Origin of the sequence: Streptomyces sp. NPDC002701 (assembly GCF_042889045.1) — a bacterium.
Taxonomy (GTDB): Bacteria; Actinomycetota; Actinomycetes; order Streptomycetales; family Streptomycetaceae; genus Streptomyces.
Genome location: NZ_JBIAQL010000007.1, coordinates 283,406 through 374,110 on the forward strand (window position 1 = coordinate 283,406; position 90,705 = coordinate 374,110).

Genomic DNA, 90,705 nt, shown 5'->3' on the forward strand with positions numbered 1-90,705 from the left:
CCGGTAGGCACCGCTCTTGAGCTCGGTCTTCACCGACGCGAGCTGGGTCTTGAACAGCCCGATCAGCTGGGCCTTGGAGCCACCCGATGAGCCGCTGGAGGACGAGCCCTGTGCGTGGCCGTGCTGTGCCTGTCCGGCCGCGCCGTACCCCTGTCCGGTGTGCGCCTGCCCCGTCCCTCCCCTGCCGCTCCGGGACTGCTGGAGGTTCTTGGCCTGGTCCTTGAGCCGGTCGAACATCGCCACTACTGCCACCTCGGCTTCTGCTGATACCTGTACGCGGTCTGTCGGTTGAACGGCTGCCGCGTCCGGAGGATTCCCGATTGGCAAAGGTAACGTAAAAAGATCATGTGTATGGCCGGGATGGGCCGATCCGGACTACCCCGCGGGCGTCAGGACCGTCGTGCGGCCGCCCAGGGCGGCGGAGAACCGGTCCGTGACCTGGGCGAGGGCCTCCGCGGCGCCCGGCGCGACGGTCAGCGGCCAATCATGGTCAACCTGCCCCGCCTGTACGCGCTTTCGGCGGCGGACGAGGCATGACACCAGGAGCGGACCGGCGTCGCACGGCGGGTGCGGGCCGGCGTCCGACGGCGGGTCAGGTGGCCGGGACGTGCGGCCGGGCGCCCGCGGCGAGCAGCGTGGCGACCGTGTCGGCGTAGGACCCTCTCGTCGCCCACTCGACCGGGGAACGGCCCGTGCCGTGGTCCTCGCGGAGATCGGGGTCGGCGCCGTGGGCGAGCAGCGCGACCACCGTTTCGGTGTGCCCCCAGCACGCGGCCGCGCACAGGGGGGTGCCTTCCGAGCCGTGGCCGCTCTCGGTGTCGGGCAGGGCCCCGGCCGTCAGCAGGCACAGCACGTTGTCCGTGGCTCCGTGGACCGACGCGGCGTAGAGAGGTGTGGTGCCCTCGGTGTCGGGTGTGTTCGGGCAGGCGCCGGCGCGCAGGAGGGAGGTGATCCGGGCTCTGTCGCCGAAGGTCGCCGCGCTGACGAGACGCGCCGTCAGCTTCTTCTGCCGCCGTCTGTTCACAGTGGATCAGCTTAACCAGCCGGTGGCCGGACTCCTGCTGCCGGAGCACGAGTTCGCGTACCTCGCCGGGCGGCTCCCGCCGGTCACCTGCCTCGTCCGTGGGACGCAAGAGGGTCCGGATCATGTGATCCGGACCCTCTTCGCAGTAGCGGGGACAGGATTTGAACCTGCGACCTCTGGGTTATGAGCCCAGCGAGCTACCGAGCTGCTCCACCCCGCGGCGATGTCTCCTACCGTACGCCATCATCCAGGGCCCTCATGACCACCCCGCCGCCGTGGCGGTGCCCGGACGTCCGGACAGCCGTGATCGAGCCGCTGACGCGGGTGGCGGAGAGGGCGCCCGCATGCCGGGGGCGGCGGCCGCCGTCCTGTGTCCGCGATGGCGGCGGCCGCCGGCGCGAGGACTCGTGTCATCCCCTGACGCGTGTCCTCGCGCGGAATCGTCCCGACGGCACTTGGGGCGCGCGGGAGTACGCCCCGACTCGAAGGCCGCAAGGACGAGGGACCGGGCCCCGCGCGAAACCTCGCGGGAAGCGGGCTCCGGATTCCCCGATGGCGTGGTGGGCTCGGCGGACCCGGGGGCTGGGGGCCGGAAGACGGGCCCGCCTCGGCAGGGTTCGAACGGTCGCCTGTGAGGTGCCCGGTTCTTCTGTCCGAGATCCTAGGACGTGGCCGGTACGAGACAAGAACGTGTTTCAGCCCACCACGGACGGGACGGGCCGGACCGTATGGTCGGGCGTGCGGCACACCGGCTCCGTCCTGCCACTCCGGTCACGGCCCGGACCGGCTCCAGCCATGGCCGTGCTGACCGGATCGGTCCGCTGCCGGACCCGATGAGGCATGTCGCCGCCCGCCTCCCGTGGCGCAGACTCGGGGCATGACCCGAGCACTGATCGTCATCGATGTCCAGGAGTCCTTCCGCGCACGTCCGCTGTGGTCGGTGATCTCCGACCCGAAGATCGCCGGCCAGGTGAACCGGCTGGTCCGGCTCGCACGGGAGGCCGGGGACCTGGTGGTGTGGGTACTGCACAGCGAACCCGGCAGCGGCGGCGTCTTCGACCCGGCCCTGGGCCATGTCCGGCTCCTGGAGGAGCTGACCCGGGCGGAGGACGAGCCGCTGATCCACAAGACCTCCCACAACGCGTTCACCACGACCAACCTGCAGCAGCTGCTCACCGAACGCGGTGTCCGCGAGCTCACCGTCTGCGGCATCCGCACCGAGCAGTGCGTGGAGACCACCGCGCGCGTCGCCGCCGACCTCGGCTACGGGGTCACCTTCGTCACCGACGCGACCGCGACCGACCCCGTCCCGCACCGCGACGCGCCCGCCGGCCGGAGCGTCGCCGAACTGCTCGCCGACCCTCGTACGCTCTCCGCCGACGAGGTGATCAGGCGTACCGAGTACGCACTCGCCGGACGCTTCGCCACCATCGCGACGGTCGACCAGCTGGAGGCCGCGGCGGGACGTCGGGCATGATGACCGGATCGTGAGCCACATCGTCTTCTTCCTGGTGCCCGGAGTCCACCTGCTGGACCTGGCCGGCCCCGCGCAGGTCTTCTCCACGGCGGCCGACTTCGGGCACCCCTACACGCTCTCCTACGTCGCCGAGCGGCCGCGGGTCCCGACCGCGCAGGGACTGCCGCTGGAGGCCGGGACCGACTGGCCCGCGCTCGGACCCGAGGACCTCGTCCTGGTGCCCGGCTGGCGGGCGGGCACGCTGGCCGACAGCCCCGCGATCGGCGCCAAGCCCCTTCAGCTCCTGAGGGAACACCACACCAGGGGCGGGACGGTGGCCAGTGTCTGCGCCGGGGCCGAGGCGCTCGGCCTGGCCGGCCTGCTCGACGGCCGCCGCTGCACCACCCACCACGACGTGCAGGACGAGTTGGCCCTGCGCCACCCGCGGGCGACGGTCGTGCGGGACGTGCTGTTCACCACCGACGACCGGGTGATCACCTCGGCCGGCATCGCCAGCGGCATCGACCTGGCCCTGCACCTGGTCGCGGGCCGGCACGGTCCGGCGGTCGCCGCCCGGGTGGCCCGGGAGATGGTCGTCTACGCCCGCCGCAACGGCCACGAACCGCAGTCCAGCGCGATGCTCCGCCACCGTTCCCACCTCGACGACACCGTGCACCGGGCCCAGGACCTCATCGACGACCGCTTCGACGAGACGCTCCCCCTGCCCGCCCTGGCCTCGGCCGTCGGGGTCAGCGAGCGCACCCTCACGCGTCTGTTCGGCCGCGCGACCGGACTCACACCCCTGCGCTACCAGCAGGCCCTGCGACTGGAGCGCGCCCAGCACCTCATCGACCACGGCGCCACGGTGGACGCCGCCGCCCGCTCCGTGGGTTTCGAGGATCCGCGCATGCTGCGCCGCCTGCGTGCCCGTACGGCCTGACCGCCGTGTCGTCCCAGGGCTCCGGGCACCGCACCGCGTCAGGTGGACGACATCGGGTGAACGACGTCGGGTGAACGTCCTTCGAACGCCTCGTGCGCCGCCGTGAAAGTCTTGCGGTGTCATTGACCTGCCAGCTTCTACGCGCGTCATCATGACGGCATGAGACTCCCCCCACGGATCACTCGCATCGGCGCCGCGGCCGCCGTCCTGTCCGCCCTCCTCGTCGGCGGAACGGTCACCGCCGAGGCCGCGGACACGTCCGCCGCGGCCGTCGGCAGCGTCTGCTACGGCAGCCTGCCGTCCCAGGCACACGACACGCTGGACCTGATCGAGCAGGGCGGCCCCTACCCCTACTCGCAGGACGGCAGCGTCTTCCAGAACCGGGAGGGCATCCTCCCCGGACAGTCCACGGGCTACTACCACGAGTACACGGTGGTCACGCCCGGTTCCTCCACGCGCGGCGCCCGTCGCATCGTCACCGGTGAGGAGTACCGGGAGGACTACTACACGTCCGACCACTACGCCTCGTTCAGGCTCGTCAACTACAGCTGCTGATCGGTGCGTACCGACCGGTCCTCGGGGCCCCGGCCGACGCGGCCGGGGCCCCCGTCGGTCCGGTCAGCGGTCCGCGGGTTCGGGCGTCCGGCCGGGTGACAGCGGCCGGGCCGCGTACGTGATGCGGACGACGCCGTCCGCGTGCCTGCGCGTGTCCCCCCGCACACCGAACACCTCGCACAGCAGATCCGGTGTCAGGACCTCCAGGACCGGGCCCGCCGCGACCACCGTGCCCTCGTCGAGCACGACGAGGTGGTCACAGAGCCGTGCCGCCAGGTCGAGGTCGTGCAGGACCGCCAGAGTGGTGATCCCGGTGCTGCGGATCAGGTCCAGGAGCTCGAACCGGGCGCGGATGTCCAGGTGGTTGGTGAGTTCGTCCAGGACCAGGAGCCGTGGCCGCTGGGCGAGCGCGCGCGCCAGCAGGACACGCTGGCGCTCGCCGCCGGACAAAGTCGCGTACTCCCGGTCCGCGAAGGGCCCGACGCCACAGCGGTCGATCGCCTCGGCGACGGCCCGGTGGTCCTCGGCGCCGTCCCGGCCCAGCAGGCCGTGATGCGGCGTACGTCCCAGGGCGACGATCTCGGTCACCCGCAGGCCGGTCGTCGTACCGGCGTCCTGGAGCACGGCCGCGGTGCGGCAGGCCGCCGTACGGGAGGACAGTGCCCATACGTCGTCGCCGCCCACCCGGACCACTCCGCCGGCCGGCCGCAGCGAGCGGTAGACCGTACGCAACAGGGTGGACTTGCCACTGCCGTTGGGGCCCACGAGCCCGACGACGTCGCCCTCGGCCGCCTCCAGGTGCACATCCTGGAGGATCGGTTTGCGGTCCAGGGCGACATGGAGGTGCTCCACGGTCAGTTTCATACGGGTCCGGCCCTCGTCGCGGTCTCAGTGGTCTCGTGCGGTCTCGGTGGTCTTGTGCGGTCTCGGTGATCCCAGTGCTCGGAGCGGTCCCAGTGCTCGAAGCGGTCGCAGTGTTTCTGCGGGGCACCGGACCTCACCCGGCGTCCAGGCCCTTGTTGCGGCGCAGCAGCCACAGGAAGAAGGGGGCGCCGAGCAGGGCAGTGAGGATGCCGAGCGGCAGTTCGTTGGGGCGGGTGAGGGTGCGGGAGAGCAGGTCGACGGCGACCAGGTAGACGGCGCCGAGGAGCGCGGTCAGGGGCAACAGCCTGCGGTGGTCGGCGCCGGTCGTGAGGCGGACCAGGTGCGGGATCATCAGGCCGACGAAACCGACACCGCCCGCGACGGCGATGACGGTGCCGGTGAGCAGGGCACTGATCACCAGCAGCACCGCGCGCAGCCGGTTGACGTCCACACCGAGGGCGGTGGCCGACTCGTCGCCGGCCAGCAGGGCGTTGAGCCGCCGGCCGAACAGGGTGAGCAGGACGGTGCTCGCCACGACCACCACCGTGACCGTGGGCAGTTGGTCCCACTGGGCGCCGGCGACACTGCCGAGCATCCAGAACATCACGGTACGCAGCTCGGTGGGCGTCGCCAGCAGCTGGACGAAGCTGGTCAGCGACAGGAGGACGTAGCCGACGGCCACCCCGGCCAGGACGAGCCGGGTGGGGGCCAGGCGGCCCCGGCGCTGCCCGAGGGCGAACACCAGGGCCCCCGCCGCCAGGGCACCGGCGAACGCCGCACCGGACACACCGAGTCCGCCGAGTCCGCCGAGCGCGGCACCGCCGAGGGTGATGACCAGTACGGCGCCCAGGGAGGCACCGTAGGAGAAGCCCAGCACGACCGGGTCGGCGAGGGGGTTGGAGACCAGGGTCTGCAGGACCGCGCCGGCGACGGCCAGGCCCGCGCCGACCAGGGCGGCCAGGGCGACGCGGGGTGCCCTGAAGGTCCAGACGATCTGGTCCAGGGCCGGGTCGCCGGTGGCGCCGCGGCCGGTGACGTGGTGCAGGAGGACGGTCCACACGTCGGTGACGGGGATGGTGACCGCTCCGACGCTCACCGCCACCACCATGACGGCGACGAGGAGGACCAGCAGTCCGCAGAGCGCGAGTGACAGGCGCAGGCCGCCGGGGACGGCCCGCAGCAGCTGCGCGGACCGCGGAACCCGTCCCGGCCGCACCGTCCGTCCTGGCCTCAGAATTTGTCGGGGTGCAGCATCTCGGCGATCTTCCGCACGGCCAGGTCGTTGCTCGGTCCGAGGTACATCGAGTCCGACACGGCCACGTACGTGCTGTTCTTCGCGGCCGGCCACTGGGGGAACTCCTTCAGCAGTTTCCTGGCGTAGGCCGCCGGGTTCGGGTCGTTGTAGCCGATGACGACGAGCGCGTCCACGTCGGTGGCGGCCACTTTCTCCTTGCTCAGGTCGGCGAAGGAGGTCCTGGACGCCGACGCGAAGGCGTTGGTGCCGCCGGCCTTGGCGAGGATGTCGTTGTAGATGCCCTTGGCGACGACCGAGCTGAAGTCGTTGCCGCCCATGACCATGTTGGAGAAGAGGACCATGACTTCGGGCCGCTTCTCGCCCTTCACGGCGGCGGCGACGTCGGCGATGTTCTTCTGCGACTCGGCGATCAGCTCCTCGGCCCGCTCGGTCCTGCCGAAGATCTTCCCCATGTCGCGCAGGAGCGTGTAGCTGTCCGCGACGGTCATCTTCGAGGTGTCCTGGTCGCAGCCCTGCGGCGAGACATAGGTGTGGGCGCCCACGTCCTTGAGCTGCTCGCGGGTGGCGAAGCCGTTCTTCTCGTCGAAGCCGTAGGAGGTCGTGGACAGCACCAGGTCGGGGCGCAGCCCGATCATCGCCTCGCGCGGGACGTCGTAGGCGTCGTTGAGCTTGACGTCTCCGGTGGGCAGGGCCTTGATGGCCTCGGCGCGGCCTTTCACCTCGGACATCCCGTACCTCTGCTGGTTGGCGACGATCCGGTCGCCGAGGCCGAGGGCGAGCAGTGTGGACACCTCGGCGACCGAGGCACCGTTCATGACGACCACCCGGCCGGGCGCCTCGGTGAACTTCTGGGTCACCCCGCAGTTCTCGAGGGTCACCGGGTAGCCCGTCCTGGCCGCGGCGGCGGCTGCCCCGCCTTCGGCGCCGGTCTTGTCGGTCGTGTCGGCGCAGGCCGTGGTGACCAGACAGAGAGCGCCGGCCAGGGCGAGGGCGACCGGCCGTTTCTTCGACATGCGGGGCTCCTTGGTGCGGGGGTGCGACTGGTTCTGTTGCAGTAGTCGGGAGAGGGATCCGGTGAGTTCCCGCCTTCGCCGGGCTACCGGGCCGGTACGACGGGACGGCCCGGGCGGCCGGCCGGCGCGGGCAGCGTGCCGGCGGTGACGCAGTGGTCGAGGTAGCGGAAGACGAGGTCCCGGTCGACGGGCGGGTAGGTGAGGCCGCTGCCGTTCAGACCGCTGACGACGTTGTCGCAGCGGACGCGGCCCAGTCGGAGGTCCAGAGAGAGGTCGGGTGGGAGGTCGGGTCCGGTGGCGCCGGTCGCGCCGGCGGGTTCCGCGCCCTGGGGATCGGCGGTGTCCGTGCCGGTCGTGGGAGCCGTCGCAGTCGTGGCAGCGGTGTCCCAGGAGTCGAAGAAGGCGAGCGTGGTGGCCGCCGCGGCCGAGAGGTCCGCGGAGCGCGCCAGTTCCGCCCGCCATGAGGCCACCGGCATGCGGCGCAGCGTGTAGCCGTACTCCCCCAGCCAGTCGTAGAGGTCGCTCAGCCGCAGAGGGGCGGTGGCGGCGTGGTGGAAGACGGTGGCGTCCGGCGGGCGGTTCGTGAGGCAGAGGTGGACGAGGGCTCGGGCGACGTGGTCGACCGGCGTCCACACCTCCTCCTCGTACAGGTCGGGGACGATTCCCGCCGGAACTCCCGCGCGCAGGACGCTCCACAGGAAGTCCCGCTCGTTCACGTGACCGGTGCTGTACGGGCCGACGATCCGGCCGAGCCGGTGGACGGTGACGGGCAGGTCCCGTTCGGCGGCCTGTTCCAACAAGCGCTCGGCCGCCCATTTCGACTGCTGGTAGCCGGACCGCAGCCCGGGGTGGGGTGGGAGGAACTCCTCCGGTACCTCGGGGCTGAGGGCGAGGGGCGGCGCGACGGAGAGGGTCGACACGTAGTGCAGGGGTGTGGAGCGGGGAGCCGCGAGGCGCAGGAGCTCCCTGGTGGATCCGGTGTTGGCGGCGCGGAGGGTGGCGTACTCGCGCAGGACGCTGACGCTCGCGGCGTTGTGGAAGATCGCCGCGCAGCCGCGGGCCAGTTCCTCGAAGTGGGTGTCGTCGAGGCCGAGCCGGGGGCGGGCGAGGTCCGCTGGCACCGCGGTGATGCGGTGCGTCGCCGGGTGTGGGAGGCGGATGCGGTGGTCCCGCAGGGACTGGTGGACACGGGCGGTCGCCGCGGCCGGGTCCGTGGCCCGCACGGTGCAGACGATCTCCGCGTCCGTGCTGGTCAGGAGTTCGGCCAGCAGGTGGACGCCGACGAACCCGGTGGCGCCGGTGAGGAGGATCCGTTCGGGTCGGCGGGCCGCCCGGCGTCTGGCGCCGGGGCGGGGGCGGATGTCCGGATCGAGGACGGTGTCCGCGAGCAGGGTGGCCGGCAGACCGGGGGTGACGGATGCCTGTTCCCGCTGCTGCAGGAAGGCCGCCAGTCCGGCGGGGGTCGGGTGCTGGAAGAGCCAGGCCACCTTCACGTCACAGCGCAGTTCGGCGGCGAGACGGTTCGCGACCTGGATGGCCTGGAGGGAGTGGGCGCCCAGCTCGAACACGTCGTCCTGCGCGGACAGTGCCGCGACGCCGAGGGCGCGTTGCCAGACCGCGACGACGGCGCGCTCCGGTCCGCTGCCGGAGGGGGCGGACCGCGTACCGGGGCCGGGTGCCCTTTCGGCCAGCGCGTTCCTGTCGGTCTTCCCTGAGCCGGTCCGGGGCACCCGGTCCAGGTACTCGACGGTGGAGGGGATCATCGCGGCGGGCAGCCGCGCCCGGAGGTGGTCCCTCAGCAGGGCCGCGGCCGGGAGCGGCCCGTCCGGGACCACGTACGCGACCAGGCGCCGCGTCCCGTCCTCCAGCACCTGCCCGACGACGGCGGTGTCACGGACCGCGGGATGTGTCAGGAGCGCGTTCTCGACCTCGGCGGGATGCACACGGTGACCGCTGATCTTGAACTCCGTGTCCGACCGGCCCAGGTGCCGCAGCTGCCCGTCGTCGCCGATGCGCACCAGGTCGCCGGTCCGGTAGGCGCGGGGGGCTCCGGGCAGCCGGTCGAGCGGGGCGAAGCGGGCCGCGTCCTCCGGCGCGGCTCCCCGGTAGCCGAGGGCCAGGGTGTCGCCCAGGAGGTGGAGTTCACCGTCGACGACGGCGGCCCGGACGCCCGGCAGCGGCAGTCCGATGGGGACGTCTCCGGCGGTGCGGGAGGGGTCGTGCAGGTCGGCGACGGTGGCGACCACGGTGGCCTCCGTCGGGCCGTAGGTGTTGAGCAGCCGCACCGCCGTGCCGACCGCCGTGCGCCAGCGGTCGACCCGCTCGGGCAGGGCCGCCTCACCGCCGATCACGACGGTACGTATCCCGTTGGGCAGCGCGGCGGAACCGGTGGAGACCGCGTGGGCCAGTTCGTGCCAGTAGGCCGTGGGCAGGTCGAGGAAGGTGATCCGCAGCCGTGCGCAGGTGTCCAGGAAGTCCGGGACCGAGTCGGTCGCGCCGTCGCCGCGGACGACGAGCGTGGCACCCCGGCACAGGGTGAGAAACACCTCCTCGATGTACGTGTCGAAGTGCGGCGGGGCGAACTGCAGGACGCGGTCCTCGCGCCGGAGGCCGTAGCGGTGCGTGGCGGCGGCGACGAAGTGCGCGAGGGCGCGGTGGCCGATCTCGACGCCCTTGGGGCGCCCCGAGGTGCCCGAGGTGTGGATGACGTAGGCGAGATCGTCCGGCGTGGGGGACGGTGGCTGCGGGGTGCCGGGCTCGTGGTCGGGCTCGTGTGAGGGCTCGTGCGGCTCCTCCAGGACGAGTACGGCGTGGTCCGTGAAGTCGTCGGCGTGGGCCCCGGTCGTCAGGACGAGCGCGGGGCGGGCACCCGCCGACAGAGCCGCTCTGCGCGCCGGCGGCGCGGCCGGGTCGAGCGGGCAGTAGGCGGCTCCGGAGAGCAGCACGCCGAGGAGGGCGGTGACGGCTTCGGCGCCGCGCGGTACGGCGACGGCCACCAGGTCGCCGCGGCCGACGCCCCGGGCGGCCAGCCGCCGGGCCAGCGCCCGTGCCGCGTCGAGCAGGCGGGCGTAGCTGACGGTGCGTCCGTCGTGCTCGACGGCGACGGACCGGCCGCGCCGGGAGGCGTGTGCGGCGATCAGGTCGAGGACCGGGTGGGCGGGGCCGGGCAACGGCCCGCCGTCCAGGACCGGGACCGGGGCCGCCGCACGGGGCCGCGGCCCGCCGAGCGCCCGGTCGGGGGCGGCGACGGCCTGCCCGAGCAGCAGGAGCAGTCGCTGCTGGAACGCGGTGACGTCCGCCTCGTCGTAGAGGTCGGGGTTGGCGTCCACGACGAGGCGCAGTCCGCCGCCTTCGGAGCGGTCGTAGACGTTGACGGAGAGGTCGTCGACAGGGCCCGCGGAGACGTTGTGGACGGTGCTGCGATGTCCGGCGAACCGCAGGTCGTACGCGAACGGCATGATGTTGACGCCCGGCCCGGACAGCCGGCGCCGCCCGCCGACGAGTCCGAGATCGCGCCGGAGTCGTTCGTAGCGGTAACGCTGGTGCGGGAGGCCGGCGCGCAGTTCGCGGGAGACGCGCGGCGCGAGGTCGCGCAGGCTGTCGGTCGGGGCGACGGTGGTGCGCAGGGGCAGGATGTTGCGGATCATGCAGGGCACGCGCAGCGCGACGGAACCGAGGCGTCCCATCACCGGCAGGCCGAGGACGATCTCGGGTGCGCCGGTCGTGAGGTGCAGGTGGGCGGCGGTCACGGCCAGCAGGACGTCGGACCAGGTGACCGACAGGTCGCGGGCGACCGTCCGCAGGGCTTTCGTCCGTGCGGCGTCGAGGTCGGCCGTCCGGCGGTGGAAGGTTTGCGCGGGCAGCGCCGTACGGCCGGCGGGCGTGGCCACGGGCGGCCGGTCCGCGAACCGGTCCGTCCAGTAGGCGCGGTCCTCTGCGCGGCGGGGCGAGTCCCGGTACGCGGCTTCCTCGTCCCGCACCGAGGCCAGGGTGCCGAAGCCGCTGTCCGCCACCGGCCGGCCGGCCGCCAGGGCGGTGTAGACCTCGGCGACCCGGCGGGCGACCAGGGACAGGCCGAAGCCGTCCAGGGCGATGTGGTGCACCCGGTGGTACCAGAGGAACTCCTCCGGTGCGATCCGCAGCAGGGCGTGGCCGAAGAGGGGGCCGCGGGTGAGGTCGACGGGGCGGGCCATGTCCCTGTCGATCCAGGCCCGGGCCGCCGCGTACGGATCGGGTTCGGCGGTGTGGTCCGCGGTGTGCAGGCGCCAGTGGCCGGCCGGGGCGTGCGTCTGCCGGGGCCGGCCCGCGTCGTCCACGACGAAGACGGCGTTCAGGGCCTCGGTCTCCGCGACCACCTGGTGGAGGGCCCGGTCGAAGACGGCCGTGTCCACCGGCCCGTGGATGCGCACGTATTCGGCGGTGTTGTACGCGGGACTGTCCACATCCAGTTGCTGGCCGGTCCAGATCCCCTCCTGGGCGGCGAGCAGGGCGTGGCGTCCGGCCGTGCCGTCGTCAGGCGCCGGCACGGTCGGCCCCCTGTCGCCGTGCGGAGAGCAGCCGCCACCACTGGGCGAACGAGGTGCACTCCGCGAGCTCGACGAAGTGCACGTCCACGCCGGTCTCCCGCCACCGTTCGATGAGGGTGACGATGCGCAGGGAGTCCAGTCCGGCCGACAGGGGGTTCTCGTCGAGGTCGATCTCTTCGGGTGGCTGGTACAGGAACTCCGCCAGGTCCGCGCGGAAGCCGTCCAGTGTGAGGGGGGCTGTCATGTGGTTCTCTCTCGGCCGTCTGACGTGTCTGAACTGTCTGTCCTGCTTGGGCTGTTCCGGCTGGGCTGTCCTGGCTGGCTGTTCCGGCCGGCTGTCCGGCAGGCGCGTCGCGCGTCGGAGGGGGTCAGTTGACCTGGCGTGCGGAGTCGGTCCAGAAGCGGTCGCGCAGTTCCCGGCGCAGGATCTTGCCGCTGGGGTTGCGGGGGACGTTGTCGATGAACTCGTAGCGGGCGGGCAGCTTGAAGGCCGCCAACCGCGGGACGAGGAAGGTGTGCAGGTCCCTGGGTGTCGGCCGCTGTCCGGGAGCCGGGACGACGAAGGCGTGCACGTACTCGCCCCAGCGTTCGTCGGGGGCGCCGACGACGACGGCCTCCGCCACTCCGGGGTGACCCTCCAGGACGTTCTCGATCTCGGCGGGGTAGACGTTCTCGCCGGCCACGAGGACGGCGTCCTTGATGCGGTCGCGGATGAACAGGTAGCCGTCCTCGTCGAGGTAGCCGGCGTCCCCGGTGTGGATCCAGCCGTCGACGAGGGTCTCGGCGGTCTTTCCCGGCAGTCCCCAGTACTCGACCATGCGGGCCGGCGTGGCCAGGCAGACCTCGCCGACCGCGCCGGGCGGCAGTTCGCGCCCTTCGGTGTCGATCACCTTGGCGCGCACTCCCGGATAGGGCCGTCCCGCCGCCTGCATGAGGGGATCGCCGGGGGTGTGGGCGGCCGGTGGCAGACAGACCGCGGTGTTGCCTGTCTCGGTGAGTCCGTAGATCTGGGCGAACTCGCAGTCCAGGACGGCGAGGGCTTCCTCCAGGAGCGCCTCGGAGATCGGGGAGCCGCCGTAGACGACCTTGCGCAGGGTGGTGAAGTCCCGGGCGCCGACGCCGGGTTCGGTCAGCAGCATGCGGAGCATGGCGGGCACCACGCAGGCGGTGGTGATGCCGAGGTCCCGGATCAGACCGACGGCCTCGCGGGCGGCGAAGGCACGCAGGGCGACGACGGTCGTCCCCGCGTTGAAGTTCTGGGTGGCCCACCACAGACCGCCGATGTGGAAACCCGGGATGCCGATGAGCGCGAGGTCGCCGGCCCGCCAGTCGATCCAGTCCAGCCCTTCGCTCGCCAGGGCGGCACGGATCGCGAAGAAGCTGCGGTGGGCGAGGACGACACCCTTGGGCAGCCCGGTGGTGCCGCTGGTGTAGAGCTGGGCGACCGGCGTGTCCGGGGTGGCGTGCGAGGGCGGGTCGCTGTCGGGGTGGGACGCCTTCCATGCGCGGAAGCGCTCCCCCAGCTCGACGGTCGTCTCGGGCGGCGCGGTCGGCATCTTCTCGACGGTCGGCGCGAACTCGGGCTCCAGGAAGAGCAGTCGGGTGTCCGAGTCCTGGAGGATGTGGCTGATCTCCGGTGCGGTGAGCCGCCAGTTGACGGGGACGAGGACGGTGCCGCTCTTGGCGCACGCGAACAGCACCTCGTAGTAGTGCTCGGACTCCTTGCCCAGGTAGGCGACCCGGTCGCCCGGTGCCAGGCCCGCGGCCCCGAGGGCGTGGGCGATGCGGTTGCTCTCGCGGTGCAGTTGCCCGTAGGTGAGGGTGCGGCCCTCGCAGAGCACCGCGGCGGTGGTGGGCCGGTGCTCCGCGTGGAAGCTCGCGGTCTGGACGAGTGTCCGCAGGTGCGGATGGTGGAGCTGTGGCTGGTGGAGCTGTGGGTGGTGGACGTCTACTTGGTCCGGCCGGCCGTTCATGAAGGCAGTCCGACCTCTCTCGCGGGACGCGGCTGTGTCGGGGGAGATTGCTGTCTCAAGGGACGTTGACGAATGCGAGGGTCGCCTCGCCGTCGCACCGGCCCGCGTCGGCGTCCCGGTAACGGAACGCGGTGTCGGCGTACAGGAAAGAGCTCCCGCCGCTCGTGGCGCGTCGCCTGACGTCCCGGAATTCCAGCTCTCCGGAGAACGCGCGGGGGTCGACGGGCTGCCGGAAGGTCACCGTGAATCGACCGATCAGGATGTCCGGGAGCTGGTGCCGCCAGAAATCGTCCATCGTCCAGGACGCGAACTCCGTCAGCAGCCCTTCCTGCACGGACTTGGCGACGAGGTAATACATCATCTGGTTGTAGCAGATGTTCGCCTCGGCGGAATTCAGATGACCGGTGTCGTTGATGTAGCACGACTCGGGGATCGCGAACGCACAACGGGCGGCCACCCGCCCGGCGTCGTCGGTCACGACGGCCGAGCGGAGGTACGCGCAGTTGTCCTTGTAGGGCATCAGTACGCGGGCCAGCAGCCCCTCGTCCGTGGGGTACCGGGTTCCGGCGCGGTGGGCCGTGGCGGGCCCGGCCGCCGGGCGCTGGACGGTCATGCCGCGGGACTCCCGTCGCCGGTCCGTTCGCCGGGCCCGTCACCGGTCCCGTCGTCGATTCCGTCGTGGAGCCTGCGCTCGTCGTGCACGGTGACGCGGAAGGAGACGGCCGGCTCGGGCGTGCTCGTATGCCGGGCGCGGTGGATGAGGCTGCGGTTGTCCCAGATCAGCAGGTCGCCCTGCTCGAAGGTCTGCAGGTGGATGGCGTCGTGCTCGAAGGTCTCGTCCAGCTGGCCGGTGGCCTCGAACAGGCGCTTGAGCAGTTCCTCGTCGAGCGGCGCCCCGGTCTCGTCCTCGATGCCGACGGTGAAGCCCTCACTGATGTAGAGGATCGTCTCGCCGGTCATGGGGTGGGTGAACGTGGTCGGCTGCACGACGGCCGGGGTCTTCCGCTCGACCTCCTCGACGATCTCCGAGATCGGCCGGTAGACGTCCTGGGGCCGGATCTTGAAGTACTTGCGCACGGAGTGCCGGCAGTACGTCCCGGCGATCTCCTTCTTCAGGTCCCCGGGCAGCCGCTCGTACGCCCGGCCCATGTCGATGAAGTACGTACCGCGGTTCTTCTCCGGGATCACCTGGGGGTATATCAGGGTGATCCCGAAAGGACTCGGCATGAACTGGTAGTCGGCGTGCCAGAATTTCCCGGTCTTCGGTACGCCTATCTGCTGTCCGTTCCGCGGGACGTTGGAGGACACGAATATCTCGGTGACCTCCGGGTGGTGGTACATCGGCTCGTAGTAGGTCTCCGGCCGGCCCAGGAGTTCGCCGAGTGCGAGGAATTCCTCGGGAGAGAGGTCCTGTCCTTTGAGGACGGCGATCTTCTTCGTGTAGACGGTGTTCTTGAGCGCGTCGATGTCGGCGTCCGAGGCGTCGGCGTGGTCGAAGCCCTCGACCGTCGCGCCGATCGCGGTGCCGGGCTGTTCCTTGATCCGCAGGTGCACGGGGTGATGCCTTTCGTGGCAGGGGATGACCGACCGGGGGCCGGTCGTGGTGGTCAGACGGCTGCCCGCCGGCTCTCGATCAGGTCGGCGAGCTCGGCGAGGGTGAGGTCGGGCTGGAGTTCGTCGTCCGCGACGGGCACGCCCAGGTCGCGCTCGACACGGATGCTGATCTCGACCGTCGTCAGCGAGTCGATGTCCAGTTCGCCGAGGGTCGCCGCGGGGCGGAGCCGGTCCGCCGGGATGTCGTGGAGCCTGGTCAGGATCTCGACCAGTCGCTCATAGGTGCTGCTCATGACGTGGTCCGTTTCTCCTTGGACGTACCGGTGCACGTACGGGTACGGGAATGGGTATGGGTCGGGTGGCCGGGTCGCTCGGCGACGGCGGGCGCGGGGGCCGGGCTACCGGCGGCTGTGCGGGACGTGGGGTTCTCCTGGCTCGACGGGGGACGACCGCGCGGGCCCGGCCGTCCGGTGGAGGACAGAGAGCGCGAGTGCGCCGCAGCCGATGCCTGCCGCTGCCGTGAGGACCGCGGTACGGAGGCCGTCGAGGAGGCCGGCTCCGGTGGCGTCCTGCCCACCGGCGCCGGCGACCGCGACCAGTACGGCGAGGCCCACGGCGCCGCCGACCTGCAACGTGGTGGACGCCATCCCGGAGGCGACGCCCTGGTCACCGCGGGCCACCCCGGCGGACGCGGCGATCCACATCCCCGTCCACGCCGCCCCCTGCCCCAGGCCCAGCAGCACGATCCCCGGCAGCAGCGCCGGATACGAGCCGCCCGAGCTGAACGCCAGGGCCAGGGCCGCGGCTCCGGCGGCGCCCAGCGTCATACCGCCGGCCAGCGTGCGGCGTACCCCGAACGCGGACACGGCACGCTCGCCGGCCTGGGTACCGGCGGCGACCACCACGGCGGGCACGAGGAACGCGAGCCCGGTGGCGGCCGCGCCGTATCCCCGCACGGTCTGCAGATACAGCGTCAGGAAGTACGGCACCGAACCGAAGGTGGCGCCGAAGAGGACCGTCACCCCCATGGCGGCGAGCAGACCGCGGTGGGCGAGCAGCCGGGCCGGCAGGAGCGGATCACGGGACCGCCGCTCCACCACGGCGAAGAGCGTCAGCAGCCCGACGGACAGCGCCGCGCTCACGAGGACCGTCGGAGTGCCCCAGCCCTCGGCGGGCGCCCGTACCAGTGCGAACACCAGGAGCGTGCTGCCGCCCGTCGCGGTCAGCGCACCCGCCACGTCGAACGTCCGCGAGCGGTCCCGCGGTCCGTCCGCGGGAAAGAGCAGCCGTCCGGCCACCGCGAGGACCACCGCCACAGGGACGTTGACGAAGAACACCGACGGCCAGCCGAACGCCTCCACCAGGAGCCCGCCGAGGAGGGAGCCGAGACAGAGCCCGCCCGCCCCCGCGGCCCCCCAGACCGCCAGGGCACGGTTCCGGTCGGGTCCCTCTTCGTACAGGGTGCTGATCAGGGACAGCGTCGCCGGGAACAGCAGGGAGCCTCCGACGCCCTGGACGGCCCGGACGGCGATCAGGACGCCGGGCGTGCCGGCCAGACCGCCGACCAGGGACGACCCGCCGTACAGCAGCGCCGCGAGGACGAACGTCCGGCGCCGGCCGAGCAGGTCCGCGGCCCGGCCGCCCAGCAGCAGGAAACCGGCCGTGGCCACGACGTAGCCGCTCACCACCCACTGCAGGTCGTGGTCGGAGAAGCCCAGTCCGGCACCGATCGCGGGCAGTGCGACGTACACGATGTTGTGGTCGAGCGAGATGACGAGCTGCGCCGAGGCCAGCACCAGCAACGGCAGTCCGAGCGGCTTGAGTCCGTGCCTCATCCGTCCTCCATGAGCCGGCGGATCCCGGTGACGAGGGCGACCAGCGCCCGGCGCTCCGGGACCGTCGTCTCCGGATGCCAGAGGTCGACGAGCAGACACGTCCGGGGCCTGTCGCCTTCGTTGCGCGCCTCGTGCTCGAAGGAGTAGTCGAAGAGCAGGCACTTGCCCTCCTCCCACGTACGCCTCTCTCCGGCGACCGTGATGCTGCACCCGTCGGGGATGTCCACGGCGAGATGGAGGTTGATGCTGAAGTTCCACAGATCGCAGTGGGGTGCGATGACGGCGCCCGGCAACAGGGTGGAGACATGGCATTCGAGGAGGGGGCAGATCGTCTCCGTGTCGACGGCGACGTCCTTCAGCACCCGGTAGGCGGTCGGAGTGATGGCTGCCGACTCGGCGACGAGAGCGCCCGCACGGTAGAGGTGGAGGGCCTGCCAGTTCTCCTGGCGTGTCAGATAGTGCTCGTAGTCGGAGAACGCCTCCCGGCGGGCGGTCCACGCGGCGGTCAGCTCTTCCTTGATCGCCTCGTGGCCGGCCTCCAGCTCGCGGACGACGGGCGCCAGTTCGGGGTAGGCGTACGGATCGTGCCAGGGCGTGGGAGACAGCCCCGGCATGATCCATCTGGCCGCCTTCTGCAGCGGGTGCCGTTCCTGTCCGCCCGGTTCCAGCATCCGCTCGACCCGGCCGATCGACTCCGTGCCGAACTCGGCCCTGACCGCGGCGAAGGCGCTCTCTATCTCTGGTGTCACATGACTCTCCGGATTCAGCGGTCCGACCCGTCTCCCGGGTGCACGGGTGCAGGGCCGCCTTCGCGCGCGGGAAGGGAGGGGAAGGGGCCGCGCTGTCGAACCAGTAGTCGGGCGCCGGTCCGTTCGAGTTCCCGGCGTTGCGCGGCGGTGCGCTCCGCTCCGGCCTGACGGACGGTGCCCTCCTCCGCTTCGGCGAGGAGACGGACGAGGGTCGCGCGGGCCCGTGCCACCCGTGAACGGATCGTCCCGACGGCGCAGCCGCTGAACTCGGCGGCCTCCTCGTAGGGCAGCCCCGCCAGCTGGGTGAGGACGAACGCCTGGCGGCGCTCCGGGGCCAGGGCGTCCAGCAGGTCGAGCAGCGCCACGCCCTCCTCGAAGCCGGGCAGTCCGAGCGGCCGGGCCCGGTCGGCGGAGGCCGTCCAGTCGTCCGTGTCGGCGGGCCGGGGCCGGGCGGCGGCGTACCGCAGGCTGTCGACCACCGTGCGGCGCGCGATGGAGAGCAGCCAGGTACGCGCCGACGAGCGCCCCTCGAACCGGTGCAGGCTGCCCAGCGCCCGCAGGAACGTGTCCTGGGCCAGGTCGTCGGCGGCCTGGTGGTCGGCGCCGGCACGGGTGATGTAGCGGACGACATCGGGATGCAGGGCCCGTACGAATCGCTCGACGGCGTCGGGGTCGCCGCCGCGGGCGGCCAGCGCCCAGGCGGTGGCGGGATCGTGGTGCGCGGCGGGCAGGACAGGAGTGGTCACCTGTGGGTCCTTCGCGGATGGTCCGGGACGGCCCGCGCCGGCCTGCCCCGCTGCACGGGCAGGCGGGGGCAGCGAGCAGCGCGCGGGAACGCGGGCGCACGTGTGAGCCCGCGTGAGCACCGGTGAAGTCGCTCTGCCGTGAACTCGCTCCGACGCTCCCGCGCAGACGTCCCGGGACGGTGGAAGAGGGGGTGAGGACGTCCGCCGTACGGCGTGGCGCCCCTGCCCGAGGCGGGCCCTGTCCCGGGCCGGACACCGAGGTGGCGGTGCTCGCGGAACGGCGGGACGCGGGACGGCTCGGGAAGCCGGCTGTCTCAGACGACAGCGGACCGGGTCGGTGGCCCCCGGGAGATGATCATGTGGGCACGTCGCAGCCGGGGCGCGCGCTCCGCCCGCCGGCGCACCGGCCGACGGCCCGGCCGACGCGCCGCGGCCGGCCGGACGGCGGCCGGCGGGCGCAGCGGGACGGTCAGCCATCCCGCGACGGTCCGCAGCAGTCGGAACGCGGCCCGCTCGCCGTGGGCCAGCCACAGACCGCTCAGCAGCGCGGCCGACACATGCGCGGCGAGCATGCCGGCCGACGACGTGCCACCACCCGCATCGTGGGGCAGCTGACCCAGGTGTTCCATGTGCGTCGCATGGGCTCCGTGAGCCCCATGAGCCCCATGAGCCGCGTGCACCGCGTGTTCAGCATGTCCCGCGTACGGGGCGTGGCTCATGCCGGTGTCCCCGCCGGCGGGGTGTGCCTGGGCGAAGACCGTGTGGAGAGCGCCCTGGGCGACGACGGAGACGGAGACGACGAGGGAGAGCCCGCGTTCGCGGCCCGCCAGACACCAGCCGACGCCGCCGGTGACGGCGTACCCGCCGGCCACCGTCCACCAGGGCACGGCGGAGCCCGACATCAGCACATGACCGAGCGCGGCGAGCAGTACGCAGACGGCCGCGAACACCGCGGCCCGGGCCGTGCGCACACCCCACCCGACGGTCATGACGGGCCTCATCCCCTCACTTCCCCATCCTCATCCCTGCCCCGGCCGGTCCACCACCGCGGAGCTCCGCACGGTCCCGCTGCGCTCGAAGTGCAGGGTGAACGTGACGAGATCACCGACGCGCCAGTCCGGGTTCGCCGGCACGATCACGTCGAGGCCGCTCGGGGACATGGCGATGCTGTCCCCGGCCGGGACCGGGACCGAGGTCACCGTCCGAGCGGAGGCCGAGCCGGTGCCCGTCATGCGATGGCGGCTGAATCGGGTGGCGCCGTCGACCTGGGCGGACGTCACCTTGAGCAGCCGGTCCGCCGAGCCTCCGCTGTTGGTGATCCGGAAGAAGGCCGCCGTCTCCGGGGTGTCGCCGGTGGGCAGGAACACCCGGCCGCCGGTGACCGCGACCCGGGCCGGGCTGCCCGCGTTGCCGAGGGCGGTCCACATGCTCAGCCCGCCGAGGGCGAGGGTGCACGCGGCGACGGGTGCGAGCGCCGCGAGGAGGGTGTCGGTGAGCCTGCGGCGCGTCGGCCGCCAGAGGGCGTGGTCGGTCATGGGGTACGTCTCCGGGTCGCGGACGAGGGCTGCCAGGCGCGCAGGCGCAGGCTGTTGGCGACGACGAGGACCGAGCTGGCCGACATGGCCGCGGCGGCCAGCATCGGGTTGAGCAGGCCGACCATGGCGAGCGGCACGGTGACGACGTTGTAGCCGAAGGCCCACACGAGGTTGGCGCGGATGGTGCGCAGGGTGCGGCGGGCCAGCAGGACCGCGTCCGCCAGGGCCTCGATGTCGCCGCGCACCAGCGTGACGTCGGCGGCCCCGATGGCCACGTCGGTACCGGTGCCCATGGCGATGCCCAGGTCGGCGCCGGCCAGTGCCGCGGCGTCGTTCACCCCGTCGCCGACGACCGCGACCCGCAGCCCCCGCTCCCGCAGGTCCTGGACGAGCTCGGCCTTGGCCTCGGGCGTACGGCGGGCGTGCACCTCGTCGATGCGCAGGGCGGCGGCGACGGCGCGGGCGGGCGCCTCGCGGTCGCCGGTCGCGAGCACGGGACGGACACCGAGGCGCCGCAGCCGTTCGACGGCCCGGTAGCTGCCGGGCCGTACGACGTCGCCGATCTCGATCAGGGCTTCGGCCCTGCCGTCCACCCGTACCGTGACCGGCGTGCGGGCGGCGGTCTCCGCCGCCGTCAGGGCGTCCGCGAGCGCGGTGTGCGTCCCGTCGTCCGTGGCGAGCACCTCGACGAGGTGTCCCTCGACCCGGCCGCGCACTCCACGTCCCGGCATCGCCTCGAAGTCGGCCACGTCGGGCAGGAGTTGACCGGGCTGCTCGCGTCGGGCGTACGCGGCGACGGCGCGTCCGAGCGGATGTTCCGAGCCCTGCTCGACGGCTCCGGCCAGCCGCACCACCGCGTCCCGTCCGAGTCCGTCGGGCACGGCGGTGACGGCGGCGACCGTCATGTGGCCGGAGGTGAGCGTGCCGGTCTTGTCCAGGACGACGGCGTCGACGTGTTGCAGCCCCTCCAGGGCCTGCGGTCCGGTGACCAGGACGCCCAGTTGGGCTCCCCGGCCTGTCGCGGCCATCAGCGCGGTCGGGGTGGCGAGGCCCAGCGCACACGGGCAGGCCACGACCAGGACGGCCACGCAGGCGGTGACGGCCGCCTGGGTGTCGGCGCCCGCGCCCAGCCAGAACCCGAACGTGGTCACGGCCAGCGCCAGGACGACGGGCACGAACACCCCGGCCACCGTGTCGGCAAGTCGCTGGGCGCGCGCCTTGCCGGCCTGCGCGTCGCTGACGAGCCGGGTGATGCGGGCGAGCTGGGTGTCCGCGCCGACGGCCGTGGCCCGTACGAGCAGCAGCCCGCCGGCGTTGACGGCCCCGCCCACCACGGCCGAACCCGGTCCGACCTCGACCGGGTCGCTCTCACCGGTGACCAGTGACAGATCCACCGCGGAACTGCCCTCCACCACCTCTCCGTCGGTGGCGACCCGCTCGCCCGGCCGTACGGCGAAGACCTGTCCTGCCGTCAGCTCAGCGATGGGGACGCGCCGTTCGGTGCCGTTCTCCCGTACCGCGACGTCCTTGGCGGCGAGGTGTGCCAGCGACCGCAGCGCCGCCCCGGTTCCGCGGCGGGCCCGCGCCTCCAGGAAGCGTCCCGCCAGCACGAACAGCGGTACGGCGACCGCCGCTTCGAGGTAGAGGTGCGCGACGCCGTCCGAGGCGGAGGGCACCAGTGTGAACGGCATCCGCATGCCGGGGTCACCCGCTCCCCCGAGGAAGAGCGCGTACGCCGACCAGGCGAAGGAGGCCAGCACACCCAGTGACACCAGGGTGTCCATGGTGGCCGTGGAGTGCCGCAGTCCGCGTACCGCGCGGACGTGGAAGGGCCAGGAGCCCCACACGGCGACGGGCGCGGCGAGGGCGAAGCAGAGCCACTGCCAGTTGCGGAACTGGAGGGCGGGCGCCATCGACAGGACCAGTACGGGCAGCGAGAGGAGGGCGGTGACGACCAGCCGGTCACGCTCGGGCCGGATGTCCTCGGCCGCGTCGCCGTCCGCGGCCGCCCGTTGCTCGTTCTCCGGCGGTTCGGGTGGGGCGGCCGAGTAGCCGGCCTTCTCCACGGTCGCCACGAGCAGCTCGGTGCCGATGTCCGCCGGGTGGGTGACACGGGCCGTCCCGGTGGCCAGGTTGACCGTCGCCGTGACCCCTTCCAGTCTGCCCAGCTTCTTCTCGACGCGGCTCACGCAGGCCGCGCAGGTCATCCCTCCGACGGTGAGGTCGGTGGTCACCAGGGCGGTGGCGGGTTCGACACGCATCAATGGCCCCCTTCGCCCATGTCACCCATGCCGCCCATGTCCCCCGTGTCGTCGTCCCCGCCGGTGCCGGTGCCGCCGCCAGTGCCGGTGCCGTGCATCGCGGGTGCGACGGGTCCGACGGCGGCCCCGGCGACGTACGAGCAGGTGAAGATCAGGGCGAGCAGCAGCAGGAAGCCGCAGAGGGCCGGCGGGGGCACCGTCCTGCGCAGCAGCGCACCGGATGCGCCGGCTTCACCGGGTGCGGGGGATTGCCGGGACTTGTCCATCAACCGCGTCTCCAGGTCGCGTCGTACGGCGTCACTCGGATCGCGCCGTACCGCCTCAGTAGTCGGAGCGGTCGGCGGCCGAGTTCCGGCGAGCGCGTGTGGCCCGGGTCACAGGAGTGATGGGGTCCAAGTGATGGGGTCCAGGTGCGGCGGAAGGCTCAAGCGCAACTCCGGCGAGTCTCGTCCGCACGACCGGCACGGCGACCGGACGACCCCCGCCCGCACCCTTCGCACGCCGTGCGGAACAGGGCCCGCGGAACCCGGATAAGGGCAGGTAGGGGTAGGCGTGAGCGGTGAGGCGGAACTCACAAAATCCACGAGGTCAAGGTCACAGTCCTCGCCTCTGCTGCGACTCCAGGAAACTGCCCTAGCATCCGAGCATGACGGTCCTGCCCAACGACGGGCTCTCGCTGGCGGCCGAGTTCCCTTCCGCGACACATGATCAGTGGCGACGCCTGGTGGCGGGCGTGCTGAGCAAGTCGGGGAAGGCGGTCTCGGACGAGACGGCGGAGGCAGCCCTGTCCACCGCGCTGGAGGACGGGCTCACCACCCGCCCCCTCTACACGGCGCACGACGACGCCCCTGATCCCGGCTTCCCCGGCTTCGCGCCCTTCGTACGAGGCGGCCGACCCGACGGGAACACCGCCGACGGCTGGGGGGTGCGCCAGCGGCACACGACGGCCGACGGCCCCGCGGTGCTCGCGGACCTGGAGAACGGCGTCACCTCGCTCTGGCTGGTGCTCGGCGAGGGCGGCTTCCCCGTGTCGTCGCTCGCCGAGGCCCTGGACGGTGTCCACCTCGACCTGGCGCCCGTCGTCCTCGACGCGGGACGCGACGCGGAGGCCGCCGCGCGGGAACTGCTGCGGCTGTACGAGGAGCGGGGTGTCGCGAAGGACGCCGTACGCGGCGGTCTCGGCGCCGACCCCCTGGGACACGAGGCGCGCACCGGCGAGAAGCAGACCCTCGCACCGGCCGTCGGGCTCGCCCGGCGGTGCGCCGAGGAGTACCCGGGGCTCCGGGCGTTGACCGTGGACGCGCTGCCGTACCACGAGGCAGGCGGCTCGGCCGCGCAGGAGCTCGGCGCCTCCCTGGCGACCGGCGTCGCCTACCTGCGGGCCCTGACCGAGGGCGGCATCTCCGTCCACCAGGCGTGCGGGCAGCTGGAGTTCCGGTACGCGGCCACCGCCGACCAGTTCCTGACCATCGCCAAGCTGCGCGCCGCCCGCCGGCTGTGGGCGCGGGTCGCCGAGGTGTGCGGGGCGCCCGCGGCCGGGGCCCAGGTGCAGCACGCCGTGACCTCTCCGGTGATGATGTCGCGCCGCGATCCGTACGTGAACATGCTGCGCACGACCATCGCCACGCTCGCCGCCGGGGTCGGCGGCGCCGACGCCGTGACCGTGCTCCCCTTCGACCACGCCCTCGGGCTGCCGGACGCCTTCGCCCGCCGTATCGCCCGCAACACCTCGACGATCCTGATGGAGGAGTCGCACCTGGCACGGGTGATCGACCCGGCGGGCGGCTCCTGGTACGTGGAGCGGCTCACCGACGAACTCGCCCACGCGGCCTGGGAGTTCTTCCAGCACATCGAGGGCCTCGGCGGCCAGGCCGCCGCCCTGCGCTCGGGCCGTCTCGGCCAGGACCTGGCCAGGACCTGGGAGGCGCGCAGCGCGAAGCTCGCCAAGCGGCGCGAGCCCATCACCGGGGTCAGCGAGTTTCCGAACCTCACCGAGCGGATCGTGGAGCGCGAGCCCGCTCCCGAGCCGCCGTCCGGCGGACTGCCGAAGGTGCGCCGCGACGAGGCGTACGAGGAGCTGCGGGCGCGTTCCGACGCGCACCTCGCCGCCACCGGCAGCCGGCCGCGCGTCTACCTCGCCACCATCGGCCCCGCCGCCGCTCACACCGCCCGGACCTCGTTCGCCGCGAACCTCTTCCAGGCCGGCGGCATCGAGCCCGTCACCGAAGGGTCCTTCGAGGACAGCGGGGCCACCGAGGTGTGCCTGTGCTCCAGTGACGCGCTGTACGAAGAGCAGGCCGCGAGCACCGCCGAGGGTCTCAGGTCGGCGGGCGCCCGCCATGTGTTCCTGGCCGGCCGTCCCGGGCAGTACACGGATGTCGACACGTACGTCTTCGCGGGCTGCGACGCCGTCGCCGTGCTCACCACCACCCTCGATCGCATGGGAGTGTCCTGATGGGAATCCCCGACTTCTCCGGGATCCAGCTGGGGACCCCGGCCGCCGACGGCGGTGCCGACGACTGGCGAACGGCCGTCAAGGCGGCGACCGGCGGCGACGAGGCGTTCTGGGAGACCCCGGAGGGCATCGCGGTCAAGCCGCTCTACACCGGCCGTGACGTGGAGGGTCTCGACTTCCTCGGGACCTACCCGGGCGTCGCGCCGTACCTGCGCGGCCCCTACCCCACGATGTACGTCAACCAGCCCTGGACGATCCGCCAGTACGCGGGCTTCTCCACGGCCGAGGAGTCCAACGCCTTCTACCGGCGCAACCTCGCCGCCGGCCAGAAGGGCCTGTCGGTCGCCTTCGACCTGCCCACCCACCGCGGCTACGACAGCGACCACCCGCGGGTGACGGGTGACGTCGGCATGGCGGGCGTGGCCATCGACTCGATCCTCGACATGCGCCAGCTCTTCGACGGCATCCCGCTCGACAGGATGACCGTCTCGATGACGATGAACGGCGCCGTGCTGCCGATCCTCGCGCTCTACATCGTGGCGGCGGAGGAGCAGGGCGTGCCGGCGGAGAAGCTGGCCGGGACCATCCAGAACGACATCCTCAAGGAGTTCATGGTCCGCAACACCTACATCTATCCGCCGAAGCCGTCGATGCGGATCATCTCCGACATCTTCGCCTACACCTCGCAGCGGATGCCCCGCTACAACTCCATCTCCATCTCGGGCTACCACATCCAGGAGGCCGGGGCGACGGCCGACCTGGAGCTGGCGTACACGCTCGCGGACGGCGTCGAGTACATCCGCGCGGGTCGCGAAGCCGGCCTGGACGTCGACGCGTTCGCGCCGCGGCTGTCCTTCTTCTGGGCGATCGGCATGAACTTCTTCATGGAGATCGCCAAGCTGCGGGCGGCCCGCCTGCTGTGGGCGAAGCTGGTGAAGCAGTTCGACCCGCAGAGCGTCAAGTCCCTGTCCCTGCGCACCCATTCGCAGACCTCGGGCTGGTCGCTGACCGCGCAGGACGTGTTCAACAACGTGACGCGCACCTGCGTGGAGGCGATGGCCGCGACCCAGGGCCACACGCAGTCGCTGCACACCAACGCCCTCGACGAGGCGCTCGCCCTGCCCACCGACTTCTCGGCGCGCATCGCCCGCAACACCCAGCTGCTGATCCAGCAGGAGTCGGGCACCACCCGGGTCATCGACCCGTGGGGTGGCAGCGCGTACGTCGAGAAGCTCACGTACGACCTCGCCCGGCGGGCCTGGCAGCACATCGAGGAGGTCGAGGCGGCGGGCGGCATGGCCAGGGCCATCGACGCGGGCATCCCCAAGCTGCGCATCGAGGAGGCCGCGGCCCGTACCCAGGCCCGGATCGACTCCGGCCGCCAGCCGGTGATCGGCGTCAACAAGTACCGCGTCGAGACCGACGAGCAGATCGACGTCCTCACGGTCGACAACTCCTCCGTACGCACCCAGCAGATCGAGAAGCTGCGGCGGCTGCGGGCGGAGCGCGACGAGGGAGCGTGCCAGGACGCCCTGGCCGCCCTGACCCGGGCGGCCGGCGGCGAGGGCAACCTGCTGGAGCTGGCGGTGCACGCGGCGCGCGCCAAAGCCACCGTCGGGGAGATCTCGGACGCGCTGGAGAAGGTGTACGGGCGGCACGCGGGCCAGATCCGTACGATCGCCGGTGTGTACCGCAACGAAGCAGGCGAGTCCCCGTCCGTGGACCGCACCCGTACGCTCGTGGACTCCTTCGAGGAGGCCGAGGGCCGCCGGCCGCGCATCCTGGTCGCCAAGATGGGCCAGGACGGCCACGACCGCGGCCAGAAGGTGATCGCCACCGCCTTCGCCGACCTCGGCTTCGACGTCGACGTCGGCCCGCTGTTCCAGACCCCGGGCGAGGTGGCCCGGCAGGCCGTGGAGGCGGACGTGCACATCGTGGGCGTCTCGTCGCTGGCCGCCGGACACCTCACCCTCGTCCCGGCGCTGCGGGAGGAACTGGCGGCGGAGGGGCGGGAGGACATCATGATCGTCGTCGGCGGGGTGATCCCGCCGCAGGACGTGCCGACCCTGCTGGAGATGGGCGCGGCGGCCGTGTTCCCGCCGGGGACGGTGATCCCGGACGCGGCGTACGACCTCGTGCGGCGGCTCTCGACCGGGCTCGGGCACGACCTGTGATCGAACTCGACACCTACGTCAAGGGTGTGCTCGACGGGAAGCGGGCGCTGATCGCGCGCGCGATCACTCTCGTCGAGTCCACCCGTCCGCAACACCGTTCGCTGGCGCAGGAGTTGCTGACCGAGCTGCTCCCGCACAGCGGGCAGGCCCGGCGGATCGGGATCAGTGGTGTGCCGGGGGTCGGCAAGTCGACGTTCATCGACGCGTTCGGCACGATGCTCACCGGTCTGGGTCACCGGGTGGCGGTGCTGGCCGTGGACCCGTCCTCCAGCCGTACGGGCGGCTCGATCCTGGGTGACAAGACCCGTATGGAGCGCCTGGCCGTGGACCCGGCGGCGTTCATCCGCCCCTCCCCCACGGCCGGCACCCTCGGCGGCGTCGCCAAGGCGACCCGCGAGTCGATCGTCGTCATGGAGGCCGCGGGCTACGACGTGGTGCTCGTGGAGACGGTCGGTGTCGGCCAGTCGGAGACGGCGGTGTCGAACATGGTCGACTCCTTCCTGCTGCTGACACTGGCCCGCACCGGCGACCAGCTCCAGGGCATCAAGAAGGGCGTCCTGGAGCTGGCGGACGTGATCGCCGTCAACAAGGCGGACGGCCCGCACGAGCGTGACGCGCGGGCCGCGGCACGGGAGCTGGCGGGCGCCCTGCGGCTGATGCACGGCAAGGACGCGGCCTGGACACCGCCCGTACTGAGCTGCAGCGCCCGTGAGTCGGCCGGCCTGGACACCGTCTGGGACCGCCTCGAACAGCACCGCACGCTGCTCGACTCCACCGGCCGGCTCGCCGCCAAGCGGCGCGACCAGCAGGTCGACTGGACCTGGACGATGGTCCGCGACGAGCTGCTCGGCCGTCTGCACGCCGATCCGGCCGTACGAGCTCTCGCGCCCGCCCTCGAACAGCAGGTGCGGGACGGCGAGTTGACGGCCACGCTCGCCGCGGAGCGGATCCTGCGGGCGATGGGCGGGGCGAACTCCTGACGCCTCGGCGCCCAGCGGGTCACGAGGCCGGTCAGCGGGTCACGAGGTGCTGTCCCGTACGTCGAGGTGCGCCCACGGGTCGTCGACCTGCTGTGCCCCGGCCGCCTCGTCCTGGGCGGCCGCTTCGGCGGCCGCCTCCCTGGCCCGCTTCTTGAACGCCACGGTCCGGCGGGCCTTGGCGATGACCTCGTCGTGGTCCCAGCCGAACGTGGCGGCGTCGAGCCGCGCGACGAAGGCGGTCAGCAACTCGGGGCTGATGGCCTCGAGCGCGGCACGCAGCTCGGCGAGCGTCTGCGGACCGTCGGCGAACTCGAACTCGAACGCGTAGTCCGAGGACGTCTCGGGGCTCGGCTCGTGCGGTAGCGCGGACATGTGTGTGACCTCCGGTCGTGATGTCCCCACGGTACGCGGTGAGGGCGGCCCCCGTGCAACGAGGACCGCCCGGCGACGTGCCGGCCGGGCGCCGGAACCCGGTGCCCGGGCAGGGGTATGCCAGGGCCGTTTGCCGGCGCCACGTGCCGCTGTCGTACCACATCAAGACCCGGTGACGACCACATCACGAAGGACTGCACAGGCGTAGCCGGTCGCGCGGCCCCTCGTTGAACGTGGCATGACGACGTGTGACGAGGGCGGGCCTTCGGTGGTCTTCGCGCTGGTACCGGGTGCGTCCTGGCTGGACGACGAGAGTGACTGCCGTTGGTGCAGCATCCTCCTGGGTCCTGGTTCCGTCGCGGCACCCGCTCCGGCGGACCGGGTACGCGGACGAAGCGCCGAGCAGCACGCCAGAACGGTGCGTGCGTGGATGGAGCGGACCCGGCGGGCGATACTCCTGGTGTCCGCCCTCACCGTACTGGCCGCACTGGCCCTGGTGGCGTCGGGCTGACCCGGCGCCGGGAAATGCCACGAAATGCCCGGCCGACGGTGCGGGACGAGATCCGCGCCTCCCTGGGAGGGTGTCAGGGGCCGCCGCCGTGGTCGGCGACGGCGGCGGCCCGCCCCCTCCGTGCGCGGGCGGCGGAGAAGCAGAGGGGATCCCGCGAGTCACGTCCTCGCGGGATCCCCTCTGTTGTGCTGCCTGCGCGTGAAGGGTGAGAAGACGATCACGAGCAGGACATCTGTGCGGACGCCCGCACGGCGTCACGGTGTCACTGCGTCACGGCGCGAGCAGCAGGCTGTCGCCGCGCTCCTTGGCCGCGGCGTAACGCCTGGACACGTCCTGCCAGTTGACGACGGCCCACATGGCGTCGATGAAGTCGACCTTCTGGTTCTTGTACTGGAGGTAGAAGGCGTGTTCCCAGGCGTCGAAGACCAGGATCGGCGTCGAGCCCTGGCCGACGTTGCCCTGGTGGTCGTAGACCTGTTCGACGATCAGCCGGCCGCTGAGCGGCTCGTAGGCGAGGACGCCCCAGCCCGAACCCTGCGTGGTCGCGGCCGCCTTGGTGAGCTGCGCCTTGAAGCCGGCGAAGGAGCCGAACGACTCGGTGATCGCGTCCGCGAGGTCGCCCACGCCGTCCGCGGCCAGGGGCTCGCCACCGCCGTCGCCGGTCATGTTGTGCCAGTAGATGGAGTGCAGGATGTGCCCCGACAGGTGGAAGGCCAGGCTCTTCTCCAGGCCGTTGATCGAGCCCCAGGACTCCTTCTCGCGCGCCTCGGCGAGCTGCTCCAGGGTGTCGTTCGCGCCCTTCACGTACGCCGCGTGGTGCTTGTCGTGGTGCAGCTCGACGATCTGCGGGTTGATGACCGGTTCGAGCGCCGCGTAGTCGTACGGAAGCTCCGGGAGCGTGTAGAGCGCCATGTCCAACATCCTTCGGCCGAGTTATTGCCACTCATGTGCAGTTGCACGCTATCAGCAAGAAGCCGTACGCCGTGGGGAAACGTGTGCGGGTCGGAGTGGCGTCGCCGCCCGTCCGGCAGGTGCGGACAGCCACGGAGGGCGGGGCGCACGGCCGGCGGGCACGTCGGTAAGCTCGCCGCCATGTCGACGGCGGCCTCCGTTCGTCGCCCCGGGCCACAGCGGTCGCACGGCATCGCGGTGCCGCCCGTCCGGAGACACCGCGGCCGCACGCGACGACCGACCGAGAGCAGTGAGAAGAGAACACCGTGACCACGTCCAGTTACGCGTACGAGAAGGACGGTGCGGCGATCTACCGCCAGTCCTTCGCCACCATCCGCGCGGAGGCGGACCTCACGGCGCTGCCCGCCGACGTCGGCCAGGTCGCCGTACGGATGATCCACGCCTGCGGGATGGTCGACCTGGTACGCGACCTCGCCTTCACACCGGACGTGGTGACCCGCGCCCGGGCGGCCCTGCGCGACGGCGCGCCGGTCCTCTGCGACGTCCGGATGGTGGCGTCCGGCGTGACCCGCAAGCGGCTGCCCGCCGGCAACGACGTGCTCTGCATGCTGCCGGATCCGTCCGTTCCCGCGTTGGCGGCGAAGCTGGGCACCACGCGCAGCGCCGCCGCGCTGGAACTGTGGCGTGACCGGCTGGAGGGTGCCGTGGTCGCCATCGGCAACGCGCCGACCGCCCTCTTCCGCCTCCTGGAGATGATGGAGGAGGGCGCTCCCCGCCCCGCCGCCGTCATCGGCGTCCCGGTCGGCTTCGTCGGCGCCGCCGAGTCCAAGGACGCACTCGCCGCGAACCCGTTCGGCCTGGAACACCTGGTCGTACGCGGCCGTCGCGGCGGCAGCGCCATCGCCGCCTCCGCGGTCAACGCGATCGCCGACGAGACGGAGTGAGCGGGAGGCGGTAGGGATCGGCGCTGACCACGGCGGCACGCCGAGCCCGGCGTTGGCCGAACCGCCCGGCGGCCTCCGTCGGGTGTCAGCAGCCCACGTCGCATGTCGGCAGCCAGCGCCAGGTGCGGCAGCCCCGCGTCAGGTGTCGGCAACCCGCGTCGCGTGTCAGCGCGCGTCCGGGAAGGCGCTCCGGCCGAGGCGTCGCGCGACCCACAGCGCCGCCGATCCGGGATCCTCCACCACCGGAACACCCGCCGGAACCGGCGGCCGACGGACCATGACCACCGGCAGCCCGGCCTCCCGCGCGGCGGTCAGCTTCGGCGCGGTGGCGGCACCTCCGCTGTCCTTGGTCACGACGACGTCGATGCGGTGGCGGCGCAGCAGCGCACGCTCCCCGTCGAGGTCGAAGGGCCCCCGGTCGAGCAGGACTTCCATGCGGGGCGGATGCGGGGGCTCCGGCGCGTCGACGGACCGGACGAGGAACCACGGCTCGCGCAGTCCGGCGAACGCGGCCAGCCCCATGCGCCCGGTCGTGAGGAACACCCGCCGCCCCAGCCCGGACAGCAGCTCCGCGGCCTCTTCCAGCGAACCGGCCTCGTGCCAGACGTCCCCCTCGACCGGTGTCCAGCCGGGCCGGCGCAACGCCAGCAGCGGTACGCGGACGGTGGCGGCCGCGCTCGCCGCGTGCAGGCTGATCGTGCCGGCGAAGGGGTGGGTGGCGTCGACGAGCACGTCCACCGCGTGCTCGCGCAGCCACACCGTCAGACCTTCGGCCCCGCCGAAACCCCCGACACGGACCTCGCCCGGGGGCAGCCGGGGTCCGGCGACCCGCCCGGCCAGGGAACTGGTCAGGTCCACACCGGGCGTGCCGTGCAGCAGCCCGGCCAGCTGCCGGGCTTCCGTCGTTCCGCCGAGTACCAGTACGTGCATGGAGATCCGGGTCCGTTCATGAACAGTGAAGTGCGGGGCGCCGGAGCGCCGGAGCCGAGCGGCGCGCTCGGGCGGCGCGCGACCGTCAGCCGGCCTCGCCCACCGCCGCGTCGCCCGCAGCCGCCTCGGCCACCTCCGCGCCGCGCACCGCCGCGTCGAGGACGGGGCCGAGTTCGTCGGCCACGGTCGTCAGCGCGCGGACGTCCCGCTCGGCCCGCGCCATGAGGATCGCCCCCTCCAGGGCGCTGATCATGAGCGTCGCCAGTGCGTCGGACCGCCCGGCGGGGACGCCCAGGTCCGTCAGCGCGCGGGCCACCGGCGTGGTCCACGTAGCGAACGCGGCGGCCACGGCCTCCCGTGTGGACGCCGTGGACTCCGCGCAGTCCACCGTCGCGGCGGCCACCGGGCAGCCGCCCGCGAACCCGTCGGACTCGTACTCGTCGGTCCACTGACGCACCATCTCGGCGAACAGGCGGCCGGGCGTCGGCTCGGACAGCGCGGCCAGGAAGCGGTCGACACGGTTGCCCGCGTACCGGCCGGCCCAGCCCACCGCCTCGTTGACGAGCTGCTCCTTGCCACCGGGGAAGTAGTGCTGGAGCGAACCGCGTGGCGCCCCGGCGTGGACGGCGACCTCCCGCATGCCGGCGGAGGCGACTCCGCCGCGCCGGATGAGCTGGGCCGCGCTGAAGACCATCCGCTCGCGCGGCCCGCGCCCGGTCGTCCCCGCCGCCATCTCCGACCTCCAGCACCGGTGGCGATTGTTCCGGCGCCACTCTATGACGACCGTCATGACCGCGGCTACCATGACCGCTGTCATAGTCGGTCTGTCGGCTCCCGCTGCCGGCTTCCGCCGTGCCGGTCGAGGAAGGGCAGCGCATCGTGTACGTCGGTTTCGTCGGTCTCGGAGTCATGGGACGGCCCATGGCCCTCAACCTCGCCCGCGCCGGCACACCCCTGGTCGTCTGGAACCGCACCCCGGCCAGGTGTGCACCCCTGACGGCCGCCGGAGCCGAGGCCGTCGCGAGCCCCGCCGAGGTCTTCGACCGGGCCGGCACGGTGATCCTCATGCTGGCCGACGAGGCCGCCGTGGACACCGTGCTCGGGCGCGGCACCCCGGACTTCGCCCCGCGCGTCGCCGGGGTCGTCGTCGTCCACATGGGCACGACCTCGGCGGAGTACTCGGCCGCTCTCCAGGACGACATCCGGGCGGCGGGCGGACGTTACGTCGAAGCCCCGGTCTCCGGGTCCCGGGTCCCGGCGGAGCAGGGGCAGTTGGTCGGCATGCTGGCGGGCGACGGTGCCGCCGTGGACGCCGTGCGGCCCCTGGTCGCCGCCATGTGCCGCGAGACGTTCGACTGCGGAGCGGTGCCGGGCGCGCTGCTGATGAAGTTCTCGGTGAACCTGTTCCTGATCACGCTGGTGACCGGCCTGAGCGAGGCGTTCCACTTCGCCGGCCGGCACGGACTCGACCAACGCCTGCTCCAGGACGTCCTGGACGCGGGCCCCATGGCCAGTGCGGTCTCCCGGGGGAAGGCTCCCAAGCTGCGGACCCGCGACTTCACCGTGCAGGCGGCGGCCGCGGACGTCCTCAAGAACAACCGGCTGATCGCGGAGGCCGCTCGAAGGGCCGGAATCGCCTCCCCGCTCCTGGACATCTGCCACACCCTGTACGGCGAGACGGTCGAACAGGGCCATGGCGGTGAGGACATGGCCGCCGTACTGCGCGCCCTGGAGACGCGGACCGACAGCGCCTCCGTGTCCCCCTGACGCGACCGCGGGAGCCGGCCCGGGTTTGGCCATCTCATGAGGGGTCCGGCACCGTAGGCGCATGATCTCTTCGCGCACACCCCGGCTGGTTCTCGCGGCGGCGGGACTCGGCATCCTGCTCGTCGCCGCGGGCCTGTACGGTCTGCCTCTCGGCGACGGCGCCGAGGATCCCCCGACCGGGGTGGCCGTCAGGGTGGACCAGGTCGGCTATGTGCGCGGCGAGACGAAGCGCGCCTACGTCATGGGGCCCGCGACCGCACTGGCGGGAGCGCGCTTCGAGGTCGTCGACGCCCGGAACCACGTGGTCACGGCGGGACGGCTCGGGTCCTCCACCGGCCGCTGGAACGCGCGGTACTCCTCGGTGCGCACCGTCGACCTCTCCGCCCTGGACACCCCGGGCACCTACCGCGTCGTCCTGACCGGAACCGCGGCCGGCCGTTCGCCCGCCTTCCGGGTCGCCGGCGCCCGCGAGCTGATGGCCCCGCTCGTCCGGGACAACGTCCGCTTCCTCCAGGCGCAGCGCGACGGAGCCGATGTGCTCCCCGCCGCCCCGCGGGACGGCCGGTCGCCCGCCCTGCGGCACGGGCCCTCCCATCTCGCCGACCGGGACGCGGCCGTCCACGCCCCGCCGGAGTACGACGAGGAGGGCACCGAGCTGCTCGACGAGCGGCTGACCCCGACCGGTGACCGGGTCGACGTCTCGGGTGGCTGGTTCGACGCGGGAGACTTCCTCAAGTTCACCGGCACCACCTCCTACGCGACCGCCGCGCTTCTGCTCGCGCAGCGCGACGTGCCGGACATGATGGAGCTGTCCGCGGAGGCCACGCACGGGCTGGCCTGGCTGGACCGGATGTGGGACGAGGACACCGGGACGCTCTACGCGCAGGTCGGCGTCGGCGTGGGCAACGACGCCGTACGCACGGATCACGACGTGTGGCGGCTGCCGGAGGCCGACGACCGGCTCGACGTGTCGCCCGGTGACCCGGACCACACGATCAAGCACCGGCCGGTCTTCCGTGCCGCCGAGCCCGGCGAGGTCATCAGTCCCAGTCTGGCGGGGCGGGTCACCGCGGCCTTCGCCCTCGCCGCGCAGCGGGCCGCCGCCACGGACGAGGAGGAGGCCCAGGACTGGCTGGACAAGGCCGCGGAGGTGTACGCGCTGGCCGACACCGACCCCGACGGGCCGCCCCTCACCGCGATCCCGTCGGCCTTTTATCCCGAGGACTCGTGGCAGGACGACATGGAGTTCGGCGGCGCCGAACTGGCGTTGGCCGCACGGGAGCTGGGGGACGACCGGGAGAGCGGCTGGGCCGACGACGCGGCCGTGTGGGCCCGGGAGTACCTGCGTTCGGACGTCCGGGGCACGCTCGGCGTCGCGGACGTCAGCGCCCTGGCCCACGCCGACCTGGCCACCGTCCTGGACGGCGGCCGGGCGCACGGGATCGGGGCCGAGGACCTGTACGAGGATCTGCGCCGCCAGCTGGAGGACGGTGTCGCCCGCGCCGCGGACGACCCGTTCGGGGCGGGCGCCGTCTACGACGACTTCGACGCCGTCCCGCACACGTTCGGGCTGGTCGCCACCGCGCGCCTGTACGCCTCGGCCACCGGGGACACCCATTACGCGGCCTTCGCGGGCCGGCAGCGGGGCTGGGCCCTCGGAGCCAACCCGTGGGGCAGCAGTTTCGTGATCGGTGCGGGTGAGGTCTTCCCGCACTGCCCGGAACACCAGTTGGCCAACCTCCGCGGCAGCCACGACGGCACAGGTGCCATTCTGCGGGGTGCCGTGGTCAACGGCCCCAACGGTGCGGCGAAGCTGGCGGAGCTGAACAGCTTCCCGACCATGAGGAAGTGCGCGGCGGCCCCGCCGGCCGGGTCCTGGAAGGACTTCGACGGCAAGGGGGCGCGATATCTGGACGACGTCGGTGCCTGGCAGACGGTGGAGCCCGCTCTGGACTTCACCACGACGGCGCTGCTGGCCTTCGTACTGACCGCACGGTCCGACGACCGGTAGGTGCCGCGCGCCGTGGAATCATCGGTCCGCCGGGCAGGACACGATCGCGGTGAGGGGCGGCAGGCGGACATGGCCACCGAATGGAAGTGGGACGACACGCTGTTCCCGGGTACCGCCGCCCACTACCGGCGCGGGCGGCTCCCGTACGCCCCCGGGCTGGCGGACGCCCTCGCCGACGCCCTGGAACTCGACGGGCGGGGACGCCTTCTCGACGTCGGCTGAGGACCCGGCGTCCTCGCCCTGGACCTCGTCCACCTGTTCGGCGAGGCCGCCGGTGTGGACCCGGACCGCGGGATGATCGCCGAGGCCGCTCGCGAGGCGGCCGAGAACGGGGCCGGCGGGAAGACGCGGTGGGGCGTACTCGAGGCGGAACTGCCCCCGGTCTCCCGGAACGTCGTCCCCGCGCCCGGCGGAACAGCGAACATCCGTTCCGCGCCCGGACGTTGACGGGCGGGGGCGAACGTTGACAAGGCGCCTCACCATCCGACGTATCGGGTGGTTTGAGCTCCTCGTCCGTGTGAATGCCCTGGTTCCGCGCCGGTCGTGCGCCGAGCATGATCGCGATGACTACACACGACATGAACACCCCAGACGCGGACCTTCCGGACCGGACGAACACGGACCTGCCGGGCGGACGACACCAGGCGTCGGACGCCACGGACACGGACACCTCACCTCTCCCGCCCCCTCGGACGCCCGGCACGCCGCCCACCCGGCGTTCCGTCGTCACGGTGACCGGTGCCACCGCCCTCGCCGCCGGACTCACCGCCGCCACCGTCGCGCCCGCGACCGCCCTGACCCCTGCCGTCCTCCCGTCGGCGGCACCGGCCGCGACGCCGCCCGGTGTCGATCCCGCCTCGTACACCAAGGTCGCCCGCGCCATCGTCGTCTACGACGAGCACGACAAGTCCCTCGTCCCGTCCTATCTGAAGGCCGTCGAGAACGGTCTGCCGCCGAGCCGCGCCAGGGCCTCGAAACGAGTCCTGATCGTCGGGGCCGGACCGGCCGGACTGCTCGCCGCCGACCTGCTCAACCGGGTGGGCCACGACGTCGTCGTGATCGAGGCCAACGACAACCGCGTCGGCGGCCGGATCAAGACCTTCCGCAAGGGCGGCCACGAGAACGGGGAACAGCCCTTCGCCGACCCCAGGCAGTACGCCGAGGCCGGGGCGATGCGACTGCCCGACAGCCATCCGCTGCTCATGGCGCTGATCAAGAAGTTCGACCTGCCGCGCCAGGAGTTCCTGCTCGTCGACGTGGAGGTCGACAACCCCACGAAGCGCGCCAACCGCACCTGGATGCACATCAACGGCGTCCACATGCGCCGGGCCGACTACGAGAAGCACCCCGAGAAGATCAACGACACCTTCGGCGTCAAGGGACCCAACCGCACGAAGACCGCCTCGGCCATCCTCGCGGCCGCCCTCGAACCGGCGCACCTGCTCATCCGCGGCAAGGAGGGAAGGGCCCTCGTCGAGGGGTGGGTCAAGGTCCTCAAGCGGTACGGCCACTGGTCCATGTACCGGTATCTCACCGAGGTCGCCGGGCTCGACACCCGGACCATCGACCTCATCGGCACCGTCCAGAACCTGACCTCGCGCCTGCATCTCTCCTTCCTGCACAGCTTCCTGGGCAGCGCGCTCATCGACCCCAAGACCAAGTTCTGGGAGCTCAAGGGCGGCACCGCGGTGCTCGTCGACGCGCTGTACGCGCCGGTGAAGGGCAAGGTGCGACTCGACCGGCGGGCCGTACGCATCGAGCGCGGCGGCGGCAAGGTGAAGGTGCACACCGTGTCGGAGGACTGCCAGACCGGCAAGGGGGGTGTCACGGAGGTCTTCGAGGGCGACGAGGTGATCGTCACCGTGCCCTTCTCCGGACTGCGCCACGTGGCCTTCGACCCGCCGCTGACCTACGGCAAGCGCCGGGCCATCACGGAACTGCACTACGACGCCGCGACGAAGGTGCTGATCGAGTTCTCCCGGCGCTGGTGGGAGTTCACCGAGGAGCAGTGGAAGGAGGCGCTGGACTCCATCGAGGACGGCCTCTACGCCAAGTACGAGAAGGGCCGCATCAGGGACGGCAGACACCTCGGCGCACACCGGTCCGTGCGGGATCTGGGGGCGACCCTTCCCGGCGAACTCAAGAAGTGCTTCACCGCCTTCCGTCCCGCCGGGAACGGCGATCCGGAGGCCGCTCATGTCCGGGGCGGCGGCTCGGTGAGCGACAACGCCAACCGCTTCATGTTCTTCGAGCACGCCCACCCGATGGAGGGCTCCGACGGAGGCATCGTCCTCGCCTCGTACAGCTGGTCCGACGACGCCCTGAAGTGGGACGCGTACGCGGACGAGGAGCGGTATCTGCGCGCGCTGGCCGGGGTGCAGGCCGTCTTCGGCCGACGCTGCGAGGTGTTCTTCACCGGCAAGTGCAAGACCCAGTCGTGGATGCGCGACCACTACGCCTACGGCGAGGCGTCCGTGCTCTTCCCCGGCCAGCACGCGGAGTTGTTCCCCGACATCCCCACCTCGGAGGGGCCGCTGCACTTCGCGGGGTGTCACACGTCCGTCAAGCCCGCCTGGATCGAGGGCGCCCTCGAATCCGCCGTCCGCACCGCGCTGAAGGTGCACACCGGCTGACAGTGCCCGCCCGGGGCCCCGCCGGCCCCGGGCCCGGCACCCCGCCCGAGGTGCCCGAAGTGTCGCACAGGCAGGCACAGAGCGTGTCTCCCGGGCCGCGCCCCGCGCTCAGCGGGCGGCCAGGTCCTGGATGGTTCCGCCGACCTTCACCCGCAGGGTCTCGAGCGTCTTCGGCTTCCCGCTGATGGCCCATTGCGGACCGACGAGATACTTGCCCCCGTAGATCGCCGCACTGTCGAGCCACGTCAGCTTGTACTTCTCCGCGGGGAAGGTCGTGATGAGGTAGTCGCCGTCGGCCGAGCGGCAGACGCCCTCGCGCAGTTCGTCCGCCTCGGTGCGGATCGTGACCTCGCAGCCGGCCAGGTCGGCGATGACCTCGACCTTCGCCGGCGCCACGACCCCGGCGGAGGGAGCGGACATCGCGGATTCCTCCGATGTCCCGGCCTTCGCCGCACCGTCCCCGCCCCCGCCGCAGGCCGTGGCCAGTGGCAGCAGGGCCAGGCCGGCGGTCAGGGCGGCGCCGCGCACCGTGCGGGCGACGAGGGTGCGGCCGGTACGTCCTCGCTGTGACTGTTGCGGCTGCTGTGGCACGTGCCTCTCCGTGTCCGTGCTGGTCCCGCTGGTGCGGGCATGGGTCCACGGGGTGGTACGGAGGAGAGGTGCCGGCTGTTCAGCACGGCCGCCCCCGCGGTCGTCGTCCACGACGGCCGCGCACGCCCGGCGGCCCGGGCCGTCGGCCTGGTCCGGAGACCGCCGCCCGCCCGGGCCGCCTGTGAGGACTCGCCGTTGTCGTCGCTCAGCTGAACGGGTCGAGTGTGATGTAGGCCGTCTGCGGGTCGCCGTCGTGGACCAGCGACTCATGGGCGCCGACGTCGTCGAAGGCGAAGCCGTACGCCTTGCCGTCGGCCATCTGCTCGTGGATCTTCTTGGCGTAGTGGTTGGTCACCGCGTCCTGGTAGAAGCCCGCGTTGCTCGTGTCGGGCTGGTTGGGATTGGTCAGGAGCGTGGAGCGGTTGTAGCCCGCGCACAGGGTGCGGGAGATCGGACCGCGCACCAGGTCGTTGGGCGCGTCCAGGTGCTTGTAGCAGCCGAAGACGCTGTCCGAGTCGGGCTTCTGGAAGGAGGTGACGACGGCGCCGGAACTGTTGGTGAAGTTCATGACGTTGCCGGAGACCCGGCCGAAGTACTTGGTGCCCGGCTGGTTCGCGAACGGGGTCACCGTCAGTGTGGACGAGGCGTACTTGCTCCACACCCGGTTGATGTAGTCGTTCATGACGGTGCCGGGCAGGGCGCCCGCCTCGATGCCGTGGCCCGGCGCGAGGGCGCGCAGGATCGTGCCGTCGGACCGGGTCCTGATGAGGCCGGCCCAGCCGCCGGACTGACCGCGCAGGGAGTTGAAGAAGGCGTTGTAGCCGCCGGGCTTCAGGTGTCCGGTGGTCTTGACCGCGCCGGCGGCGGTCTTGACGCCGACCGCGTAGGGGGCCGAGAACATGTCGACCTGCGTGCTGTTGATCCACAGCCCGGAGTCGTTGAGGGTGTACTCGGTCCAGTTGAAGAGGATGTTCGCGTTCGGGTCGCTCGGGTTCTGCACCGCGGGCTGCACGAGACCGCCGGTGGTCAGCTTGAAGACGAGCTTCTGGCCGTACGAGAAGTAGACCCGGCCGGAGAACTTCGGCATGCGGATCGTCCTGCTCTGGCCGTTGGCCGGCCCGGCGATCGACGCGTCGGGCGCGGGGGTCGGCGGGTTGCCGCCCGCGGGCCAGGCGTGGAACGTGCCGTTCGCGTCGGCCCAGCCCTGCTGGCCGGTCGAGAGCAGGGTCCCGATGACATAGACGTAGACCTGGTCCCCGCGCCCCGAGTTGTTCTTCAGCTCGAGCGGGATGGTCGTCGGTACCGCCGCGGCCGCGGCCTCGGCGTGGGACACGGGGCCCACCGCTGTGAGTCCTGTGCCGAGGGCCGCCGCGGCGGCCAGCGCCACCAGCGTTTTCCGTAGGGGAAGCATGCTCGTCCTCCTGCCAGGTGGCCTCATCACCACCGGAGTTGATGTGCGACGGATGGACGGACGTGTGGGGGGCCGCGTCCCGCCGGAGCGGAGGTACGGAAGAAGCGGACCCTGACGGTCCATTGAGAGCGCTCTCAGAGTGCCCCCATGAACAGGACACGTCAAGGTCTAGACCAACATCGGTTACGGTCGGGCGCCGGACCGGTCCGGGCCGGTCCGACCCGGGCCCGGCCCGGTCCGTCAGCCGCGGGCCATCGCGATGGAACCCGCGAGGCGGTCCCCCGCCTCGTAGATCATGTACGGGACGCCGCCGTCCGTACCGAACGACGGGGCGGCGGCGCGGCCGCTCTCCGGCGCGGTGGACACGGAGTTGTAGAAGACGCCGAGATGCGCGCGCCTGCCGAAGTCGTTGCCCACCTCGGTGATCATCAGGTCGCCGCCGCTGCTCTTGTCCTTGTTGTAGACGACGTACGTGCTGTTGTTGCGGTACAGCAGGTGCGGGCCGCCGATGTTCACGGCGCCGACGTCGCTGTGCCGGACCAGCGGCTGCTGGTCGAAGGTCCAGGTGCGCCCGTCGGCCGACCAGCCCCAGTGGATGTCACGGTGGTTGCTGGTGTTGTTCAGCATGAAGACCATGACGAAGTGGGCGCCACGGGAGGGCAGTTCGTGCGGGAAGACCCGGGCGTACGAGGTCTCGGTCGTGCCGGCGGGCAGCATGGACGTGGACAGGACGACCTTGTCGTAGGTGAAGTTGACGCCGTCCTGGGAACGGGCCAGCCGTGTCGTCGTGTTCTCCCCGTGGAAGTACATCCACATCTCCCTGGCGCTCTCGTGCCACATCACGTGCGCGGAGGCGACATGGCTGACGGAGTAGTGGGGTGACCACTTGTTCGCGACGATCGGGTTGCCCGGGTACTCCGTGAAGGGGCCCTCCAGGGAGTCGCCGTACGCCAGGCAGATGCCGCCGGGCGCGTCGTGCGGCCCGTAGTACAGGTAGTACCTGCCCAGCGGGTTGGGGATGCGGCCGGCCGTGCCCCTGACGCACGGGAAGATGATCTCGCCCGTCGGGTTGTACTTCAGCTGGGACGGCTTGAGCAGGGTGCGGACGTGGGTGTAGTCGGGGAACCCGCCGGGGGCGGCCGCGGCCGGCGCTGCGCCGCCCTCCGCGGCATGGGCGGACGCGGCCGGGGCGGCGAGACTGCCCACGGCCAGGGCGGCACCGGTGGCGGCACCGGCGCGCAGGAACAGACGACGGCCGGGACGCGGCTCGTTCATGGTCGACTCCAGACTCCGGAAGGACGGGCGGGAAAGAGCGGGGAAGAGGGAAGGCAGGGAGAGAGGTACGCGGCCAGAGGCAGGTGGTCAGAGGTACGTGGCGGCGGTGACGCACAGCCCGCCGAGGGCGACCGCCCACACGTACGGGAGCGTGCGCACCATGACCTGTTGCGGGGAGACCCCGGCGTACTGGGCGGCCCACACGGTCTGGGTGCTGGTCGGGTCGGCGACCCCGAAGACCTGGTTGTACGAGGTGGCCATGCCGAGCACGACCGCGGCGGGGTAGATCCCGGTCGAGATGAGGACACCAGCGATCCCGGCGCCCAGCCCGAACACGTTCAGCGGTCCGCGGTAGAGGCACAGCGGCACGAGCAGGGTGAAGACGCCCACGAACAGCACGGCGTTCTGCGGGCTGACCGCCTTCACGAGCGGTTCGAGCGCGTCGACGGCGCCGGGGAGTTTCACCGCGGCCAGCAGGATGCCGATGGCGATGAACAGGGCGATCGGCGGGGCGGCCACCTCGAACCCGCCGTACAGGGTGCGCAGCAGCCGCTTGTTCATCTCGCGGGGGCGGGTGGTGGTGACCAGCGCGTACAGCACGCCGGCCAACAGGGAGGGGATGATGGCGAGTTCGAGACCCAGCGCGAGGACCAGCGGCACGGCCGGGGTGAGCAGCGCGTACCAGGGCGCGTCGCCGAGGCGTTGCCGGCGGGTCGGTGAACCGGGCCCGTCCTGCACGGACTTGAGGGACCAGGTGTGCTCGACGCCGCGTCGCCGCGACTCGACGAACACGTACAGGACCGCGGCGACCAGGGCGAACGGGAACAGCTTCACCATGAAGCCGCGGACCGTCGGTACGGGCAGTTCCAGGGCGGTCGAGAAGAACTGCCACAGCGGCAGCTCGAAGGGGATGCCGACGGCGATGCCCATCAGGATGGTGCCGGCGGCGGTCACTTTCGGGATGCCCACCGCGATCATGGCCGGGATGCCGATGAGGCCGGCCAGCATCGCGGCGGGGGCGGACCCGGTGACGGTGCCGACCAGGGCGGATACCGCCAGCACGCCGAGGGCCACGACGACCGGGCGGTCACCGCCGAACTCGACGATCTTGCGGACGAGGGTGGCCGCGACGCCCGTCTCCTCCAGGAGTTTGCCGAGCCACGACCCCAGCACGATGGCGATCATGGTGGCGGCCAGCGCGGGCGCGCCCTCCTGCAGCACCGTGTCGAGGACGCTGTTCTCGCCGGTCAGCCGGGCTCCGGCCACGAAGGCGATGACGACGGCGAGGAGGACGAGCGCGAACGCCGTCGGCAGCTTGCGGGTGAGCATGGCGGCGACACCGGCGGCCATGACGAGCAGGATGACGACACCCATGGCTCAGTTCTCTCTTCCGGGTGCGCCGACCGCGGCGGCGAGCGCGGCGGTCAGCAGGAGGGGGCTGCGGCCGAGTCCGCAGACGGCACGGGCGTAGGCGTGGGCCGCGATCTCCTCGGCCCCCGCGACATGGGCGAGGACACGGAAGCGGCCGAGGCGCAGTGCGGTGTGCCCGATCGCCTCCTTGAGCGCGGTCCGCGTCCGCTTGTGGTGGAAGTGCTCGTGGGCGGTCTCGTGGGCGAGGGCCGCGGCCCGGACGGATCCGACGGGGTACCAGGAGCGCCAGCCGAGTTCGTCGATGAGCTGTTCGGCGCGGTCGACGGTGTCGGTGCAGATCTCGACGGTGGCGGGACGCGAGGTGTAGCGGGCGAGCAGCAACTCGTCGAGTCCGTCGTCGCGTTCCACGATCCGGGCATGGCACGGGCCGGGTTCGAGGGCCGCGCCGAACGCGTCGGCGGCCTCGGCCCAGCGGCGCAGCAGTGCGGGGTCCCGCCCTTCGTGGGTGGGCGTGGCGGCGAGCAGGCGTACCGCGAGGTCGAGGTCGTCGGCACCGGTGACCGGGTAGGCGCCCGTGGCCGGGTAGGTGCCCGTGCCCGGGTCGGCGGCGGGTGCGATCACGGGTCCGTGTGCGGGTCCGGGCGCGGGTGCAGGTTCAGGTGCGAGTGCGGCAGCGGCAGTCTTCGTCGCTTCTGCCGCCGCGCGGGCGCGGGTCATGAGCGCACCTCCACGACGGCCACCACGGGCTCGTCGGCGGCGCGGTCGCGCATCTCGCTGCGGGCCAGGGCGAGCAGCGGCTGCGGGTCGAGGACGCCGGAGAGGTCCGCGATGCGGGAGCCGAGGAGCAGGCGCAGTGCGGGGGCCCGGACGCCGCCGTCGCCGTACGACGTCGCCTCGCGGACGAGGTTGCCGAGGAGTTCGGGGGCGGCTCCCACGGTGGTGGCGGCCACCTGCGCGTCGGCGGCGTGCAGGCGTACGACACCGTCGGCGTCCACGACGCGCACGGGGTGCCGGGTAGCCCGCAGCCGGCGCCGCACCTCGGTGCCGTAGACCGTGTGGGCCGGTGTGCCGGCGAGGACGCGGACCCGGTCCGGGTCGGTCTTGAGGCTGGCGGCGGCCGCGGCGAGGCGGTCGGTGTCGTCGGCGCTGTGCGAGCGGTCCTGGGTCCGCAGTTCGGTGGCGCCGGTGGCGACGGCGCGGACGGTGCTGGTCTGCGGGTCGACGGTCACCTCCACCTCGACGCCGTCGGCCGCCGCGCCCTGGGCGACCACGGCCCGCTCGGCCTCGGCGCGGACGGCGAGGATCTGTTCCTGGGTGGCGCCGGGGATGATCCGTTCGATCTGCTCGCGCACCAGGGCCAGGGCCACGCCGATCGGGCTGATGACCTCGTTGTGGCGGGCGATCCTGCCCTCCATGCCGGTGAGCGCCGCGAGGTGCGGGGTGACGGTGGCCGCTCCTCCCCCGCCGCCGACGAGGACCGCGGTGTCGGGGTCGAGGCGGTACTCGCGTACCACCTTGTCGACTACGGCCCTCACCTGCTCGGCGCCCGCGTCGAGAATGCGGGCGGCGGCCGTGGCCACGTCCACGCCCAGGGCCTCGGCGAGCGGCGCGACGGCTGCCTGCGCCACCTGCTGGTCGCAGTGCGCGAAGTCACCTTCGGGAACGCGGCCGAGCGCGTTGGCGGCGCAGGTCATGGTGAGGGCGTACCGGCCGCCCGCCGCGTCCAGGACGGCGTAGTCGGCGGGGTCGTCGGCCATCGGACGCACCGTGGCGAGGGTCGCGTCCCGCAGCTCGGCCGGGTCGGCGAAGCAGGCGTAGGGCAGCCCCGCGATGTGGGCGCTGCGCGGCCCGACGGCCGTGACACGGGCCCGTCCGCCGCGGGCTCCGTCGCCACGGGCCGGCTCGCCGCGGCCCAGCTCGACACGGATCATCGAGCCCCCGCCGACACCGACGGTGCGGACGTCGAGGGCGTTGAGGTACGAGCTCCTGCCGAGCATGGTGGCGTGCCGGACGGCGACCTTGCCGCGGCGTACGACGCTGATGTCGGTGGAGGTGCCGCCGGTCTCCAGGAAGACGCCCTCGCTGATGCGCTCCTGCATCAGGGCGCCGGCGACTCCGGCGGCCGGGCCCGACAGCACGGTCAGCAGCGGGCGCCGGCGCATCTCGTCGAGCGCCATGACACCGCCGTCGCAGCGCATGACCATGAGCGGCGCGGTGATGCCCGCCTTGGTGATGGAGGCGTCGACGAGGTCGGCGGTGGCGAGCATGCGCGGCAGGATGGCCGCGTTGACGACGGCGGTACGGGTCCGCTTGTGCAGCCCGTACAGCGAGGTGATCTCGTGGGCGGCCGTCATGGGGAGCCCGGCGGAGCGCGCGGTGTCCAGTACGGCCCGCTCGCCCTCGGGCCGGTCGACGGCGAACGGCTCGGTGGCGACGACGACTTGGGCGCCCGCTGCCGTGACCTCGTCGACCGCGGCGCGTACGGCACCCTTGTCGTCCGGGTGGGACACGTGGGCGTAGACGAGCGGCAGCCGTTTGCCGGGGGCGAGTTCGAGGCGGCCGAGCGCGGCGAGCCGGCGGGTGAGGACGGCGCCGGGCCCGGTGCCGACACCGATCAGGCCGACGGTGGCGACGTCGCCCTCCAGCAGGGCGTTGGTCGCCTGGGTCGTGCCGTGGGCGAGGAACGCGACGTCGGCGGGGTCGCGGCCGACCTGCTGGAGGAGCCGGTCCAGTGCCTCGACGATGCCGTGGGCGACACCGTCCTCGTGGTGCTGGCTGGTGGGGACCTTGACCTGTCCCAGCAGGCCCAGTGTCGTGGCGTCCACGGCCACGGCGTCGGTGAACGTTCCGCCCACGTCGATGCCGACGCGGATTCTGTCAGTGGTCATGTCCGGGCACCTCCTTGTGCTGTGTCAGTCATGCGCGGGCCATGGCCGGGCGGGCGTGACGGGCGAAGCAGCAGCCCGCCCGGCGCGGGCACGCGGTACGGCGCCAGAAGCCGCCGTGTACACCGTGGTTCGGTCGTTCAATGAGCCCGTGGGCCCGGTCGCCCTGGGGCTCCGAGGGCTCCGGGGGCTCCGCCGACTCCGCGAGTCAGTAGCCCCGTACGTCCGGCCAGTGGCGCTGCACGCCGTCGCGGTCGAGCCGGCGGGCGAACTCCTCGAACCGCTTGTCCTCGGCCTGGACCTGCCCCGGTTCGACGTCCTCGTCCAGGCAGTGGGCGGCGAGCGCGCCGACGACCTCGCCGATGTTCCACTCCACCGGGTGCAGCCGGTAGCAGCCGTTGGTGATGTGCGTCGTGCCGATGTTCTTGCCGGCGGGCAGCAGGTTGCGCACGCGCCTCGGCACCAGTGCGCCGAGCGGGATCTCGAAGGGCACCGAGCCGATGTCGATGTAGTTGTCACCACCCGTCGAGGGGTGCAGGTCGATGCGGTAGTTGCCCACCCCGACCGAGTCCCGGTACCTGGTGCCGCCGTAGGGTCCGACCAGGTCGATCGCCACGTCGTGCTCGGTGACGGTGGTGACGGCCTCGATACGGCGTGACTCCCGGACATAGGGAGCCTTCGCGAGGCCGTCCGGGGTGCCGGTCACGTCCGGGCGAGGACGCAGGCCGGGGAACCCGGTGCCGCCGTCCTGACGGGGCGCCTCGGTCTGCAGCCAGTACAGGACGGACAGCGACAACTGCCGTGCTCCGGCGACCGCCTCGGCCCCGGTCCGGGCACCCGCCCCGACGAGCGGCTTCAGCCAGTAGTCGTTGAGCGGCCAGTTGACCAGGGTGATGTCGGAGTCGAAGGCGCCCGGGCGGTGCAGCCCGCGGGCCAGGATGCGGCGGAAGCCCCACAGTTCCTTGTCGCCGGCGTCGGCGCTCTGGTCGGCGCTCACGGCGAGCGGGTCGAGGTCCGGGTTGGGCACGAAGGTGCGCGGCACGGACTCCAGGGACCGGGGGTCCGGGGCCTCGAAGCCGAGCAGCGGTCCCGGCCAGAAGTCCGGCCGGTACTCCCGCCAGAAGCCGTAGTCGGCGGGCCGGTCGACGGTGTGGTCCTCGCCCTCGTGATGGGAGAGCGCGAAGCACACCGTGATGCCCTGCTGGTTGAGCGGCTGGGCCTGCTCCGGGGCGTGGGGTTCGTCGTGGGCGGAGCGGGCCTCGGCCCCCACGACGTGTTCCACGCCCGCGAGTTCGAGGAGTTCGCCCGTCTCGGTGGCGTCGATGACATAGCGGGCGGTGACGGTGACCTGCCTCCCGTCGTTGCGGTGCTCCAGCGTCACGGACCGTACGACATCGTTGTCCGCCTCGGCCGCGAGGGGCCGGTGGTCGGTGAGGACGGTCAGCCGTCCGGCGGCCCGGTGGGGCGCGAGCATCGCCTCGATGACGGCCAGCGCCACCCGCGGCTCGTGGCAGAGCTTGCTCACGCGTCCGGCGCCCGGGTTGAGGTCCGTCAGGGCGAGGGCCTCGGAGCGCAGCGGGTACCACTGCCGGTAGAACTGCCGGATGCCTTCGCGCAGTCGGCGGTAGGTGGCGGTGGTGCCGAACTGCTCCACCCACGGGTGCTCGTCGGGCGGGACGGCCTGTGAGGTGAGCTGTCCGCCGAGCCAGTCGGTCTCCTCGGTGAGCACGACGCTGCGTCCGGCGCGGCAGGCGGCCAGCGCGGCGGCCACGCCGCCGAGTCCGCCGCCCACGATGAGGATGTCGGCCTTCGGTATCACGCTTCTCCTTGCGGGGGGTTCCCGGTGGTCCTCGGTGGTGCCTGTGGCTGATCGATGGTGGTGTGGCCGGTGCTGTCGCCGGTCCGTCGCCGGTGCCGGCCGCCGGCGGCCCCCTGCCGGGCCCGCTCCGGATCTCAACGCCGCTGCGGCGGGCCCGCTCCAGGTGTCAGCGCCGCTCCGGCGAGCCCGCTAGAGATGTCAGCGCCGCTCCGGCGGGCCCGCCCCGGATGTCAGGGCGGCTCCGGCGGGCCGGCGGTGGTCGTGCCGGGCCGGAAGGCGCAGGCGACCAGGGGTTCCTCGGCCTCCTCCCCCGCCACGAGCGAGGCCAGCATCCGGACCGCGGCCGCGCCCAACTGGTGTCTGGGCACGTCGAATCCGGTGGGCGGCGGACCCTCGGCGAGGTCGGGCGGCGGGCTGCCGAGGAGGGCGAGGGAGAGATCGCCGGGACAGGTGAGGCCCGCGTCGTCCACTGCGGTGCGCAGGGCCCGCCAGGCGTTCCCGGTGTCGGTCTCCTCCGCGACGAACGCGGTGACACCCTCGGCGATCCAGCGGCGCAGCCGTTCGGCGGTCACCTCGCGCCGCGGGTCGGCGCCACGCAGGACGGCCTCCGGCCCGCCGGCCAGTCCTGCCGCCTCCAGCCCTTCCAGGAAACCCCGTTGACGGTCCGTGGAGGCGGGCGCGTCGTCGTCCTCGCGGACCAGGACGATCCGGCGGTGCCCCAGTGACGCCAGGTGCGCGACCACTTCGCGGCTGGCGCTCACATAGTCGGCGCCCACCCACGCGAGTCCTTCCAGCTCTTCGCGACGCCCGAGGTGCACGACCGGGAACCCGTCGGCGACCATCCGCTTCAGCTCGGCGAGCGGCACATGCCGGCCCAGGAACAGACATCCGTCCGCGAGCCGCACCCGGTTCAGCGCCTCGGGACCGGCCGCCCCGGCCCCGCCGGAGCTCGAACCCGTGAAGAGCACCAGGTCGTATCCGCGCGCGGCGGCCTCCCGTTCCACCCCGACGAGGAAGGGGTAGTACGAGTGCTCCACGTCCGTCGGAAAGGTGGCGGTGAAGCTGTAGACGCCGAGCAGGTTGTTGCGGGCCGCCGCCAGCCGCTGCGCGGCCACGTCCGGTACGTAGCCGAGGCTGCGCGCCGCCTCCAGCACCCGCTGCCGTGTCTCGTCCGAGATCGCCGACCCCTGTGCCTTGTCCGACAGGACGAGCGACACCGTGGCCTGGGAGACCCCGGCCAGCCTGGCGACCTCCGCCTGCCGCGGCCGGACCGGACGTCCGCCCGCCGCGGGGGTCCGCCCCCGCCTGGGTCGCTTACCGGACTGTTCCACCGTGCTCCTCACCCCGGCCGGGACCGGCCTGCCGACCGGCCCCGGCCGTTCGTTCGTCGTCTGCCTGGCTGTCCGCCTGACGGACTGTCGGTCTCACGGACTGTCGGTCTGACGGGCCGTCGGTCTGACGGACGTGTCGGCCTGTTCCAGCCACTCCAGCCACTAATGCGTATAAGTAATGCGCATAACCTGAACTCTGGAGTGCACGCACGGCATCGGTCAAGAGGTGCGACACAACTTCTCAGGACGTCGAGGGAAGAGTCGCCGCAGCGACGGGGAAGGGCTCCCACACGGCACCGGCCCCGGCGAACGGCATATTCGTCCAGACCATTGACGTGTCCCCGACACGCGGTTAGCGTCCACGCCGATCCTTTCCAAGGACCAGCCCCTGTGCCCCACCGCAGTGTTCGGCCAGCCTCGGGAGTCCCCCATGCGTGCCACGAGATCCTCACTCGCCGCCCTCGCGCTCTCTCTGACAACGATGTCAGCCCTACTCGTCCACACCGCGCCGCCCTCCTCGGCAGCCCCGTCGGCGCCCGCGGCGACGGTGTGCAACAAGTACTGCGACGCCCGGGATCCGGCCCTCAGCGGCCAGGACCGCAGGCCGGTCACCGCCGCGCTCTTCTCGCGCACGTTCGTCCTGCACTTCAACGACGCCGACGCCATGGGCTGGGCCTCCGTGGGCAACGGCAGCCCCGGGGACGAGGTGTGGATGGACCGCTCCTTCGACGGCGGCCGCACCTGGTCCTCGGACAGCCGGCTCGGCGCGACGAAGGTCCCCGCGGGCCAGACCGGCTGGCGCACCCAGATGTACAACGTCGACGACTGGGCGAACCACGGCGTCGGCGCCCTGCGCGCCTGCGGCAAGGCCGCCGACCGTCCCGACATCGTCTGCACGCCCTGGGCCAGGTCCACCTGGAACGCCGGCGACCGGCGCACCGCGGCGGCCACCGCGCAGATGCAGTTCTACAACTACGGCACCGGGCTGTTCGACACCACCGGCTGGTGGAACTCCGCCAACGCGCTGCACGCCGTCATCGACAACATCCGGGTCACCGGCATGCAGAGCTACCGGTACGCCATCGCCCGCACCTACGACCGGCAGATCAACGCCGCCGCCGGGCAGTTCCGCAACGAGTACATCGACGACACCGGGTGGTGGGGCCTGACCTGGATCGCGGCCTACGACCTCACCGGCGATCCGCGCTACCTCGCCACGGCACGGGCCGACGCGGACTACATGGCGTCCTACTGGGACGGCACCTGTGGCGGCGGGGTGTGGTGGACCACCGCGAGGACGGTGAAGAACGCCATCCCCAACTCCCTCTACATCGAGCTCAACGCCGCGCTGCACAACCGCATCCCCGGCGACACCGCCTACCTCCAGCGCGCCAGGGCGGGCTGGAGCTGGTTCCAGGGCACCGGCATGATCAACGCCGACCAGACGGTGAGCGACGGCCTCAGTCTGAGCACCTGCAAGGTCGGCGACAGCACGGTCTGGTCGTACAACCAGGGGCAACTCATAGGCGGGCTCACCGAGTTGCACAGGGCCACCGGCGACTCCTCCGTGCTCGCCGCCGCCCGCCGGATCGCCGACGCGAACACCGTCTCCGGCAAGCTCAACACCGCGGCGGGCATCCTCAGGGACCCGTGCGAGAACGGTGACTGCGGCGGCGACGGCCCTTCCTTCAAGGGCGCCGACGTACGCGGCCTGGCCAAGCTCAACGCGGCGCTGTCCGACCGCCCCTACACGGCGTACCTCAACAGGCAGGCGGCGCAGGCGTACGCCGCCGACCGCAACGCCCTCGACCAGTACGGCCTGCGCTGGTACGGCCCCCTCGACAGGACGGACGCCGCGCGCCAGCAGAGCGCCCTCGACCTGATGAACGCCGCGTCCTGAACACCATCGCGTCTCCACCCGGCGCCCCGGCCCGGGTGGAGACGACCGCATGACCCGCACGCACCGTGGAACTCCATGCGTCACGTGTGCCCGAAGGCCGGACGCACAGGACGGAGCGGGCTGATGGCGGTCGACTTGACGGGGTTCCTCGGCGTGGTGCTGCTCGCGTACCTGATTCCCGGCCCGGACTTCCTGGTCATCGTCCGGGCGGCCGCCCGGCGCCCGGCACTGGGCAGGGCGGCCGCTCTGGGCGCCCAGGGCGGGTTGTGCGTCCACATGTGCGCCGCTGCCCTGGGCCTCTCCGCGATCGCCACCCGCTCGGCGTTCGCCTTCACCGTGATCAAACTCGCCGGAGCCGCCTACCTGGTGTACCTGGGCGTCCGGGCCCTGCGCGACGCCCGGCGCCGCAACCGCGCCGGGGCCGTTGAGGGGCCAGAGCCGGAGGTACGCTCACATTCCGCCGTGGAAAGCGGCCCCACCACGGGCGGCGGCCCCGCTGCCCCTGCCGGGAGACAGCTCAACCGGCGCGACAGCTTCCTGGAGGGCTTCCTCACCAACGTGCTCAATCCCAAGGCGGCCCTGTTCTTCCTCAGCGTGCTGCCCCAGTTCGTCGGCCAGGGCGGTTCCCTGACCCGGCAGATCTTCCTTCTGGGCATCCTCGACGTGGCCGTCGGGGTCGTCTACTGGCTCGCCCTGGTGGGCGTCGCCGCCCGCCTGCGCACCGTGCTCGGACCGGCCTGCCGCCGCCGGTGGGAACTCGTGAGCGGCTGGCTGTTCATCGCCATCGGGGCCGGTGTCGCGGCGACCGAGTGACGATCGGGCGCCCCGGCGGGGATGCGACCGACGGGGGTGCCACCGGGCACTCCCCCATCAAAGCGCTTCGACAGCGGGATGTACGCCACAGGAGGCCGGGCGGCCTTCGACTGGTTCGCGTTGCGACAGGAAGGGCTACCCACTCCTCGCCACTCTTAACTTATAGCGCACCGGGGGGCTTGCGGCAAGGCCCCCGTCGTGCCGCACAATCGCTGGCCTGGAGCAACTGCCTGCGGAAATGGGAGATTCACCAAGTGCGTGTCTTGTTGTCGGTGCATGGGTCGTGCGATGCCGTCGAACCGGGGGTGGGACGCACACCGCGGTCACCGGCGGGCGGCACCGGGGTGCGGGCGTGCGCACCGGCCACCTTCGCGGGCGTGCGCCCGGATCGGAGTCTGTGACATGGATGCCCTGACCACCAGCGCGTTCGACCTGCCCGAGCATCTCGCCCACAAGGACGACCCGCGCCTGATCGGCGGCGACGAGCAGCACTTCGCGGCCATCGCGGAGAGCCTGGAACAGGCGATCGCCGAACTGTCCGACCGCCTCGCGACCGAGCGCAGGGCGCCGGGCGGCACCGGCCGGGAGGCCATGGAGCGGGACGCGGAGATCCACCGGCTGACCGGCCGGCTGCGTGCCCTGCGCCGCTTCGGTCTCGACCTCTGCCTCGGGCACATCGTCGGCGCGGACGACGCCGAGCCCCTCTACGTCGGGCGGCTCGGCCTCACCGACGGCGACGGGCGCCGGCTGCTGATCGACTGGCGGTCCCCCGCGGCGGAGCCGTTCTTCGCGGCGACGCACGCCAACCCGATGGGGCTGGCGAGCCGCCGCAGGTACCGCTGGACCCGTGGCCGGATCAGCGACTACTGGGACGAGGTGTTCACCGCCGACGGGCTCGAGGGACACGCCGCGCTCGACGACCACTCCGCCTTCGTCGCGAGCCTGGGCAGCACCCGGTCGGCGCGGATGCGGGACGTGCTCACCACCATCCAGGCCGACCAGGACGCCATCATCCGCGCGGGATCCCGCGGGGCCCTCGTCGTCGACGGCGGTCCGGGTACGGGCAAGACCGTCGTCGCCCTGCACCGGTCCGCCTACCTCCTCTACTCCGACCCGCGCCTCGGTCACCGGCGGGGCGGCGTGCTGTTCGTCGGTCCGCACCAGCCCTACCTGTCCTACGTCGCCGATGTCCTGCCCAGCCTCGGGGAGGAGGGCGTGCAGACCTGCACCCTGCGCGACCTCCTCCCCGAGGGAGCCGGCGCGGCGGACGAGACCGACCCGGACGTGGCGGCCCTCAAAGCGTCCGCGGACCTGGTGAAGGCGGTCGAGAAGGCCGTCAGGTTCTACGAGGCGCCGCCCACCGAGGGGATGACGGTGACGACCCCCTGGGCGGACATCTGGCTGAGCGCCGACGACTGGGCCGAGGCGTTCGAGACACCGGGACCGGGCACTCCGCACAACGAGGCACGCGAGCAGATCTGGGAGGCCCTGTTCACGATCCTGCTGGACAAGCACGACGGGGAGGTGTCGCCCGAGGTGTTCCGGCGGTCGCTGCTGCACGACCAGGAGCTGACCGAGGCCCTCAACGGCGCGTGGCCGCTGCTGGAGGCGTCGGACCTCGTCGGAGACCTGTGGTCGGTGCCCGCCTATCTGCGGATGTGCGCTCCCTGGCTCGGCCCCGACGACGTACGGAAGCTGCGGCGCGCGGATCCCCAGGCGTGGACGGTGTCCGACCTGCCGATCCTCGACGCGGCACGGCAGCGGCTCGGCGACCCGGAGGCGGCCCGGCGAAGGCGCCGGCACGAGGCCGTCCTCGCCGCCCAGCGGGACCGTATGGGCCAGGTCGTCGACAACCTGATCGAGGCGGCCGCCTCCTCCGGCGCCGACGGGGACGAGGGCGAGGGGCTGGTGACGATGCTGCGCGGTGAGGACGCCAAGGTCAGCCTGGTCGACGAGTCCGAACTGCTCACCGCCGATCCGGACCTGCTCGCCGGCCCGTTCGCGCACGTCGTCGTGGACGAGGCACAGGAGCTGACCGACGCCCAGTGGCAGATGCTGCTGCTGCGCTGCCCGTCCCGGAGCTTCACCATCGTCGGGGACCGTGCCCAGGCGAGGCACGGGTTCACCGAGTCGTGGCAGGAACGGCTGGAGCGGATCGGGCTCGACCGGATCGACGTGGCCTCCCTGAGCATCAACTACCGGACACCCGCGGAGGTCATGGCGGAGGCCGCGCCGGTCATCCGGGCCGCGCTCCCGGACGCCAACGTGCCCACCTCCATCCGCAGCAACGGCATCCCCGTCGTCCATGGATCCGTCGCGGACCTGGACTCGGTCCTCGACACCTGGCTCGGTGAGCACGCCGACGGGATCGCCTGCGTCATCGGCGATCCCACGTTCCGCGCGACGCCACGCGTCCGGTCGCTGACACCGGCGCTGGCGAAGGGGCTCGAGTTCGACCTGGTCGTCCTCGTCGACCCGGAGGAGTTCGGCGAGGGCATCGAAGGGGCGGTCGACCGCTATGTCGCCATGACCCGCGCGACCCAGCGGCTCGTCATCCTGACGAGCTGACGTTTCCCTCCTCTCCGCTCGGTTACCCAGGCACTGACGTGCTGTCCCCGTCCGCGTGCCCGCCACGGCGCGCGGACGGGGGCCGGGAAGTCACAGGAACCGAAACGGAGTGGCCATGGCCAGCATGAAGGTGTCCGACCACATCCTCCAGCGCCTGCGTGAGTGGGACGTGGAACACGTCTTCGCCTACGCCGGTGACGGGATCAACGGACTGCTGGCGGCCTGGGGCCGGGCCGACAACAAACCGAAGTTCGTCCAGTCCCGCCATGAGGAGATGTCCGCCTTCCAGGCGGTCGGCTACGCCAAGTTCTCGGGCCGGGTGGGCGTGTGCGCGGCCACCTCCGGGCCGGGGGCGATCCATCTGCTGAACGGGCTGTACGACGCGAAGCTCGACCACGTCCCGGTCGTGGCGCTGATCGGGCAGACGAACCGCAGCGCCATGGGCGGGTCGTACCAGCAGGAGGTCGATCTCCAGAACCTCTACAAGGACGTCGCCTCGGACTTCTGCGAGACGGCCATGGTGCCGGAGCAGCTGCCGAACCTCATCGACCGGGCGATGCGCACCGCGTACGCCAAGCGCACCGTCACCGCGGTCATCCTCCCCGCCGACGTGCAGGAACTCGACTACAGCCCGCCGACGCACGCCTTCAAGATGGTGCCGTCGAGCCTGGGTCTCGGGCGGTACGCGCCCGTGCCGGCCGACGAGGACGTCCAGCGGGCCGCGGAGGTGCTGAACGCCGGCGAGAAGGTCGCCGTCCTCATCGGCCAGGGCGCCCGGGGAGCGCGCGCCGAGGTCGAGGAGCTGGCGGAGGTGCTGGGCGCGGGGGTGGCCAAGGCGCTGCTGGGCAAGGACGCCCTGCCGGACGACCTGCCCTATGTGACCGGCTCCATCGGGCTGCTCGGCACCCGCCCGTCCTACGAGCTGATGCAGGGGTGCGACACCCTGCTGGTGATCGGCTCCAGCTTCCCGTACAGCCAGTTCCTGCCGGAGCTGGACCAGGCGCGGGCGGTCCAGATCGACATCGACCCGCACATGATCGGTCTGCGCTATCCCTTCGAGGTGAACCTCGTGGGTGACTCCGGCGAGACGCTGCGGAAGCTGCTGCCGCACCTGCGGCGCAAGGAGGACCGCGGCTGGCGGGAGAAGATCGAGCAGGACGTCTCCCGCTGGTGGGAGGTCATGGGGCGGCGGGCCGCCGTGGACGCCGACCCGGTCAATCCCGAGTACGTCGTGCACGCCCTGGACGCCAAGCTTCCCGAGGACGCCGTCATCGCCGCCGACTCCGGCTCGGCGGCCAACTGGTACGCCCGTCACCTGCGGCTGCGCGGCCGGATGCGCGGCTCCCTGTCCGGGACGCTGGCGACGATGGGGCCCGGTGTGCCGTACGCCATCGGTGCGAAGTTCGCCCATCCGGACCGGCCCGCCATCGCCCTGGTCGGTGACGGGGCCATGCAGATGAACGGCATGATGGAGATGGTGACGGCCGCCAAGTACTGCCACGAGTGGTCCGATCCGCGGCTGATCGTCGCCGTGCTGAACAACGGCGACCTCAACCAGGTCACCTGGGAGATGCGTGCCATGTCCGGTGCCCCGCAGTTCCTGGAGTCGCAGGACCTGCCGGACCTGCCCTACGCGGAGTTCGCCCGGAGCATGGGCCTGGGCGGGGTGCGGGTGGAGAAGCCCGGGCAGGTCGAGGCGGCGTGGGACGAGGCGCTCGCGGCGGACCGCCCCTTCGTCATCGACTTCCGCTGCGACCCCGCCGTACCGCCGATCCCGCCGCACGCCACCCTGGACCAGATCGAGGCCGCGGCCTCGGCGATCCTGCACGGCGACAGCGACCGGAGTTCCATGCTGAAGCAGGGCTTCAAGTCCAAGGTGCAGGAGTTCCTGCCCGGCAGCGGGCGCCGCTCGGGCCGGCCGGACGCCGCGGACGGCGGCGCGCACGACAGGGCGTGAGCCACGTCCGTCCGCCGCCGGCCCTGGCCGGCCGTCCTCGTCCTCGTCCTCGGTCCCGGTCCCGGTCGAAGCACGCCCCGCCGGTCCGTCGGCCGGGGCGTCCTTCTATGGTGCCGCCATGGACTCGCAGCACTACCTCGCAGAACTGTTCTCCCTGGAGGGCCGGGTCGCCCTGGTGACCGGAGGCAGCTCCGGCATCGGCCGCGGCATCTCCGAGGCGCTCGCCCGCGCCGGGGCGAGCGTCGTGATCGTGGCCCGCAAGGAAGCCGAACTGGCGGCCACGGTCGACGAGTTGACCGCCCTCGGCGCCAGGGCGGCCTGGGTCGCCGGGGATCTGAGCACCCGGGCGGGAGTACGCGACGCGGCCGAGCAGTGCGCCGGGGTCTTCGGTGAGCCCGACATCCTCGTCAACTGCGCCGGGGTCAACCTGCGGCCGCCCATGAGCGACCTGAGCGAGGAGGTCTGGGACAGCACCATGGCGCTGAACCTCGACGCGCCCTTCCTGCTGGGCCGGCGCTTCGGACCCGGCATGGCCGAGCGGGGCTTCGGGCGGATCATCCACATCACCTCGCAGCAGGCCCACCGCGCCTTCGTGCAGAGCGGTGCCTACGGCGTGTCCAAGGGGGCGCTGGAGTCGCTGGCACGTTCGCAGGCGGAGGCGTGGTCGCCGTACGGCGTCACCGTCAACACGCTCGTCCCGGGTTTCGTGATGACACCCCTGAACCGGCGTCTGTCGTCGGACCCCGAGAAGGTGGCGGCCCTGGCGGCCCGCACGATGGTCGGCCGCAACGGCCTGCCGGCGGACTTCGCGGGCGCGGCGGTCTTCCTGGCGAGCGTGGCCTCGGCCTACGTCACCGGTCAGTCCGTCCACGTGGACGGCGGCTTTTCCGTCCACTGATCCGGCGCGTCAGGGCGCTGCGGCATTAGAGTGACACGGTGACCTCTCTGCCGAAGGACGCACAGCCGCCGGTCGGCGAGGCCGAGCGCGACACGGCCGTACAGCGCCTGCAGGACGCGTACGCCGAAGGGCACGTCTCGCACGAGGAGATGGACGCACTCCTTCATCGGGCCCTCACCGCCAGGACGCACGACGAGCTGGCGTCGGCGACGGCCTCGCTTCCGGCGAAGGCCCCGGACAGCACGTCCACGATCGGCGCCCTCGGCGGACGGATCAAGCGGAGCGGCGCCTGGCGGGTCCCCCGGTTCCTCACGGTCGAGTCCGCGATGGGACGGGTCCGGCTGGACCTGTCCCGGGCGGTCATCGAGCATCCGGTGGTCGACATCGAGCTGCGGCTCGGCACCGGACCGGCCAGGATCACGGTGCCCCGGGACGCGGTGGTCGACCTGGAGGGTCTGCGCACCACGTGGAAGGACACGCGCTACAGGATTCCGCGGCACCACCGCCCCGGCGGACCGACGATCCGGATCTCCGGCGTCATGGGGATGGGAAGGCTGAGGGTCCGTCACGCGCGCCGTTGAGACGACGAGTTCGCGCGTTACCGCCCCAACTGGCCCCGTCCGCCTCTATGTTCACAGCGGCACCTCGTCGCACAGCCTGACGAACCCGGAGGCCCTGCCCATGCGTATCCCGATCCGTACCGCGGTCGTCGGCGCCGTCGCCACCGTCACCGTGCTGGCCGGGGGAACCGCCGGTGCGACCCCGCCAGGACCGGGGGTCACCGGCACCCTGATCGCGCAGAAGACGGTCGGCGGCACCGACTACGTCCTCAGGGAGATCACCGTTCCACCGGGTCAGGCCACCGGCTGGCACTACCACGACGGCCCGCTGTACGCGTACGTGAAGCAGGGCACGCTCAGCCACTTCGATGCCACGTGTGCGTCGGACGGCGTGTATCCGCGGGGCAGCACCGTCCAGGAGCCGGCCGGCCCCGGCAACGTCCACATCGGCCGCAACCTGGGCGACACACCGGTCGTGCTCAGCGTGCTCTACGTACTGCCGCACGGGGCACCGTTCTCCCAGGACGCCCCGAACCCGGGCTGTCCGTTCGAGTGAGGGCCGCCCGGCCGGGACCCGTCCCGTCCCGGTTCAGGCCGTGACGGTCCTGCCACGCGACCGGTCCCGGTCACGGTCCCGGTCCTTGTCGCGGTCCTTGTCCCGGTCCCGGTTCAGGCGCTTGCGGAGTGTCTGCGCGAAGTCCTCGGCCTCCGTCAGCCGGGTGCGGAGCTTCTCCACCTGCCAGGCGGTCACCTCCTCGTACTCGCGGAGGCGCCGGAGCAGCGCCTGCCGTTCGTACGCCGACAGGTTGCTGTCGGAGTCGAGTCGGTCGGTGATGTCCAGCAGCTCACGCATCTGGTCCAGGGTGAAGTCGAGTGGCTGCATACGGCGGATGGCCTTCAGCCGGGCGACGTCCTCCCTGGTGTAGAGAAGGAAGCCGCCCTGAGAGCGAGCGGAGGGCGTGACCAGGCCGGCCGTCTCGTAGTACCGGATGGTGCGCAGCGCCAGCTCCGTCCGCGCGCCGACCTCGCCGATCTGCAGGTGCTCGCTGCTCATTCGGGCGCCCTTCCTCGTCTGCGTCCGTCGCCCGGCCCGGGCCATGGGCGGCCGACGTCGATCGCTACCGTGACGTCGAAGAAGAGTATGTGATCATCAGGTCGGCTCCCGTCGTTCCCACTCCGTGGCGCGACGGAAATGTTCCGCGGGCCACCGAACGCGTGGGCGCGCAGCAGGAGCAGGACCTGCATCAGCCCACTGTTGAGGAGGCACCGGGTGCGACGAGAGCCGGAGGCGGCCCGAGCGGGCCGCGTGGTCAGCTGTCGGGCAGACGCAGCCGTCTGTCCAGTACGTCGCGGGCGACATCGGTGATCGGCCGGCCGCTCGCGTAGGCATGACCCCGCAGCCGGGCCAGCGCGGTGGGCAGCGAGATGCGAAGCTGGGCGCTGAGCATGCCGGTGGCCTGGTGCACCTCGGCACGGTGCAGATCCATCGTCTCGATCTCCGGTCCGAACGTCTCCGTGTCCCTCCGGGCCCCGGACAGCAGGAACACCGCCAGGGCGTCGCTCACCGCCAGGGCGTCGTCGAGCGACCGCTGCGACAACGGTCCCGCGTCGCAGCGGTGACAGACCAGAGCTCCGATCCGCGCCGCGCCCAGCCGCAGGGGAAGGACGAAGACCGCCCGCACCCCCAGTGCCAGGGCCTCCGCGCCGAAGAGGGGCCAGCGCGTCGTGGAGGCGCGCTCCAGGTCGGGCAGCAGGTACGGACCGCCGTCGCGCGCCGCGTCCAGAGCCGGGCCCTGACCGAGCGTGTACTGCGCGTCGTCCAGACGGGTACCGGTCTCGTTGCTCGCCCACAGCAGCTCCGAACCGTCCACGCGGAAGGTGACCGCGGTACCGTCCACCACCAGCAACTCGGCCAGGCGCCCGCACCATCGGTGGGAAGGCCCCGGCCCTCCCGGCTGCGACTCCCCGACCAGTTCCGTCAGTGTCTTCGCCGCCATCGCGGTCTTCCCTCGACCTGACGTGCCGGTGCCGAACGTCCACCGGCACTCCCCGACATTGTGGCCCTGCTCCGCGCCTCCATGGCGTCTTCACCGCCATGGCGTGGAAACACGTCGCTTCCCGGAGACCCGGCGATCCACGTCCTGATCGCCCTGCACCGGCTGTCAGCTGCTGCCGCGACTGTCCGGTCGCGTCGCGGGACTTCTGTGACGATGTCGTCGTGGGAGTCCCGGCGGGAGACTGGGCCGGTCCGAGGGGCGGACATCCCGCACCCCTGGTGGGACGCTGGTGATTCCGGCCGCCGCCGCAGCGGGTGCGGCGGCGGCCGGGGCGCGCGAGGGATCGAGGCTCCCCTCGGCCGGTCCTCGCGCGAGGTGCCCTCCCGGCGATGCGGGGCTGCGGGCGCTGCCCCGCTGGGCGCGTCCGGAGGGCGGAGGCCGGAGCCGCGTTGTCGGCGACGCGGCTCCAGCCGGCCTCGGCAGTCGGTCACGGCTCGGGGGTCCGGGAGCCTGCGGTGCGGGCGGGAGCGCCCTGGGTCACCTGCTCCGAGAGTAGAAGCATGGCGGGCAGATCGGTAGTCCGGCCACGGGGCCGGGAGCGGCCGGCGGGGACGTTGCACCGCGGGCGGGCGCCCGGGGCCGCGACATCCTCGGCGGCCGCCGGGCGATGATCTCCACTCCGGGTTCCCCTCGTCCAGGCAGGGGCGCGCGTCCGTCAGCCCTTCACCGCTCCCGCCGTGAGGCCCTGGACTATGTGGCGGCTGGCGAAGGCGAACAGGATCATGGTGGGGAGGATGGTGAGGACCGCCGCCGCGGACATCGAGCCCCAGTCGATGTTGAAGCTGGAGATGAAGCCGTTCAGCGCCGTCGGCACGGTCTTGTTGCTGTCGCTGTTCATCAGCGTCACCGACAGGAACAGCTCGTTCCAGCAGTTGACGAAGTTGAAGATGAACGCCGCCACGATCCCGGGCCGCATCACCGGCAGCAGCACCCGGAACAGTGCCCCGAACCGGGACAGGCCGTCGATCATGGCGGCCTCCTCCAGCGCGTCCGGGATGTTCTCGAAGAAGCCCCGCAGCATCACCGTGCAGAACGGGATGCAGACGGCGATGTAGACGAGAATGAGCCCGAGCCGGTTGTCGACCATCTTGAGGTCGGTCATCAGCAGGTACAGCGGCCCCAGCGCGATGAACGTCGGGATCATCTGGGTCACCAGGGCCGCCATCAGCAGCGCCGACTTGGTGCGGAACTCGAACCGCGCCAGCACGTACGCCGACAGCATCGAGATGACGGTGGCGATCGCGGCCGCGACGGTGGCGATGACGAGGCTGTTGGTGAGGTAGACGCCGAAGTCGGCCTTGCCGAACAGCCCGCTGTAGTTCTCCAGCGAGAAGTGCTCGGGCCAGTAGGCGATCGGGAAGGCGAAGATGTCGCCCGGCGCCTTCAGCGACGTGATGGTGATCCAGTAGAGGGGGAAGACGGTGAAGACCAGCCACAGCCCCAGGAAGGTGAACTTGGTGGCCCGGCCCGCCGTGGACTCCTTGCCGATCACGGCTTCACCTCTCGCTTCTCACGGGTGGCCAGGAGGAAGAAGACCGCGAACACCAGCAGGGTGGCGACGACGATGAGGCCGAGCGCGGAGGCTCTGCCGTAGTCGCCCTGCTGCGTGATCTTGATCATCCAGGTGGTCACGATGTGCGTCTCGTTGTTCGGTCCGCCGCCGGTCATCCCGAAGATCAGGTCCGGGAAGTTGAAGATCCAGATGACGCGCAGCAGCACGGTCAGCGCGAGGGTGACCCTGATGTACGGAATGGTGATCTGGAACAGCGTGCGCACCTTGCCGGCGCCGTCGAGCGCCGACGCCTCGTACAGCTCCTCGGGGATGGACTGCAGCGCGGCAAGGATCATGATCGTGAAGAAGGTGACCCCGTACCAGACGTTGGCGACGACGACGGCGAACATCGCCGTCTCGGGGTCGGCCAGCCAGGCGACCGGTTCGTCGATCAGGCCGGCCTTCTGGAGCAGGTCGTTCACGACGCCGAACTCACTGTTGAACATCCAGCGGAACAGGATGCCGATGAGGAAGCCGGAGATGGCCCAGGGGAAGAAGATGAGGGCCTGGTAGAGGCCGCGGAAGCGGAACCTGCGGCGCAGCCACAGCGCGAGGGCGAAGCCGATGACCAGCTGGGGCACGATCGAGCCGAACACCCAGATGGCGGTGTTGCCCAGCACGGTGCCCCAGGCGGGGTCGGCGAAGACGTCGCGGAAGTTCTTCAGGCCCACCCATGAGGTGTCGGTGAGGTCCGACAGCTTCCAGTTCCGGAAGGCCATCTGGCTGCCGGCGATCATCGGGTAGTACGTGAAGACCGCCACGAAGACCGCGGCCGGCGCCATGAACAGGGCGATCATGAAGCCCCGGCGGGCGGTGAACTCCGGTTTGCGGCGGCCCTGCTGGACCTTGCGGACGGGCCGGGCGCCCCCGTTGCCGGAGGCTCCCGCCGCTGCCGTGCGCCGTGTCTGCTTCGGGCCCGTCGGTCCTGTCGGTTCCGTCGTCTCGGACGCGGTGGGCATGGCTAGTTCTCCTGCTGCCGCTTCTCGGTCCAGTACGTGTCCCAGCCGGCCAGCAGTTCCTTGGGCGTCGTCTTGCCGAGCACCATCTTCTGGATGTCCGCGTCGGCCTTCTGCTGCCACTCGGCCCACCAGGCGACCCCGCGCGGCTGGCTGACGTTGAGGTAGGTGTCCGGGTTCTCCGTCATGGTGACGTAGCTGGACCACGGGCCGGTCTTGTAGAACGGGTCCTCCGCGGCCGACTTGAGGATCGGCACCAGGCTGTTCTTCTTGGTGAAGCTCGTCGACGCCTCGCCCTCGGAGAGGAACTCGACCAGCTTGACCGCTTCCTTCTTGTGCTTGCTGCCCTTCGCGACACCCCAGCCGGCGGTGGCGAGCGGCTGTACGGTCTTGCCGCTGGGGCCTGCCACCAGCGGGGCGGTGCTCCACTGTTCCGGCTTGATGGACTTGGACTCCGAGACGGTGGCGATCACCTCGGGGTCCTGCAGCAGGAAGGCCGTGGAGCCGTTGGAGAAGCCCTCGACCATCTCCGGATAGCCCCAGGAGACGGACGACTTGGGGGACGCCTCCTTGAAGAGCTTGAGGTAGGTCTGCATGGCGTCGAGCGCCTCGGGCGCCGAGAAGATCGTCTTGCCGTCCTTCAGCTTGAAGCCGTCGGCGGGGTCGATCTCGTCGGCGACGTACGCCTCGATGATGGCGGTGGCGTTGCCCTGGGCGTTGGCCCCGCCGCGGAAGGCGTACCCGTAGCGGCGCTTGCCCGGGTCGTGGATGGCGGAAGCCTGTTCGAGGAGTTCGTCCCAGCTGGCCGGCGGCTTGCTGAAGCCGGCGTCCTTGATCAGGTCCTTGCGGTAGAAGACGCTCAGGCCGTAGAAGCCGTACGGGACGAAGTACGTCTTGCCGTCCGCGGTCTCGGACGCCTTGACGGCGTTCTCCGTCATCGCCTCCCAGCCCTTCCAGGACTTCAGGTCCGCCTTCATGTCGTGGATCCAGCCGTTGTTCGACCACGGCCCGACGGTCGTGTCCCGCACTTCGAGGGTGTCGACCCCGCTGCCGGACTGGAGCATCTGCTGGATCTTCTGGTCGGCCTGCTCGGTGGGGGGCGAGATCAGGTTGACCTTGATCTTGGGGTTCTGCTTCTGGAAGTCCGCTATCAGGTCCTTGATCAGGTCCGTGCGGGCCGGATTCGTCAGGCTCTCGACCATGTTCAGGGTGACCGTGCCGTCGGCCTGCGAGCCGCTCATGCTGCTGCAGCCGGTCAGGACCATCGTGGCGGCGGTGCCGAGGGCGAGAACTGCCGTCCTTCTTCTCATCGTGCCGACCTCTTTCTGTGCGTGCGGGACAGGGCGTCGTGAAGGCGCGGGGGGCGCCTACGACACGCCGGGGTGTTCGCGGGCCGTGCGGGCCCACCGGCCGAGGAGGGGGACACAGTCCTCGGCGAAGTACTCGTAGTCCGCGGCCGTGTTGTAGACGTGTGCGGACAGCCGCATGTAGCCGACGCCGTCGAAGCTGGTGAACGCGGCCTCGACGCCCAGTTCGCGGGCGGCCCGGTCGCGCAGCGCGTCGGCCTCGACGCGGCTGCCGGCCAGACCGTCGGGCAGCCGTACCAGTCGCATACCGGGGACCGGCATGCCCACGTCGACGGTGCCGGTGTCGCCGGTCAGGCCGGCGAAGGCGTCGCCGATGACCCGCTCGGCATAACCGGCCAGGTCGTCCATGTACCGGCGGGCTGTGTCCCAGCCCCAGGTGCCTTCGATGAAGTCCAGGGCCGTCGGGGCCGCGAGATACCCGGTGGCGTCGATCGTGCCCTGCTGGTCGAAGCGGTCGGGGTACGGATCGGCGGCGCCCCACGAGTCGATCAGGGGGTAGAGCTCCTCGCGCAGCTCGCCGCGGGCGACCAGCGCCGCGGTGCCGCGCGGTGTGCAGCCCCACTTGTGCAGGTTGCCGACCCAGAAGTCACAGGTCAGGCCGTCCAGCGGGGCCTCGATCAGGCCGGGGGCGTGTGCGGCGTCCACGAGCAGCGGGATGCCGCGCCGCCGGGCCTCCGCGCCGATCAGCTCCACCGGCAGCCGGCGTGCGGTCGCGGAGGTGATCTGGTCGAGGACGATCAGGTCGGTGTCGTCGTCGATCCCGGCGGCGATCGCCTCGTACGCCTGCTCCTCGCCGGCGTCCAGCGGCACCCGCGCGGTACGCACCTCGCCGCCCCAGCGCCGGGCGAGACGCTCGGCGCCCATGGTCACGGCGCCGTAGCCGTGGTCGGTGACGAGGATCCCGCCACCGCGGCGGCGTTGCAGCGAGGCGAAGACGACGCTGATGCCGGCGCTCGCGTTCGGCACCAGGGCGAGGTCGTCCGGGGCGACCCGCAGGAAGGCCGCGAGGTCGACGCGGGTGGCGGCGATCCGCTGCGGCAGCGCCGGGAACCACACCACCGGTGAGCTGTCCATCTCGGCCCGGAACTCGTTCTGCCGCTCCTGCGCCACCAGGGGGACGGCCCCGAACGAGCCGTGGTTGAGGTGCTTCATGACGGGGTCCAGCGACCACGCCCGGGCCGCGGGGCGGCCGTCCGCCAGCAGCAAGGGGCGGGGGGCGGTGGTGACCTCGGTCTCGCTCACATCACTCCACATCTACCGACGCCGGATGTCCGCCGGTGCCAGACGGCAGACATCTGATGCCGGGCGAGACACGTATGATGACTCGGCATCCTGCACGGCATTTTTGCGCCACGCAAGGGGTGTGCAGCGATAGTCATCAGATGACTTTGAGTCGATACATCGAAGACATCTGACGACTCTGAGTCGCTAGAGTGCCCGGGGGCCACGGTGAGGCCGCGACCCGTCAGGGGGAGGAATCGGATGTCCGCAGTCGACAAGGCGTTCCACGGCCTGCGTCATATGATCGCGACCGGGCGCCTCGGTCCGGGCGAGCGCATTCCGCCCGAGGCCGAGCTCGGCGAGGAACTCGGCGTCTCGCGGGGTCCGTTGCGTGAGGCCGTACGGATGCTCTCGGCCCTGGGCGTGGTCGAGCCGCGGCACGGTTCGGGGACGTTCGTGTCGCAGTTGCGGCCGGAGGACGTCATCGGCAGCCTCTCCCTGACGCTCGAACTCCTGCCGCTGCCGGGCCTGTTGGAGGTGTACGAGATCCGGCGGGTGCTGGAGGCGCATGTCGCGGCCAAGGCCGCCGCGCGGCGGACCCCCGAGACGGTGGCGTCGCTCTTCTCCCTCATCGAGGCGATGGAGGCCACCGACGACCCCACCGAGGCGTCGGAGCTCGACCACCGGTTCCACGCCGAGATCGCGCGGGCCGCCGAGAATCCGACGCTGGCCTCGCTGCTCGCGGTCTTCCGCGCCCGGTCGCGGAAGTACCAGGTCTTCACGCTGCCCGAGGGGCCTGAGCTGCGCCGCAAGAGCGACGCGGACCACCGGGTGCTGGCCTCCGCGATCGCGGACCGCGATCCCGGGGCCGCGGCGGGGGCGGCGGAGGCGCATGTCTCCCAGACGGAGCGGTGGTTGCGGGCGTTCATGCCGCCTGTGGAGGAACGGGAGGGGGAGGGGGTCGCGCCCGGCACGGGGTGACGGGCGCGACCCCGCGTCCCTTGGGGGCCCCGGGTTGTTCGATGTCTGCGGGTGCGGCGTGGTTGCTCGCGCCGTTCCCCGCGCCCCTTGGGCGCGCGGGTGCGGGGAACTGCGTGGTCGGCCACGACGTGCCCGCGGACGGGGGACGGGCCCGGCCTAGGCGTCGAGTTCGCGGTTGCGGTCTCCCTTTCGGTCGCGGCGGGCCAGCAGTCGTTGGGCGCGGGTCAGGCCGGACGGGAGGTTCCTGCGCAGCGCGGCGCGGGCGGCGTTGGAGCCCGGGGCGCCGTGCACACCGCCTCCCGGATGCGCGGAGGCCGACGCCAGGTAGAGGCCCTTGACCGGCGTCTCCGGGCGTCCCGTGCCGGGCACGGGACGGAAGAAGAGCTGCTGGTGCAGGGCCGTGGTGCCGCCGTTGATGGCACCACCGTGCAGGTTGGCGTCCATGGCCTGGAGGGTGGGCGGGGCCAGGATGCGCCGGGCCCTGATCAGGGACCGGAAACCCGGTGCGAAACGCTCGACCTGCCGCTCGACCCGGTCGGCCATGAGCTCCTGCTCCTTCGCGTCCCAGCTGCCGGTCAGTCCGTCGTCGCCGGCGTCGCCCTTGATCCGGTGCGGAACGTGGGTGTACGCCCAGGCCGACTCGGTGCCCACGGGTGACCGGGTGGGGTCGGAGGTCGTCATCTGCCCGAACAGCGCGAACGGCCGGTCCGGAACCTGCCCCATGGCCACCTGTGCCGCGAACCGGGTCAGCTCGTCGACGCCGTCGGCCAGATGCACGGTGCCCGCACCCGCGGCCTCGGGGGCCTGCCACGGCACGGAGCCGTCGAGGGCCCAGTCGACCTTGAAGGTGGCGAAGTCCCACTGGAAGCGGCGCAGATCGGCCAGTACCTGCGGGGGCAGGTCGGCGCTGTCCACCAGATCGCCGTACAGGGCGGGGGCGGACACGTCCGCGAGGACGGCCCGGCCGGCGGACACCGTCTCGCCGCCGGCCGTGCGCACCGCCACGGCACGCCCCTGCCGGACGACGACGCGGCTCACCCGCTCCCCGCACCGCAGGACCCCGCCGCGCTCCCGCAACCGCCGTGTCAGCGCCCCGATGAGGGCGCCCGAACCGCCCACGGGAACGGGGAAGCCGTACGTCTGGCCCAGCATCGACATGAGCCAGCCGAAGCCGCCGCTCCCGGCGGCCTCCGGGGCGAGGTCGGCGTGCAGCGCGTTGCCCGCGAGCAGCAGCCTGCCGCCCTCACCGCGGAACTCCTCCTCCCCGAGCCGCCGCACCGGCAGCACCATCGAGCGGGCCATGCGCAGCCCGCCGGCGGTCCGCAGGCGCAGCGCCAGCCGGGCGCCGGAGCGTACCGGCGGGAAGGGGGTGAACAGCGCCTCCAGCAGGTCGGGGCGCAGCCGCTCCCACATCCCGTGCAGTTCGCGCCAGGCGTCGCCGTCACCGGCGGCGAAGACGTCCAGGGAGGCGGCGGTGTCGTCGAGGTTCCGGCCGAGGACGGCGCACCGGCCGTCGGACAGCGGGTGGGCCAGCACCCGTGGCGCATGGCTCCAGTGCAGCCCGTGCCGCTCCAGGTGCAGCCCGGCGAGGACCGGCGAGGCGGCGGCCAGCGGGTAGAACGAGCTGAAGAGGTCGCTCGCGAAGTCGGGGTGCACCCCGTGGTCGTGCCTGACCGCGCCGCCCGGCTCGTCCTGTTCCTCCAGGACTTCGACGCTCCAGCCCTGGTCGGCCAGCAGATTCGCCGCCACCAGCCCGTTGGGGCCGGCCCCGATCACTACCGCGTCCGGCATGGACGCCTCCCGTCTCGCTGCACGGATGTCATCGCTGTCGTTCGCGGTTGCCGTGGGTCATGCCGTCTTCGGCTCCGTACGGGGGGACACGGCCTCGCCCCGTCCCTCCTCGCAGACCTCGGCCAGCCGCTTGAGCATGGCCCGGTGCCGCACCTGGATGAGCCCCTCGACGCCCGCGTTGTGCAGGAAGCCGCCGACGCCCCGCAGCGGATGCTCGTCGATGATCACCAGCGTGTGGTCGCCCCAGGGGCGCAGTTCGATGGCGATGCGTGCCGTGCCGAGCGGACCCGCGATCGCCTCCAGTTCGAGCTCGCGCTCCTCGTCGCACGCCCGTACGACCGTCTGGTTGGTGAAGCTCAGGAACCCGGCCCGCACCTCGTAGCCGATGGCGGAGTGCACCTGCGGCCACTGACCGCGCACGGGGTACGAGGACGACGTCCCCACGACCCAGTCCGCGTACCGCGTGCCGTCGGCCAGGACGGCCCAGACCTCGCGCGGACTCCTCTTGATCAGTCGGTGGCGTACGGCCACGGCTGTCTCCCTCGTCTCGCACCCGCTGGTAAGGAGTGACCGGATCCGAGTCCCCCGGCATCCGCGGTTCAACCGAGTGGACCTTGCCGGTTCAGACGCGCTCGTCCGGTGTCCGGGGGACGCCGACCGGGGCGGGGTCGGCGCGGCCGCCCGCGCCGAGCAGTCCGGTGGGGCGGAAGGGCTCCCGGGCCGCCAGCCGGGGCAGAGTCAGGCGTGACAGGCGCATCACGACCGGCGGCAGCGTGGCACGGCCGAGCTGGGCGGCGAGGAGCCAGCCCGGTACGTACACCGAGGTGCGCCGCCGTTCGACGGCCCGCACGAGCCGGGACGCCACCTTCCCCACGGGGTGGACGCGGCGGGCGGGCAGCGGCATGTGGCCGCGCAGTTCCCGCAGCACGGCGTGCTCGTCGGCGTCGCGGATCATGTCGGTGTCGACCCAGTTGAGGTAGGCGACGCCCACCGCGATCCGCTGGTGCGCCACCTCGGCGCGGAAGGAGTGGGCGAACGCCTCCACGCCCGACTTGGACGCGCAGTAGGCGCTCATCATGGGCGCGGCGCCGATCGACGCCAGCGAGGCGATCTGGAGGTAGTAGCCCGCCGTGTCCACCATGTCCGGCAGGAAGGTGCGGGCGGTGATCGCGCTGCCGGTCAGGTTGACGTCGATGACCCGGCGCCAGGACGCGGCGTCCGTCTCGGCGAAGGGGCCGCCCTCCGCGATACCGGCGTTGGCGATCACCACGGACGGTGCGCCCAGGGTCGCGCGCACCTCGCGGGCCACGTCGGCCATACCGGCGTCGTCGGTGACGTCGACCTCCCAGGCGGCGGCCCGGGTGGGCAGCTCGGCCGCCAGGGCCTCCAGCGCCGCCTTCTCGTGTCCGAGGAGCGCGAGCCGGGCACCTCGGCTGGACAGTTCCCGCGCCAGGGCGGCGCCGACTCCCCGGGCGGCCCCGGTCACCACCACCGTGCGGGCACGCAGCGGGTCGCGTTCCACGGGTCTTCCTCTCGTCGCCGGTCTCCGGCCGTCCACGTACGGCAGGTGAGTCCCACTTCCCGGAACCAGCCGGACAAGGATGCGGAACCACCCGATCCCATCCGACCACGCACCCCCCACCCGCGCCTCCCGCACAGCCCCCCGAGGGGCCCGAGGAACCCCGCACCCAGCCACGACACCCCCGCGCCCTCCCCTTCAACACATACGGCCCCCGCCGGTTCCAACTCACCAGACCTCCCAAACACCGCCCACCCCGACCCCCCAGGGGCGCGGGGAACTGCGCGCCCAGCCACCACCCACCCGCACCACCCCACAAACGCCCAGGAAACTCCCCGCACCCCCGGAGGGACAACGTCGGAGTCATTGACGCACCCCACAAGTGACCCTACTTTCTGACCGACCTCCCGAACCACGTTCGACATACCGACCACTCGACCACACCCCTCACCTCGGACACCGCCGCTCACTCCACCGCCCCCACCCCCACCCGGAGACCCGAATGAGCGCAAGACCCCGTCCGTCCCGGCGCCTCTTCCTCGGCATGGCCGCCACCACCCCCCTGGCCGTGTCCGGCGCACTGACTCTCGGCGCCGGCACCGCCCACGCCGCCGACTCGGCGTACGTGATGTGCTACTTCACCGAGTCGACGAGTCTGGGCCCCGGCACCGACTACGGACTCCACCTCGCCGTCAGCACCGACGCGCTCAACTGGACGCCGCTCAACCAGAACAACCCCCTGGCCACCCCCACGGCGGGCGCCCTCGGCCTGCGCGACCCCTTCCTCATGCGCAAGCGGGACGGCACCTTCGTCGTCATCGCCACCGACCTCAAGGGCACCGACTGGAGCTACAACAGCCAGTACATCCACGTCTGGGACTCCGCGGACCTGCGGACGTTCACCGGTTACCGCCGCCTCAAGCTCCACGACATGACCACCCACAGCTGGGCGCCCGAGGCGTTCTGGGACGCGAGCCGCGGCCGGTACGCGGTCATCTACTCCTCGGTCAACTCCAGCGGCCACAACGTCATCATGGTGAACCACACCACCGACTTCGTCACCGCATCGGCCCCGCAGGTCTTCTTCGACCCGGGCTACGACGTCATCGACGGCAACATGGCCATCGGCGTCAACGGCGTCAACTACCTCTTCTTCAAGAAGAACCAGACACTGGTGGCGGCACGGTCCGGTTCCCTGGACCCGGGCAGCTTCACCGAGTTCGGCACGGGTGTCGCGCACGGCGGCACCGAGGCCCCGACCGTGGTCAAGTCCCTCTCGTCCAGCACCTGGTACCTCTGGGGAGACACGTACACACCGAACGGCGTCTTCTACGCCTGGCAGTCCACCGACCTGGCCTCCGGCACCTGGACCGCGCTGGACCAGAGGACGTACACCCAGCCGGTCAACTCCAAGCACTGCGGCATAGCCACCATCACCATGACCGAGTACGACAACCTGCTCACCAAGTGGGGCGCCCCCGCCTGGAACCGGCTCAAGTCGTACAACTTCCCGGACCGTTACGTCCGCCACGCCAACTACGCCGCCCGCATCGACGCCTACCCCTTCGACCTCTACACCGACTCCCAGTGGAAGCTCGTCCCGGGCCTGGCCGACAGCTCCGGGGTGTCCTTCCAGTCGGTCAGCCACCCCACCCGCTACCTGCGGCACTACGGCTACGCGCTCCAACTCGACGTCAACGACGGCACGTCGACGTTCGCGGGTGACGCGACCTTCTACCGCACGGCCGGCCTCGCCGACTCCTCCTGGGCGTCGTTCCGCTCGTACAACAACCCGACCCGCTACATCCGCCACGCCGACTACGCGCTGCGCATCGATCCGGTCTCCACGTCCACGCAACGGCAGGACGCGACCTTCCGCGTCGGACACTGAGCCCGGGCCCGGCGCGGCGGCGGCGACACCCGTGGGCCCGGCCCGCCTGTCGGTGATCGCCTATCTTGGCGCGTATGCAGTCATACACGATCGGTCAGGCGGCGCGTCTGCTCGGGGTGAGCCCGGACACCGCGCGCCGGTGGGCGGACGCGGGCCGGATGACCACCCACCGGGACGAGAGCGGCCGGCGCCTGATCGACGGCAGGGAGCTGGCCGCCTTCTCGGTGGAGCTGGCCAGGAGTGGCGGGGCGGAGGAGGACACCTCGTACACCTCCGTCCGCAACGCCTTCCCCGGCATCGTCACGGCCGTGAAGCTCGGCGATGTCGCCGCCCAGGTGGAGATCCAGGCCGGGCCGCACCGGCTGGTGTCCCTGCTGACGCGGGAGGCCGTGGAGGAACTGGGCCTCGAGGTCGGGGTGGAGGCCACCGCCCGGGTGAAGTCGACGAACGTACACATCGACCGGACCTGACAGCGGACCCAGACGCACATACCACCCGGCAAGCGGCAGACTCCGGCTGGTGCAAAGTGACTGCGCGCTTTCCCCTCGCATCTGCGGCGCTATCATCGAGGCCGGAACCGCGGCGCCGACGTGACGGCCACCGCGGCCCCGGAGCCGGAGCGATCCCCGAGGACCGTGGGCGACCGTGCCCGTCAGGACCAGAGGGATCAGGACCAGAGGGAGTGGACCCGTGATGACCCGTACCGCGCGCCGTGGCCGCCGGACCCTGCGGGCGGCCGGCGCGGGCGCCGCCGCCCTGCTGGCGCTGAGCGCCTGCTCGTCGTCCGACGACTCGTCGGCGACGTCGGACGCCTCCGCGTCCGGCTCGTCGGGCGCGGTGTCCGGCACGGTGACCGTGTTCGCCGCCGCCTCCCTCAAGGAGAGCTTCACGACGCTGGGCGAGGAGTTCGAGAAGCAACACCCGGGTACGAAGGTCACCTTCAGTTTCGGCGGCAGCGACTCGCTCGCCGCGAGCATCACGGGCGGCGCCCCGGCGGACGTGTTCGCCTCCGCCAGCCCGAAGACGATGAAGATCGTGACGGACGCGGGCGACGCGTCGGGGCCGCCCGCCACCTTCGTCCGCAACGAACTGGAGATCGCCACCCTGCCGGGCAACCCCGACGGGATCTCCTCCCTGAAGGACCTCACCGAGTCGGACCTGAAGGTCGTGCTGTGCGACAAGGCGGTGCCCTGCGGCGCCGCCGCCCAGCAGGCCCTGGACGCCGCCGGCCTGCGGCTGACACCCGTCTCCTACGAGCAGGACGTGAAGGCCGCCCTGACGAAGGTCGAGCTGAAGGAGGCCGACGCGGCGGTCGTCTACAAGACCGATGTGCGCGCGGCGGGTGACAAGGTGGAGGGCGTGGAGTTCCCCGAGTCCGCCGACGCGGTCAACGACTACCCGATCGTCCAGCTCAAGGACGCGCAGAACGCCGAGGCCGCCAGGGCGTTCATCGCGCTGGTCCGGTCCGCCGACGGCCGGCAGGTGCTGACCGGGGCCGGGTTCCGCACGCCGTGACGTTCCCGGACGACCGGCCCGACACCGCGACGGACGCCCACCGGGGCGGACCGTGGCGGCGCCGCGCCCACACCCGCACCGGCACCGGCACCGGCACCGGCACCGGCGGGGGCGGTACCGGTGGCCGCACCGCTCGCGGCGGTGGCAGGGGCGTGCCCCTGCCCCTGCTGGTGCCCGCGCTGGCCGGCCTGGCGTTCCTGATCGTGCCGCCGGCCGCCCTGCTCGTCCGGGCCCCCTGGCGCAGTCTGCCGGAGCTGCTGACGAGCGCCGAGGTGTGGCAGGCGCTCCAGCTCTCCCTGGTCTGCGCCACGGCCGCGACCGCCGTGAGCCTGGTCATCGGCGTGCCGCTGGCCTGGCTGCTGGCCCGCGTCGAGTTCCCCGGGCGCGGACTCGTACGCGCCCTCGTCACCCTGCCGCTCGTGCTGCCGCCGGTCGTCGGCGGTGTGGCACTGCTGATGGCGCTCGGCCGCAACGGCATCGTCGGGAGGTGGCTGGACGCCTGGTTCGGGGTCACCCTCCCCTTCACCACGACGGGGGTCGTCATCGCCGAGGCGTTCGTGGCCATGCCGTTCCTCGTCATCAGCGTCGAGGGCACCCTGCGGGCCGCCGACCCGCGGTACGAGGAGGCCGCCGCCACGCTCGGCGCCTCCCGCTTCACCGCGTTCCGCCGGGTCACGCTCCCGCTGATCGCGCCGGGCATCGCGGCCGGCGCGGTCCTGGCGTGGGCCCGGGCGCTCGGCGAGTTCGGGGCGACGATCACCTTCGCGGGCAACTTCCCCGGCCGCACCCAGACCATGCCGCTGGCCGTGTACCTGGCCCTGCAGAGCGACCCGGAGGCCGCCATCGCCCTCAGCCTCGTCCTGCTGGCCGTGTCCGTCGCGGTGCTGGCCGGCCTGCGCGACCGCTGGATGACAGCGCGATGACCGGGACGCACGGCACCGGCCACGACATCCGCGCGGCGGCCCGCGAGGAGGGTCTCGACGCCCGTCTCGTCGTCGAGCGCGGCGCGTTCCGGCTCGATGTGACACTGCGTGTCGCGCCCGGCGAAGTCGTCGCCCTGCTCGGCCCGAACGGCGCGGGGAAGACGACGGCCCTGCGGGCCCTGGCCGGCCTGACGCCCCTCACGGGCGGCCGGCTGCGGCTGGACGGCAGGGCGTTGGAGCGGACGCCGCCGGAGTCCCGCCCGGTCGGCGTCGTCTTCCAGGACTACCTGCTCTTCCCCCATCTGACCGCCCTGGACAACGTGGCTTTCGGACCGCGCTGCCAGGGCGCGACCAAGGCTCAGGCGCGGGCCCTGGCCGCCGGGTGGCTCGACCGCCTGGGTCTCGCGGAGCACGTCGGCGCCAGGCCCCGCCGTCTCTCCGGGGGGCAGGCCCAGCGGGTCGCCCTGGCCCGCGCGCTCGCCACCCGCCCCCGGCTGCTCCTGCTCGACGAGCCGCTCGCCGCGCTGGACGCCCGTACCCGCCTGGAGGTGCGCTCCGAGCTCCGCCGCCACCTGGCCGAGTTCGAGGCGGTCGCCGTCCTGGTCACACACGATCCGCTGGATGCCATGGTGCTGGCCGACCGGCTGGTCGTCGTCGAGGACGGACGGGTCGTCCAGGAGGGCACCCCGCCCGACATCGCCCGTCACCCCCGTACGGACTACGTCGCGCAACTGGTCGGCCTGAACCTCTACCGGGGTGAGGCCGACGGCCATGTCGTCCGGCTGGACGCCGGTCCGCTCATCACCACCACGGAGGCCCTGTCCGGTCCGGTCTTCGTGGCGTTCCCGCCGGGCGCGGTCACGCTCCACCGCGACCGCCCCGTCGGCGTCAGCGCGCGCAACCTGTGGCGCTGCGAGGTCGCGGGCCTGGAGACGCACGGTGACCAGATCCGGGCCGACCTGGGGGGAGAGCTGCCCCTCGTCGCGGATCTCACCGCGGTCGCCGCGGCCGAACTCGATCTGCGTCCGGGCGCCGCGGTCTGGGCGGCGGTGAAGGCGACCCAGACGCACGCTTATCCGGTCTGAGGTCCCACGCCGGTCGCGTACCGCCTGCCCCGCACGCCGCCTGCCGCCGTGCCGTCCCCCGGGGTCCCCGGAGTCCTTGAACGGGGCGGCTACGCGCTGTCCGGCGGATGACGGGGCGGTGCGGGTCGCAGCCGTGGGTCCCTCGGTCCCAAGAGGGCCCGGCCTGCTCCGCCGAAGCCAGAAGCCCGGAGCCAGTAGCTCGGAGCTCGCAGCTCGGCGGAGTGGACCGACAGGGCCCGCAGGTGGACCGACAGGCCCCGCAGGGACCCGCAGGACGGGCGGCGGGCGACGTCAGCGGCCCCGGGGTGTCCCCCGTCGCCGCTGCGCCGGCGGAGGCTGAGGCGGCGAGAAGGTGTCCTCGTCCTCGTCGTCCAGTGGCGGCAGTTCGACCGTGTACTGCGGCTGGAGAAACAGATCGTGGTGCTGCGGCGCAGCCACTGAGGGCGCCGTGTCCTGTACGGGACGTACAGGGTCGCGATGCGAAGAGGCAGGCATCCAAACCATCCGGAGTCGGGAGTCGCGCGGATCAAAGGCGGAGCGGTCGACCGTTGACGGCCGGCACCTGGCTGCCTCGCGCGCGACTGCCCATTAGATCCTATCGGCGGCGCCAGGACGAAAGGGCGCGGTAGGCGGAGCGGTCCGGATGAGCGATCCGTTCCTCCGCGAAGCCGTTCCCGGAGCCGACAGGCATCCGGCAGGAGCGGGTGTTTCACTCCATTTGCCCTTGTATGTCACGCCTTTTGAATACCCCTGAGCAGTCGCCGCTGTAGGGTGCCCCGGTGCGACGGATCCTGGTGGTAGGCGTCACAGGTGCCGGTAAGACGACGCTGGCGGAGGCCGTGGGCGAGCGGCTGGGGCTGCCCTGCCACGAGATGGACGCCCTGCACTACACGGGGCCGAACTGGGCCACCGACGCCAAGCTGACCGAGACGGTCTCTCGAGTCACCGCCGAGCCACGCTGGATCGTCGACTCGCTCGGCCCGCCGGAAGTCCGCGACGTGCTCTGGGGCCGCGCCGACACCGTGCTGTGGCTCGACTACGGAAAGCGCGTCTTCATGCCCCGGGTCCTGCGCCGCTCCCTCGCACGCACCCTCACCCGCGAGGTCCTCTTCGGGGGCAACAGGGAGACCTGGGCGGGCTGGCTGAGCCGGGAACACCCGGCCCGGTGGGCCTGGTCCCAGCACGCGGGCCGCCGCCGCGAGATCGAGCTCCTGACGCGCGACCCCCGCTTCGCGCCGCTGGACACCCTCCGCTTCACCCGCCCCCGCGACACGGCGGCCTGGCTGGCCTCGCTGTGACCGCGGAGGTCCCCGGGTGGCACGGATAGCCCACGATTGAAACCGTTCAATCGTCCGCGTCCCGACCACACCGGGCGGCCGTCGAAGCAACTACCGCATCCGACGGCCCCCGACAGCCCGTCAAGAATGTGCTGCACGCTCATTGACCCCCACCCCGCACGCCCCTACGTTCACGGAGGTGAATCGATTCATCCTTCCTACCTGAGGAGCCGCAGTGATCAGCAGGAGGAACATTCTGGCGGGTACGGCCGCCGCGCTGGCCGTCACCGCGACGGCCGCCGACGCCGGGTCCGCGATGGCCGCGCCGACGTCCGGGCCGGCGCAGGCGGGCACGCGGCGCGGCGCCCTGCGCGTCACCGCGCCCACCGTCGAGTACGTCCGGCACCCTCTCGGCATCGACGCACAACGGCCCCGGCTGAGCTGGCCGATGAGCTCGGACGAGCCGGGAGCGCGCCAGAGCGGCTACCAGATCCGTGTCGCCTCCAGCGCCGCACGCCTCACCCGTCCGGACGTCTGGGACAGCGGGAGGGTCGTCTCCGGCGAGTCCGTGCTCGTCCCCTACGCGGGCCCGCGACTCGCGCCGCGCACCCGCTACTTCTGGTCCGTACGCGTATGGGACGCCGACGGCGGGGTCTCGGCCTGGAGCGAGCCGTCGTGGTGGGAGACCGGGCTCATGGACCCCGCGCAGTGGACCGCGCAGTGGGTCACCGCTCCCCCGGCCCTCACCGACGCGCCCTCCCTCGACGGCAGCGCCTGGATCTGGTTCGCCGCGGGTGAACCGGCCGACAGCGCACCGGCGGGCACCCGTTGGTTCCGCCGCACGCTCGACCTCCCGGACCCGGTCACCGCCGCGACGCTGGCGATCAGCGCGGACAACGTCTACGCCGTCTCCGTGAACGGCACCGAGGTGGCCCGCACCGACCTGGACACCGACCACGAGGGCTGGCGGCGCCCCGCCGTCGTCGAGATCCTCGCGCAGCTGCGTACGGGCCGGAACGTCCTCGCGGTCGCGGCCACCAACGCGTCCGAGGGGCCCGCCGGCCTGGTCGCCTCCCTCACCCTCCACACGGCGTCCGGCGAGCGGCGGATCGTCACCGACGACTCCTGGAGATCGACGGACGAGGAGCCGGCCGCGGACTGGCGCGGCACCGACTTCGACGACAGCGGCTGGCCCGCGGCGAAGGAGGCGGCGGTGTGGGGCGCCGGACCGTGGGGCAGGGTCGTCCCCGCGTCGTACGCCGCCAACCAGCTGCGGCACGAGTTCGAGCTGCCACGCAGGAAGGTGGCACGCGCGCGCCTGTACGCCACGGCCCTCGGTCTGTACGAGGCCCACCTCAACGGCCGCCGCGTGGGCCGCGACCAGCTCGCCCCCGGCTGGACCGACTACCGCGAACGCGTCCAGTACCAGACCTACGACGTCACCACGCTCGTGCGGTCGGGCGCCAACGCCCTCGGCGCGTACCTGGCGCCGGGCTGGTACGCCGGCAACGTCGGTATGTTCGGGCCCCACCAGTACGGCGAACGCCCGGCGCTGCTGGCCCAGTTGGAGGTCGAGTACGCCGACGGGACGCGCGAGCGCGTCGTCTCGGGGACCGACTGGCGGGCCGCCGCCGGACCGATCGTCTCCGCCGACCTGCTCAGCGGCGAGACGTACGACGCGCGCAGGGAGACCCCCGGCTGGACCTCGCCCGGCTTCGACGACCGGGCCTGGCTGGACGTGGTGCGCGCCGCGGACGGCACGGCTCCCCGTCTGATCGTGGCGCAGGTGGACGGCCCGGTGCGGGTCACCGAGGAACTGCCGGTCCAGAAGGTGACCGAGCCCGAGCCGGGGGTCTTCGTCCTCGACCTGGGCCGGAACATGGTCGGTTCGGTACGGCTGCGCGTGGCGGGAGCGGCGGGCACGGCCGTCCGGCTCCGGCACGCCGAGGTCCTCGACCCGGACGGCACGCTCTACACGGCGAACCTGCGGACCGCCGCGGCCACCGACACGTACACCCTCAAAGGCGGCGGCGAGGAGGTGTACGAGCCGCGCTTCACCTTCCACGGGTTCCGCTATGTCGAGGTGACCGGATTTCCCGGCACTCCCACGGCCAGGAACCTGACCGGCCGCGTGATGCACACCTCCGCCCCCTTCACCCTCGACTTCGAGACCGACGTGCCGATGCTCGACACACTGCACAGCAACATCACCTGGGGGCAGCGGGGCAACTTCCTCTCCGTCCCGACGGACACGCCGGCGCGCGACGAGCGTCTGGGATGGACGGGTGACATCAACGTCTTCGCGCCCACCGCCGCGTACACGATGGAGTCCGCCCGCTTCCTCACCAAGTGGCTCGTCGACCTGCGCGACGCGCAGACCGCGGAAGGCGCCTTCACCGACGTGGCCCCCATGGTCGGCACGGTCGGCAACGGGGTCGCGGGATGGGGCGACGCGGGTGTCACCGTGCCCTGGTCCCTCTACCGGGCGTACGGCGACCGGCAGGTCGTCGAGGACGCCTGGCCCTCCGTCCGGGCATGGCTGACGTACCTGGAGAAGCACAGCGACGGCCTGCTGCGGCCGGCGAGCGGGTACGGCGACTGGCTGAACGTCTCCGACGAGACACCCAAGGACGTCATCGCCACCGCGTACTTCGCCCACAGCGCCGACCTCGCCGCCCGCATGGCCGAGGTGCTCGGCGAGGACCCCGCCCCCTACACCGACCTGTTCACCCGCGTCCGCACGGCGTTCCGGACGGCGTACGTCACCGGCGACGGCGGGGTGAAGGGCGACACGCAGACGGCGTACGTCCTCGCCCTGTCGATGGACCTGCTGCCGGACGGGCTGCGCGAAGCGGCCGCCGACCGGCTGGTCGCGCTGATCGAGGCCAAGGACTGGCACCTGTCGACGGGCTTCCTCGGTACGCCCCGGCTGCTGCCCGTCCTCACCGACACGGGGCACACCGACGTCGCCTACCGCCTGCTCCTGCAGCGCTCCTTCCCGAGCTGGGGCTACCAGATCGACAAGGGCGCCACCACGATGTGGGAGCGCTGGGACTCCATCCGGCCCGACGGCAGCTTCCAGACACCGGACATGAACTCCTTCAACCACTACGCCTACGGCTCGGTGGGCGAGTGGATGTACGCGAACATCGCCGGCATCGCGGCGGGCCGGCCCGGTTACCGTGAGATCGTCGTCCGGCCGCGCCCGGGCGGGGGCGTCACCTCCGCCCGCGCCACCTTCACCTCCGTCCACGGGCCCGTCTCCACCCGGTGGCAGCGGCGTTCCGACCGGTTCGTCCTGACCTGTTCCGTGCCCCCCAACACGACGGCGGAGGTCTGGATCCCGGCGGACGCCCCGGACGCGGTCACCCACACCAGCGCGGCGTTCCTGCGCAGCGAGGACGGCTGTGCGGTGTACCGGGTCGGCTCGGGCACCCACCGCTTCACCACGTAGCACGCGGGGCGGTCCGCGGTTCCCTTCCTCGCGGGGCGGCGTCCAACACCCCTTGGGCGCCGCCGGATCGGGAGGGGTTCGCGAGGCAGGGGTGAGGTGCCCCTAAGGTGATCGCATGTCTAGCTCGTTGAGTTCCGCCAGATCCCGCGCCGCGCTGCGCGCGTCGGCGCGCGTTTCCGTCGAGTTGCTGCTGGTTCTGGTGATGACCGCGGTGACTCTCTGGCTCCTCGGCCGGATGTGGTCCGTGGTGTGGCCCCTCATAGTGGGTCTGCTGCTGACCACTCTGACCTGGCCCGTGGCCCGCTTCCTGCGCCGGCACGGATGGCGTCCCGCGCTGGCGGCCTCCGTCGTGACCCTGTTGTTCCTCGTGGTCGCCTCGGCCGTCGTGGCGCTGATCGCGGTGCCGGTGGCCTCGCAGTCCGGTGAGTTGGGCGACGGGGTGGTCGAGGGCATCCACAAGGTGCGTGACTGGGCCGCCGGTCCCCCGCTGAACATCGGCGAGGACCAGATCGCGAGCGCCCTCGACGACGCGACCGAACGTGTCCAGAAGAGCGCCGGCGCCATCACCACCACGGTCGTCACGGGGGTGAGCACCGTGGTCAACGGTGTGGTGACGGCCGTCCTCGCGCTCTTCCTGATGTTCTTCTTCCTCAAGGACGGTCCGCGGTTCCTGCCGTGGCTCGAGCGTCAGCTCCCCGGCCGGCTCGCCACCGACGTGCCGGCTCTCGCCACGCGCACCTGGGACACCCTGGGGTCCTTCGTGCGTTCGCAGGCGGCCGTCGGCCTGCTCGACGCCGTCCTCATCGGCATCGGTCTGTGGATCGTGGACGTGCCGCTCGTGCTGCCGCTGGCGGTTCTGACGTTCGTCTCCGCGTTCGTGCCGATCGTGGGCGCGCTGTTCGCCGGTTTCGTCGCGGTGCTCATCGCCCTGGTGTCCAACGGCCTGACGGACGCGCTGATCGTGCTGGCGATCATCATCGTGGTGCAGCAGTTGGAGGGCAACGTCTTCCAGCCCATGATCCAGAGCCGCGGGCTCGGACTGCACGCCGCGGTCATCCTGCTGGCGGTGACGCTCGGCGGGAGCCTCGCGGGCATCGTGGGCAGCCTGCTCGCCGTCCCGGTCGCCGCGATGATCTCGGTGTTCTGGAACTACCTGCGCGAACAGCTCAGCGAACCGCCGCAGGAACCGGACACCGGCGAGGCGCCGGCCGGTGCCGTCGCCTCCTCCTGAGCGGGCCGCTCACGGGACCCGGCCTCCGCCCATGGCGTCGGCGATGAGTTCGGCGAGCATGATCACGGTGAGGTTGGTGGCCACGGAGGGCACGTCCGGCAGGATGGACGCGTCGGCCACCCGCAGCCCCGGCACCCCCCGCACCCGTCCGCGGGAGTCCACGACCGCGTGGGCGTCCGACGCGTGGCCCATCGGGGCGGTGCCGCACAGGTGCGGGTACGGCCTGACGTGGGCGCGCAGGTACGCGGCCACATCGGCGTCCGTCGTGCGGCCGGGTCCGGGAGCGGTCTCGGTGAGGCCCAGTGCCCGCATCGGGGCGGTGGCGGCCAACTCCCGTCCGAGGGCCAGCGCTTCGGTCATCTTGCGCAGGTCCCTGGGACGGTCGAGCAGGCCGAGGCGGAGCCGGGGCGGTACGGCGGGGTCGGTGCCGGCCAGGCGTAGCGTGCCGTGGGCGTCGGGTTCGGGGCGGGGCGGGCCACCGAGAGCAGCAGGCCGAGCCCGCTGCCGTGCGGGTAGGCGGTGGACCGTACGAGGTGGCTGGGGGCGAGGTGCAGGTCCGGTTCGCCGGCCGGGGCGAGTGAGCTCCGGGCCGTCAGCAGGACGGACACCGGGGGCGTGGTCGCGCCGAGCCGCTCGGCCGACGCGGCGAACAGCAGGTAGGCGCACGGGTGTTCCCGCAGCCGGCGGCCCACCGGCAGGTCGGCGACGCTCCCGATGCCCAGGCGCCCGAGCTCGTCCGCGGGTCCGATGCCGGAGCGCAGCAGGATCGCCGGGCTGCCGGCCGCCCCCGCGGACAGCACGGTCTCGGTGGCCCGCAGCAGGGTGCCGTCGGCGGTGTGCGCGCCGATGGTGCGGCCCCGCCGGTCGAAGGCGAGTCTGTCGATGGTGGTCCCGCCCCTGATGTGCAGGTTGGGGCGGGCGCGTGCCGCCCGGTGGAGGTAGACCAGGCCGGTGCTCTGCCGGACGCCGCCGACGAGGCTGAGCGGGACGTGCCCGAGTCCGCCGCCGTGCGGGGCGTTGAGGTCGTCGACGGTGTCGAACCCCAGCTCGGCGCAGGCGCGGCCGAAGGCGCGATGGGCCGGGGTGAGGTCCTCGGGGGAGACGCGGGTGATGCGTACGGGACCGTCGTGGCCGTGCAGGGCGGGGTCGTCCGTGCCGGAGCAGTCGTCCGATTCCAGTCGCCGGTAGTGGGGCAGGACGTCCTCGTAGCCCCAGCCGGTCAGTCCACCGCGTGCCCAGCGGCGGAAGTCGGACGGCAGAGCCCGCATGGCCACCCCCGCGTTGACGGCCGATCCGCCCCCGATGACCTTCGCCCGCACCACCGAGTGTGCGTGGCCGGTCAGTTGGGAGTCCGCGGGAGGGGTCTCCCACAGGAGGGCGGGATCGCCCTCGTAGACGCCGTCGCGCAGGAGGCGGGCCGGCAGTCCGTGCGGGGCGTGGGCGGGACCGGCCTCGGTCAGGAGCACGCTGCGGCCGGGGTCCTCGCTCAGCCGGGCGGCCAGGACCGCGCCGGCGGAGCCACCCCCGACGATCAGGACGTCGTACGCGGACGGGTGGGCAGCGGGGGAGGTCACGGGTGGCGCCATGCTCATCTCGGTCTCGCGGGCGGGACTCCGGGGGTTCTATCACAACGACCCGCCCGCCGGTGACGGAGTGTCGCAGACACATCACGCCATGTAATCTACGTCGCACCGGACCGACCAGGCGTGAACGCCCTGGTGGCCGCCCGGTTCTCGAGTCGGAAGCGAAAGGGTCCTGTCTCCATGCCCGAAGCACCCAGAAGCCCGCGGGACTCGAGCACCCGACGGACCGTCACCCTGCCCAGACCGCTCCCGGCCCAGCGCACCACCTGGGCCGTACGCGCCGAACAGGCCGTCGAGTACGACGTCGTCCTCACCAGCGACCTCCTGGACCCCGCGAACGACACCCTCGCCCACGCGGGCACCGACCCGGTCCTCGCACCGCCGGCACGACGCTGTGTCGTCACCGAGCGGACGGTCCAACGGCTCTACGGGGACCGGCTGTCGGCGTATTTCCTGGCCCACGGGATCGACGTCCGGTGGCTGGTGCTGGACCCCGGCGAGCAGAACAAGACCGTCGAGGCGGTGCTGCGGGTCGTGGACACCCTGGACTCCCACGGCATCCCGCGCCGGCGGGAACCGGTCGTCGCCGTCGGCGGAGGCGTGCTGACCGACATCGTCGGATTCGCCTGCAGCACCTATCGCCGGGGGCTGCCCCACGTCCGGGTCCCCACCACGCTGATCGGCCTGGTCGACGCGGGGATCGGCGCCAAGACCGGCGTCAACCACGGCGGGAGCAAGAACCGCCTGGGCAGCTACTTCCCCCCGCGGTGCACCCTCGTCGACCCCGCGTTCCTGGCGTCCCTGCCGCCTCGTCACCTCTCCAACGGCCTGGCGGAGATCCTGAAGATCGCGCTGGTCCTGGACCGGCCCCTGTTCGACCTGCTGGAGGCCCACGGCCCCCTGCTGCGCGCCGAGCGCTTCCAGGGCGCCTCCCCGCAGGGCGCGTACGCGGCGGACGAGACACTGCGCCGCGCGATCGGCGGCATGCTCGCCGAACTCGAACCGAACCTGTGGGAGGACCGGCTCGAACGGGCCGTCGACTACGGCCACTCCTTCAGCCCGGTCCTGGAGATGCGCGTACTCCCCGCGCTGCTGCACGGCGAGGCCGTGGCCCTCGACATGGCGCTGACCACGGTCATCGCCTGCGACCGCGGGCTGCTCACCACGGGACAGCGCGATCGCGTGCTGGCCGTGGCGGAGGCCCTCGGACTTCCGGTCACCCACGACGCGTGCCGGCCGGACCTGCTGGAGCAGGCCCTCGCCGACATGGTCCGGCACCGCGACGGCCGCCAACGGCTGCCGCTGCCCACGGACATCGGATCGGTCCGCTTCGTGAACGACCTGACCGGCGACGAAGTGCGGTCCGCCGCAGCCTTCCTACGCGAAAGAGGGAACAGCCATGCCTGACGAACTGCTCGTCGCCGACGTCCGCGGCGCTTCCGCCGTGCACGCGATGCACGGCGGCGCGGACGTCGCCCGCTGGAAGTGCCTGGCCCGCCGGATGGGCCTGGCCGGGACCTGGGAGGCCATCGAGTGGGCGTCCCTGCCACCCGGCGCGGTCTGCGGGGAACACCGGCACACCCGCACCGAGGAGCTGTACTTCGTCCTGCAGGGCGAGGGCGAGATCGTCCTCGACGACGTGCCGTACCGCGTCCGCCCCGGCCATCTGGTCGTCAACGGCCTCGGTACGCGCCACCAGTTCCGCAACCTCGGTGACGGGGACCTCAACTGGATCGTCATCGAGGTCTTCGGACCCGCCACCGCCCGTGCGCTGGTCGGCTCCGGCGCCGAACCCGTCTCCGTACCCGCACCGGCGTCCGCGCCCGTTCTCGAGAGGACCTCATGACCGCCACCATCATCGATCTCGCCGCCTGCCGGGAGGTCGACCTCACCAGCCTGCTGACCGGACCGCTGCGCCGGGCCCGCCTCGTCACCCTGGAGGCCGGCCGGACCGAGACCCTGTCCGCGGCCGACCGCGAGCACACGCTGTTCGTCGTCGAGGGCGGCGGCACCGTGCGGGCCGGTACCACGACGGTGGACCTGGTGGCCGACACCGCCGTCACCCTGCCGCTCGGCGGGACGATGACGGTCGCCGCGGGCACCGGGCCGCTGCGCTACTTCCACGCGGACCTCGACGTGCCCTCGGCGGGCACCCGGTGATCGTCACCGGCGTGGACGAGTCCACGCGCACCTTCCGGGACGGGGCCGCGCACACCGCGAGCCGCTCCCTGGCACGGCGGGGCTTCTTCTTCTCCGAGACCGAGGCGGTCGACCATCTCCGGCTGGCACCCGGCGCCGAGATCGGCCCGCGCGGGCGCGGCGGGACCGAGGAGATCTGGTTCGTCGCCGACGGCGGCGGACACCTCGTCGACGTCGACGGCACGACCGGCGCACTGCGCCGGGGCGCCCTCGCCGTCTGCCCCCTGAACAGCGGCGCGGTCCTGCGCGCCGGAGCCGACGGGATGCGACTCGTCCTGGTCGCCGTCGCCCCCCGCCACCTCACCGCGGCGATGCCGCCGCGTCTGCCCGTCGCCTCATGACCGCGACGGCACCGCCGGCGGTGCCGGCTCCCCGCCCCAACCGGCGTCCGGGCATCCCGGGCGCCACCAACGTGGACCACGTCGCCTACACGGTCCCCGACCTCGAACAGGCCGTGGCCTTCTTCACCGAGGTGGCGGGCGCCGAGCTGATCTACCGCGAGGGGCCGGTCCAGGACCCGCACGGCGACCGGATGCACCGCTGGCTCGGCGTACACCCCGGGGCGGTCGCGCACATCGCCATGCTGCGTCTCGGCCCGGTGACCAACCTCGAACTCTTCGAGTACGACGCCCCGGACCAGAACCGGACGCTGCCGGCCAACAGTGACTGGGGCGGCCATCACCTGGCCATCCACGTCACCGACATCGACGCCGCCGTGGAGTACCTGCGCCGGCAGCCCGGGGTCCAGTTGCTCGGCGAGGCCCGTACCGTCCCGGACGGCCCGATCGCGGGCAACCGGTGGATCTACTTCCGCACCCCCTGGGGCATGCAGATGGAACTCGTGCAGGCGTCCGCGGGCCTCCCCTACGAGACCACCACCGGCGTCCGCCGCTACGGTCCGGCCGCCGCCCGGGGGACGGGGCACCCCGCCCCTTCCGGCACCTCGGACGACCCGGCCCCCTCGGACACCCGAACCGCGAGGAACCCGTATGCGTGACCAGATCGACCTGACCCCCGCCCTGCTGGACTACGTCAGGGACATCTCCCTGCGTGAGGACGCGGTCCTGCGCGAACTGCGCGACGACACCGCCGCGCTGCCCGACCGCATCATGCAGATCCTGCCCGAGGAGGCCCAGTTCCTCGCGCTGCTGGTGCAACTCACCGGCGCGCGGCAGGTGCTGGAGATCGGCACCTTCACCGGGTACAGCGCCCTGGCCATGGCCCGCGCGCTGCCGCCCGGCGGACGGCTCGTCACCTGTGACATCAGCGAGGAGTGGACCGCCATGGCACGCCGGGCCTGGGATCAGGCCGGCGTGTCCGCGCGCATCGACCTGCGCCTCGGCGATGCCACGCGGACCCTGGAGACCCTGCTCGCCGAACGCGGCCCCGCCTCGTTCGACCTCGTGTTCATCGACGCGGACAAGGCGAACTACCCGTACTACTACGAGCGGTCCCTCGTCCTCACCAGACCCGGCGGGCTGATCGTCCTCGACAACACCCTGTGGTCGGGGCGGGTCATCGACCCCGGCGCGCAGGACGCCGACACCCGGGGCGTGCGCGAGGTCAACGACACCCTCCACAAGGACGACCGGGTCGACGTGTCCATGCTCTCCATGGCCGACGGGATCACCCTCGCGCACAAGCGGCGTCACTGACCCCTGTGCGGTCCGGTGCTCACTCCCCCGCTGCGACGTACCGGCGTTCGTCCTCGCGGGGTTGCTCCCGGCCGTCCAGGACGACCTTCACCCCGGCCGGTTCCAGGGCCTCGCGCAGGCGCCGCATCATCGGTTCCGAGAGGAAGTGGTGGTGGAGGTCCAGCTCCTGGAGGTGGGTGAGGGGCTGGCCGCCGAGGAGCGCCTCGGCTCCGACGTCGCTCAGGGTGCCGAGGCCGAGGTGCAGGAAGGCGAGCCGCGCGACGACGGGAGCGCCGGCGACCGCGGCGGCGATCTCGTCCTGCATCTCGCTGTTCTGCAGCCCGAGGTGGCGCAGGGCGGGCAGGCGGTCGCCGTCGAGCAGCGGAGCCAGGTCGGCAAGCGTGGTGCTGCACCCGTAGTACTCCTCACCCAGCCACAGGTCCAGGCGGCGCAGAGCGGGCAGGTCGCTGGCGGCCAGGCTCCGGGTCACCTCGCCGGGCAGGCCGCCGTTCTCCAGGCGGAGGGTGCGCAGGTGTTCGTGGCGCAGGGGTGACAGCCGCAGCCCCGGCTCTCCGTCGCCGCCGTTCGAGCCGCGTACGCCGAGCTCCAGGAGACGGGGGTAGGCGGACAGGACCGGGGTGATGTCACCCTGCACGATCCAGGACAGCTCGGCCTCCTCGAAGGTGAGGTCGGCGAGGTAGAGGGCTTCGAGGCCGGTGAGGCGGCCGGCGGCGGCCACGAGCCGGTCGGTCGTTCCCGCGGGGTCACCCACGTCGTCCTCGCTCCCGTAGGCCCCCATGCCGAGGACCAGGGCCCGGACCTGTGCGGGGTCCACGGTGTCCAGGAAGCGGTGCCAGCAGGTCTCGAAGGGCTCCTCGTCGGCCCGCAGCGGGTTGCGGGACAGCCTCCAGGCGACCTCGCCCGCCGGGGGCGGCGGCCCGCTCTCCTCCCCCTCGGCCGGGAAGTCGTGGACGGGCAGGCCGTGCAGTGTCGTCAGATGATCGATAGTCACGGCGGCAGCCTTCCACATCCGAACACCCGTCGGGACACGGGGAGTTGATGTCGTCGGCGGTCCCCTGTCCCGCTTCGGTGCGCCGGGGGCCCGCAGAGCGCGGACCCGGCCTACGGGTTCAGTACGATCTTGCCGGCGACCGTGCCGGATTCGGCCAGGCGCAGGGCCTCGGCGGCGCGGGCCAGCGGGAGCCGGGCGGCGATCTGGGCCGTGACGTCCCCTCGCTGGAAGGCGGCGAAGACCTGGGTGAGGTCGTCGCGCAGCCGGGCCCGGAACCGGTTCCTGGCCAGGGCGCGGCCGGCCCAGACGTTGTAGAAGCAGGCGTGGCGGCGGTTGGGCAGCGCGTTCCACAGCCACACCCGGCCGAGCAGCTTGAGCACGGGCCACTGCTTGGAACCCTCGTCGTCGCGGGTGGCGGCGCTGCCGTAGGAGACCAGCGTCCCGCCGGGCGCGAGGAGCTTCCAGGAGTCGGCGATGCCCCGGCCGCCGACGTGGTCGAAGACGGCGTCCACTCCGGCGGGGGCGAGTTCGCGCACCCGGGCGGCGACGTCCCCCGAGCGGTAGTCGACGGGGGTGACGCCCTTGTCGCGCAGCGCCTCGTGGTGGCGTGCGGAGGCCGTGCCGATCACCTGCGCGCCCGCGGCGCGGGCGAGCTGGACCAGTACCGAGCCGACACCGCCGTTGGCGCCGTGCACCAGGACGGTCTGTCCGGCGCGGACCCGGGCCCTGCGGTGCAGCATCTGCCAGGCGGTGATGCCGTTGACCACCAGGGTCTCCGCCTGCGCCGCTTCGATCCCGTCGGGCACCGGCACCAGGTCCGCCGCGTCGACGAGCACGTGGCTGGCCCAGCCGCCGACCTTGACCAGGGCGGCCACCCGGGTTCCGAGCAGGCCCGGCTCGACGCCCTCGCCGGTCGCCAGCACCGTCCCGACCAGGTCGTAGCCGGGCACGAAGGGGAACGCGGGCTGGTCGTAGTAGCGACCGCGGCGCATCTGCTGTTCGGCGAAGGAGACTCCGGTCGCCTCCATCCGGATGACGGCCTGGCCCGGGCCGGCCACGGGGACGGCTCCGTGGCGGATCTGGAGTCCTTCCGGCTCCACCTTGCCGGGCAGTACGACCTCGACGAGTGCTTCGGCGTTCACGACGACCTCCGGTGCGCTGGGTGGCGACTGACTGCTTCTTGCGTTCGTTAGAAGTTGTAACGCATCGCGAAGGATGGAGTCAATAGCTTGCGTGATAGCCTCTAACTAATTCTCGATGCTGTAGAGACGCTGGTACGGAAAGGCGGCAGGCCATGGCGGACACGGGCACCGGGACCCCGCGCGAGCGCTATCGCGCCCAGGTGCGTGCGGAGATCAAGGAGCACGCCTGGGAGCAGCTGGCCACCGCGGGGGCCTCCGCGCTCTCCCTCAACGCGATCGCCAAACGGATGGGCATGAGCGGACCCGCGCTCTACCGTTACTTCGCCGGCCGGGACGAACTGATCACCGAGCTCATCCGGGACGCCTACCGCAGCCTCGCCGACACGTTCCGCTCCGCCGCCGCGTCCGGCCCCGACCTGCGCGCGCTGGCGCACGCCCTGCGCGACTGGGCCCTGCACGACCCCCAGCGCTACTTCCTGATCTACGGCACACCCGTCCCCGGCTACCACGCGCCCGACGACGTGACCGCGATCGCGCGCGAGATCATGGCGACCCTGCTCGACGCCTGTGCCGCACTGCCCCCGGACACCCCGGCGGCGCCGTTCCACACCCATCTCGACCAGCACCGGCGGTGGGCGGACGGCCACCCCGCCGAGTCCGCCGTCCTGCACCGGGCCCTGACCTTCTGGACCCGGCTGCACGGCGCCCTCTCCCTGGAACTGGCGGGCCACTTCGCCGGGATGGGGTTCGACCCCGCGCTGCTCTTCGGCGCCGAACTGGACGACCTGACCGGCGCGTCGGCACGCTGACCTCGCCGCGCTCGTCCAGCCGGGCAGGCGGGACGCGGGAGCTGCCCGTTCGGGCACACTCCTGTGCCTCGACGCCTCGTGATGCCCGGGGGCCCGCGCGCTAGCGTCGTGCGCGTGAGCATCACGACCCGCGCCGGCGTCCGGGGGGTCCACCGGTGACCGACGACCGGTCGGACGAGACGGGGACAACGGGCACGACAGCGCACGACCCTGCGGCGGGCCGGACCCGGGCGGCCGGGGTCACCGAAACCGGGCCCACACCGGCCGGCCCGGCAACGGCCGGCGACGGCGCGACCGAAGCACCACCGGCACGGAACACCGCGAAGCGCGCCCGCCGTCCGGGCCCGTTCACCCTGCTCGTCCTGCCGGGACTGCTGGCATCGATGGGCGTGGCCGGTTTCCTCGCGGCGACGGGCGGTCTGTCCTCCGCCTGGCCCGAGGGGCCCGGTCCCGCCCAGGCCGCCACGACCCGCGTCGACGCCTCGTACGTGCCCTGGCTGCGCAAGGCGGTCTCGGACTGCACGGTCATCGAGCCGTCCGTGCTCGCCGCCCAGATCGACCGGCTCTCCGGCTGGAGCAACGACGCCGGAACGCTGTCCGGCGAGAAGGGCATCGCCGCGTTCACGGACGCCGGATGGCGGACCTGGGGCAAGGACGACGACGGCAACGGGCGCTCCTCGCCCCGCGATCCGGCGGACGCCATGATGGCGCTCGGGCGGCAGGACTGCGCCCTCGCCGAGAAGGTGACCGCCCTCAGGACCGAGGGGGTCGTCACCGGGGACCTGGTGGACCTCACCCTCGCCGCGTACGCGTCGGGCACGGACGCGGTGGTCGAGGCGGGGCGGGTGCCCGCCGAGGCGGAGGCGTACATCACCGAGGTGAAGTCGCTGTCCTCGCGCTACGGTTCGGTCGACGGGGAGAGTTCCGGCGGCACCGTGAACCAGGTGCCGGGCGCCGTCCTGGCCGCGCCCGTGAACGACCTCACCGTCACCTCGCCCTACGGATCACGCCAGCACCCCCTGACCGGGCTGACCGGACTCCACACCGGGGTCGACTTCTCCTCGCCGCAGGGGTCCCAGGTCGCCGCCGCGTCGAAGGGCCGGGTCGTGTTCGCCGCGATGACCAAGGCGTACGGCAACCGCGTGGTGATCGACCACGGCACCATCGACGGCAAACGGCTGGAGACCACGTACAGCCATCTGCTGTCGCTCCAGGTCTCCGTGGGGCAGGCGGTGGACGCCGGGGCACCGGTCGGCCTGGTCGGCTCCACCGGTCTGTCCACCGGGCCGCATCTGCACTTCGAGGTGGTGCTCGACGGGTACTACACCGATCCGCTGCCGTGGCTGAACCCCGGCGCGTGACCAGAAGCGGTCACCAGAAGGTTCCCCAGTCACCGAAAAGTGCGTTCTTCCATGTCAGCGCACACTCTCCTACGGTTATCCAGTAACCACAGGAGAGCGAGTTCGCACTGGTTCCACGGAAGCGGACCCACGGACTCGCACGAGGACGAGAACGAGGCGGACGACATGGCCATCACCCTGGTGAACCCCGAAGGACTGCCCAAGATCGACGTGTACCGGCAGGTGTCCGTCGCCACCGGGTCACGACTCGTGCACGTCGCCGGGCAGGTCGCCTGGGACGCCGACGGCGTCACGGTCGGCGAGGGCGACCTCACCGCCCAGGTCGAGCGGGCCTACCTCAACGTCGGCACCGCCCTGGCCGGGGTGGGCGGGTCCTTCGACGACGTGGCGAAGCTGACCGCCTACGTCGTGGACTGGACCCCCGACAAGATGCCCCTGTTCCTGGAGGGGATCGCCAGGGCGGCCGCGCACCTGGGGGTCACCCCGATGGCGCCCGCCTCACTGATCGGCGTGGCGGCCCTGGACGTACCCGAACACCTGGTGGAGATCGAGGCGACCGCGGTCCTCGACTGACCGATCCCTCCCCCGCCCCGGGATCCGTCTGAGCTGCCCGCACGGTCCGCGCTGAGTACCCGTACTCAGGACCGGGCACCGGCCGCCGTCGGAGCATGGGCGCAGACCGAGTCCACGTCCCGGGGAGTCTCAATGATGAAGTCAAGCCGCTTGCGCGACCGGCAGCTCGGGGGTGAAGACCCGGTTGTCGCGCAGGAGTGCCCACAGCACGCTGGCCC

At 72.2% G+C, this 90,705-nt stretch carries 78 protein-coding genes, 1 tRNA gene and 3 pseudogenes (1 of these 82 running past the window's edge); 37 read left to right on the forward strand and 45 right to left on the reverse strand.

The window, feature by feature from the left end; genetic code table 11:
* The 4 genes and pseudogenes from ACFYXC_RS21675 to ACFYXC_RS21690 all read right to left on the reverse strand — a co-directional run.
* Nucleotides 1–243: the beginning of a tellurite resistance TerB family protein gene (locus ACFYXC_RS21675; RefSeq protein ID WP_388906441.1), read on the reverse strand. 363 nt of this gene lie to the left of the window's left edge; 243 of the gene's 606 nt are visible here — the first part of the coding sequence; its start codon is at nt 241–243; the stop codon falls past the left edge of the window.
* Nucleotides 244–375: 132 nt separating this feature from the next.
* A pseudogene (locus tag ACFYXC_RS21680) lies at nt 376–480 on the reverse strand (FMN reductase (NADPH)); the annotation flags it as partial.
* Between the two features lie 112 nt (nt 481–592).
* Nucleotides 593–1,024 carry an ankyrin repeat domain-containing protein gene (locus ACFYXC_RS21685; RefSeq protein ID WP_389553689.1) on the reverse strand — a complete coding sequence of 144 codons (432 nt, stop codon included), beginning with the start codon at nt 1,022–1,024 and terminating at the stop codon, nt 593–595.
* Nucleotides 1,025–1,170: 146 nt separating this feature from the next.
* Nucleotides 1,171–1,244 (reverse strand) — tRNA-Met (locus tag ACFYXC_RS21690).
* Nucleotides 1,245–1,901: 657 nt separating this feature from the next.
* Here ACFYXC_RS21690 and ACFYXC_RS21695 point away from each other — a divergent pair.
* The 3 genes from ACFYXC_RS21695 (at nt 1,902) to ACFYXC_RS21705 (ending at nt 3,975) form a co-directional block, all read left to right on the forward strand.
* On the forward strand, nt 1,902–2,501 hold the full coding sequence (locus ACFYXC_RS21695; RefSeq protein WP_388906069.1) for a cysteine hydrolase family protein: 600 nt from the start codon (nt 1,902–1,904) through the stop codon (nt 2,499–2,501).
* A 10-nt stretch (nt 2,502–2,511) separates the two neighbouring features.
* Nucleotides 2,512–3,420 carry a GlxA family transcriptional regulator gene (locus tag ACFYXC_RS21700; protein ID WP_389553690.1) on the forward strand — a complete coding sequence of 303 codons (909 nt, stop codon included), beginning with the start codon at nt 2,512–2,514 and terminating at the stop codon, nt 3,418–3,420.
* A gap of 159 nt (nt 3,421–3,579) precedes the next feature.
* On the forward strand, nt 3,580–3,975 hold the full coding sequence (locus ACFYXC_RS21705) for a ribonuclease domain-containing protein (protein WP_389553691.1): 396 nt from the start codon (nt 3,580–3,582) through the stop codon (nt 3,973–3,975).
* 63 nt (nt 3,976–4,038) lie between these two features.
* On the opposite strand, the gene ACFYXC_RS21710 is transcribed toward ACFYXC_RS21705, so the two are convergent.
* From ACFYXC_RS21710 to ACFYXC_RS21785, 16 genes and pseudogenes are all read right to left on the reverse strand, one after another.
* Nucleotides 4,039–4,839, reverse strand: coding sequence for an ABC transporter ATP-binding protein (locus tag ACFYXC_RS21710; protein ID WP_388906063.1), 801 nt, complete (start codon nt 4,837–4,839; stop codon nt 4,039–4,041).
* Between the two features lie 133 nt (nt 4,840–4,972).
* The gene (locus tag ACFYXC_RS21715) at nt 4,973–5,947 is read right to left on the reverse strand and encodes a FecCD family ABC transporter permease (protein WP_388906439.1); all 975 of its coding nucleotides are present in this window, start codon (nt 5,945–5,947) and stop codon (nt 4,973–4,975) included.
* Nucleotides 5,948–6,069: 122 nt separating this feature from the next.
* Entirely contained in the window at nt 6,070–7,107 is a 1,038-nt protein-coding gene (locus ACFYXC_RS21720) for an ABC transporter substrate-binding protein (protein ID WP_389553692.1), read from the reverse strand.
* 83 nt (nt 7,108–7,190) lie between these two features.
* Nucleotides 7,191–11,633: an amino acid adenylation domain-containing protein gene (locus ACFYXC_RS21725; RefSeq protein WP_389553693.1), complete on the reverse strand. Its 4,443-nt coding sequence runs from the start codon at nt 11,631–11,633 to the stop codon at nt 7,191–7,193.
* Entirely contained in the window at nt 11,620–11,877 is a 258-nt protein-coding gene (locus tag ACFYXC_RS21730; RefSeq protein ID WP_388906057.1) for a phosphopantetheine-binding protein, read from the reverse strand. Before ACFYXC_RS21730 ends, ACFYXC_RS21725 begins: the two co-directional genes overlap by 14 nt.
* A 124-nt stretch (nt 11,878–12,001) precedes the next feature.
* Nucleotides 12,002–13,606 (reverse strand): long-chain-fatty-acid--CoA ligase, encoded by a 1,605-nt coding sequence (locus ACFYXC_RS21735; RefSeq protein ID WP_389553694.1) that lies wholly within the window; start codon nt 13,604–13,606, stop codon nt 12,002–12,004.
* 55 nt (nt 13,607–13,661) lie between these two features.
* The gene (locus tag ACFYXC_RS21740) at nt 13,662–14,219 is read right to left on the reverse strand and encodes an FcoT family thioesterase (RefSeq protein ID WP_389553695.1); all 558 of its coding nucleotides are present in this window, start codon (nt 14,217–14,219) and stop codon (nt 13,662–13,664) included.
* Nucleotides 14,216–15,154, reverse strand: a complete 939-nt coding sequence (locus ACFYXC_RS21745) for a TauD/TfdA dioxygenase family protein (RefSeq protein WP_389553747.1) — start codon at nt 15,152–15,154, stop codon at nt 14,216–14,218. Before ACFYXC_RS21745 ends, ACFYXC_RS21740 begins: the two co-directional genes overlap by 4 nt.
* Before the next feature lie 59 nt (nt 15,155–15,213).
* Nucleotides 15,214–15,453 (reverse strand): acyl carrier protein, encoded by a 240-nt coding sequence (locus ACFYXC_RS21750; protein WP_388906049.1) that lies wholly within the window; start codon nt 15,451–15,453, stop codon nt 15,214–15,216.
* Nucleotides 15,454–15,558: 105 nt separating this feature from the next.
* On the reverse strand, nt 15,559–16,995 hold the full coding sequence (locus tag ACFYXC_RS21755; protein ID WP_389553696.1) for an MFS transporter: 1,437 nt from the start codon (nt 16,993–16,995) through the stop codon (nt 15,559–15,561).
* Nucleotides 16,992–17,744 (reverse strand): aspartyl/asparaginyl beta-hydroxylase domain-containing protein, encoded by a 753-nt coding sequence (locus ACFYXC_RS21760; RefSeq protein ID WP_389553697.1) that lies wholly within the window; start codon nt 17,742–17,744, stop codon nt 16,992–16,994. The genes ACFYXC_RS21755 and ACFYXC_RS21760 overlap by 4 nt, the downstream gene beginning before the upstream one ends.
* Before the next feature lie 158 nt (nt 17,745–17,902).
* Nucleotides 17,903–18,490, reverse strand: a pseudogene (locus ACFYXC_RS21765) (sigma-70 family RNA polymerase sigma factor); the annotation flags it as partial.
* Between the two features lie 314 nt (nt 18,491–18,804).
* The gene (locus ACFYXC_RS21770; protein WP_389553698.1) at nt 18,805–19,479 is read right to left on the reverse strand and encodes a hypothetical protein; all 675 of its coding nucleotides are present in this window, start codon (nt 19,477–19,479) and stop codon (nt 18,805–18,807) included.
* Nucleotides 19,480–19,509: 30 nt separating this feature from the next.
* Complete coding sequence (locus ACFYXC_RS21775) at nt 19,510–20,025, reverse strand: copper chaperone PCu(A)C (RefSeq protein WP_389553699.1); 516 nt, start codon at nt 20,023–20,025, stop codon at nt 19,510–19,512.
* Complete coding sequence (locus ACFYXC_RS21780; protein ID WP_389553700.1) at nt 20,022–22,286, reverse strand: heavy metal translocating P-type ATPase; 2,265 nt, start codon at nt 22,284–22,286, stop codon at nt 20,022–20,024. Before ACFYXC_RS21780 ends, ACFYXC_RS21775 begins: the two co-directional genes overlap by 4 nt.
* A complete protein-coding gene (locus ACFYXC_RS21785; protein WP_389553701.1) occupies nt 22,286–22,552 on the reverse strand; it encodes a hypothetical protein in 267 nt (88 codons plus the stop codon). The genes ACFYXC_RS21780 and ACFYXC_RS21785 overlap by 1 nt, the downstream gene beginning before the upstream one ends.
* 380 nt (nt 22,553–22,932) lie before the next feature.
* Between ACFYXC_RS21785 and ACFYXC_RS21790 the strand changes: the two genes are divergently transcribed.
* Genes ACFYXC_RS21790 through meaB form a run of 3 tightly spaced genes read left to right on the forward strand, consistent with a single transcriptional unit; the run spans nt 22,933 to nt 27,895 of the window.
* Nucleotides 22,933–24,741, forward strand: a complete 1,809-nt coding sequence (locus ACFYXC_RS21790) for a methylmalonyl-CoA mutase family protein (RefSeq protein ID WP_388906034.1) — start codon at nt 22,933–22,935, stop codon at nt 24,739–24,741.
* Nucleotides 24,741–26,915 carry a methylmalonyl-CoA mutase gene (gene scpA / locus ACFYXC_RS21795; RefSeq protein ID WP_389553702.1) on the forward strand — a complete coding sequence of 725 codons (2,175 nt, stop codon included), beginning with the start codon at nt 24,741–24,743 and terminating at the stop codon, nt 26,913–26,915. Before ACFYXC_RS21790 ends, scpA begins: the two co-directional genes overlap by 1 nt.
* Nucleotides 26,912–27,895, forward strand: coding sequence for a methylmalonyl Co-A mutase-associated GTPase MeaB (gene meaB / locus ACFYXC_RS21800; RefSeq protein ID WP_388906030.1), 984 nt, complete (start codon nt 26,912–26,914; stop codon nt 27,893–27,895). Before scpA ends, meaB begins: the two co-directional genes overlap by 4 nt.
* A gap of 39 nt (nt 27,896–27,934) precedes the next feature.
* Here the strand turns inward: meaB and ACFYXC_RS21805 are convergent, their stop codons facing one another.
* Nucleotides 27,935–28,267 (reverse strand): hypothetical protein, encoded by a 333-nt coding sequence (locus tag ACFYXC_RS21805; protein WP_388906028.1) that lies wholly within the window; start codon nt 28,265–28,267, stop codon nt 27,935–27,937.
* Between the two features lie 238 nt (nt 28,268–28,505).
* Here ACFYXC_RS21805 and ACFYXC_RS21810 point away from each other — a divergent pair, with 238 nt between their 5' ends.
* Nucleotides 28,506–28,778, forward strand: coding sequence for a hypothetical protein (locus ACFYXC_RS21810; RefSeq protein WP_389553703.1), 273 nt, complete (start codon nt 28,506–28,508; stop codon nt 28,776–28,778).
* A gap of 270 nt (nt 28,779–29,048) precedes the next feature.
* Here ACFYXC_RS21810 and ACFYXC_RS21815 read toward each other — a convergent pair whose 3' ends face one another.
* Nucleotides 29,049–29,690 (reverse strand): superoxide dismutase, encoded by a 642-nt coding sequence (locus ACFYXC_RS21815; RefSeq protein WP_388906024.1) that lies wholly within the window; start codon nt 29,688–29,690, stop codon nt 29,049–29,051.
* A 305-nt stretch (nt 29,691–29,995) separates the two neighbouring features.
* On the opposite strand from ACFYXC_RS21815, the gene ACFYXC_RS21820 reads away from it, so the two are divergent.
* The gene (locus ACFYXC_RS21820; RefSeq protein WP_388906022.1) at nt 29,996–30,634 is read left to right on the forward strand and encodes a precorrin-8X methylmutase; all 639 of its coding nucleotides are present in this window, start codon (nt 29,996–29,998) and stop codon (nt 30,632–30,634) included.
* A gap of 165 nt (nt 30,635–30,799) precedes the next feature.
* Here the strand turns inward: ACFYXC_RS21820 and ACFYXC_RS21825 are convergent, their stop codons facing one another.
* Nucleotides 30,800–31,564 (reverse strand): cobalt-precorrin-6A reductase, encoded by a 765-nt coding sequence (locus ACFYXC_RS21825; RefSeq protein ID WP_388906020.1) that lies wholly within the window; start codon nt 31,562–31,564, stop codon nt 30,800–30,802.
* 85 nt (nt 31,565–31,649) lie between these two features.
* The gene (locus ACFYXC_RS21830; protein WP_389553704.1) at nt 31,650–32,297 is read right to left on the reverse strand and encodes a TetR/AcrR family transcriptional regulator; all 648 of its coding nucleotides are present in this window, start codon (nt 32,295–32,297) and stop codon (nt 31,650–31,652) included.
* Between the two features lie 146 nt (nt 32,298–32,443).
* On the opposite strand from ACFYXC_RS21830, the gene ACFYXC_RS21835 reads away from it, so the two are divergent.
* The 4 genes and pseudogenes from ACFYXC_RS21835 to ACFYXC_RS21850 all read left to right on the forward strand — a co-directional run bounded on the left by ACFYXC_RS21835 (nt 32,444) and on the right by ACFYXC_RS21850 (nt 37,975).
* Nucleotides 32,444–33,331, forward strand: coding sequence for an NAD(P)-dependent oxidoreductase (locus ACFYXC_RS21835; protein WP_389553748.1), 888 nt, complete (start codon nt 32,444–32,446; stop codon nt 33,329–33,331).
* Between the two features lie 61 nt (nt 33,332–33,392).
* The gene (locus tag ACFYXC_RS21840; protein WP_389553705.1) at nt 33,393–35,342 is read left to right on the forward strand and encodes a glycoside hydrolase family 9 protein; all 1,950 of its coding nucleotides are present in this window, start codon (nt 33,393–33,395) and stop codon (nt 35,340–35,342) included.
* Nucleotides 35,343–35,411: 69 nt separating this feature from the next.
* Nucleotides 35,412–35,723 (forward strand): annotated as a pseudogene (locus ACFYXC_RS21845) (methyltransferase domain-containing protein); the annotation flags it as partial.
* A 182-nt stretch (nt 35,724–35,905) separates the two neighbouring features.
* Entirely contained in the window at nt 35,906–37,975 is a 2,070-nt protein-coding gene (locus tag ACFYXC_RS21850) for a flavin monoamine oxidase family protein (protein WP_389553706.1), read from the forward strand.
* 108 nt (nt 37,976–38,083) lie between these two features.
* On the opposite strand, the gene ACFYXC_RS21855 is transcribed toward ACFYXC_RS21850, so the two are convergent.
* From ACFYXC_RS21855 to ACFYXC_RS21890, 8 genes are all read right to left on the reverse strand, one after another.
* Nucleotides 38,084–38,566, reverse strand: coding sequence for a hypothetical protein (locus ACFYXC_RS21855; RefSeq protein ID WP_388906011.1), 483 nt, complete (start codon nt 38,564–38,566; stop codon nt 38,084–38,086).
* Between the two features lie 205 nt (nt 38,567–38,771).
* Nucleotides 38,772–39,977, reverse strand: a complete 1,206-nt coding sequence (locus tag ACFYXC_RS21860; RefSeq protein ID WP_389553707.1) for a glycoside hydrolase family 64 protein — start codon at nt 39,975–39,977, stop codon at nt 38,772–38,774.
* A gap of 240 nt (nt 39,978–40,217) precedes the next feature.
* Nucleotides 40,218–41,252, reverse strand: coding sequence for a hypothetical protein (locus ACFYXC_RS21865; RefSeq protein ID WP_389553708.1), 1,035 nt, complete (start codon nt 41,250–41,252; stop codon nt 40,218–40,220).
* Nucleotides 41,253–41,339: 87 nt separating this feature from the next.
* Entirely contained in the window at nt 41,340–42,626 is a 1,287-nt protein-coding gene (locus ACFYXC_RS21870; protein WP_389553709.1) for a TRAP transporter large permease subunit, read from the reverse strand.
* 3 nt (nt 42,627–42,629) lie between these two features.
* Complete coding sequence (locus ACFYXC_RS21875; RefSeq protein WP_389553710.1) at nt 42,630–43,244, reverse strand: hypothetical protein; 615 nt, start codon at nt 43,242–43,244, stop codon at nt 42,630–42,632.
* Nucleotides 43,245–43,336: 92 nt separating this feature from the next.
* Nucleotides 43,337–45,511 (reverse strand): hydantoinase/oxoprolinase family protein, encoded by a 2,175-nt coding sequence (locus ACFYXC_RS21880; RefSeq protein ID WP_389553711.1) that lies wholly within the window; start codon nt 45,509–45,511, stop codon nt 43,337–43,339.
* A gap of 205 nt (nt 45,512–45,716) precedes the next feature.
* Nucleotides 45,717–47,327, reverse strand: a complete 1,611-nt coding sequence (locus ACFYXC_RS21885) for an FAD-dependent oxidoreductase (protein WP_389553712.1) — start codon at nt 47,325–47,327, stop codon at nt 45,717–45,719.
* 230 nt (nt 47,328–47,557) lie between these two features.
* Entirely contained in the window at nt 47,558–48,658 is a 1,101-nt protein-coding gene (locus tag ACFYXC_RS21890) for a LacI family DNA-binding transcriptional regulator (protein ID WP_388905995.1), read from the reverse strand.
* 481 nt (nt 48,659–49,139) lie between these two features.
* Between ACFYXC_RS21890 and ACFYXC_RS21895 the strand changes: the two genes are divergently transcribed.
* The 7 genes from ACFYXC_RS21895 (at nt 49,140) to ACFYXC_RS21925 (ending at nt 57,910) form a co-directional block, all read left to right on the forward strand.
* Nucleotides 49,140–50,558, forward strand: a complete 1,419-nt coding sequence (locus ACFYXC_RS21895) for a glycoside hydrolase family 76 protein (protein ID WP_389553749.1) — start codon at nt 49,140–49,142, stop codon at nt 50,556–50,558.
* A 123-nt stretch (nt 50,559–50,681) separates the two neighbouring features.
* The gene (locus tag ACFYXC_RS21900; RefSeq protein WP_389553713.1) at nt 50,682–51,371 is read left to right on the forward strand and encodes a LysE family translocator; all 690 of its coding nucleotides are present in this window, start codon (nt 50,682–50,684) and stop codon (nt 51,369–51,371) included.
* Nucleotides 51,372–51,773: 402 nt separating this feature from the next.
* Nucleotides 51,774–53,939, forward strand: a complete 2,166-nt coding sequence (helR, locus tag ACFYXC_RS21905) for an RNA polymerase recycling motor ATPase HelR (RefSeq protein WP_389553714.1) — start codon at nt 51,774–51,776, stop codon at nt 53,937–53,939.
* 124 nt (nt 53,940–54,063) lie between these two features.
* Nucleotides 54,064–55,896 carry a thiamine pyrophosphate-requiring protein gene (locus tag ACFYXC_RS21910; protein WP_389553750.1) on the forward strand — a complete coding sequence of 611 codons (1,833 nt, stop codon included), beginning with the start codon at nt 54,064–54,066 and terminating at the stop codon, nt 55,894–55,896.
* A 118-nt stretch (nt 55,897–56,014) separates the two neighbouring features.
* Nucleotides 56,015–56,794, forward strand: coding sequence for an SDR family NAD(P)-dependent oxidoreductase (locus ACFYXC_RS21915; RefSeq protein WP_388905985.1), 780 nt, complete (start codon nt 56,015–56,017; stop codon nt 56,792–56,794).
* Between the two features lie 38 nt (nt 56,795–56,832).
* Nucleotides 56,833–57,375 (forward strand): DUF1707 domain-containing protein, encoded by a 543-nt coding sequence (locus ACFYXC_RS21920; RefSeq protein WP_388905983.1) that lies wholly within the window; start codon nt 56,833–56,835, stop codon nt 57,373–57,375.
* Between the two features lie 100 nt (nt 57,376–57,475).
* Nucleotides 57,476–57,910, forward strand: a complete 435-nt coding sequence (locus tag ACFYXC_RS21925; protein ID WP_389553715.1) for a cupin domain-containing protein — start codon at nt 57,476–57,478, stop codon at nt 57,908–57,910.
* Between the two features lie 33 nt (nt 57,911–57,943).
* Here the strand turns inward: ACFYXC_RS21925 and ACFYXC_RS21930 are convergent, their stop codons facing one another.
* From ACFYXC_RS21930 to ACFYXC_RS21955, 6 genes are all read right to left on the reverse strand, one after another.
* On the reverse strand, nt 57,944–58,408 hold the full coding sequence (locus ACFYXC_RS21930) for a MerR family transcriptional regulator (RefSeq protein ID WP_389553716.1): 465 nt from the start codon (nt 58,406–58,408) through the stop codon (nt 57,944–57,946).
* A 256-nt stretch (nt 58,409–58,664) separates the two neighbouring features.
* Nucleotides 58,665–59,351 (reverse strand): GAF and ANTAR domain-containing protein, encoded by a 687-nt coding sequence (locus tag ACFYXC_RS21935; RefSeq protein WP_389553717.1) that lies wholly within the window; start codon nt 59,349–59,351, stop codon nt 58,665–58,667.
* A gap of 715 nt (nt 59,352–60,066) precedes the next feature.
* Nucleotides 60,067–60,903 carry a carbohydrate ABC transporter permease gene (locus ACFYXC_RS21940; protein WP_388905974.1) on the reverse strand — a complete coding sequence of 279 codons (837 nt, stop codon included), beginning with the start codon at nt 60,901–60,903 and terminating at the stop codon, nt 60,067–60,069.
* Nucleotides 60,900–61,760: a carbohydrate ABC transporter permease gene (locus ACFYXC_RS21945; RefSeq protein ID WP_388906430.1), complete on the reverse strand. Its 861-nt coding sequence runs from the start codon at nt 61,758–61,760 to the stop codon at nt 60,900–60,902. Before ACFYXC_RS21945 ends, ACFYXC_RS21940 begins: the two co-directional genes overlap by 4 nt.
* A 164-nt stretch (nt 61,761–61,924) precedes the next feature.
* Nucleotides 61,925–63,229, reverse strand: coding sequence for an ABC transporter substrate-binding protein (locus ACFYXC_RS21950; protein ID WP_389553718.1), 1,305 nt, complete (start codon nt 63,227–63,229; stop codon nt 61,925–61,927).
* Nucleotides 63,230–63,286: 57 nt separating this feature from the next.
* The gene (locus tag ACFYXC_RS21955) at nt 63,287–64,528 is read right to left on the reverse strand and encodes an aminotransferase class V-fold PLP-dependent enzyme (protein ID WP_389553719.1); all 1,242 of its coding nucleotides are present in this window, start codon (nt 64,526–64,528) and stop codon (nt 63,287–63,289) included.
* 240 nt (nt 64,529–64,768) lie between these two features.
* Here ACFYXC_RS21955 and ACFYXC_RS21960 point away from each other — a divergent pair, with 240 nt between their 5' ends.
* Entirely contained in the window at nt 64,769–65,488 is a 720-nt protein-coding gene (locus tag ACFYXC_RS21960; protein WP_388905967.1) for a FadR/GntR family transcriptional regulator, read from the forward strand.
* Between the two features lie 156 nt (nt 65,489–65,644).
* On the opposite strand, the gene ACFYXC_RS21965 is transcribed toward ACFYXC_RS21960, so the two are convergent.
* From ACFYXC_RS21965 to ACFYXC_RS21975, 3 genes are all read right to left on the reverse strand, one after another.
* Nucleotides 65,645–67,279: a phytoene desaturase family protein gene (locus ACFYXC_RS21965; protein ID WP_388905965.1), complete on the reverse strand. Its 1,635-nt coding sequence runs from the start codon at nt 67,277–67,279 to the stop codon at nt 65,645–65,647.
* A gap of 57 nt (nt 67,280–67,336) precedes the next feature.
* Nucleotides 67,337–67,810 carry an SRPBCC family protein gene (locus ACFYXC_RS21970; RefSeq protein ID WP_388905963.1) on the reverse strand — a complete coding sequence of 158 codons (474 nt, stop codon included), beginning with the start codon at nt 67,808–67,810 and terminating at the stop codon, nt 67,337–67,339.
* Nucleotides 67,811–67,901: 91 nt separating this feature from the next.
* Nucleotides 67,902–68,801: an SDR family oxidoreductase gene (locus tag ACFYXC_RS21975; protein WP_389553720.1), complete on the reverse strand. Its 900-nt coding sequence runs from the start codon at nt 68,799–68,801 to the stop codon at nt 67,902–67,904.
* A gap of 499 nt (nt 68,802–69,300) precedes the next feature.
* Between ACFYXC_RS21975 and ACFYXC_RS21980 the strand changes: the two genes are divergently transcribed.
* The 8 genes from ACFYXC_RS21980 to ACFYXC_RS22015 all read left to right on the forward strand — a co-directional run bounded on the left by ACFYXC_RS21980 (nt 69,301) and on the right by ACFYXC_RS22015 (nt 80,174).
* On the forward strand, nt 69,301–70,689 hold the full coding sequence (locus ACFYXC_RS21980) for a glycoside hydrolase family 43 protein (RefSeq protein WP_389553721.1): 1,389 nt from the start codon (nt 69,301–69,303) through the stop codon (nt 70,687–70,689).
* Between the two features lie 74 nt (nt 70,690–70,763).
* Complete coding sequence (locus ACFYXC_RS21985) at nt 70,764–71,159, forward strand: molybdopterin-binding protein (RefSeq protein ID WP_389553722.1); 396 nt, start codon at nt 70,764–70,766, stop codon at nt 71,157–71,159.
* Nucleotides 71,160–71,382: 223 nt separating this feature from the next.
* On the forward strand, nt 71,383–72,204 hold the full coding sequence (gene modA, locus ACFYXC_RS21990; protein WP_389553723.1) for a molybdate ABC transporter substrate-binding protein: 822 nt from the start codon (nt 71,383–71,385) through the stop codon (nt 72,202–72,204).
* On the forward strand, nt 72,201–73,127 hold the full coding sequence (modB, locus tag ACFYXC_RS21995) for a molybdate ABC transporter permease subunit (RefSeq protein WP_389553724.1): 927 nt from the start codon (nt 72,201–72,203) through the stop codon (nt 73,125–73,127). Before modA ends, modB begins: the two co-directional genes overlap by 4 nt.
* Entirely contained in the window at nt 73,124–74,212 is a 1,089-nt protein-coding gene (locus ACFYXC_RS22000) for an ABC transporter ATP-binding protein (RefSeq protein ID WP_389553725.1), read from the forward strand. The genes modB and ACFYXC_RS22000 overlap by 4 nt, the downstream gene beginning before the upstream one ends.
* A gap of 779 nt (nt 74,213–74,991) precedes the next feature.
* On the forward strand, nt 74,992–75,510 hold the full coding sequence (locus ACFYXC_RS22005) for an AAA family ATPase (protein ID WP_389553726.1): 519 nt from the start codon (nt 74,992–74,994) through the stop codon (nt 75,508–75,510).
* Between the two features lie 214 nt (nt 75,511–75,724).
* A complete protein-coding gene (locus ACFYXC_RS22010) occupies nt 75,725–78,943 on the forward strand; it encodes an alpha-L-rhamnosidase (protein ID WP_389553727.1) in 3,219 nt (1,072 codons plus the stop codon).
* Nucleotides 78,944–79,058: 115 nt separating this feature from the next.
* On the forward strand, nt 79,059–80,174 hold the full coding sequence (locus ACFYXC_RS22015; protein WP_389553728.1) for an AI-2E family transporter: 1,116 nt from the start codon (nt 79,059–79,061) through the stop codon (nt 80,172–80,174).
* Between the two features lie 9 nt (nt 80,175–80,183).
* On the opposite strand, the gene ACFYXC_RS22020 is transcribed toward ACFYXC_RS22015, so the two are convergent.
* Both ACFYXC_RS22020 and ACFYXC_RS22025 read right to left on the reverse strand, forming a co-directional pair.
* Nucleotides 80,184–80,609 (reverse strand): GMC oxidoreductase, encoded by a 426-nt coding sequence (locus tag ACFYXC_RS22020; RefSeq protein ID WP_389553751.1) that lies wholly within the window; start codon nt 80,607–80,609, stop codon nt 80,184–80,186.
* Entirely contained in the window at nt 80,531–81,760 is a 1,230-nt protein-coding gene (locus ACFYXC_RS22025) for a GMC family oxidoreductase (protein ID WP_389553729.1), read from the reverse strand. The genes ACFYXC_RS22020 and ACFYXC_RS22025 overlap by 79 nt, the downstream gene beginning before the upstream one ends.
* Nucleotides 81,761–81,937: 177 nt before the next feature.
* Here ACFYXC_RS22025 and ACFYXC_RS22030 point away from each other — a divergent pair, with 177 nt between their 5' ends.
* The 6 genes from ACFYXC_RS22030 to ACFYXC_RS22055 are packed head-to-tail and all read left to right on the forward strand — an operon-like array spanning nt 81,938 to nt 85,611.
* Nucleotides 81,938–83,164 carry a sedoheptulose 7-phosphate cyclase gene (locus ACFYXC_RS22030; protein ID WP_389553730.1) on the forward strand — a complete coding sequence of 409 codons (1,227 nt, stop codon included), beginning with the start codon at nt 81,938–81,940 and terminating at the stop codon, nt 83,162–83,164.
* Nucleotides 83,157–83,603 carry a cupin domain-containing protein gene (locus ACFYXC_RS22035; protein ID WP_388905934.1) on the forward strand — a complete coding sequence of 149 codons (447 nt, stop codon included), beginning with the start codon at nt 83,157–83,159 and terminating at the stop codon, nt 83,601–83,603. The genes ACFYXC_RS22030 and ACFYXC_RS22035 overlap by 8 nt, the downstream gene beginning before the upstream one ends.
* Nucleotides 83,600–83,917, forward strand: a complete 318-nt coding sequence (locus ACFYXC_RS22040) for a hypothetical protein (RefSeq protein ID WP_389553731.1) — start codon at nt 83,600–83,602, stop codon at nt 83,915–83,917. The genes ACFYXC_RS22035 and ACFYXC_RS22040 overlap by 4 nt, the downstream gene beginning before the upstream one ends.
* 11 nt (nt 83,918–83,928) lie before the next feature.
* Nucleotides 83,929–84,297: a hypothetical protein gene (locus ACFYXC_RS22045; protein WP_389553732.1), complete on the forward strand. Its 369-nt coding sequence runs from the start codon at nt 83,929–83,931 to the stop codon at nt 84,295–84,297.
* Nucleotides 84,294–84,953 carry a VOC family protein gene (locus ACFYXC_RS22050; protein WP_389553733.1) on the forward strand — a complete coding sequence of 220 codons (660 nt, stop codon included), beginning with the start codon at nt 84,294–84,296 and terminating at the stop codon, nt 84,951–84,953. Before ACFYXC_RS22045 ends, ACFYXC_RS22050 begins: the two co-directional genes overlap by 4 nt.
* Nucleotides 84,946–85,611, forward strand: coding sequence for an O-methyltransferase (locus tag ACFYXC_RS22055; RefSeq protein ID WP_388905925.1), 666 nt, complete (start codon nt 84,946–84,948; stop codon nt 85,609–85,611). The genes ACFYXC_RS22050 and ACFYXC_RS22055 overlap by 8 nt, the downstream gene beginning before the upstream one ends.
* Before the next feature lie 19 nt (nt 85,612–85,630).
* Here ACFYXC_RS22055 and ACFYXC_RS22060 read toward each other — a convergent pair whose 3' ends face one another.
* Both ACFYXC_RS22060 and ACFYXC_RS22065 read right to left on the reverse strand, forming a co-directional pair.
* Nucleotides 85,631–86,602, reverse strand: a complete 972-nt coding sequence (locus ACFYXC_RS22060) for an STM4015 family protein (RefSeq protein WP_389553734.1) — start codon at nt 86,600–86,602, stop codon at nt 85,631–85,633.
* Nucleotides 86,603–86,712: 110 nt separating this feature from the next.
* Nucleotides 86,713–87,744, reverse strand: coding sequence for a medium chain dehydrogenase/reductase family protein (locus tag ACFYXC_RS22065; RefSeq protein ID WP_388905920.1), 1,032 nt, complete (start codon nt 87,742–87,744; stop codon nt 86,713–86,715).
* A 152-nt stretch (nt 87,745–87,896) separates the two neighbouring features.
* Here ACFYXC_RS22065 and ACFYXC_RS22070 point away from each other — a divergent pair, with 152 nt between their 5' ends.
* The 3 genes from ACFYXC_RS22070 to ACFYXC_RS22080 all read left to right on the forward strand — a co-directional run bounded on the left by ACFYXC_RS22070 (nt 87,897) and on the right by ACFYXC_RS22080 (nt 90,487).
* Complete coding sequence (locus ACFYXC_RS22070; RefSeq protein ID WP_389553735.1) at nt 87,897–88,553, forward strand: TetR/AcrR family transcriptional regulator; 657 nt, start codon at nt 87,897–87,899, stop codon at nt 88,551–88,553.
* A gap of 155 nt (nt 88,554–88,708) precedes the next feature.
* Entirely contained in the window at nt 88,709–89,914 is a 1,206-nt protein-coding gene (locus ACFYXC_RS22075; protein ID WP_389553736.1) for a M23 family metallopeptidase, read from the forward strand.
* Between the two features lie 165 nt (nt 89,915–90,079).
* Nucleotides 90,080–90,487: a RidA family protein gene (locus tag ACFYXC_RS22080; RefSeq protein ID WP_388905912.1), complete on the forward strand. Its 408-nt coding sequence runs from the start codon at nt 90,080–90,082 to the stop codon at nt 90,485–90,487.
* Nucleotides 90,488–90,705: the final 218 nt, after the last annotated feature.

Excerpts from the sequence above, each read along its gene's own strand:
- ACFYXC_RS21695 (WP_388906069.1), top strand. The coding sequence starts at position 1,902 with ATGACCCGAGCACTGATCGTCATCGATGTCCAGGAGTCCTTCCGCGCA.
- ACFYXC_RS21705 (WP_389553691.1), top strand. The coding sequence starts at position 3,580 with ATGAGACTCCCCCCACGGATCACTCGCATCGGCGCCGCGGCCGCCGTC.
- ACFYXC_RS21710 (WP_388906063.1), bottom strand. The coding sequence starts at position 4,839 with ATGAAACTGACCGTGGAGCACCTCCATGTCGCCCTGGACCGCAAACCG.
- ACFYXC_RS21715 (WP_388906439.1), bottom strand. The coding sequence starts at position 5,947 with ATGGTGGTGGCGGTGAGCGTCGGAGCGGTCACCATCCCCGTCACCGAC.
- ACFYXC_RS21720 (WP_389553692.1), bottom strand. The coding sequence starts at position 7,107 with ATGTCGAAGAAACGGCCGGTCGCCCTCGCCCTGGCCGGCGCTCTCTGT.
- ACFYXC_RS21730 (WP_388906057.1), bottom strand. The coding sequence starts at position 11,877 with ATGACAGCCCCCCTCACACTGGACGGCTTCCGCGCGGACCTGGCGGAG.
- ACFYXC_RS21735 (WP_389553694.1), bottom strand. The coding sequence starts at position 13,606 with ATGAACGGCCGGCCGGACCAAGTAGACGTCCACCACCCACAGCTCCAC.
- ACFYXC_RS21740 (WP_389553695.1), bottom strand. The coding sequence starts at position 14,219 with ATGACCGTCCAGCGCCCGGCGGCCGGGCCCGCCACGGCCCACCGCGCC.
- ACFYXC_RS21750 (WP_388906049.1), bottom strand. The coding sequence starts at position 15,453 with ATGAGCAGCACCTATGAGCGACTGGTCGAGATCCTGACCAGGCTCCAC.
- ACFYXC_RS21755 (WP_389553696.1), bottom strand. The coding sequence starts at position 16,995 with ATGAGGCACGGACTCAAGCCGCTCGGACTGCCGTTGCTGGTGCTGGCC.
- ACFYXC_RS21770 (WP_389553698.1), bottom strand. The coding sequence starts at position 19,479 with ATGACCGTCGGGTGGGGTGTGCGCACGGCCCGGGCCGCGGTGTTCGCG.
- ACFYXC_RS21775 (WP_389553699.1), bottom strand. The coding sequence starts at position 20,025 with ATGACCGACCACGCCCTCTGGCGGCCGACGCGCCGCAGGCTCACCGAC.
- ACFYXC_RS21780 (WP_389553700.1), bottom strand. The coding sequence starts at position 22,286 with ATGCGTGTCGAACCCGCCACCGCCCTGGTGACCACCGACCTCACCGTC.
- ACFYXC_RS21785 (WP_389553701.1), bottom strand. The coding sequence starts at position 22,552 with ATGGACAAGTCCCGGCAATCCCCCGCACCCGGTGAAGCCGGCGCATCC.
- ACFYXC_RS21790 (WP_388906034.1), top strand. The coding sequence starts at position 22,933 with ATGACGGTCCTGCCCAACGACGGGCTCTCGCTGGCGGCCGAGTTCCCT.
- scpA (WP_389553702.1), top strand. The coding sequence starts at position 24,741 with ATGGGAATCCCCGACTTCTCCGGGATCCAGCTGGGGACCCCGGCCGCC.
- ACFYXC_RS21805 (WP_388906028.1), bottom strand. The coding sequence starts at position 28,267 with ATGTCCGCGCTACCGCACGAGCCGAGCCCCGAGACGTCCTCGGACTAC.
- ACFYXC_RS21810 (WP_389553703.1), top strand. The coding sequence starts at position 28,506 with ATGACGACGTGTGACGAGGGCGGGCCTTCGGTGGTCTTCGCGCTGGTA.
- ACFYXC_RS21815 (WP_388906024.1), bottom strand. The coding sequence starts at position 29,690 with ATGGCGCTCTACACGCTCCCGGAGCTTCCGTACGACTACGCGGCGCTC.
- ACFYXC_RS21825 (WP_388906020.1), bottom strand. The coding sequence starts at position 31,564 with ATGCACGTACTGGTACTCGGCGGAACGACGGAAGCCCGGCAGCTGGCC.
- ACFYXC_RS21830 (WP_389553704.1), bottom strand. The coding sequence starts at position 32,297 with ATGGCGGCGGGGACGACCGGGCGCGGGCCGCGCGAGCGGATGGTCTTC.
- ACFYXC_RS21840 (WP_389553705.1), top strand. The coding sequence starts at position 33,393 with ATGATCTCTTCGCGCACACCCCGGCTGGTTCTCGCGGCGGCGGGACTC.
- ACFYXC_RS21850 (WP_389553706.1), top strand. The coding sequence starts at position 35,906 with ATGACTACACACGACATGAACACCCCAGACGCGGACCTTCCGGACCGG.
- ACFYXC_RS21860 (WP_389553707.1), bottom strand. The coding sequence starts at position 39,977 with ATGCTTCCCCTACGGAAAACGCTGGTGGCGCTGGCCGCCGCGGCGGCC.
- ACFYXC_RS21865 (WP_389553708.1), bottom strand. The coding sequence starts at position 41,252 with ATGAACGAGCCGCGTCCCGGCCGTCGTCTGTTCCTGCGCGCCGGTGCC.
- ACFYXC_RS21870 (WP_389553709.1), bottom strand. The coding sequence starts at position 42,626 with ATGGGTGTCGTCATCCTGCTCGTCATGGCCGCCGGTGTCGCCGCCATG.
- ACFYXC_RS21880 (WP_389553711.1), bottom strand. The coding sequence starts at position 45,511 with ATGACCACTGACAGAATCCGCGTCGGCATCGACGTGGGCGGAACGTTC.
- ACFYXC_RS21895 (WP_389553749.1), top strand. The coding sequence starts at position 49,140 with ATGTCAGCCCTACTCGTCCACACCGCGCCGCCCTCCTCGGCAGCCCCG.
- ACFYXC_RS21900 (WP_389553713.1), top strand. The coding sequence starts at position 50,682 with ATGGCGGTCGACTTGACGGGGTTCCTCGGCGTGGTGCTGCTCGCGTAC.
- helR (WP_389553714.1), top strand. The coding sequence starts at position 51,774 with ATGGATGCCCTGACCACCAGCGCGTTCGACCTGCCCGAGCATCTCGCC.
- ACFYXC_RS21910 (WP_389553750.1), top strand. The coding sequence starts at position 54,064 with ATGAAGGTGTCCGACCACATCCTCCAGCGCCTGCGTGAGTGGGACGTG.
- ACFYXC_RS21915 (WP_388905985.1), top strand. The coding sequence starts at position 56,015 with ATGGACTCGCAGCACTACCTCGCAGAACTGTTCTCCCTGGAGGGCCGG.
- ACFYXC_RS21925 (WP_389553715.1), top strand. The coding sequence starts at position 57,476 with ATGCGTATCCCGATCCGTACCGCGGTCGTCGGCGCCGTCGCCACCGTC.
- ACFYXC_RS21930 (WP_389553716.1), bottom strand. The coding sequence starts at position 58,408 with ATGAGCAGCGAGCACCTGCAGATCGGCGAGGTCGGCGCGCGGACGGAG.
- ACFYXC_RS21935 (WP_389553717.1), bottom strand. The coding sequence starts at position 59,351 with ATGGCGGCGAAGACACTGACGGAACTGGTCGGGGAGTCGCAGCCGGGA.
- ACFYXC_RS21945 (WP_388906430.1), bottom strand. The coding sequence starts at position 61,760 with ATGATCGCCCTGTTCATGGCGCCGGCCGCGGTCTTCGTGGCGGTCTTC.
- ACFYXC_RS21950 (WP_389553718.1), bottom strand. The coding sequence starts at position 63,229 with ATGAGAAGAAGGACGGCAGTTCTCGCCCTCGGCACCGCCGCCACGATG.
- ACFYXC_RS21960 (WP_388905967.1), top strand. The coding sequence starts at position 64,769 with ATGTCCGCAGTCGACAAGGCGTTCCACGGCCTGCGTCATATGATCGCG.
- ACFYXC_RS21965 (WP_388905965.1), bottom strand. The coding sequence starts at position 67,279 with ATGCCGGACGCGGTAGTGATCGGGGCCGGCCCCAACGGGCTGGTGGCG.
- ACFYXC_RS21980 (WP_389553721.1), top strand. The coding sequence starts at position 69,301 with ATGAGCGCAAGACCCCGTCCGTCCCGGCGCCTCTTCCTCGGCATGGCC.
- ACFYXC_RS21985 (WP_389553722.1), top strand. The coding sequence starts at position 70,764 with ATGCAGTCATACACGATCGGTCAGGCGGCGCGTCTGCTCGGGGTGAGC.
- modA (WP_389553723.1), top strand. The coding sequence starts at position 71,383 with ATGACCCGTACCGCGCGCCGTGGCCGCCGGACCCTGCGGGCGGCCGGC.
- ACFYXC_RS22000 (WP_389553725.1), top strand. The coding sequence starts at position 73,124 with ATGACCGGGACGCACGGCACCGGCCACGACATCCGCGCGGCGGCCCGC.
- ACFYXC_RS22015 (WP_389553728.1), top strand. The coding sequence starts at position 79,059 with ATGTCTAGCTCGTTGAGTTCCGCCAGATCCCGCGCCGCGCTGCGCGCG.
- ACFYXC_RS22025 (WP_389553729.1), bottom strand. The coding sequence starts at position 81,760 with ATGGCGCCACCCGTGACCTCCCCCGCTGCCCACCCGTCCGCGTACGAC.
- ACFYXC_RS22030 (WP_389553730.1), top strand. The coding sequence starts at position 81,938 with ATGCCCGAAGCACCCAGAAGCCCGCGGGACTCGAGCACCCGACGGACC.
- ACFYXC_RS22035 (WP_388905934.1), top strand. The coding sequence starts at position 83,157 with ATGCCTGACGAACTGCTCGTCGCCGACGTCCGCGGCGCTTCCGCCGTG.
- ACFYXC_RS22040 (WP_389553731.1), top strand. The coding sequence starts at position 83,600 with ATGACCGCCACCATCATCGATCTCGCCGCCTGCCGGGAGGTCGACCTC.
- ACFYXC_RS22050 (WP_389553733.1), top strand. The coding sequence starts at position 84,294 with ATGACCGCGACGGCACCGCCGGCGGTGCCGGCTCCCCGCCCCAACCGG.
- ACFYXC_RS22055 (WP_388905925.1), top strand. The coding sequence starts at position 84,946 with ATGCGTGACCAGATCGACCTGACCCCCGCCCTGCTGGACTACGTCAGG.
- ACFYXC_RS22070 (WP_389553735.1), top strand. The coding sequence starts at position 87,897 with ATGGCGGACACGGGCACCGGGACCCCGCGCGAGCGCTATCGCGCCCAG.
- ACFYXC_RS22080 (WP_388905912.1), top strand. The coding sequence starts at position 90,080 with ATGGCCATCACCCTGGTGAACCCCGAAGGACTGCCCAAGATCGACGTG.